Origin of the sequence: Actinoplanes sp. NPDC051861 (assembly GCF_040681145.1) — a bacterium.
Lineage (GTDB): Bacteria > Actinomycetota > Actinomycetes > Mycobacteriales > Micromonosporaceae > Actinoplanes.
This window is the reverse complement of record NZ_JBFAYE010000007.1, coordinates 1-113185: the sequence shown is the minus strand read 5'-3', so window position 1 is coordinate 113185 and position 113185 is coordinate 1. Positions and strand designations below refer to the sequence as shown.

The window sequence follows — 113185 nt, the reverse complement described above, 5'->3', positions numbered from 1 at the left end:
TGTTCTCCGGCTCGTCCCCGTTGAGTTCCGGCACCCGGTCCGCGTCGATCGCCTGGAACCCCGCCGCGCAGTACGCAGCGAGCAGCCCCGCCTTCAGCCCCGCGTCCCGCCCGCCGACCAGCACCGCCGCCTCGTTCCCGGTCCCCGCCACCCGGGCCTGCTCGGGCGTGCACCCGTGCAGCGACACCGTCCGCCGGCTGCCCGCCACCGTCGCGACCGCCACCGGGTCGTCACAGTGCACCGACGTCACGTGCAGCACCGCGTTGCCCACCGCCCGGATCCCCTCGAAGATCCAGTAGTCGAGCACCGCCCCACCGCTCTCCCCGCCCGCCGGGTGATACCCCGCGATCGCCAGGCACAACTCGGACGTACCCGGCTCGATCCCCCCGCCGTGCAACGCCACGACCACGGTGTCCGGATAGGCGACGCCACCCGCCTCACTGTCGTCGAACACCGCGTGCCGCCGGAACCGCCGCGCGTAGTCCACTCCCTCGGCGAGCGCCGGGTCCGTGTAGAGCTCACTGTTCGACCCATAGACGTCCGCCATCCCCCGATCCTAGGAGCCGGACACCGGCGTCAGGCGTAGAGCACCGCGAAGAATCCCCAGACGGCCGCGCCGAACAGCCCGATACCGCCGAGCCGCCGCCACCGCGCGGCCGGCGCGAACACGGCGGCACCGAGCAGCGCGACCGTCACCACCGTCCAGAACGTGGCCTCCGGCACGCGGCCCGCACCGCAGCCGGCCGGCGCCGGGAACGTCAGGGCGCAGATCTCGTGCCGCGGAAACGCGAGCCACCAGAACAGGCCCCACGAAGCGACCGCCATCGCACCAGGGACGAGCCCGCGCACCACCATCGGCCCATACAACCAGAAGCCGGTCCGCGCCGGGCTTCCGCGTCGCGCCTTCCGGTGTCACGCTGATCCGGCGACACCGTTGGAGGGAGCCGGCCGATGGACGACGAACGGGGCCCGGAGTCGTACATCGCACGCGTCACCGGGAGCACCAACGTCCAGATCGGTTCCCACAACACCCAGCACAACGTCACCGTCGACGCCGGCACGCTCCCGCCACCGCAACACGGGGACGGCACGGGCCGGGCACCGCACAACCTCCCGGCGCAGTCGGCGGTCTTCGAGGGCCGGGACATCACCGAACTGTCGGGACTGCTCGACGACGCCCGCGCCGGTGTGGTTGTCGGCCAGGCGGCCCTGCACGGACTCGGTGGCATCGGCAAGAGCGAGCTGGCCAATCAGTACGCCCGCGCCCGCCTCGATCACTACCGTCTGGTGTGGTGGATCACCGCTGAGAGCAGGGAGTCGGTCACGCTGGGCCTGACCGCGCTCACGAGGCGGCTGCATCCGATGCCGACAGCGGCGGACGCGCGGGAGTGGGCACTGGGCTGGCTGCAGTCCCATCCCGGCTGGCTGCTGATCCTCGACAACGTCGAAGACCTCGCCGATATCGCCGGCCTGCTCGGTGTGGTGTCCGGAAGCGGGCACCTGCTGGTGACGACCCGGCGGGATCTGGGCGCACGCTGGCGGCGGCTCGGACTGCACGCGCTGCGCCTCGAGGTGCTCGACCGGGCGGCCAGCGTCCGTGTGCTGACCGACCTGACCGGACTCGACGACCCGGGCGGCGCCGGTCTGCTGGCCGACGCGCTGGGCGATCTTCCGCTCGGCCTGCAGCAGGCGTCCGCGTACGTCAGCCAGCACGAGGGCATGACCTTCGCCGACTACGCGCGCCTGCTCGCCGAGGAGTTCGACCGCACCGCCGACGCCGCCGGAGAGGGCGAGGGTGATCCCGGCGGCCGCACGGTCGCAGCGGTCTGGACGGTCACCATGGCCGCGATCGCGCGCCGGAGCCCCCTCGCTGTCGCCGTGATGGAGGTGCTGGCCTGGTTCGGCGCCGATGAACTGCCCGAGCGTGTCCTGACGCCGCTCTCCGGCGATCCCGGGGAGGTGACGGACGCGCTCGCACTGCTGGCCTCGTACTCGATGGTCGGGCGCCGGGCCGGCTCGGTCACGACGCACCGGCTCGTCCAAGCCGTCACCCGCGGCGCTGCCACGACCGCGGGCAGGTCGGACGCGATCAGGGAATCGGCGATCCGCCTGCTCGCGGAGGCGGCCCCGGACGACCCCGTCGACGACGTGACGGCGTGGCCGCTCTGGGCGGCGCTGACACCACACGTCCAAGCGGTGGGCGAACGGGTACCCGGCGGCCAGGACCTCCCGGAGATGCTCGGCCTCCGGGAGATGGTCGCCACCTACCTCCAGTATCAGGGCAACCTCAGCATGGCCGTCGTCCTTCACCAGCGGGTGGTGTCCGACAGCGAACGCCGCCTCGGCGCCGGCCACCCCGACACGCTGGCGGCCCGCGGCAACCTCGCCACCTGCTACATGCAGGCGGGCCGTACGGACGAAGCCCTCGCCCTGCACGAGCAGGTGGTGGCCGACAGTTACCGGGCACTCGGTGCGGACCACGCCGACGTACTCGCCGCGGGGAACAACCTCGCCGCCTGCTATCTCCAGGCGGACCGCGCCGGCGAGGCGGTTCCGCTTCTCGAGGAGGTGGTCACCGAAAGTGACCGGCTGCTCGGCGCGGATCACCCTGACACGCTGACCGCGCGCGGCAACCTCGCTGCCGCCTACCTCCGGCAGGGTCGCGTCGACGAAGCCATCACGCTGGTGGAGCAGGTGGCGGCGGATTTCGAGCGCCGCCTCGGCGCAGGCCACCCCGACACGCTCGCCGCGCGCGGCAACCTGGCGGGCTTCCAGGCTCAGGCCGGCCGCACCGGGGCTGTCGCCTTCCACGAGCGGGTCGTCGCCGACAGCGAACGGCTCCTGGGTGCCGACCATCCCGACACGCTGACCGCCCGGAACAATCTCGCCGCCGCCCATCTGCGAAAGAAGCACATCGCGGAGGCCATCAGCATCGCGGAACGGGTGACAGCGGACAGTGAGCGGCTCCTCGGGCCCGGCCACCCCGTCGCCCTGACCGCCCGCGAGCACCTCGCCCAGGCGTTCTGGGCGGACGGTCGCCTGAGCGAGGCCCTTCGGGCCGAGGAGGAGACGGTGGAGCATCGCCGCCGGTTCTTCGGCCCGGACGACCCGGCCACCCTGGCCGCCTGCGAGCACCTCGCCCTCTCCTACTGGCGTGCCGAACGCCGGGACGACGCGATCGTCCTCAAGGAACAGATCGTTCAGAGTCACCGGCGTCTCGTCGGCGACCACCATCCCGCCACCCTGGCCGCCCGTGCGGATCTCGCCGGTTGCTACTGGATGGTCTCGCGCAGGGAGGACGCCGTCGCCCTGCAGGAGCGCGTCGTTGCCGACCGCCGCTTCCTGCGGGACGACACCGGCCGCGGATCCTTCGACGCCTCGGTCATCCTCTGGCAGATGAGAGCCGCCATGGATCCGTCACTCACCCACCGTCCCGGCGGGCTCAACTCCCCTGGGCGCGAGACCACCGGGTGACCACCTCCGGTTCAGTCGCTGAATCTTTCCGCGACCTCCGCCGCCACCGCGTCCAGCTGGTCCCGCGTCAGCACCGGAACCGGCGCCACCGCCGGGGCACCGTCACCGCCGAAGTAGTTCACCGCCAGCATCCGCAGCGCGTACTTTCCCCCGCGCAGCTCGACATCCGTCCCATAGAAGACCCGCGATTTGCCGGGTTTGTCCACGTAATGGACGAGGGTCAGCCCCGACGAGATCCGCGTCGACTCGCACACCGGCACCGTCCCGTCGCATTCGTAGAGCGGTGAACAGGACGTCATCGCCGCACAGCCGGCCGCCCGCAGCGACAGATAGAACCCGCCCTTGCGCCCGCCACCGGTGATCCCGGACCGCGCCTGGAAGGAGACCGGATCCTCGGTGACCCACATCGCCGGATGCCCGTCCGGAAGCCGCTTCTCCCCGGGCACGTCAGGCATGTAGATCCACCGGGTCCCGGGCGCGTGCGACTCCACCGCCGCCTCCAGAACCGTGCCCAAACGCGCAAGAGTGCGCGCCCGACCGGCCGGAGTGTCCACCTCGATCAGAGGGCCGGAAGAAGCGGACGGGGCGGCCGGCACTTGTACAACCGGAACGGGCCGCGGGGGCCGCCCCGCCAAGTTCACCGCGACCAGCACCGCGAACGCCGCAACCGCCGCCGCAACCCCGCCCGTCGCCGCGCGCCGAAACCGCTGCCTGCGGCGGGTCCTGCCGATCACCTCGTCGACGTCGACCGTGGACGGCGGCGCCGCCCCGATCATCCGGTCCAGCATCTCCTGGTTCATTGCGGGCTCCCCGATGCGCAGGCCAGCGTGCGCAGCATCTCCAGCGCCCGCGCCGACTGACTCTTGACCGTCCCCGCGGAGATGCCGAGCAGCTCCGCGGTCTCCTCGACCGATCGATCGAAGTAGAAGCGCAGCACCACCACGGCCCGTTGCCGCCGGCCGAGCCGGGCCAGCATGCGCACCAGCTCCTCGCGGTCTCCGGTGCGGTCCGGCGGGGTCCAGGCGGGGTCGGGCAGCACGTCGGCCGGTTGCTCGCGGCGCCACGGCCGCCGCCGTTCGTCGATCCAGGCCGTGGTGAGCACGCGTTGCGCGTACGCATCAGGGTTGTCCGTCGCGGCGACCCGGCGCCAACGTTCGTAGAGCTTGGCCACGACGGTCCCCACGAGGTCGTCGGCCATGTGCCAGTCATGACACATCAGGTAGGCCGCGCGTCGCCAGCGTTCCATCCGGACGCCGACGAACGCGCGGAACTCGTCCTCCTCGGACCTCTCCACAACTCGCCTCCCAGCGCTTCTGATGAGACGACGGAAAGGACCACGTCAAAGGTTGCAGATCAAAACCATGCTTGGGTACGGGGAAAAGCGCGCGGTTTCCAAGAGGTGCTCAGCGGACCCGGAACGTGTCCCGCAGCGCTGTCCGTGACGATCCGCCGACGTGGACGGTGTAACTGCCGGTGGCCGTCTTCCAGCCCTGCGAACTCCAGTATTCGAGCAGGTGCAGATCCTTCAGGTCCGCCCTGGCCAGCCGGATCTCCACGGTTCGCGTCTCACCGGGCTTGAGCGTCACCCGGGACCAGCCGACCAGCCGCTTCGACGGCTCCCCGGTCGCGGCCGGAAGGGACACGTAGGCCTGGGCGACCTCGGTGCCCGTCCGCTTGCCGGTGTTGGCGATCCGGAAGCGCAACCGGAGCTCGCCGCGTCCGTCACCGCGGGTTTCGAGATCGCTGTAGCGGAACGTCGTGTAGGACAGGCCGTGGCCGAAAGCGAACAGTGGTGCGATGTCCTCGGCCTCATACCAGCGGTACCCGACCTTGAGACCCTCGCTGTAGGAGACCTGACGGATCGCTTCGCCCTCGGCACGCACGCCCGGGTAACGAGCCGGATCATTCGCGGTCGGCGTGTCCGCGAGTGACCGGGGGAACGTCATCGGCAGCTTCCCCGACGGGTTGGCGTCACCGAACAGCAGCGCGGCGATCGCCGGGCCCATCTGCTCGCCGCCGTACCAGGTCTCCAGCACCGCCGGCACGTCGCCGATCCACGGCATCTCCACGGCGCTGCCGGTCTGCAGCACCGCGACCGTGCGCGGGTTGGCCGCCGCCACCGCCGCGACCAGCGCGTCCCCGCCGCCCTGAAGCCGCAGGTCAGCGAGGTCGTTGAACTCGCCGGCCCGCTGATACCCGAAGACCACCGCGACGTCGGCCGCCTTCGCCGCAGCCGCCGCCGACACGAGATCACTGCCGTTGTCGAACGTGACGGTCGCACCGGCGCGCGCCGCACGGTCGCGGATCGAAGTCTCGGGCGAGATCAGATCCTCGCACTGCAGCGTCTGCGGGTTGCCGAAGCGCCACGGCAGGCTGCAGACCGAATTCGCACTGATCCCGTTGGTGGGCGTGGACGACGCGGTCGGGCCGATCACCGCGATGGTGTCGCCGCGCTTCACCTTCAGCGGCAGCACATTGTCGTTCTTGAGCAGCACCGATCCCTGCTCGGCGATCTCGCGCGCGACGGCCTTGTGTGCGGCGGTCGACGCGTCCTCGACCGGCGTGGCGGGCAGCGGGTTGTCGAACAGTCCACCGCGTATGTAGGAAACGATCACCCGGAACGCCGCCGCGTCGATCTGCCTCTGCGTGATCTCCCCGGCCGCGAGGGCCGCGTCGAGCCGCGCCGGAGTGAACCAGATCGGACGGTTGAGCTCCTGGTCGAGCCCGTTGACGAGACTGGCCGCTGTCGAGTGGACCGAGCCGAAGTCGGACATCACGTACCCGTCGAACCCGATGCTGCCCTTGAGCACGTCGTTCAGGCGCGGGTTCTCACACGCGTAGGTGCCGTTGATCTGGTTGTAGGAGCACATCACGCTCGCCGGCTGTCCGCGATCGATCGCGATCTCGAACGGCAGGTCGTAGATCTGCCGCAACGTCCGCTCGTCCGCGTTCGACGAACTCGTCTGCCGGTCCAGCTCCTGCTCGTTGGCGACGTAGTGCTTGAGCGCCGCCAGCACCGGCGTGCTCTGGATACCGCGCGTACCGGCCGCCGCCATCAGCCCGGTGAGCAGCGGATCCTCACCGAGATACTCCGGCGTGCGCCCGGACAGCGGCGTCCGCCCGGAGGCCAGACCCGGCGCGAGCAGGACGTTCTTGCCCTTGTCGTGCGCCTCGGTGCCCTGAGCAGCACCTTTGACGTACGCCAGGGGCTGGTTCCAGGTGGCCGCCGTCGCGATCGTCGCCGGGAACGCCGTCACACCGGGGGTGAACCGCACGCCGTCCGGCCCGTCCGAGTAGACGACGGTAGGCGTACACGGCACCTGCACCGGATAGACGACGCCACCGGCCCACGTGGTCTGCTGCGGACTGTTGGCCGGTTGTTCCACCAGCCAGCGGTACTTCTGGTGCTGCGTACTGGCGGCGAGCAGCGCCTGGGCCCGCCTCTCCGGTGACTTGCGCTTGTCCGCCCACGGCACGGCCGAGCAGTCGTCCGCGGCCTTCGCGGGACCGGCGGGTACAGCGACGAGACTCAATGGCAGCAGGAGGACGGCTAAGAGTTTTCGCACAGAGATTCCCTTCAAGAGCGTCGGCGTCGGCTGCTTGATACGTTTCATCAACGAGCGCCCTCCTCGGCTTCCCATGCACAAGGGGGACCTGCCGAAACAAGTGTTTCCGGCTCGTAGCGCGGATGTTGCCGCCTGCCGCCATCCTCACCGCGAAACGACACCCACCGATAGGACGTCCTGCACGTCCACTAGCACAAAAGACACCTCAACGCGCGGCCCTCCTGTCCCCACTGACCGAACTGGAGGGCGCCCGCACCGACCACGGCATCGTCATCGAACTCGACGGGACCGGCTGACCGTCGGGTGTGCACCGCAAACTGGTCGGCCACCCCAATCACCCGGTCGAAGGATGGAAAACGGCCAAGATCTCGACCACTTTGAATTCGTCCGACCGTCAGATCACAAGGGGCCGAGGATAAATTGATCAGGAGATCGGAGGATTCCGCCGTAACGTCCACGGCCGACAGCGGGCGCCGCCCCGATCCGGGCGGCCATTCCACAGCGAATACGGTCGCCACCTGGATCCAGGTCATTCTCGGCGGCCTCGGAGTGTCGGTAGCCATAGCCGCACTGGTGATCGCCTATTTCGCCTGGATCCGCCCGCATTCTCCGCCGGGGGAAACAGCCGCGCCCTCCCCCGTGCCAGGCGCCACCAACGCCGCTGCTGAAACCGGCGCACTCCCCCAGCACGGCAGCGCGCCGGCCACGTCCGGCGCCGCGCCCACCGCGACACCTCCCGGTGACGCCCTGACCAGCTTGACCCCGGTCTTCGGCGGCCACAACGTCAGAACCACCGGCGCCGATCTGACCATCGCGTGCCCCACCGGCCAGACCAATGACCTCAGGCGCACCGTCGAGTACGACCTGCTGGGCAAATACCGCTCCCTCGACGTCGAACTGCAAGTTGCCAAGGCTCGCGACGCCGATACGCCACTCCAGTGGAAAGTCTTCACCGACGGTCAACTGGCCGCCAATCACGTACTCAAGCGGGGCACACCAGTCCCCGTTCAAGTAGATCTCACCGGCAAACAGAAATTGCGCCTCCAGGTGACGTGCCAGTTTCCCGACGGCGAGATGACACTCCGGAACCCCACGCTGCCGCGTTGATCGAAAAGGAGCGGCCAAGGTGACAAACCCGCAATTCCCTCCTCCCCCCGACCGGCGTTCCGAGGAATCCGCCTCACCGCGCAACCAACCCGGACAACCCAGTCCCGAACCCAGCCACCAATCACCTCCGCCCGATCCGCAGAGGTACCCGCCCCCGCCGGGGTACCCGCCGCCGCCGGGATACCCACGGCCGCCGGCGTCCCCATGGCCACACGCACCGAGCCCTCAGACGCCCGGACCTCATCCCCCGGCACAGCAAGCGCCCGGCCCGCGTCTCCCGGCGCAGCAGGTGCAGGGATCGCCTCCCCCGGCACAGCAGACGCCCGGACCTCATCCCCCGCCTCATCCCCCGGCGCAGCAGCCGCCCGGACCTCATCCCCCGCCTCATCCCCCGGCGCAGCAGGTGCCCGGAGCGCATCTCCCGCCCGGACCGCATCCCCCGGCGCATCTCCCGCCCGGACCGCATTCCCAGACACAGCAGGTGCCGGGGCCGCACCCCTACCCGGCGCCGTCCACACGGCCGGTGTCCCCTCCTGGCCCTCCCGTCCAGCCTCCCTCGCCGGCGTCACCGAGGGCGCGCAACGGGCTGATGGCCGCGACGCTCATCGCCGCCGTGCTGTCGATCGTGGTCAGCTCGGCCGGCGTGATCATCGCGGTGATGGCCCTCAGTCGCAGCGACGACGCCGTGGTCGCTGCGGAGAAGGCTGCGAACGCACCGGCCCCCACTGCGATCTCGACCGACTCCACGACGCCGGCCGCTCCCGAGACGGACCCGACCGCCGATCCCGGCCCGGCCGAGACCGGCGGCGGCGACCCCACCCCCACCGATATCAGCCCGACAGCTCAGTTCGGTGTCGCCTACGACGGTCAGAACCTGCGTGTCAGGTCCGTCAGATGCGACTACTCGAATCAGACACTGGTGGATCTCGACGAGCCCCGCGTGAAGCGCACCGAGGAGTACACGGAGATCGGATACTCCGGCTGCGAGCCAGGAGCCATCCATACCGGTCTGCCGTTCGCCGAGGTGTCCGGCCCGCAGGCGACCCCCACCGACTGTCTTGAGAAGATTCGAACCGACCCTGGACGGTCCCCCATCGCTCCAGCGCGCGGAATGACGATCTGCGTTCAGACGTCGCAGAACGACGCGGCCGCCCAGAGCATCACCCAGAAGCTCGTATTCGTCACTGTGGATTCGCTGACCAGGGACAACGACACCGGAGTCCTCACCATCTCCGTCAAGGCCTACAAAGTGCCGCAGTGAGTTGGACGCCGGCTATGCGCCGGAAGCCGGACCGAACGCGGTTTCCTGCCAGAGGTAGACCGCGAGGGACAGCGCGGCGACCGCGATCGCTACGCGTAGGGGCTTCTCCGGTGTACGCCGCACGACCGCTGGGCCCAGCCAACTGCCGAGCAGACAGCCGGCGGCAAGGAGGGCTGCCGCTGTCCAATGGACGGGAGCCATCACCGCGTACAGGACTGCCGCCGCGAGGTTGGCGATGCCCAGGACGACACTTTTGACAGCGTTGGTCACTGCCAGCGGTTCGGTGGCAGCCAGTGACATGGCGGCCAGGAGGAGCACGCCGGCGGCCGCACCGAAGTAGCCACCGTAGACGGCAATCAGCAGGACAGCGACGGTGAGGGGCGGGCGGAAGCCCGGCCTCAAGTACCAGGATCGGAGGCGTTCGCGAAACAACAGCGCGAGGGCAGCGATGGCGATCAGCCATGGCACGACCCGCTCGAACGCCGACGACGGTGTGCTGACCAGCAACACCGATCCCACCGTCCCACCGATCGCCGAGACGATGCCAGCACGAATGATCCGCGAACGCTGCCCGCGCAGTTCGCGGCGCGAGCCCGCGGCGGCCCCGACCGCGCTGGACAGCAGGGCCACCGTGTTGGTGACGTTGGCGGCCACGGGCGGGATCCCGACCATCAGCAACACCGGATAGCTCACCAGGGAAGCGAGCCCGGCCATCGACCCGGTCAGCCCGGAACCCACACCTCCGAGCACCAGGAACACCGCATGATCGACCTCCACGCGGTGTCACGGTATCGGACGGAGGCGGCCGTCCACCCTGCGCGGGATGCTGTCGTATTCGTCACGCAGCTCGGGCGGCAGCAGATCCGCCGGCGCGTTCTGCCAGACCACAGGCCGGAGGAACCGCCGAATCGCCGTCGTTCCCACCGACGTGTGCTGAGTGTTGGTCGCCGGCCATGGCCCGCCGTGGTGCTGCGCCCAGGAGACGGCCACGCCGGTCGGATAACCGTCGTAGACGATCCGACCGGCCCGCGACCGCAGCCGCCGCGTCAACTCGGCCGGCAGGGCAGTCTCGTCGGCGCCACGGTGAACGGTGGCGGTCAGCGAATTGGGCAAGGTTGCGAGCGCGGCAAAAAGCTCGCTCTCGTCCTGATAGCGGGCGACCACCGTGACCGGCCCGAAGCACTCCTCGGTGGCTTCGGGCGGCAGCTCAGCCGCGGTCGTGGTGAGCAACACCGGCGTGCCACGAAACCCGCCGCCGTCAGCGACGGCGTTTCTGGAGCCCGCCGGTGCCCCCGCCGCGGCGGCATCAGGCCCCACTGCCGCGAAATCATTGGCGGGTGCGGGGACCGCCGGCGTGAGGCCGGGGACGGTACTCAGAACAGCGGTGCCTCGGGTGAACGCTGCCGCGATCCCGCCGTTGAGCATGACCATGGGCTCGAGGCCGTCGATGGCGTCTTGCACGGCCTGGACCAGGGAGTCGCCGTCCGGGCCCGCCGGTACGAAAGCCAGGCCGGGTTTGGTGCAGAACTGGCCCGCACCCATCGTGAACGAGGCTGCCAGGTCGGTGCCGATGCGAGGTGCGCGTTCGGCGGCGGCCGCGGGGGTCACGACGATCGGGTTCAGGCTGCTTAGTTCGCCGTAGAACGGGATGGGCTCCGGCCGCTGCTCGATGACAGCCAGCAGTGCCCGGGCCGCGCCGGTCGAACCGGTGAAGCCCACCGCGCGGATCTCCGGGTGCGCGACCAGGTCGGCGCCGGCCTGCTGCCCGTAGACGATGCCGAACGTGCCCTCCGGCGCTCCCGCTTTCCGGGCCGCCTCGGTGAGGATCTCGAAGCAGAGCTTGGAGGTCGCGGGGTGGGAGGGGTGCGCCTTCAGCACGACGGGGCACCCGGCCGCCAGCGCGGATGCCGTGTCTCCCCCGGGGACCGAGAACGCCAGTGGGAAGTTGCTCGCTCCGAAGACGGCCACCGGGCCGAGCGGGACGAGCATGCGGCGCAGGTCGGGGCGGGGGCCCATCGGCGTGTCGCCCGCGTGGTCGATGGTCGCTTCCAGGTAGCCGCCGTCGGTCAGCACCGAGGCGAACAGCCGCAACTGGTAGCACGTCCGCGTCAGTTCGCCGTTGAGGCGTGCCTCGCCGAGGCCGGTCTCGCGGTCGGCGACCGCCACGACTCGCGCGCGGGCGTCCTCCAGCGCCTGCGCGAGGGCTTCGAGCAGGGCCGCGCGACCGTCGCGGCCGAGTGCGTCCAGGGCTTCCGCCGCGGCGGCGGCGGCCCGGCAGATGCGATCGACGGAGGCGGTCGGTGTCTCCGAGGCGACGACCTCGACGACGTCCCCGGTCCGTGGGGAGATGCTGGGAACCACCGAGCTCACAGTGTTCCTCCTTGAATGTCGGCACGGTCCACGGTCCACTCGCGCGCCTGCTCGCTCAGAGTGACGCCGAGTCCCGGCCTTGACGAGAGGTGGATCCGCCCGTCCCGGATCTCCAGCCTCTCGTTGAAGAGCGGGTGCAACCAGTCGAAGTGTTCCACCCATGGCTCGTGCGGGTACGCCGCCGCCAGGTGCACGTGGATCTCCATGGCGAAATGTGGCGCCAGCATGAGGTTCCGGTGCTCGGCGAGGGTAGCGAGCCGCAGGAACTGGGTGATCCCGCCGATCCGTGGCGCGTCCGGCTGGATGATGTCCACGGCCGCCTGCTCGATCAGCCGGTAGTGCTCGGCGACGCTGGTCAGCATTTCCCCCGACGCCACCGCCGTGTCCAGGCTGCGGGCCAGAGCCGCGTGCCCCTCCACGTCGTACGCGTCAAGCGGCTCCTCGATCCACACGAGCCCGAACTCCTCGAGGGCACGCCCGACCCGCTGCGCCGTAGGCCGGTCCCACTGCTGGTTCGCGTCGACCATGAGCGCCACGTCGTCACCGACGTGCTCGCGGACCGCTCGCACTCGGGCCAGGTCAACCGCCGGCGACGGATGGCCGACCTTGATCTTGATCCCGCCGATACCGGCCGCGAGCGAGGCCGACGCGTTGGCGACGATCTGCTCGATCGGCTCGTGCAGGAAGCCGCCCGACGTGTCGTAGCAGCGCACCGAGTCCCGATACGCCCCCAGCAGCTTGGCCAGCGGCAGCCCGGCTCGTTTCGCCTTGAGGTCCCAGAGCGCCACGTCGATCGCCGCGATGGCCTGAGTCGACGCCCCGCTGCGGCCGACCGAGGCGCCCTCCCAGACGAGCTTGGTCCAGATCCGCCCGATGTCGCTGGGGTCCTCGCCGATCAGGTCCGGTGCCACCTCCCGGGCGTGCGCGAACTGGGCGGGCCCGCCGGCGCGCTTGCTGTAACCGAAGCCGAGACCTTCGTGGCCGTCCTCGGTCCGGATCTCGGCGAACAGGAACGCGACCTCGGTCATCGGCCGCTGCCGCCCGGTGAGGACCTTGGCGTCGCTGATCGCGTTCTTCAGCGGCAGTGTGATCGAGGAGAGGGTGACTTCGGAGATTCGGTCGGACATGTCGATCACCGCACCAGACAGGGGCGCTTCGGGTCGAAGCGCCAGCCGGGAAGGAGGTACTGCATGGCGCTGGCGTCGTCGCGGCCGCCGAGTCCGTGTTCGCGGTAGAGCTCGTGTGCTGCGGCGAGCGCGTCACGGTCGAGGTCCACGCCGAGGCCGGGAGACGTCGGCACCGGGATGTGGCCGTCGCGGATCACCAGTGGGAAACGGGTCAGGCGCTGGCCGTCCTGCCAGATCCAGTGCGTGTCCAGGGCGGTGATCTCACCGGGCGCGGCCGCGCCGACGTGCGTGAACATGGCCAGCGAGATGTCGAAGTGGTTGTTCGAGTGCGAACCCCAGGTCAGGCCGAAGTCGTGGCAGAGCTGCGCGACACGTACCGAACCGCGCATGGTCCAGAAGTGCGGGTCGGCGAGTGGAATGTCGACGGCGTGAGCGCGTACCGCGTGGGCCATCTGCCGCCAGTCGGTGGCGATCATGTTCGTGGCGGTCCGCAGCCCGGTGGCCCGCCGGAACTCCGCCATCGTCTCGCGCCCCGACAACTCCCCCTCGGCCCCGACCGGATCCTCCGCATACGCCAGGACGCCCCCGAGATCGCGGCACAACGTGATCGCGTCCCGGAGCAGCCACCCGCCGTTCGGATCGAGCGTGATGCGCGCCTCCGGGAACCGCGCCGCGAGTGCCCGCACCGCCTCGACCTCCCGCTCACCGGCGAACACGCCGCCCTTGAGTTTGAAGTCAACGAACCCGTACCGCTCGTGGGCCGCGACGGCCAGGTCGACGATCGCGGACGGGGTCAGCGCGGGAGCACGCCGGAGCCGCTCCCAGGCGTCAGCAGGCTGGGACTCGGCGACATAGGGCAGATCCGTCTGCGAGCGGTCCCCCACGTAGAAGAGGTAACCCAGGACGGGCACGCTGTCCCGCTGCCTGCCCTCACCGAGCAGCTCGGCCACGGGCACTCCGAGGTGGCGGCCGAGCAGGTCCAGCAACGCGCACTCCAGAGCGGTCACCGCGTGAACGGCGACGCGTACGTCGTACGTCTGAATGCCTCGACCCCGCACGTCCTGGCTCGCGTGCATCGACGCGAAGCTGCGCAGCAGCGAGCCGAACTCCGCGACCGGGCGCCCGATCAACAGCTCGCCCGCCGTCTCGAGGGTGCGCAGGATCGCCGGGCTGCAGGGCACCTCCCCCACGCCCTCGTTGCCGGAGCTGTCGGTGATGATCACGACGGTGCGGGTGAAGAACGGGCCATGCGCCCCGCTCAGGTTGAGCAGCATGCTGTCGTGGCCGGCCACCGGCACGACCTCGACGCGGGAGACGACCGGGCTCATGGCCGCACCTTGTCGATCAGCGCGCTGAGATCGGCGCGATCCTGATCGGTCAGGTCGGTGAGCGGCGGGCGCACCCGGCCACCGTCGCGACCGACCGCCGTCAGCCCCGCCTTGATGATCGACACCGCGTAGCCCCGCGCCCGGTCGCGGATGTCGAGATAGGGGATGACGAAGTCGTTGAGCATCTCGTAGACCGCCACCCGGTCCTGCGCGCGAACCGTCTCGTAGAAGCGCAGCGCGAACTCGGGCAGGAAGTTGTAGAGCGCCGACGAATAGGTGCTGACGCCCAGCTGGAGCAGCGGCAGCGCGAAGGTCTCCGCGGTGGGCAGCCCGCCGACGTAGATCAGCCGGTCGCCGACCTTGGCGTAGGTGCGCGTCATCCGCTCGATGTCGCCGACGCCGTCCTTCAGCCCGATCAGATTCGGATGGCGGTCGGCCAGCTCGGCCACCGTCACGTCCTCGAGGACCGCGTTGGCCCGGCTGTAGACGATGACGCCCAGGTCGGTGGCCCGGCAGACCGCGCCGACGTGCGCGATCAGGCCCGCCTGGCTCGCCTCTGTCAGGTAGGGCGGGAGGAGCAGGATGCCCGCGGCGCCCGCCTCCTGGGCGGAGCGCGCCTGTGCGACCGCGAGCACGGTGCCTCCGGTGGCCGGCGCGACCACCGGCAACGTGTCACCGACCTCGCTCACCGCGGTCCGCACCACGGTGTCGACCTCGGCCGCTGTGAGGCTGAATCCCTCACCGGTGCCACCGGCGGCGAAGAGCCCGGCGACGCCGAAGCTCGCCTGCCACGCCAGGTGCTCGCGGTAGCGGGCCTCGTCGAAGGCGAGGTTGTCGTCGAAGTGGGTCACGGGGAAGGAGAGCAGACCGTCGGCCAGTCGCTCGGCGAGGGTCTGCGGGGGAATTCGCGTCACCCGGCCACCGTAGGAAGGCGCGGTGATGCCTGTCCAAGAGTGTTTCGGCATGGCTTGATACCTTCACAGCATCACGTTGTCGAGCACCTGGAGCACCCGCTCGAGCGCCGGATTGCTGGAGTGATGCGGCCAGAGCAGGTGCAACTCGACCGGATCGCGGATCGGGGTGGCCAGCGGCAGGTACTCGACGCCGGGCACGCCGACCAGCCGCGCCGAGGCCGGCACGAAGGCGACACCGCGGCCCGCCGAGACCAGCCAGAGCATGGTCAGCACCTGGCTGACGCTGTGCACGACCCGCTCCTGGGCGAGCGGCACCATGCTCACCACGAGGTCGTAGAAGTACCGCGCCTTCTGCTGGGAATGGAAGATCAGCGGTTCGCCGTGCAGGTCGCGCGGTTCCAGCGGCCGGGTCAGGATGTTGAGCGGGTGGCCCTCCTGCACGGCGAGCATGAGCGGCTCGCGCAGCAGCACCCGGGAGCCGAACATGTCCGGGTCGAACGGCGGGCGGGCGAGCCCGAGGTCGATGTCCTCGCCGGCGAGCGCGGCGATCTGCTCGCGGGTGACCATCTCGTACAACTCGATGTGCACCTCCGGCAGCCGCTGCTCCAGCTCGTTGAGGAGCCGGCCGAGGATCCCGAAGGTCGACGCCGACGTGAAGGCGAGCCGGATCACCCCGCGGAATCCGCTGGAGACGCGCTGGGCGAGCTCGGGCGCCTCCTCGGCGATCGCGAGGATGCGGCGGGCATCGCCGAGGAACGCCACACCGGCCGGCGTCAGCGCCACCCGGCGGTTGTCGCGTTCGAGCAGCTGGGCGCCGACGGCGGCCTCCAGCTTCTGGATCTGCCGGCTCAGCGGCGGCTGGGTCATGCGTAACCGGGCGGCAGCACGCCCGAAATGCAGCTCTTCCGCGACGGCCACCAGGCCGCGCAACTGCTCGAGGGTGTAGTTCATGCCGGGAAGGTATCAATCGATGCAGGAATTGGCTTGGACATGCATGAAGCGACGGCAATACGCTCGCCGGACCAGTGACCCCCCTCACAGCGGGAGACCGCCATGAATAGAGCACTCCCCGCCCTCGGGCTGACCGCCGCACTGGCGCTCAGCGGGTGCGGCGGCAACCTCGGCTCCGACGAGTCCGGCGAAGGTGCCGCGTCCTACCCCGAGCGCGCCGTCACGCTCCTGATCGGCCAGGACGCCGGCGGCAGCACCGACCTGATCGGCCGAGCCCTGGCCGAGCAGGCGAGCGCCGACCTGAAACAGCCGATCACCGTGCAGAACCGGCCGGGCGCCAACGGCGCGGTCGCCGCCAAGGAACTCGCGGGCTCCAAGGCCGACGGATACACGATCATGGTCTTCGTGGGCTCGCTCGCGTACATAACCCCTCTCGCCGTCCCCGCCGACCAGGCCGTCGACATCAACAACTACGAGGTCGTCACCGGCATCTCGCAGGACGACTTCGTGCTCATCGCGAATCCGAGGACCGGGTTCAAGACGGTCAAGGACATCGTCGACGCCAAGCGGCCGGTCAAGTTCGCCACGACCGGCGTCGGCACCGGCAGCCAGCTCACCCAGACGCTGCTGTTCGCGCAGGCCGGCGTCGACGCGACAGCGGTTCCGTTCAACGGCGGCGCCCCGGCGCTCACCGCCGTGCTGGGCGGCCAGGTGGACGTCGCCGCGGTCCAGCTCGGCGAGGCGAAGAAGCAGATCGAGGCGGGCAAGGCCACCCCGATCGTCACCTTCGCCGAGAAGCGGCCCAGCTATATGCAGGACACCCCCACCGCCACCGAGGCCGGCTACACCGTGCCCGTCCAGCAGTCCCGGGCGGTCGTCGCGCCCAAGGGCACACCGAAGGAGGTCGTGGACCGATTGCGAGCCGCCTTCCAGAAGTCGTTCGAGAGCCAGGCGTACAAGGACTTCAACACCGAGCGGCTGCTCACTGCCAACGAGGTCGACGGAGCCACGTTGCTCGGGCAGTGGAACGGGTCGCTGACGCAGTACAAGGACCTGGTCGCCCAGCACAAAATCGATCTCAGCGGGAAATGAACGCCGAACCCGCGGGTCCCGCGGCCAACGTGATCGCCGCCGCCGTCGTGGTCGTCCTCGGCGGTGCGGCGGTCGCCGGCTCCCTCGCCCTCGGCGCGGGCAGCCCGTCCGAGCCCGGTCCCGGCACCTGGCCGCTGATCATCGGCGCCGCCCTGGTGCTCCTCGGGCTGATCCTCGCGGCGAGCGCCCGCCGGACGGGCGAGGCGGAGAGGTTCACCCGCAGCAGCCTGCTGGTCGTCGCAGCCGTCGCCAGCATGATCGCCTACGTCGCGGTCATCGCCACGATCGGCTTCGAGATCCCCACCTTCCTGTTGGCCTTCGTCTGGATGCGCTTCCTCGGCAAGGAGTCCTGGCGCACGTCGATCGCGGTCAGCCTCGGCATCGTGGTCGCCTTCTACGCCCTGTTCGTCGGCGCCCTCGACGTCACCATCCCCCACCTGTTCTGATCCACCGGGAGGACCGTTGTCCGCGGTCATCGACGGATTCTCCGTCGTACTGGAGCCGACGAATCTGCTCTACTGCCTCGTCGGCGTCGTCATCGGCATGCTCATCGGCGTCCTGCCCGGCCTGGGCCCCGCCGCGACCATCGCCATCCTGCTGCCCGTGACCTTCGGCCTCGAACCCGTCACCGCGATCATCATGCTGGCCGGCATCTTCTACGGCGCCCAGTACGGCGGCACCATCACGTCGGTCCTTCTCCGCCTGCCCGGCGAGGCGTCCTCGGTCGTCACCGTCTTCGACGGCCACGCACTCGCCCGGCAGGGCAGAGCCGGCACCGCACTCGGCATCGCCGCGATCGGCTCGTTCGTCGGCGGCACCCTCGCGATCGTCGCGCTCACCTTCGTGGCGCCACTCGTCGCCGAGTTCGCGCTCGACTTCGGCCCACCGGAGTACACCGCCCTCGCCCTGCTCGGCATCCTGCTGGTGGCGACCATCAGCAGCGGCGGCCGGCTTCGGGCGCTCACCGCCGCCGCGGTCGGGCTCCTGCTGGCCACCGTCGGCCGCGACGACTTCACCAGTGCCGAGCGATTCACCTTCGGCAACCTGTCCCTCGCCGACGGGCTGGACTTCGTGCCGATCGCGATGGGCCTCTTCGGTCTCGGCGAGATCCTCTACAACCTCGAGGAACGCCACCGCGAAGTACATGCTCCGGCCACCGTCACCAACGTGTGGCCCAGCCGCGCCGACCTGCGGCAGTCCAGCGGCGCGATCGGCCGTGGCTCGGTGCTCGGCTTCTTCCTCGGGATCCTGCCCGGCGGTGGCGCGGTCCTCTCGTCAATGGCCGCCTACGCGCTGGAGAAACGCCGGTCCAAACACCCCGAGCGGTTCGGCAAGGGCGCCATCGAGGGCGTGGCCGCGCCCGAAACCGCGAACAACGCCGCGGCCACGTCGTCGTTCATCCCGCTGCTGTCACTCGGCATCCCCGCCAACGCCACGATGGCCGTGATCTTCGGGGCGCTGCTCATCCAGGGCGTGACCCCCGGCCCACAGCTGGTCACCGAGAACCCCGAGCTGTTCTGGGGCGTCGTCAACTCGATGTACATCGGCAACATCCTGCTGCTGATCATGAGCATCCCGCTGGTCGGTCTGTTCGTGCGGATCCTGCGAGTCCGCGCCACCGTCCTGGCACCGATCACCGTGCTGATCACGCTGGTCGGCGCTTACACGGTCAACAACAGCGTCTTCGACATCGGCCTGGTGATCGCGTTCGGCATCCTCGGCTACCTGATGAAGAAGTTCGGCTTCGACCCCGGCCCGATGGTCCTCGCCTTCGTCCTGGGCTCGCTGCTGGAGACGTCACTGCGCCGCTCACTGCTCCTCTTCGACGGCGACCCGAGCGGCTTCTTCACCCGCCCCATCTCCGGCGTCCTGCTCGCCCTGCTGATCGCCGTCATCCTGCTGCCGGCAGTCCAGTCGCTGCGGCGCCGCTCCCGCACGCACCGCGAGAGCAACACCCCGGGCGAGGAAGGAACCCACAAGCCCACCACGGAGGGCAAGCAACAGCCCGCCGCCGACAACAAGGCCGACCACGCCGGCGAGAACGAGGCCGACCACGCCGACGACAACAGGGCCGACCATACCGGCGACGGCACCGACAACAAGCCCGAGAAGGAACACGCATGACCGTTCTAGTCGGTTACCTCCCCAGCCCCGAGGGCGAGGCCGCCTTCACCGCGGCCCTCGCCGAGGCCACCCGCCGCAACGAAACCCTGCTCGCCGTCAACTCCCCGCGCTCGGGAGCACCGGTCAGCGCCGAGGCCGCCGACGACCGCACCATCGCCGACCTGCTCGACCGCGCGAAACAGGCCGGCGTCGAGATCCGCCTTCGAACCACCCCGCACGCGGGCGAACTCGCCGACGAGCTACTCGACATCGCCGAGGAGGAACACGCATCGGTCATCGTCATCGGCCTGCGCCGGCGCAGCCCGGTCGGCAAGCTCTTCCTGGGAAGCACAGCCCAGCGCATCCTGCTCGCCGCCGGCAGACCGGTCCTCGCGGTCAAACCATAGGGATGCACGCAACTCGCGACCAGGGCCACAACGCGACCGCCGGGGCACCGGGTTGGCTGGAGCGACTGCCCGCCCGTCCACGTCGGCAGGGCGCTGAGGTGCGCCCAGGACGACGCGGCGCCGGAGTGCCCGCTTGAGCGGGAACCCGGCGCCGCGCGCACATCGTGTAGTAGTCAGCGGTCGCGGTCGGTGGTTATGTCCTCCTTGTAGGTTGCTCCGCCGTCTGACGCCTTGCGCAGCGGCTTGGCGCCTCCCTCGGGCGGGCCGGCCAGGGACTGCTCCCCCGCTGCCAGGTGCGGGAACTTCTGGTCGAAGGCCGGGCGCTCCGAGCGGATCCGCGGCATGTGGTCGAAGTTGCGGAGCGGGGGTGGCGACGAGGTGGCCCACTCCAGGGAGTTGCCGTGGCCCCAGGGGTCGTCGGCGGTGGTGACCTTGCCGACCTTGTAGGACTTCCACACGTTGTAGACGAACGGCAGGGTGGCGATGCCCAGGACGAAGGAGCTGATGGTCGAGAAGGTGTTCAGGAAGGTGAAGCCGTCGCTGGGCAGGTAGTCGGCGTAGCGGCGGGGCATGCCCTTCGTGCCGAGCCAGTGCTGGACCAGGAAGGTGCCGTGGAAGCCGACCATGGTGAGCCAGAAGTGGATTTTGGCGAGGCGTTCGTCGAGCACCCGGCCGAACATCTTCGGGAACCAGAAGTAGATGCCGGCGAACACCGCGAACACGATGGTGCCGAAGAGGACGTAGTGGAAGTGCGCGATCACGAAGTAGGAGTCGGAGACGTGGAAGTCGATGGGCGGTGCGGCGAGTAGGACGCCGGAGAGGCCGCCGAAGAGGAACGTGACCATGAAGCCTACGGCCCACAGCATCGGGGACTCGAAGCTGATCTGGCCGCGCCACATGGTGCCGATCCAGACGAAGAACTTCATGCCGGTGGGTACCGCGATCAGGAAGCTCAGGAAGCTGAAGAACGGGAGCAGCACCTGGCCGGTGGCGAACATGTGGTGCGCCCACACGCTCATCGACAGGGCGCCGATCAGGAGGGTGGCGGCTACCAGGCCCTTGTAACCGAAGACCGGTTTGCGGGAGAAGACCGGCACGACCTCGGTGATGATGCCGAAGAACGGGAGGGCGATGATGTAGACCTCGGGGTGGCCGAAGAACCAGAACAGGTGCTGCCACAGCATCGGACCGCCGGTCTCCACGTTGAAGACCTGGGCACCCAGCACCCGGTCGGCGGCCAGAGCGAAGAGCGCCGCCGCGAAGAACGGGAAGACCAGGATCACCAGGAGGCTGGTGACCAGCATGTTCCAGGTCAGGATCGGCATGCGGAACATGGTCATGCCGGGTGCGCGCAGGGTCAGAATCGTGGTGATCAGGTTGACCGCGCCGAGGATCGAGCCGAGGCCGCCGATCGCCAGGCCGACCACCCAGGCGTTGCCGCCGATGCCCGGTGAGTGCAGGGAGTCGCTCAGCGGCGTGTACGCGAACCAGCCGAAATCAGCCGCACCACCCGGGGTCAGGAAACCGCTCATCGCCGTGAGCGCGCCGAACAGGTACAGCCAGTAGGCGAACGCGTTCAGCCGTGGAAACGCCACGTCCGGCGCGCCGATCTGGATCGGCACCACGAAGTTGGCGAACGCGAACACGATCGGGGTCGCGAAGAACAGGAGCATCGCCGTGCCGTGCATGGTGAACAGGTGGTTGAACTGCTCCGGCGAGAGCATCTGCATTCCGGGCTTGGCCAGTTCCGCGCGCATCAGCAGAGCCATCAGGCCGCCGACCATGTAGAACACGACAGACGTGATCATGTACATGATCCCGATCTGCTTCGCGTCGGTGGTTCGCAGGATCCGGGCCAGTGCCGAACCCCTCACCTGCCGGCGTACCGGATGCGGCCGGACCTGGACCGGTCTCGGGGCGACGGTGGTCATGCAAGCTCCTCGGCATCACATACGGAGAACTACTGCTCACACTCCGTTATATGCTTCTGCCGCAGCGATCCGTGCCAGATCAGCTCATCAACCGCATTTCCGCCTTACCGTGGCGATGCGGACAACGGTGCTGGGCGGGTACGCCGTGAACCCGGCGGGAGAGAACCGAATGCTTGACGAGAGGGATCGCCGCGCGCTCGAGGACATCGAGCAGCGACTGTGCTCCGACGACCCGGAGTTCGCGCGCCGGATGAGCGCCACCACGATCCCCTGCCGCTTCCCCGTCGTGCCGGCGCTGTGCGTGATGTTGTTCCTGGCCCTGCCGTTCGTGGCCCTGTTCCTCGGCCCGAGAGTCGCCCTGGTCCTGGCCGACATCATCGCCGTCACCGTCGTCGTCCTCCTCGCCTACCGCAGCCTCGGCACCCGGGGCACCCGATAGCCACGCGTACACTTGTTCGGATGAACTTCGACGACCGTTTCGCCCGTGAGCTCCCCGAACTCGCGATCCCCTGGCAGGCCGAGAAGTTCCCCGAACCCCGCATCCTGGTCCTCGACGAAACCCTGGCCAGGGAACTCGAAGCGGACACAACAAACCCCGAGGGCCTGCTCACCAGCCCTCACGCGGTCGCGCAGGCCTACGCGGGACACCAGTTCGGCGGCTACTCCCCGCGCCTCGGTGACGGCCGCGCCCTCCTGCTCGGCGAGGTCGACGGACGCGACATCCACCTGAAGGGCTCCGGCCGCACCCCCTTCGCCCGCGGCGGCGACGGGCTGGCCGCGGTCGGCCCGATGCTCCGCGAGTACGTGATGAGCAACGCCATGCACGCTCTGGGCATCCCGACCACCCGATCCCTGGCAGTCCTGACGACCGGCGCGACCGTCTACCGCGAGACCCCGCTACCCGGCGCGATCCTGGTCCGCGTCGCCGCGAGCCACCTGCGCGTCGGCACCTTCCAGTACGCACGGGCCACCGGCGACCTGGATCTTCTGAAGCGCCTGGCCGAACACGCCCGAGACCGGCACCATCCCGGCGCCGACGGGCCGTTGGGACTCTACGAATCGGTGATCGCCGCCCAGGCGGAACTGATCGCCAAGTGGATGCTCGCCGGCTTCATCCACGGCGTCATGAACACCGACAACATGACGATCTCCGGCGAGACGATCGACTACGGCCCGTGCGCGTTCCTCGACGGGTTCGACCCCGCCACCGTCTACAGCTCGATCGACCATGCCGGCCGCTACGCCTATGGCAACCAGCCTCTGATCGGCGCGTGGAACCTCGCCCGGCTCGGCGAGGCGATGCTGCCACTGTTCAGCGACGACGAGGACAAGGCGGTCAAGCTGGCCACGGAGGCGCTCGAGGGCTTCAAGCCGCGCTACCAGCAGGCGTGGACCGCGGGGATGCGCGCCAAGCTGGGGACTCGCGACGACAGCCTGATCGACGAGATCACCGCCGAACTTCAAGAAGAAAAACACGATTATGTACGCTTTTTCCGTACACTATCGGGTTTTGCTAGAGGCACTCAGGCCGCGCCCTCGTCCGCAGCCTGGGTGGCACGGTGGCGGGCCCTCGACCCCGACCCCGACGCGATGGATCGGGTCAATCCGATCTATATCCCCCGGAACCACCTGGTGGAGGAGGCCTTGGCCGCCGCCACCGACGACAGCGACCTCGACCCCCTGCACCACTTGCTCAGCGCCGTGACCAGGCCTTTCGACGAACGCCCCGGTCTGGAGCGCTACGCCGAACCCGCCCCGACTGCCTTCTGCGACTCCTACCAGACGTTCTGCGGGACATGAGAAGGCCGAAAGGGATCAGGCTCGCATCACGGTGGCGATCGGGATCCCCGCCGCCCGCAGCGCCGGGATGAACCCGCCCAGAACCCCCGCGATGATCCCCGCGATGATCCCCGCGACCCCCGCCTCCCAGGGGAACTGCACGTCCCGCAGCATCGGCTCGGACTGCCCGACCAGCATCGACACGACCTTCAGCCCGGCCACACCGGCGCCGATCGCCGCGGCGGCCGTGAGCAACCCGGTCAGCAGCGTCTCCGCCAGCACGATCCCCGCGAGCAGCAAGCGTGGTGTCCCGACCGCCCGCCGCAGCGCGAACTCCTCGACCCGCTCACCGACCGTGGCCAGGCCGACGTTGAGGATGCCGGCCACGCCGATCAGCAGCACCAGGCCCGCCATCGACAGGAACAGGAGGCGCATCAGCGACAGCTGGCTCTCCAGCTGCTTGTATGACTCGATCGTCTGCGCGTAAGTCTCGACGCCGGCAGCCTGCAACTTGCTCGTCAGGACCTTCTCGACCGGGCTGTCCGGGCCCAGCAGTACCTGCAGCTGGGCGCCACCGCTGTTCGGATCGGTCATCGCGGTCGACGGCAGCCAGTTCGACAGCTCGTCCATCCGCACGTAGGCGCGCGGCTGGTAGTCGCCGTCGTCCACGACCCCGACGATCTGCGGCGTCAGGTTCGCCGAAGCGCCGTTGATCCGCATCTCGGCGGGCACCTGGTGCCGGTTGAAACCCTTCTCGGCCTCCCGGTTGATCACCAGTTTCGGCGCGAGGGACGGCACCGAGCTGAAGTCCAGCCAGTCACCGGTCATCGGCCGCAGCGGCCGGAACGTCCGGATGTCACCGGTGAGCGCGCTGAGCCGGATCTCGATCGCCGCACCGGGCGGACCGGAATTGATCGGCTCACAGTCCTCCGGGCCGGGACCGTTGCAGATCATGCCGCCGCCCCAGTTCTCGTCGAACGGGGAGCCGCCCTCGTTGACCGGCTTCACACCGGGCTCGCCGATGATCGCCTGAGTGGTCAACATGGCGATGGCGTCGGGCTGCCCCTCGAGGGTGTCGGTGACGATCGTGCCCAGCTTGTCGTTGGGAAGCACCTCCATCACCTTGGTGCCGTCGTATCCCTGGGTCATCTCCATGTCGGCGAGCAGCGCCCGCTCGGCGATGCTGGCACCGGCCTGCACCACCACGACGGCGAGCACACCGAGGAACAGGCTCACCATCGACAGCAGGGTCCGCAGTTTGCGCGCCCGGATGCCCTGGATGCCGATGATCAGTGCGGAGCGATAACTTCCGGACATCCGCCTCATACCGGCACCCGTTCCGTCAGCACCCCGTCGACCAGGCTCATGGTCCGGCCCATCCGCGCGGCGTGATCGCGGTCGTGGGTCACCAGGACCAGGCTGCAACCACGGGTGGTCGCGTTGAGCAGCACATCGATCACCGCGGTGCCGGTCTCGGTGTCCAGCGCACCGGTCGGCTCGTCGGCGAGCAGCACCTGCGGATCGCGGACCAGAGCGCGGGCGATCGCCACCCGCTGCTGTTCACCACCGGACATCTTGACCGGGCGGTTCTTCGCCAGGTGCGCGATGCCGACCTGGTCGAGCGCCTCCATGACGCGGGCGCGACGCTGCCGGCGGGGCAGCCAGCCCTGGCCGTTGACCAGGGCCATCGCCACGTTCTGCGCCGCGGTCAGGTGCTTGAGCAGGAAGAACCGCTGGAACACGAAGCCGAAGTGCGAGCTGCGCAGTTTCGCCGACTTCCGCTCGGGCAGGCGGCTGATGTCCTGCCCGGCGAGCACGTAGCTGCCCTCATCAGCCCGGTCGAACAGCCCGAGGATGCTCAGCAGCGTGCTCTTGCCTGATCCGGAACGGCCAACGATCGCCACGCTCTGCCCGCGGTGAACGGTCAGGTTGACGCCGTCGAGGATCGTCCGCGGCTCCTCCTGGCCCTTCAGGATCCGGGTGATCCCGGTGAGTTCGATCAGCGGCTCGGTCATCCCGGCGCTCCCGGCTCCGCCTTGGCCTCCGGCAGGTTCGGCCCCGGAACGGCGACGGTCTCGTCGCCGGTCAGGCCCTTCTTGATCTGCACGACCTTGCCGTCGGTGAGCCCCAGCTCCACGTCCACGGTCTTGCGGGTCTTGTCCTCGCCGACGATGTCGACCTTGCCCTTACCTTGCGTACCGGCAACCGCCTCCACCGGCAGCACCAGCGCGTTCTTGGCGTTGTCGGTCACCACGTCGAGGGTCACCGCGGCGCCGTTGATCAGCTTGACGTTCTTCGGAGCGGTGCAGACCAGCCGCAGCCCGGTCTCCTCGGAACCGCCCGGCCCGCTCTCGACCTGCTCCTTGTCGACGATCTCCGCCGGGGACGAGGGATCGGTGGCCGGCGCGGTGGTGGGCGGCGGCTCCGGAACGGTACCGGCCGGCAGCGCCGCGATCGTCCCGCGCGCCTTGCACTTGAACGGTCCCGGACCGTTCTTGATCTGCGCCTGCACCGACTTGACGGCACCGGAGATCCGATAGGCCTGAGCGCTGTCAATTTCGGCCACGATCCCGTACCCGGCGTGCCGCGCCGACACGATCGGCATGCCCTCGGTGACCAGCGCCTTGTCCTCCAGCAGCCGCCCGGCCATGGTGGAATTGGCCGGAATCGTCACCTCTTTCGGGTGCCCGTCCTCCCAGATCGTCGCCACCCACACGGGCTCGTCATCCGGCGACGTCGACGGCTTGAACTGCCGATAACGCACCTCACCACCAGTCGGCGCGACGATCCCGAACACCGGGTTGATCGTCACCTTCCCACTGAGGCTGATCTTGTTGTTCAGATCCTGCCGGGTGGGCTGAACCGTCGTCAGCACCGTGCCACGATCCACCAGCTCCGGCGTCGTGGCGGGGTCCTCACCGGACGTGCACCCGGCAACCAGCCCCACCGCCGCAATCACCGCCCCCATGCGGGCCAGCCTGCGTTGATTCACGGTTTCCTCCCCCGGCGATCACGAAAAAGCGCCCGGACGCGAGAGATGATCTCGAATGCCCGTGCGGCGCAGGAGACGGTACAGGCTCGACGCAACGTCGGATATCCCGGCTTCGTGCCTCGGTATCCGCGCCGCGCGCGTTCGTCGCCCTGCGCGAGGTCGCGAACCGGCCCCCGCTCACGCTGCGCGGAACGAGCCCGTCTCAGCGTGGCGGACGAGCGAGCGTAGGCAGGAGGCGACGGATGGTTGCTGAGCTCATGCGGCTCAGGTCCGGCGCCAACCGGTCCAGTTCACTGTTCGGCAAGCGCGGCGCGGCGCCTGCCTGCCATGTTTTGATTTCGTTCACGTCCCGGTGGCTCCACAACGTCAGGGCCATGAGGGGTGGACCCGGATACGCCGACATCGCACGGTGCAGGACGCCACGATGTTCGTGCAGATCGATTAGAAGCTGCGGATGCACCGCGACCACGACAGCAAGCAGTTCGGGTATCTCCGCACCGCACTCGACCAGCATGCGCACCATGATTCGCAGGTGGCCGTACTGAAATGCCTCGGGATAGCGGATTCCGTAGGCCAGCGCGAGCTCGACCACGATGCAGGAGGCGCCGGCGAGTTCGTTCAGACGCTGGACGGTGAGCGTCAGGAGCTGCTGTGGCAGGCGGACATCATGCAGGAGTCCCCGGGTGAAGCCGGCGGCGAGTTGCAGGCGTAAGTCGTGCACCGCTGGCTCAGCGTTGTGCAGAGCCGCCCATCCCACCGCCGCCAGGTAGGCGCTCTCCTGGTCACCGGCCATCAGCCACTCATGGTGGATCTCGGGGTGGACCTGGCCGCCACCGCGCAACTCGACCACCAAGCCGGGGCCGTCGCCCGTCACCGTGATCGACTCCATCATCGCTTCCCACGCCGACCGCCGCAGTCCGGCCCGCCAGACCTGCAGCAACTCGCGCCACCACGCCAGCGGCGACATGCCGGAGGGCGTCATGCCTGCGATCTCGACCGGACCGGCAGTCATCCACAGGAGCACCTGAACGATGTTGGCGGTGTAGTTCGCGAAGCACTCCACGTAGCTTGCGTCACGACTGAGGTACCGGGAGAAACGCCCTCGTTCCCAGCGCTGCCGTGACTCACGAAGAATCGTGCGCGCTATCGCAGTCACCTGGTCGACCTTCTCGGAGCCTTCGAGCCGGACACGCTGGGCCACGAACGGCAGGATGGCGGCCCCGCCGACGCTGACCGACTGATGCGACAGAAGCGCGAAGAGAAGATGATCGTCCAAGCTCGCTCGCAGCCGGGGCCGGGACTCGCTCAAATCGGCGAGTTCCCGAACGACGAAGTAGGCGATCAGGTATTCGCCGAAGGTCGCGTGCAGAAATTCGTAGCTCCGATACGCTTCCTCCTCCGCGGTCTCCGCGGATACTACGAAGAAGAACCGGCCGATCACCCGGCGCGCTGGACCGAGGCGCCGGATGTCTTCGTCCTCCTGCACGTCCTCGAGAGCCTCAAGATCTTTAATGAGCTGCTTCTCAGAGATGTAATGCCGCCCGCGATTGAACATGCCGAAGGCGGCGATGCCGAGCCTCCAGCGCTCGTCCGCGACATCCATCGAATCGGGCTCTCCCTTGGCCGCCTCGCGATCGATGAATTCGCGGAGGAGATCCTCGTACAGTTCGGCACTCGACGTTCCCGACGACGATCGCGGAACCTCGTTCTTCGCGGCGAAAACCGCGAGCAAGAGAAGCAGGAGCGGCTGGCGCGACAGCTGGCCGTACTCGACGATCTCCTCAACCGGAACCGGAAGGATCTTGCCCGCCTCGATGAGACCAAGATTCGCGCGGGTCCAGCGATCCAGCCAGAAACGGGCCTGGTCCTCAGTGAAGTCCAGAAATTTCATCGTCACGCAACCCAGCGGGATCTTCGCAAGGTCCGCGACCACAGTCCGCGAGGTGACAATGACAAAGATCGGGCCGGCAGCGTCGAGCTCTCGCTGCTGGAACTCGGCGACACGCCGTAGGTAGCCCGATTCCGTCGCCCCTGTCGCCTGCATGAGCTCGTCGAGACCGTCGATGAACAACACCCGTGTCCGGTCGCGGCCCGCATCACAGAACGCCTGCCAGGTGATCCGCCCGTGGCTGCGCCTGCGGAGCGCCGCGTCGATCTGTTCGAAGACGGCGGCGTCGGGGTCGGGAACATCCCGGAGTGCGACTCGGGCCACCACGTACGCGTCGTTCTCCGACAATCTGGCCGCACAGACCTTCGTGAACAGGCTCTTGCCCGAGCCCGGGTGACCGAGCACCACGAGTGGGCGCTCAACGCCTTGCGGCGATGCGACGTAGGCGGCGAGAAAGGCGCCCAGGTCGGCGCCGAGACGTTGGCCGCTCCACCATGTCTCGTCGGCCGGCATGGACCGGTCGTCAATCACCGACCACCGGTATGAGGGGTCGACGTAACCATTCAGGACCAGGGGAAACTCGACGCCGGCGAGAGACTTCAACTCTTCCGAGGAGACAAGCGGCTTCTCCAGGATGCCGCAGTTGATGTTGCGGAGGCTGCGCCGCGTCTCATCCGCTCGGATGCTTGCGCCGAAGTCCGCACGGGCAAGCCAATGGCGAAGCCGGTCCAGCGCGACGCGATCGGCGAGGGATGACGCTTCGGTGCTCTCGCCACCCGCCCAGATCTTGAATTCTGGGACGCTATTCGCCAGCCGCGGATAACGGCGCCGGTAGTTGTCCACGGCGCGGCTGACCACATCCTGCGCGAACGAGTTCCGCTGGTCGTTGCGGTCCTGGCGCCATTTGGTCCATACCTTGAAATTCCTGACGAAGGCAACGAGAACAGCAACGAATCTCTCGTACTCGGGCTGGATCCGTACGAGCAGGTTCGTTGAGAAATCGCAGCCGACCCAGGGAAGGTCGATCTGTGTGTCGAAGAGCGTCCGAACAGCGGCTACGCGCGCCTGGGCGACACCCGCGGCATGCTCGGTGCTGGTGAGCCCGACTCCGTCTTCCGGCACCACCAGCGTGAGCACCTCGGAACGCGTGAGGTTGCGAGCGGGGAAATCCGGGCCCAGGACGTCCAGGATCGCGGCCAGTAGTCCACTGACCGAGAAGACTCCGTGGATCGCGGCCAGCATCCGATGCCGTTCACGCCCCGCCGACGATTTCAGTCGCTCGACCGCGTGTTCGATCACTTCGTCGAGAGCCGTGACGACGTCGGCGCTACCGGTCATCCAGGCCCAGACGGCGAAGTTCAACTCGTCATCAGCCGCATCGTCTGCCCTGGCAAGTGCGGCATCAATACTGTCCCGATCCACGCCCCGGCCCAGGATGGCGTCAAGCGCACCGCCCAAGCTGTAGATCGACCCCGGTACGATCACGTCGACAGATCCTCCAGTGCCGCGCGGAGTAACCGGACGACGGCGGACGCGCCGAACGGGACCCGCGGCTCGGGATAGGTCGCCGGGTCGTCGAGCGAGTCGGTGATCGCCCATCCCAGGCGCCCTTTCGCGTCACGACGACACATCAGGGTCGCGAGTACAGAGGCTTCCCGCGTGGTACCCGGAAGGTGTTCGGCGAGGCACAGGAGGACGATGTCCTGCCTTCGATCGGCCGTCGACAGCATCAATGGTTCGAACGTACGAAACCGAAGCCGAACCTCGCCGACCGAGAGCATCGGCACGCCGGGGTCGAGCAACGCGTCGGGCAACGCCTCCCGGATCTCGTCGAAGGCGTCCTCCAGCACGGAGACCAGGTCCGCACGTGCCTGCCGCCGTTCGTCCTCAGTCCACGCCAGCTCCGTTTCGGCCCGGACTGCCGCGACACGCAGGTCTTCGGTGGCTCGGTGGCGGCGATTGGCGATCTCGACCAATTCGGCTTGGTCCGGTGCCAGCGGACGCCTCACGCCGCTCAGGGCCTCAAGCACGGCACGGGCGTCCTGTGGGCGGTCCGGCGGCGCCTTGGCCAAGAGGCGCAGCAACAGCCTCGTCAGTTGAGGCGGAAGATCAGCTGGTGCCGGCGGTGTCTCGGACAGGTGCTGGCGCCGGTAGTCGTCCTCCTCCGGCCCGGCGAACGGCAGACGGCCCGTGAACACCTCGAACGCGAGCACGCCCAACGCGTACAGGTCGGATTTCGCCGTCGCCGGCTGATTGCGCCACAGTTCCGGCGCAACGTAGGGATCGGTGCCCCAGCCGGCGAGAGTGTAGGTTCCGGTGGCCTCCGACAGAGTGCGCGACAGACCGAAGTCGGCGACCTTCCACGTGTCGCCGAACCGCAGGACGTTCGCCGGCTTCAAGTCACGATGGACGATCGAGATCGCGGCCATCTGCACCAGCCCCTGTGCCAGGTCCCGCAGGATGGCCAGTCCCGATGCCAATGTGAACGCGCCACCTGCCAGGGCACCCCGCAGCGAGCCGTCGGCGAGCGGCATCGCGATCAGCAGGTCACCGTCGTCGAATCCATGGCCGAGTGGGAGTACCAGGTTGGTCGTGTCGTCGCCGGACCGGGACGCTACGGTCAGCCGGTCCCCGATCTCCAGCTCGCGCTCCCGCTGACGGGCTTTCGCCACAGAGGGAAAGCGCAGGGCTATCCTCTTCACCGCGATGGCGTCGCCTGTAGCGGCACACCAGCCCTGGAAGACGTCACCCATACCGCCCGGCTCTCCCAGAAGGCGATCCTCGTCGTAATCCCACACGACATCGTTGCCGTCCCGAAAACGCCGCACGCCCGTGGATGTTACGCGGGTTCAGCTCAGGACCAGGGCTCGTGGGGCGACGCTTACCGCGGCGCCTGACTCGCTGCGGACCTGTACCGCGCCGTCCTTTGTGGCGACCAGGGCGAAGGCGCCTCGCGGTGTGCCCTTCGGGGCGACGACGGTGAGGTCCTCGGCGTTGTTGCGGCCGGGTTCGTAGGCGGTCACCGCGCCCACGGCGTCACCGGTGGCCGTCACTGACAGGAGGGCGGCGGCTACGCGACCGGCCGGGACCTCGGCGAGACCGGTCTCGGGGACGACAGCTACGCGTTTGTCGCCGCCGGCCGTCACGCGTACCTCGGAAGGGTCGGCCGGGGTGACCGGGACAACCAGGCCGGCGTTGCTCACCGGCGCGCCCTCGCCGGTGACATAACCGACCAGGTCCGCGCGCATCTCGGTGCCCGCGACGTAGCGGAGGCGGACCTTGTCGCCGGTGACCGGTACGGCCAGGAAGCCCACGCGCGTCCGGTCGGCGCCCTTGGTCGGGCCCCAGAACAGCGTCTGTGTCATCGCGCCGCTCACCGGTCCCGCCGAGATCCGGCCGCCGTGCGGGCCGACGTCGCCGGTGACCTGCAGCAGTACTGCCGAGATGGAGCCGGCGTCGCGCAGCTGGGCTACGTCGTTCAGCTGGACGGTGGCCTCCTTGCCGTCGCGCTTCGGGATCAGCTTGACCACCTGCGACGGCGGGAGCGTGACGATCCGGCCCTCCGACGACGTCTCGGCCGGCTGGAACGCGCCGACCAGGTTCACCAGCAGGTCGCCGCCGCCGCTGCGCAGGACGAGGGTGCGGTCGGGGCCGATCTGGACGATCGCGTTGGCGGTCATCTGGACTCCGGCCCGCGGCACCCGCAGCACCGTCGCCGGTCCCGCGCCGCCGTCGACCGTGACGTCACCCGCTCCGGTCGTGTCCACGATCGACACCTCGGCGAGCACGGCCGAGGCACCGGCGGGAAGGTCGTTGAGGGGAACCTCGGTGTCGGCGCCGGCCTTCACCGGGCCGTTGCCACGCGTGTCCAGGATCAGGGCGGGCCCGACCGGCACGAACCTGGTGCTGCCCTTCACCGGCACGGTGGCCGGGTCCGCCGCGCGGGCGTCGAGCACTGTCTGCGGCGTCTGCGAGGCCGCGGTGGCAGCGCCGGACCCGATCACGAATCGCGCACCGAAGATCACGGCGACCGAGGTCACCACTGTGGTCACGAGGATCGCCAGCCAGCGGACCGTGGACTGGCGCCGCCGCTCCGAAGCCGTCAACGTCACCCGAATCGGTCCGGCCGGCCTCGTCCCACCGTCGGCCGGAACCCTGTCCTGACCCCGCATCGTGTCCTCCCGCTCTCCGCTGCTCCCGTGCCGCCCGGTGCCTCACACCGGGCCGGTCAACGGGCTTTCGCCACGAACCCCGCCGCCGGTTCCCCGCGGAGGGGCTGAATTGTCCAGCCGGTACCCGACATCTCGATGCCGGTCCATTCTCGCTCCTCGATGTCCACATCGGAACCGCCACCGACGACAACGGCCCGCCCGACGCCCCCGGCTCGCCGCGTGGCAACAGCAGCCGGGCGGGAAGGAGCGGCGGGAACGACGGGGACGAAGGGCGCGGCGGCAGGGCGGGAAGCGGCAGCGGGGTGCGGCGCGGCGGCGGCGAAGTGCGGGGCCGCCGGGACGGCCGCGCGCCCGGCCGTTTCCCCGGGCCATGGAGAACCCGGCTGAGCAGGGACAACGAGAGCCTGGGCAGGAACGACAGGAGCCTGGGCGGGAACGACAGGAGCCTGGGCGGGAACGACAGCCGGGGCGGGAACGACAGGAGCCCGGGCGGGATCGGGAACGGGAACGGGCGCCGGGACGGACGGGCGACTCAGCATTGCCACGGCTGCGGCCACCGCACGGCGGTGTTCGCCGGCGAGGAGGGCCGCTGCCAGGTCCGGAGCGATCTCAAGTCCGGCGGGGTTGCCGAGGCCGCATGTCACCGGCTGGAAGCCGGCGCGGGCCAGCAAGCCCGACGCCTGCGCGGGATCCACGGCACCCGGTGGTGTCGCGAAGACCACGTTCACCCGGCAGTCGCGCGGCAGGCGGAGTCGTTTACGCGTACGCGAAAGGATTTTGGAAGTGAGCGTGCCCACCTCACCCACCGCAACCAGCCTGTCCGGCCCTGGCCGGACCACCGCCAGCACCACGCCGCCCGCCGTGAAGCAGGCTCCCACGACCGCGCTCATCGGGTCACCACCCGCAGCCAGGCGTCGCCGAGGACCGCCGCCACCGGATCCGCGAAAGCGGTCTGGATCTGCGCGGTACCACCCGCCTCCACGAGATAACCGCGACCCGGCACCGGTCGTGGCGGCGCCTCCCGGGGCAACCGGATCCGCAGGATGTCCCCGTCGTCCGCGGACGGCCGCAGCAGGAGACCCGTCCGCGACATCGTCAGCGCGCGCTGCCACGGCTGCATGCCGCGGAACGCCTCGGCGCGCCCCGACACCACCACGTGGCCGCCCGGCGGAACCGACGACATCAACCGGTCGAGTGCCGCCGCCGCGCCCGGGCCCAGGGACTCGATGCCGTCCACCAGCAGCAGGCCGTGCCCGTCCGCCGGCCACCCGGTCAGGTCCTCGAACGACCCCGCGAGTGAGGTGACCCGCGTGCCCTCCCACACTCGCGGGTCGGCCGCGACCACGCAGACCGTCCCGTCCGCTGCCGCGGATGCCGCGAGTGTCCGCAGTGCCGAGGTCCGCCCGCTTCCCGGCGGGCCCGCCACCACGGCGTGCATGCCGGGCGCCAGGGAGAGGGACGCGACGGAGAGGTCGTGGAAGTACCGGCCGATCCCGAGGCGCCAGCTCGACCCGGACACTCCCGAGACGCTCAGCACGTCGGCCACCGGCACCACCTCGGGCAGCACGCCGACCGACGGCGCCGGAACCGCGTCCGGGTAGAGGGCGGCGATCCGTTCCACCGACGATGCCACGTCGTACCGGCCGATCTGCAGTTCGGCCCGCGTCGCGATCTCGACCGCGCGCAGTCCGCGCAGTTCGGGCAGGTCGCGGACCCGCAGGCCGAGCCCGGTGTACGAGGTCGCGTCCGCAAGCCGCAGGCAGAGCTTGGTGGGCATCTGGGCGAGTACCCGCCCCGGCAGCCCACGATCGTGCGGCGCCGACACGAGCAGTCGCAGCCCGGCCGTGCCGCCGTCGCGCAGGAGTCGTTCCAGTCGCTGTTCCGCGTCGGCCAGCCCGGCCCGGTCGGCCGCCTCGGCGAGGGCGGCCCAGCCGGCCACGACGAGCAGGATGTCCGCGCCGGTGGCGGTACCCGCGCGCCGCGCCGCCACCTCGGCGTCCAACTGGTCGAGGACCCGGCGCAGCCGCTCGCCGTCGTGCGCGCCGACCACCGCGCCGACGTGCGGCAGGCCGGCGAGGGGCCCGAACACGCCGCCCAGCCCGTCCAGTACGAAGATCCGCTGCTGGTCGGGTGGGCGTACCCGGGCGAGCCCCAGGCAGGCCGAGATCAGGACCGCGCCGGTGGACGCGGAGTCGGCGCCGAGCACCACGGTCCCGCCGTCGCCCGGTTCCCAGCACCACGTGTCGGAACGCTGCTCGTCAGGCAGGTCCACGATCCCGAGCGGCACCCGGGCCGAGTCCGCCGGCAGGTCCCATCCGTCCACCTCGGACGGCAGCGGCGGCGGCCACGGCACCCGCGGCGGCTCGTAGCCTCCCGCGTCCGCGGCCGCTGTCGTCACCGCGACCAGGTGTTCGAGGTCCGTCGGCAGCCCGTCCACGCTCGCCGGTGTCTCGGCCACCGAAGCGTCCGCGACCAGCGTGAACGGTGTGACCGAGATCCGCTCGCCGCTGGCGCCCGGCCCGGCCGCCGACACGAGCGCCGTCTGCACCGGAACCACCTCGCCGGCGCCGAGCCGCACGTACGCGCGCCCCGGCCGACGCCGGTCGATGTCCGCCGCCTGCCGGGTGCCGAGCACGTCGCGCGAGTCCGCGTCGTCCTGCACCCGCAGCGCGACCCGCAGGTTCGTGTTGGCCCGGATCTTCCCGTCCACCACGCCCTGCGGCCGCTGGGTGGCGAGCAGCAGGTGGATGCCGAGGCTGCGGCCGCGCTGGGCGACGTCCACCAGCGCGGAGAGGAAGCCGGGCAGTTCCACGGCGAGCGTCGCGAACTCGTCGATCACGATGACCAGCCGGGGCAGGGGCGGGTGCGGCGCCAGGTAGTCGCGCAGGTCGCTGACCCCGGCCTCGCGCAGCCGCAGCTCGCGGTGGCGGAGCTCGGCCCGCAGGCAGCGCAGGGCCCGCGCCGCCAGGTGCTCGTCGAGGTCGGTGACCAGGCCGACCGTGTGCGGCAGCGCGGAGCAGGCGTCGAACGCGCCGCCACCCTTGAAGTCGACCAGCAGGAAGGTGAGCACGTCCGGCGAGTAGGTGCAGGCCAGGGCGGCCACCACGGTACGCAGCAACTCGCTCTTGCCCGCGCCCGTGGTCCCGACGACCAGGCCGTGCGGTCCGTCGGCCAGCAGGTCCAGGGTGAGCGGGCCCTCCTCGGTCACCCCGACCGTCGCGCGCAGACCGGCCGCACCGCGCTGCCACCACGCGCCGACGGCTCCCGCGTCCAGCCGGGTGATCGGCCGGGCCAGTCCGTCCGGCCCGGACGCCGCGGCGAGCAGCAGGTCCATGAGCCGTGCCCGGTCCGGGAGCACGGCCGCTGCGGCCGCCTGCTCGGGGTCGCTCCACTGGGCGAGGGAGCGGGCGACCGGCTCGCACATCGCCGCGCCGGCCTGCACCGGGATCACGTCCGCCCAGCGCTCTCCGGTCACCGCGTCGGTGAGCCGGCCGGTCCCGGACTCCAGGAGGTACTGGCAGACCGACGGCAGTTCCTCGGCGCGTTCGGCCACCACGACGGTACGGCCACGACCGGCGGCGAGCCGTCCCAGCAGCGCCGCGACCCGCCCGGTGAGCAGGCTCGCGCCGTCCACCACCACCAGGAAGTGCGCCGTCGCCTTCCGGTCGGTGGCGGCGGCCTCGATCCCGGCCAGCAGTTCGGCGGCGGGCACCGGGTCGGTCGCCACGCGGGGCAGCCCGTCGTCGCCGGCCAGGTGGGGCAGCCACTTGGCCCAGTCCCACGCGGCCAGGCGCGCCGGCTCGGCGAGCATCACCAGGGACAGATCCGCGGGGCCGTGCCGGGTGACCAGGTCGAGGACGACGGCGGCCACGACGCGGCGGGCCTCGTCGCGGCCGATCGCGCCGAGGCCGGTGCGGGCGCGCAGGTCCAGGTGGACCGGGACGTCGATCAGGCGGGTGCGGTCGGCGAGGGCCTCGGCCAGGGCGGGGCGGTCGGTCAGCGGGTCGGTGCGGCGGCCCAGGTCGGGCCGCCAGGTGCCGTCACCGAAGCCGAGGACCGTGCGCATCTCGTCGTCGTCGCCGGGGCGGACCTGCCAGAGCGCCCGTCCGGACCTCGCTCGGCGGGACAGCTGGGCGAGGTCGGCGTACCCGTCACGGGCCGCCGCACCGACCACCGCGCGCCGCGTCTCCAGGTCCGCGCTGAACTGCTTGAGCGCCGCCGCGTTCGCCACCGCCAGCCGCTTCGCGTCCTTGCGCGCCTGCCACTTCGACTCCACCCACCGGGCCAGGCCCATGAGCGGGGTCATCAGCGTCATCAGCAGGAAGAACGGGCTGAACACGAGCGCCATCACGATGCCGACGGGCAGCGGCGCGAGCATCATCAGCCAGGACATCGGGACGGGGGCGGCGGGAGGAGCGGGAGGTGCGGGCACCGGCACGTGGGTCGCCGCCGGGGGCGTCGCGATTCTGGGGGTACGGACCAACGGCACCCGCCCGCCGGGGTCAGCCGGGGGTGGCGGCGGAAGACACGCGCCGGGCGGCACGGCGGCCAGCCGGAAGACCGTGTCGCCGGTGACCACCACCGTGCCCGTCTCCGGCTCGCCGGTGAGCAGTTCGTCGCCGTCCAGCCGAACCGGGTCGTCGTCGTGCATCGCGGTGACCCGTACCTGATCGCCCACCTCGACGTGCAGGACCGGCCGCCGCACCTCGCCGATCGTCAGCGCGCCCGGCCCGCCTCGGCCGATCAGGTACTCCCCCGGCGCCAGGGCCGCCGCGTGACCCGACTCGGGCCCGGCGATCCGGCGGATCTCGACCGGCTCGCCGCGCGGGCCGTCCTCGGGCGCCGCAGCGGGCCCGCCGAAGCCGAGCACCGACCCGGCACGGGCCGGGAGATCGGCGATCCGGGTGCCGGTGGCCAGCGGTATCCCGTCCAGGTCCACAGCGGACGGAATCCCGCCGAGGATCGCGTCGAGCAGTTCCGCGACGGTGGCCTCGGGCGTGGCCGTACCGACCACCACGTCCCTGCCGGCCCCGGTGCGCCGGTCCCGGATGCTGATTCTCATGACCGGCTTTCGCGGCGGACGCGCCGTCCGGTTTCCGGCATTGGTACATCTACCTGAAGCGATGATCCAGTATGGTTGTCCGGTGGCCGTCAGCAAGCCGCCGAGTGCGACTTCCAGCCCGCCCGCCCGTGCGGAATTGCCCAGGTCAACACGGGTACGCTTCCGTGATGGCGACGTCGACGCCCTGGCCGAGGTCTACGACCGGTACGCGCGTCCGGTGTGGTCGGTCGCGATGACCGTCACGCACGCGGACCACCTCGCGCAGGAGGCCGTCCAGGAGGCGTTCCTCCGCGCGTGGAACGCGGCACCGACGTACGATCCGGACCGTGACCTGGGCCCGTGGATGCTCACGATCGCCCGGTACACGGCCCTGGACCTGTTGCGGCGCGAACTGCGCCCGACCCGGGGCGGTCACGAGGCCGAGCAGGACAACGACGCCGTCGTCGATCCGCCGGACCTCGACCGCGCGTGGATATCCTGGGCGGTACAGGAGGCGCTGCGCCAGCTCAGCGACCACGAGCGGGAGATCGTCCGGTTGTCGTTCTACGAGGATCTGACCCACGCGCAGATCTCCGAGCAACTCGGGCTGCCGGTCGGTACGGTCAAGTCCCGCTCGCACCGCGCACACCGGCGGCTGGCCGAACTGCTCGAGCACGTGCGGGATGTGCCGGAATTCCCGCCGGACGGGAACCCTTCGGGGTCCGGCAGCCGAACCCATACGGGGACAGCGCCTCGGCAGCGAAGGGACGACGCATGAACGCAGAGCCGCCTCGTGGCGGCGACGCTCCTGACGAGGGCTTCGTCGCGCTGCTCGCCGCCCATCTCGACAAGCGCGCCGCGGGCCCCGACGAGTCCACCGCCGACGAGACCGACGCCGCTGAGAGCCCCTATCTGATGGCGGTCGCCGAGCAGCTGAGTGCGGAGCCGGCCTGGAGCGGCCCGCCGCCGGCGCTGCGCGACAGCATTCTGGCCGCCGCCCGCGCCGGCAAGGCCCCGGCGGTCGCCAACTCCCACGCCGTCGCGGAGGTCACGGCCGAGACCACACCGGAGACCGTGCCCGATGTGGTGCCCGAGCCCGCGCCGGAACTCGAACACCCGAGCCCGCCGGGCAGGGCATGGTGGCATCCCGAGCGCTGGTTCCCCCAGCTGCCCCGGATGGCCTGGGCGATCCCGACCGCGGTCGTCGCCGCGGCCGTCTTCACGTTCGCCGTGCTCGCGGTCGACCGTGCCCTGGTCCAGCAGCCGGACGGTGAGCCGTTCGCCGCCGCCGGCACCACCCTGGCACCGCAGGCCACCGCGACCGGCGAGATCGTCGCCGAGCCCGGCGGGTTCTCGATCACCATCCAGCCGGAGAGGCTGCCGGCCGCCGCGCCGGGTTCCTACTACGCCGCCTGGCTGACCGGGCCGGCCGGCAAGGTGCCGATCGGATCGTTCCACTGGCGCCGCACCGGCGCGCCGATCGAACTGTGGAGCGGTGTCGACCCGGCCGCTTATCCCACGCTCTCCATCACCCTGCAGGCCGAGGGCGACCCGCCCACACCGTCCACGCTGGTCGTGATGACCGCCGACCTGGCGCCCTGACCACACCGAAACGGCCCCGCACCGAGGAGCAGGTGCGGGGCCGTTCGCTTTTCACGGAGCCGGCGGCGGTTCGGGCCGGGGTCCCGGATCCGGTGAGCCCGGATCCGCCCGGTGGTCGTCGCTCGCCTCCTGCCAGCGCCGCAGGTCGCTCTCGTAGTCCGCGTACGACGCGGCGAACGCCTGCGCCTCGGCGACGGCGACCCGGGCGGCCTCCGCGCGCTGACGGCAGGTGACCGCCAGCTCGGTCAGCTCGGTGGTGACGCCGTCCAGGAGTTTCGCGGCGGCGTCCAGTTCCTCGGTCACCATGCCGGTGAGCTGGCCGCCGATCATCACGTTCCCGCTCATCGTGGCGCGGGCCGGGTCGATCAGTGTGGCGGTGGTCCTCGCGGCGGCCTCCAGTTGCTCGGCCGCGGCCTCGAATTCCTCAGCGGTGGGCATGTCAGCGGTCCCCTCTCGTGAGCCGAGGCCGTGACGGAGCTCCCGTCACGGCCTCGTTCGCTTGCTGCGCGCGGGGTCAGCCCCGGACGATCCCGGTGTTCATGACCTCGTCGAGCTGGACGGCCTGCGCGTCCATGGCCGTGCTCAGGGAGGCCGCGGACTCGCCGGCGGCGGCCGCCACCAGGTTGAACTGCCCGGCCACCTCGCTGAGCTCGCCGCCGAGGCGGGCCAGGTCGGCGCGGAAGGTCTCGAACAGCTCCTGGACACGTACGGTCGTCTCGGTGACCCGGGCGTCCAGCTCGATGCCGACCTCCTCGGCCTGCGCCCGGTTGGCGCCGGTCCACTGGATGCCGCTGAAGCCGGTGGCCACCGAGCGGGACTCCTGGCTGACCGCCTGCAGGGAGGAGACGACGGCGGTCTGCGCGGAGCTGATCTGCTCCTGCAGCCCGGCGACGGCGTTGTCGGTGGTGGACACGACGTTGGTGCCGCAGGCGACGAGGTTGTCGCCGAGGGCCCGGTACGCGGTGGCGTGCGCCTGGATCTGTGCGGTGTCGCCACCGAGCATGCCAGCGATCATGATGGAGCTCCTTCCGAAATGTGTTGTATGTGGTCTCATGAAGCATTCGTCGTGAGTGGACGCGGCGGTTCCCGCCCAGCCCAGAAATCTCAGAATTCGTACGAGCCGAAGTCGAGGTTCGCGAATCCGTAGTCGGTGATGCCGTACTCCGCGGCGCTGGAGCCCGCGAAGTCGTAGTCGCCGAACCCGTAGTCGGCCAGGTTGTAGTCGTCGAACGGCCCGGCGTTGAACGAGCTCAGGCCGAACGAGTCCAGCCCGCCGAAGTCGAGGGTGATGCCGTCCGGGACGAGGGGGATGTCTCCCGTGGCACCGCCGCCGAGGAACGTGCCACCACCACCGACGAACGTGCCGCCGTCACCGGGAACCGCCGGGGCCTCCGGTGAGGCCTCCGGTGAGCTGAAGCCCCCGCCGAGGGCCGGCTCCGCGGGGTTCGGCTCGCCCATGTCCAGGGTCTGCCCGAACGGCGGCTGGAACGGCCCGCTGAAGTCCGGGCTCACGTCGAACGCCAGCCGTGTGCCGTCCGGCGCGTCCCGGACCATCTGCACCTGCTCGGGGGCCAGGCCCGACATCTCGGCGATCCGGTCGAGCGCCCAGCCCTCGCCGACCGGGAACTTCACGCCGGCCATCGCACCGACGCCGCCGCCCCACGCGCTGGCGAAGTCGCTCTGCTCCACCCAGCGGATGTCGCCGTTGGTGGCCCGGAAACCGACCGCCCCGATGTACGGGAGATTCACCCCGGCGATCGTGTCGTTCGTGATGATCGGCCACTGGCCGTCGAGGATCGGCGAGACGTTGACGTCGCTGGTCACCTGGACGTTGAAGCCGTACGGCCCGCGCTGCAACCCGGCGCCCACGTTGGCCGTCAGCGTCACGCCGTCGACCGGCCCGCCGTTGTTGTCGACGTACTGCGCGCCGAGCTTGGCACCGCCGTAGACACTGTGCGACGCCTCCCACGGCCCCTGCACCGACGTGCCGCCACCCGCGATGAGCAGCATGCCCTCCTGGGTACGCGACCCGCCCTCCATGATCGGGTTGGGGGTGAACGCCGGGGTGGCCAGCTGCGACCAGTCGATCGGGGTGTTGAGTTGCGTCTCCGGCTGCCCGAGCCAGAGGAAGGGCATCGGCGTCGTGCGGACGACCGGATTGCCGAAGACACTCCCCGGATCCGAGTTGCCCACCGCCGGGTCCACCTCGGTCCCGACCGCCTCGACGACGCTCAGCGGCGCCTCCGGCCGCCAGACGAACGGGAACGGCGTCGTACGGATCTCCGGGTCGTCGCCGAGAAGGCCGACCGCGGCGGTCGTCTCGGCCGCGAAGACCGTCCTGACCTCGGTGAGCGTGTCGTCCCCGTCGCCGCCGGCCAGGGTGTCCGAGCCTGCGCCGCCCACGAGGGAATCGTCCGCGGCGGCGAAGGTGGTGAGCGCGATCGGCCTGGCGTCACCGACGACGATGCCGGGCACCGGCTCCGGAATGGAATCCACACCGGGCGCCGGGGACGCGCCGGGCGCCGGGAACGGCAGGTCGCCGGGCACCGGGAGCGGCAGCCCGCCGAAGGACGGCACCGGCGTCGGGATGGAGTTCGTGCCGGGCGCGGTCACCGAGATCCCGGGAAGCGGCGCGGCCACCCCGCCGACCGCCTGCGGCTGGGACGCCTTGGGCGGCGGCGCCGGGTTGAGCGCGTCCACCACCCGGCCCAGCTGGCGGACCACGATCGGCGCGGCGACGGCCGGGTTCGCCCCCTTGAACACCGCCTCCAGGACAGCGCCGAGTTCGGCGACCCGCTTGGCCAACTCGGCCGGGTTGCCCAGCGACTCGTCCTGCGGGTCGCCCGGTTGACGGGGCCCGTTCAGGATCCGGGCCGCCTCGGCCAGGGCCGCGCCCGCCTGGAACGCGTTCCCGGTGTCCGCCGCCTTGATCGCCCGAGCCAGGCTGGCCGCCACGCCGGTGCCCTGCGCCAGCGACTGCAGCGCCTCCCGGTCGCCGGGGGCGAACTCGAACAGCGACTCTCCCGGCTTCCCGCTGAGCACGCCCTTCGGGTTGGCCACGGCGGCGGCACCGGCGGAGATCGCGGCCAGCCCACTGCCGAACGCCGCCAGCAGGTCGCCCTTGCGGATGGCCTCGATCACGCCGATCACCGGTGCGGCGACCCGGTTCACGTCCAGCACGGTCGTGCCCAGCCGCACCAGGTCCTCGGCGAACTGCTTGTCCAGGCCGAGGCTGCCGATGATCTGGCCGCCGTTGCCGAGGATGCTGCCCGCCGCGCCGAGACCGGCCGTCACCGTGTCCAGCAGACCGTCGGCCTGGGTGAACCGGAGCACCGAGGTCCCGATGTCGAAGGCGCGCTTGGCGTTTCGCAGCACGTCCAGCATCGAGGAGTTGAACACGCCTTCCAGCACAGTGCCCTGCAGCGCGTCGACCGCCGTACCGAAGATGTTAGTCCCGGCCGTGAACGCCGACAGGCCGGCGCCGATGGCAGCGAGCCAATCCCCCTCTATCGCATGATATGCGGCCTCGCCGAGGCTGAGCGCCAGCGAAGCCGCACCGACCACCTGCAGACCCGGCACCACCAGGCTAAGCGCGCCCAGCGCGATCTTGCCGACCTGGAAGATCGCCTTGAACGGGTTGTCCTTCCAGGACTCGAGGATCGCCTTGCCGACCGCCTTGATGCTGTCCCAGGCGCGCGACAGCCAGCTCTTCTTCTTGCGCCGGATGCCGGTGAGGACGCCGAGCTCGTCGAAGCTGAAGCTGAACTTGTACTTGCCGATCTCCTCCTTGCGCGATCCGGGGATGCCGAACTGGCGCGCCACCAGCAGGAACTCCGGGCTGCTGCGGATCGCGCCCTCGTTGCGCAGCCTCAGCCGGCTGCGTCCCAGCACACCAAGCACCTGATCACCGACGATCGCGGTGAGCTGGCGCTCGGTCAGCGCCGGCGCGCCCACCACCGCGATCGTCCGGAACGCCGCGACCACGTCCAGGATCCGCAGGCGCAGATCCGCGCCGGAGGTCGCCTGCCGCAGGTGGCCGAGCGAGGCGATGAACTGGCTCTGGATGGCGGGTGAGTCCGCGAGCGAGCGCGGGATCTGCGACGCGACCAAGGCGAACAGCTGCTGCTGAAGGGTCTCGGTGAGCTCGGGCGGCGCACCGGTGAAGTCGAGTTTGACCGCCGCCGCGAGGCGGTCCAGCAGGCTGCCCAGGCCGGTCAGATAGGCCGGGTCGAGCACGCCGGAGTCGCGGCCGAGCTGAAGGGTGGCCGCGATGCCGGCCGCGTTGAAGAACGCGAGCGGCTGGGTGTCACCCTCGAAGCCGGTCGGCAGCAGCGCGCTCTCCAGGATCCGGTTGGCCCGCAGGTAGGCGATCGCGGACGCGAAGCTGTCGGTACCGCCGGGGTCCTTCCACCCGACGTACGTGGCGAACGCGAGCGTCTGCGCCAGCTGCGCCGCGTCCGGCGCCGCGGAGGTACGGCCGGTCAGCAGCGCCGGGAGGTAGCTCTCGATCGCCGTCAGGTCGGGCCGCGCACCGGACTCGCCGCGGGCGAACTCGTAGCTGTCCAGCGCGTCAGCGAGGGTGGGCAGCCCGGCCGCCAGGTGCATCCGGCGGTCCAGCTCGACCGTCCCGCTGATCCAGGCGAGCAGCTGGGCCGGGTTCGCGAGCACCTCGGCGACCGTCCGCCCGTCCGACCAGAAATCGTTGTAGAACACCTCGGTGCCGTCGCGGACCTGGACCCGTCGCAGCAGCGCGCCGAAGAAGCCCTTGCCGCTGACCTCGATCTCGGCGGGTGCTGGCGGGCCGACGTGTTCGATGCCCAGCTGCTTGGCGAGCAGTTGCAGATCGGCGACGAGTTCGGCGGGCGGCGGCTCCGGCAGCTTCGGCGCGGCGGATCCGAGCAGCAGCGGCGACAGCCGGGCGAGCGCCGCGTCCAGGGCGGCGGAAGCGCCCTTCGGCGGCAGGCCGCGCAGGACGTCGCGCAGGCTGCGCGGCCCGGCGAACCCGAGCAGCCCGGCGATCGCGCCGCTCAGCTCGGCCGGTGTGGCACCCAGGCTCGCCGCGGTCTGCTGCGGGTCGATGGTGAACCGCTCGGCCAGGTCGGCCTTCTCCAGAACGCCGTTGCCGAGCTTCTTGAGTCCCTCGTGCACGAGCGTCAGCTGCGTCGGCGACTGACCGGTCAGATCGGCCAGGCCGAGCGCGGCGACCGCCTGCCGCCGGGTCTGTTCGGTCCGGCCCGCGACGTCGAGCAGCACCTGGCCCAGCGCCCGCGTCCCCTGCACATCGATACCGACAAAGGCCATCGTCCGCCCCCTTCCGCGCACTCCCCGTGCGGGAGCTGTCGACAGCCCGTCTTCGCCGCGGGAACCCGGAGCGGTTCCCGCGGCGAAACCAGGACGACGAGAAGAGACCTGGAGGTTCCGATGACCGTGCAGACCGGCCACCACCCGTCCCCGCTGGACACCGAGCACTGGCTGGAGGGCCCCACCGGCTTCCCGGCCGGCGGCGTCGTTCTCGATCCGGCCGAGCCCTCGGAGGTGGTCGCCACGTCGCGCGGGCTGACCCTGACGCGCCGGCAGCTGGACGAGGTGATCGCGTTCACCGAGTTCCTGGCCGGGCGCGCGCTGCCCGGTGAGGACCGCCTCGAACTGGCCGCCGACCTGACCGACGCCTTCGACGACACCCCGAAGGCGGCGCTGAAGTTCCTGCGCCCCCTGACCGCCGGGGTACGCCGGGTCGGCTCGCTCGATCCACTGCGCCGCGCGCAGCGCCGGCTACAGGCGCTGACCACCACCTATGTCGTCGAGCAGCGCCGCCAGAGCGACGGCGACGAGCTGAGCCCGGTGATGACGGTGGTGAGCCGGTACAACCCGGTGGTCCGGCAGTGGGCCGCGAGCGGTATCGTGCTCGTCGCCGACGCGCTGACCGCGCGCTGGGAGCAGCACCGCCTTGTCCTGGGCCTGGCCGGGCGGGAACCCGAACCGTTCGACCAGCTGGCGCGGCGCCTGGTCGCCCGGACCGATCGAGCCGGCAAGCTGGAGGTCGCCGAGCTGGCCGCCGCCGAGTTCCGCCTGCTGGTGGTCCGCAGATACCTGCGTGACCTGGGCCGCACCGCCACCGGAGAGCTCGCGGCCGAGATCGACCGCGCTGCGGCGTCGGCCCTCGACGTCGACATCGTGGTGCAGCAGGTGGGTCACCGCGCGGCACTCGCGCTTTCTTAATACGTACGAGCCTCAAGAAGACGTCCCGGCCGCCGATCACGCTGGCGTTCCGTGCATGGGGGGTTCGATGACCGAGACCGTTCAGGCGCCGTCGCTCAGCATCGGCGAGGTGCTGGACCGGCGACTGATCCGGCCGATGTACCAGCCGATCGTGGAGCTGTCCACGCGCCGGGTGACCGGCCTGGAAGCGCTGGCCCGCGGTCCCGCCGGTACCGCGCTGGAGTTCCCGGACCGCCTGTTCGCGGCGGCCCGGGAGTCCGGCTGCCTCGGCCACCTCGACCGGCTCTGCAGCGAGCTGGCGCTGGAGCACGCCATCGCCGCCGCCGTGCGTCCCCCGCTGCTGTTCGTCAACGCCGAACCGGCCGTGCTCGACCAGCCGCTCACCCCGCGCCTGGTCGATCTACTCGTCGGCGGGCTGCCGTTCCGCGAGGTCCTGGAGTTCACCGAGCGCGCCCTGCCCAGCGTGCCGGCGAGCATGCTGCGGCTGTCCGGGCTGGTGGAGCGGCTCGGCAACAGCATCGCGCTGGACGACGTCGGCGCCGACCCGATGTCGCTCGCCTTCCTGCCGATCCTGGAACCCGAGGTCATCAAGCTCGACATGAGCCTGGTCCGCGAACCACACGCCCCGCTCACCCGGCAGGTGGCCGCGGTGGTCCGCGCGGAGGCGCTGCGGACCGGCGCCCTGGTGATCGCCGAGGGCATCGAGACCGAGGAGGACCTCGCTGTCGCCCGCGAGCTCGGCGCGCACTGGGGCCAGGGCTGGCTGTTCGGCCGCCCGGCACCGCTCGATCAGGTCACCCACGACTTCGACCCGGCGGCGGCCGAGGCCCTGCGCGGCCCGCGCCCCGGCTTCCACGTGTCGTTCCGGACCCCGTTCGAGGCGGCCACCGCGCACCGCCCGCCGTCCGCGGCGACACCGGCCGCGGTGAGCGCCGGCATCGACCGGCTGCGCGACCTGGTGGCCCACGACCCGGACACGGTGGTCGTGGTCTCCGGCCCGGACAGCGGCCTGCCGGGCGTGAGCGTCCCGCTGCCCGAACTGCTCGGCCGGGCCCGCTCCCTGATCCTGGTCGACGACCCGGCACCCGGCGAGTTCGCCGCGGTGGTGCTGGGCGCCGGGTACGGCGCGGCCCTCGGCGTACGCGGACCCGACGTCCTGGAGACCGCCGACCTGCCCACGGTGGCGGCCGTGGCCCGCGCCCTGCTCAGCCGCCACGGCGCGGGCTGACCGGTCACTGCGTCTGCTCGGCGACCTCCTCGGCGGTGAGCCGGCCCCGGTCGTCGGAGGCGGTCATGGCGCGGGCGGCGAGTGCCGGTGCCGGTGGGTCGGCCGGGCGCCGCCAGTGCCAGTCGGTGACCGCCTGGTACGCGGCGACGACGGACAGCAGGCGGTCCTCCTCGTAGGGGGCCGCGCCGAGGATCGCGCCGACCGGGACGCCGGCGGCGGTGAACCCGATCGGGAAGCCGATCTCCGGCAGGCCCAGGATGTCGAACGGCACCGGGCTGGTCTGCACGACCACGTCGCAGCTCTCGAAGACCTGGTCCAGCACGCGTTCCAGCAGCAGCAGCTTGGCGCGCTGGCCGGTGAGGAACTCGTTCGAGCCGAGCAGGGCGCCCTGAAGCCAGCCGGTCAGCGAGACACCGAACCCGCGCAGGTCGGTGCGCAGGTACGGCATGAACGGCTCACTGCGCTCGGGCAGCCGCACGTTGTTGAACTCGGTGCCGGTCAGCAGGTCCCACTGGTCCGGCAGCGGCACGTCGACCAGGCTGATCCCGTCGATCGCGTCCAGGGTGGCGAGGAGGGCCTGCCGCGGTGCGCTCGTCGCGTACCCCGGAAGAACGCCGACTCGCGTGCGCCGCGCACGGACCTTGCCCCGCACGAAGGCCGGCGTCGCCGCCTCGATCAGGTCCGGCAGCGGCGGAAGGCCCTGGGTGCGCGGATCGGCCGGGTCCTCCCCCGCCATGGCGGTCAGCATGATCGCCGCGTCCTTGGCGTCGCGGGCGAGCGGGCCGGGATGGTCGCGGGTGTAGCTGAGCGGGATGATGCCGGCCAGCGAGACCCGGCCCATCGTCGGTTTGAGCCCGGTCAGGTTCTGCGCGTTGGAGGGCGCGGTGATCGAGCCGCCGGTCTGCGTCCCGGTGCCGGAGGTGGCCATCCGCCCGGCCACCGACGTCGCGGTGCCGGTCGACGAGCCGCCCGGATCGGTGCCGGGGATCGTCGGCGTCCAGGCGTTGACCGTGGTGATGCGACCGTCCGGGGTGGTCGCCCGGGTGGTGGCGAGCGGGCCCATCTGGGTCTTGCCGAGCACGATCGCGCCCGCCGCCTTGAGCCGGGCGACCGCGGTGGCGTCGGCGGGCGGCACGAAGTCCTGGAAGAGGTACGAGTTGGCGGTGGTCCGCACCCCGGCGGTCCAGTAGTTGTCCTTGATCGCCAAAGGGATGCCATGCAGCGGCCCGGTGTGCCGCCGGCGGCCGGCGGCCTTGGCCGCGGCACGGGCCTGGTCGGCGAGGACGGTGTTGAACGCCTGGTAGACCGGGTCGAAGGTGCCGATGCGGGCGAGGTACGCCTCGACGAGTTCGGACGGCGTCAGCTTGCCGTACCTGATCGCCCAGGCGGCCTCGGCGAGGGTCAGCTCGGTCGGGTCGTCCAGGGCTTCGGGGCGTGGGCGCACGTAGGCGCCCGAGCTGAAGTGGGGTGTGCCGCCGGTGAAGGCGCCGGCCGGCGCGGGCAGGGCCGTCGCCCCGGTGGCGGCCGCGGCGGCGACCGCGGCGGTGCGGGTCAGGAACGCCCGCCGGTGCAGGGCGCTCACCGGCGCCACTCCGTGCTGATCGAGGGGTAGAGCATCGGCGCGGGCTGCTGGGAGTACGCGGCCGCGTGCGCCGGGTCGGTCCCGGCCGGCGCGGGCAGCTGGAAGGCGGCGAGGGTGGTGACGCTGCCCCGCACGAACGAGCGCAGCGAGGCGAGGACCGAGGCCTGGCCCGGCGAGCCGGTCACGGGGTCGGCGGCGGTTCCGGGCGGGAGTTGGGACAGGTCGATGCCGAGCGACGCCAGCCGAGCTCTGATCATGGTGTCGAGCTCGGCGTCCGTCGGTGGAGTGACAGCCATAGTTGATCACTCTTGGAGCGGACTGTGTCGTCCCTGTGTCGGGCAGGTCAGAGGCTGAAGGCGAGGAGCACGTTTCCGTACGGGCTCGGATAGAACGGCCAGTATCCGGCCTGGACGTACACCATCCCGTTCGCCACGACGGCGCCGCCGTTGCCGGAGAGGGCGCTGCCGTACCCGGTCAGGCCGTTCACCCCGGCGAACTCGCGGATCGTGTCGAACTGCCAGAGCACGGCACCGGTCCGCGCCGAGTACGCCCGGAACTTGCCGTCGTTGCCGCCCTCGAAGACGACGCCGGGACTGGTGGTCACGGCCGGGGCGTGCGCGAGTGTGCAGACGCCGGGGTGCGCCGCCGCCCCACCGGTGGTGCAGCCGTCGGCCGGGTTCGGCGTCCGCCACACCTCCCGCCCGGTCGCCGGATCCAGCGCGACCACTGCGCCGGGGTCGGCGAAGTAGCTGGCAACGTAGATCCGGTGGCCGTCGTAGCTGCTGCCCCACTGCAGGCCGGAGATGCCGCCGCTGGGCAGGGGCACACCGACCTGCCGCCGCCACTCGACCGCACCGGTACGCGCGTCGAACGCGTGATAGACCCCGCTCTTCTGCCCGACGCCGACGAGCGTGCGCCCGCCGGTCCGGAAGATGTTCGGTGTCGCGCCGATGTCGTAGTCCAGCGCACTGCCGTCGCCCAGCCCCGGGCAGTACCCCTCCGGCTCCGGGTCGTTGCACAGGCTGCGCCAGGTGTCGGCCTTGGTGACCTGCTGCTTCCAGCGGACCGCGCCGGTGCGGGCGTCCAGGGCGAGCAGCGAGTCGAAGTCGCCGGCACTGCCGGTGTAGTTCTGCCCGGTGCCGACGTACAGCGTGCCGGTGTCCGGGTCGATCACGGGTGAGCTCCAGACACCGGCACCGGACGGTTCGAACCGCGGCGCGCCGGACGGCCACGTGCCGGTCTGCCGCGGCTCGGGAACGGTCCAGTAGCGCCAGGCCGTCTCCCCGGTCTCGGCGTCGAGCGCGTCGATGTGCCCGCGAAACGTGCAGCACGGTGAGTTCGCGTCACCGGTGTTCTCACCGCTGGACGAGCCGATGTAGATCCGGCCGCGGTAGTACAGCGGTGAACTGGTGTGCATGCCGGCCGGGTGGGCGTCGGTGTCCTTCGCCCAGCGCAGCCGGCCGGTGCGGGCGTCGAGCGCGTACACGTACCCCCGGCTGTCGCCGAAGTAGACCTTGCCGCGCGCGACGGCCGGGCCGTCCAGCACGATCGCGGCACCGGCCGCCGGATCCACCGAGAGCAGCGAGAACGTCCATCGGGTGGCCCCGGTCCGCGCGTCGAGGGCGTAGAACACGCCGTCCGGGCCGCCGAAGTAGGCGGTGCCGTCCACGATCGCCGGCTGGCTCTTGACCGGGGCGCCCGTCTGCGGATAGGCGAACGCCCACTTCAGCTTGAGCCCGCCGACGTTGGCCGCGGTGATCCGGTGCTCGGCGGCGGCGTGGCGGGAACCTCGCGTGTCGCCCTGCCAGCTCGGCCAGTCACCGTCCCGGCCGGTCGCGGCGGCCGGGACAGCGGTGGCCACGGTGAGCAGGAGAACGGCACCCAGGAGGGACATTGTCCGGCGCATCCGCCCACAGTAGAAGGTGACGTCAATCGATGGTTCGGTCGTGCTCCAGCGACGAGCCGGCCGTCTCGCGGGCCAGCAGGACCGCGACGATCGTGATGATCGAGGCGACCGTCATGTAGATCGCCACGGCCGTCGTGTTGGGGTCGTCGACGTCGCCGAGCAGCTTCAGGGCGATGATCGGGGCCAGCGCGCCGGCCAGGATCGAGGCCAGCTGGTAACCGACCGAGGCGCCGGTGTAGCGGACCGAGGTGCCGAACAGCTCGGAGAAGAAGGCGGCCTGCGGGGCGTACATCAGCGAGTGCAGGATCAGCCCGGCCACGACGGCGAGGATGATCCGGCCCTCGGAGCGGCTGCCGACCAGGCCGAAGAAGACGTACGACCAGAGGGCGACACCGGCCGCGCCGGTCAGGTACAGCGGGCGGCGGCCGATCCGGTCGGACAGCGCGCCGACCGCCGGGATGACGAAGAACTGGACGGCGGAGCCGATCAGCAGCGCGGTGAGGATCATGCTCTTGTCGGCGGACGTGCCGGCGAAGGTGGTCAGGTAGGTGATCGAGATGACCGTGATCAGGTAGTACGAGATGTTCTCGGCGAGCCGCATGCCCATCGCGAGCAGGATCTCCCGCGGGTACCGGCGGACCACCTCGAGCAACGGCTGGTGGTTGCGGCCGGCGAGCTGAGCGTGCGCCTGCTGGAAGACCGGCGACTCCTCGATGGTCAGCCGCACCCAGAGCCCGACCAGCACCAGGACCGCGCTGAGCAGGAACGGGATGCGCCAGCCCCAGGCCTCGAACTGCTCGTCCGGCTGGAACAGCGCGAGCAGCCACAGCACGCCGGTGGCGAGCAGGTTGCCCAGCGCCACACCGGCCTGCGGCCAGGAGGACCAGAAGCCGCGGCGGGCGTCGTCGCCGTGCTCGGCGGCCATCAGCACGGCGCCGCCCCACTCGCCGCCGACCGCGAAGCCCTGCAGCAGGCGGCAGGTGAGCAGCAGGATCGGCGCGGCGACGCCGATCGTCGCGTACGTAGGCAGCAGGCCGATCGCGACGGTGGCCAGGCCCATCAGCATCAGCGAGACGACCAGCATCCGCTTGCGGCCGACCCGGTCACCGAAGTGGCCGAAGACCACACCGCCCAGGGGGCGGGCGACGAAGCCGAGAGCGTACGTGCCGAACGCGAGCAGGGTGCCGGTAACCGGGTCCGAGGACGGGAAGAACAGCGTGCCGAAGACGAGGGCGGCCGCGGAGCCGTAGAGGAAGAAGTCGTACCACTCCACGGCGGTGCCGACCAGGGAGGCGAAGACGACCTTGACGATGGGGGTGCGGCCGGTGGCGGCGCGCGTCGTGGCATCGGTGGACATGACCGGACGCTACGTCCACGGTCGCCGCCAACCCATGGATCCCCGCCACACATTGACGGTGCTGGACGTGTCGGTCAGCCACGCAGGCGGTGCAGGCGCAGCGCCAGCTGCAGGTCGAGGACGCGGGCCGGCTGCTGCCAGTCGTCCCCGAGCAGCTGGGCGACGCGTTCCAGGCGCTGGGTCACCGTGTTGACGTGCACGTGCAGCGTCTCCGCGGCCTTGGCCAGCCCGCCGCCGGCCTCGAAGTACGCCTCGAGGGTCCGCACCAGCGCGGTGCCGCGGCGCTGGTCGTAGTCGATGACCGGCCCGGCAGCGCTGTGCACGAACCCGGCGACGTCGCGGCGGTCGCCGAGCAGCAGGCCGACGTACCCGAGCTCGGCGGTGCCCGCGCCACCGCCCGCCCGGCCCAGCGTGAACAGCGCGCTCAGGCACTGGTCCGCCTCCCGGTAGGCGGGCCCGACAGCCTCGCCGCCGCGGGCCGGTCCGGCACCTCCGGCGGTGATCTCGCGCCCGAGCGTGCGCCCGAGCTCCCTCGCGACCAGGCGCGCGGTGGCGGCCGGGTCCTCGCCGGGCAGCAGCAACGCGATCCGCCCGTCGCGGCCGATCGCGAGGCCGTGCCGGGCGGCGGCGAAGGTCCGCGCCCACGACACCGCGCGCTGCCGCAGCCCGTCCGCGCTCTCGTCACCGGCCACCACCAGGACGTACGGCGCGTCCAGGTCGAGGCCGAGCCGGCCGGCGCGGGTGCGTACCGCCTGCGGGTCGGTGCCCGGCCGGCTGATCAGGTCGTCGAGCAGGTCGCCGCGGACCTGCGCCTCGGCGTCGGCGACGGTCCTGCGGAACAACAGCAGCAGAGCGGTGACCTGGGCGGCGCGTTCCAGGATGCGCTCGTCGGCGCCGGTCAGCGGGCCGCCCGGGCGCAGCACGAGGGCGCCGAGGTTGTCGGCGCCGGCCACCACGGCGGCGATTACCAGGTCTCCGCGGCGCACGCTGCGGCCCTGGCCCCGGGACGCGGCCAGGGCCTCGTCCACCTCGGCCGCGGTGGGTCGCGGTGCGTCGACGGGCTCGGCCTTGGTGGTGGCGGTGGCGAGGGTACGCCCATGCGTGTCGATCACAAGAAGAGAACCGTGCAGGACGTCCACCAGGTCGGCCGCCACGTCCTCCACGCCACCGCCGCGCAGCACGACCGCGGTCATCCGGTCATGGGCGGCGGCCGCGCGCTCCACCGACTCGCTGTGCGCCTGGATCACCGCGTTCGCGGCCGACAGCTCGGCCAGGGCGGCCTGCGTCTCGCTGAGCAGCCGGGCCGTGTCCAGCGCGACGGCGGCGTGCGCGGCCAGCGAGAGCAGCAGCGCCACCTCCTCACGGGCGAACGGCCGCTCGGCGCGGTTGGCGGCGAAGAGCACGCCGATCACGGTGGATCCGAGCCGCATGGGTACGCCGAGGATCGCCACGAGACCCTCGTCCGCGACACCGTGGTCGATGTCGGTGGTGTGCTCGAAACGGGCGTCGGTGGCGTAGTTCGCGGTGGCGTACGGCGTCCCGGTCAGCGCGACCAGTCCGCCGAGCCCGGCGCCGGGAGCCAGCCGCAGCCGCTGGAAGCTCGCCGCCACCGACCCGTCGGTGATCCGCATGTACGTGTCGCCCCGCTCGGCGTCGTTGAGCGTCATGTAGGAGACGTCCACGTTGAGCAGCGTCCGGACCCGGTGCACGATCGCCCGCAGCACCGCGTCCACGTCCCGCAGCCCGGACAGGTCGCCGGCCGTGTCGTAGAGCGCGGACAGCTCCTCCTCGCGGCGCCGCCGGCGTTCCAGCAGCGTGCGCACCCGCAGCGCGAGCAGTTTCGCCTGCTCCAGCTCGGCGAGCTCGGCACCGGCCAGCCCGGCGGTCCGCGCGGCAATCAGCGGGCGCTCGAACTCGACGAGGGCGGCCTCGCGCGCCAGCAGGTCCAGGTAATCCAGCTCGTGCATGATGGCGCCACCCTAGGCGGTCCGGCGGCGCCGCTCCATGTACGGGTCCGACATCCCGCCCCGCTCCGGCATGTCGCGGGTCGCCACAACCGAGTCGCAACCGGCTGCGGCACCGTTCGGGACCCGTACCCACGCACCTTGGTCCCACCCCGATGCTCCCTGATCCCGGTGAGGCCCCATGGACCACGTCCGTGCGGGTGCCGCCCTGTCGGGCCTGGGCCGGCGCACGGATGCTCTCGCCGCCCCGGTGGTGACCGGCCTGTCCACCCGCAACGGGGTGGCCGCCGGCGGCACCACCCTCAAGATCACCGGGGAGAACCTGGACAGCACCGGCGCGGTCCGCTTCGGCCGGGTCCGCGCGCCGTTCCTGGCCACCCCGACCCAGCTGACCGTGACCGTGCCGCCGAACCCGGCCGGCGGCGTCGTCGACGTCACGGTCACCACGCCAGACTCAGGTGTGACAACCGGCCGGGAGCCGGACAGGTACCGGGCATGAACAACGAGACCCCGGACGACCGGTTCCGCCGGTTGCACTGGGACACCTATCCCGATCTGCTGCGGTTCGTCGAGCGCCGCGTGCCGGCCGATGAGGCCGAGGACATCGTGTCCACGGTCTTCCTGACGGCATGGCGGCGCTTCGGCGACGTGCCGGAGGACGCCCGGCCGTGGCTGTTCGCCGTGGCGCGCAGGACCATGGCCAACGGCAACCGCGGCTGGCTGCGCCGCAGAGCACTGGACGTCCGGCTGGTCGCCCTCGAACCACGGGGGCCGGCGGACACCGCCGCCGGCGCCGCCGTACGCATCGATCTGGAACGCGCGTGGCGCGCGCTGCGCCCCGCGGACCGGGAGATCCTCGCCCTCATCGCGTTCGACGGGCTGACCGCCGAGCAGGCCGCAACCGTGCTCGGCTGCCGCCGCACCGCGTTCGCCATGCGGCTCGGCCGCGCCCGGCAGCGCCTGCGCGACGCCCTGGAACCGGCCGCCGGACCCGCACGCACCCACGACCTCGGAGAACAGGCATGGACACGAGCATGAACGACCTTGATCAGCTGGCCGTGCTGGACCCGTCCCGCGGGCGGGAACCCAGCGAGATGGAGTGGGCCCGCTCGCGGGCCTCGATCGACCGGATGCTCAACGGCGTACCGGAGCACCGGCCGCAGACGGCGTGGCGCCGGGTGGGCGTGACCGCGGCCGCGGCGGTGGCGGTGGGCGCGGTGGGTGCGGTGGCGGTGCCGGCGCTGCTGCCGGGAGCTGCTGAGGAGGCGATCGCGGCGTGGACGCCGGCGCCCGGCTCGCTCACCGGCGAGCAGGTGATGCCGCAGGCCCGCGAGTGCGCCGGTGACGACCCGGTCGTGCCGGATGACGTGCTGCTGGCCGAACAGCGCGGGCTGGCCACCCTGCTGATCCTGCGCAAGGACGACGGCACGGTGGTGGAGTGCCTCAACGCCGGCGACTCCTCGACGATGGCGTCGATGGCACTCGTCGAGGAGTCGCGGATCAAGGTTCCGGCGCAGGGGGCGGTGGATCTGGAGACGATGAGCTCCCTCGGCGACGGTGACGGGCAGTGGTCCAACATCGTCGGGCTGACAGGCGCCGGCGTCACCGGTGTCGACGTGCGGCTGGACAGCGGCAAGGTGCTGCAGGCCAGCGTGCGCAACGGCTGGTGGGCGGCTTGGTGGCCGGGCGCCGAGGGTGGTGAGGTGGACACGCTGACCGTGGTCGTGCACACCGCCGACGGCTCCACTTCGCACCGCCCTTCCACGCTGGGTTAGTCCTTCTCGTCGCTCAGGGCCTCTGATTCCTGGTCCGGAGGCCCTGGGCTACGAGGGCGAGAGCGCCGAGAGCGGCCACCGCTCCGCCGTAGAGCAGCGCGGTCGAGTGCAGGCCGATCCGGCCGGCCAGGACGCCGGCGATCACGGCGGGGAGGCTGAACGCGGTGTAGGAGACGACCAGTGCCACGGCCTGGAGCTGACCGCGCTCGTGCGGGGCGGCAAGCCGGGCGAGAGTGCCGAACGAGGCCAGTGCCGCCGCACCGAACCCGGCACCGGAGACGATCGTGCCGAGCGCGCCGAGCAGAAGGTTCTCGGCGGACATCCCGGCGACGGCGATCACGCCGCCCGCGAACAGGCCGGTGCCGGCGAGGGCGAGGACCCGCGGGGTGGGCACGCCGCGCAGCAGGAACGAGGTGACCGCGCCGGTGCCGCAGATCAGCGTCACGACGAGGCCGCCGATCAGGTGGTCGTGCAGACCGAACGAGTCGGCCGCCACGGACGGGCCGAGCGAGAGGTAGAGACCACCGAGCGCCCAGCTGGCCACGATGATCGGGAGCAGCGCGAACACGTCGGCGCGCAGCCGGGCCGGGACACCGAGCCGCGGCGTCAGCGAGGCCACCGCGCCCGGCCGCCGGGTGGCGGTCTCCGGGAGGTACGCGACCGCGACCGCGGCGGCGGCCATGCCCAGCAGCAGGACGGCGAACACGAGGTGGGTCGGGAACGGCGCGTACTCGACCAGGATGCCGCAGCCGAGGGCGCCCAGTCCGAGGCCGGCGGTCGGCGCGATGCCGGTGATCAGGCCGGCGCGGGTCGGCGCGTGGGACGGGTTCAGGTCGATCAGGGCGGCGCCGAGCGTGCTCAGGGCGGCGCCTGTCGCCACACCCTGGACGATCCGGGCGGCTACCAGGGTGCCGACGTCGCCGGCCACCAGGAACAGGATCAGCGCGACCGACTCCAGGACGATGGCGCCGGCCAGCACGGGGCGGCGGCCGATGTGGTCGGAGAGGGCACCGAGAACGAGCAGCGTGCCGATCAGCGCGGCCACGTAGACGGCGAAGATCACGGTCAGCGTCGCCGCGGAGAAGCCCCACTGCCGCTGGTAGACGACGTAGAGCGGGGACGGCACGGCGGCGGCGGCCGCGAAGACGACCAGGATCGCGGCGATCGAGGCGAAGGCCGCGGGCCGGCTGAGCCGCCGTTCGCGTACGGCGGGCAGCACTTGGGTCATGGCGACACTCCTCAACTTGATCGCTATACAGACAGGTCTGTCTAGTCGCCCCTGACGGTAGACAGATCTGTCTGCTACCGTCAAGGCATGTCAGTCGCGTCACCCCGCAAGTCGGCCCGCGAGCGCCTCCTCGCCGCCGCGGACGAGCTGTTCTACGCCGAGGGCGTGCACTCCGTCGGCATCGATCGGGTGATCGAGCGCGCCGGAGTCGCGAAGGCGTCCCTCTACAGCGCGTTCGGGAGCAAGGACGAGCTGATCAGGGCGTATCTGAGAGGGCGGCACGAGAGCCGGCGCGCCCGCATCCTCGGCGGCGTCTCGCGATTCACCGACCCCCGGGATCGGCTGCTCGTCGTGTTCGACCTGCTCGCGGAGAGCGCCGGGAAGCCGGGATTCCGGGGGTGCGCGTTCTACAACGCGGGCTCGGAGGTTGACCCGTCGGGGGTCGTACGCGAGGAGGCCGACCACAACCGGGACTGGACGCGTTCCCTGTTCGCCGAGCTCGCCCGCGACGCCGGTGTTGCCGATCCAGCGGAGTTCGCCGAGGAGATGATCGTGCTGTACGACGGGGCGATCGTGGGGGCCCGGCAGGGCCGCGGGCCGTTGGCGGCGATCACAGCTCGGGCGATGGCGGCAGTTCTGCTGGACGCGGCCCGGCGGTAGGCGGTTTCAGGAACGGCCGCGCCGCCACGGCCACACCGACGGGCGCCGGAACGTCTCGGACAGTTGGTCGTCGACGACGGTCCGGACCCCGGCCAGGGCGATCGTCAGCATCTCCCGCAGCCCGTCGCAGGTGCGGCACGACTCCCGGTCGCAGTCCTGGCGGTGCTCGGTCGCCGTGACGACCAGCCGCTGGGCGATGGCGCCCGACACGTGCGCCCGCTGCGCCCAGGCCGGCCGTTCCGCGATGCCGGCCCGCCACTGGCGCACGTCCTCCTCGGTGACGCCGTAGAGCCCGGCGGCCTGGCTCACCAGCTTCAGCGCACTCTGAACATCGGCGTCACCCACGCGTGGAATGCTACCGGGTGGAAGTAAACGACGATCTTGACCGTCGCGAGCCGGCCGAGCTAGCTTTGGCCTCCACAAGTGAAAATTTCTCGCCGTTTCAGCCGCCGCGGGAGAGTCCCCGTCGCCGAGCGGGGCGCCGAAGGAGCAACTTCTCCCTCAGAATCTCTCAGGCCCCGGTACCGCAGCGGACAGGCGACTCTGGAAAGCCGGGACGGCGCTGTCCCGCGCCCACGGTGCAAGCCGCTGACCGCGGTGAACCTCTCAGGCCCCATGACAGAGCGAGGGAGGCACACCCCTTTTCAGCGAGGAGCCTCTCCGTGATTCCCCAGCACCTGCGATACAGCCGCGACCACGAGTGGCTCACCGACGACGAGACCGCCACGGTGGGCATCACCGCCTTCGCCGCGGACGCGCTCGGCGACGTCGTCTTCGTCGAACTCCCCGCACCCGGCACGGTCGTGACGGCCGGCGACCCGTGCGGCGAGATCGAGTCCACCAAGTCGGTCAGCGAGGTCTACGCACCGGCCGACGGTGAGATCGTCGAGGTCAACCCGGCCCTGGACGCCGAGCCCGGCCTGGTCAACAAGGACCCCTACGGCGCGGGCTGGCTGTTCCGCCTCCGGGTGACCGGCACACCGGCCCTGCTCAACGCCACCGGCTACGCCGACCTCCTCGACACCCCCTGACCCACGTGTGAAGTTCAGCCCACCCACACACCCCAACTCCACACGCAGCCGCTCCACCCCCGAGCGTGTGAAGTTCGGCCCACCCACACACCCCAACTCCACACGCAACCGCTCCACCCGCCGAGCGTGTGAAGTCGGGCCGCGTGAGGTGCCGGTCAGACTCCGTCGACGGTTGTCAGGTCGGTCAGGCCGGAGATGGTGAGTACCGGCGCGAGCAGCGGGCCGGCGCGCAGCTGGATGCGCTCGACGTGTTCGAAGAGGGCGGCCAGGCCGGCGCTGTCGATGTACTCGACCGCGGTCAGGTCGACGATCAGCGGGCCGGCGCCCACCTGGCCGACCGCCTCGGTGAGCGCTGACGAGAAGGTGGCCGCGTTGCTCATGTCGATCTCGCCGACCGCGGTCAGCGCCGGCGCGCCGTCCGGGCGGCGGCCGTGGAGAAGCCTGAGCTGGGTGGTCATCAGCTGATCCTCGCCTGCATCTCGACGGTGGTCCCGGCCATGCCGGTGGTGACGGTGAGCTCCTGCATCAGCGCCCGCATCAGCATGAGGCCCCGGCCCCGATGGGTCTCGGCGGCCGGCCGGGGCGCCTTCCACCGGCCGGTGTCCGTGATGACCAGCCGCAGGTCCTCGACGGTCGCCGCCGCCCGCAGCCGGATCGAGCCGCCGGGGGCGTCGCGATGGCCGTGCTCGATCGCGTTCGCGCAGGCCTCCCCCGCCGCGACCAGGACGTTCTGTGCGGTGACGCGGTCGACGCCACAGCGCTCCAGCCAGCCGCGCAGGGCGCTGCGCACCGGGGCGAGCCGGGTCGCCTCGGCCGGGAACTCCAGGTCCAGCGGAGCGGGGTGACGGTAGAGCAGCAGAGCGACGTCGTCGTCGTAGCCGTCGTCGGGTGCCAGCCGGTCCATCACGTCGGAGGCCAGGTCCTCGACCGGCGTCCCGCGGCCGGCCTGGATGGCGGCGGTGGCCCGCTCGATGCCGTCGGTCAGCGGCTGGCGGCGGCGCTCGACGAGGCCGTCGGTGTAGAGCATCAGGGTGGCCCTGGCCGGCACGGTGAACTCGGCATCCTGCCGTTCGGTGCCCGCCCGGATCGCGATCGGGCGGGACCTGCCCTGGTCGAGCAGGTGGGTGGTGCCGTCCGCGTCGACGACCACGGCCGGCGGGTGCCCGGCGCTGGAGTAGTGCAGATGCCCGGTGGCCGGGTCGAGCACGCCGCAGAACGCGGTGGCGCACGTGGCGCCGGGCAGCAGCGCGGCGAACCGGTCGAGCGCGGTCAGCGTCTTCGCCGGGCTGGTGTGCTCCAGCAGCAGCGCGCGGCAGGCGCTGCGCAGCTGGCCCATGACGGTCGCCGCCTGCAGGCCGTGCCCGACGCAGTCGCCGACGACGATGCCGATCCGGCCGTCCGGCAGCTCGATCGTGTCGTACCAGTCGCCGCCCACCTTGAGCGGCCGGGTGGCCGGTTCGTACCGGACGGCGAAGCCGGTGGGCAACTCGGCCGGGCCGAGGATGGCCCGCTGCAGTGCCAGCGCGGTCTCCCTCTGCTGGTCCAGCTGATACATCCGGCGCAGGCCCTGGCTGATGTGGCCGGACAGCAGCGCGAGCAGCGTCTGGTCCTGCTCGGTGAACGGGCGCCTCTCGCCCAGCTCGACCCAGAGCACCATGGTGCCCTCCGGGTGTTCGAGCACGATGCCGGCGCCGGCCGAGGTCTCCGCCACCGAGGTCAGCATCGGCCGGTCGCGCAGCGCGACGATGCTCTCCCGGCGCGCCTCCGGCAGGTTGCTCCACCGCAGCTCGGCGTCGGTCGCGCTGACCAGGACCTCGGTGGAGCCGTCGAAGACGGCCGCCAGCACGTACTTCGCCTGCCACAGCTCGCGCAGCTCGTCGAGGGCGCCGTGCAGGCCCTGCGTGAGGTCCTCGGCCTGGGACAGCCGCACGCTCAGGCCGGCCAGGGCGGTCTCCCGCTGGACCGCGAAGTGCTCGGCGGTGACGTCGCGGAACGTGCCCACGATGACGCGGCGGCCGCTGTCCGGGTCGATGACCTGGTTGAACGAGGCCGCGGCCCACAGCCGGTGGCCGTCGCGGTGGTTGACCGGGATGGTGTAGGTGCCCTGCGTGTTCTCCAGCAGGGCGGCGAACGCGTCGGAGACCTGCTGGAAAGCGTCCTCGTCCTCGCGCGGCCACCACGGGTGGATCGGCGGGTACGGCAGCGACTCCGGCCCGTACCCGAGGATGTCGGTGAACGCGGTGTTGATCTCGATGACCGCGCCGTCCTCGTCGCAGACGAAGAACGCCTCCTGCAACGAGTCGATCAGGGCGGTACGCCAGCGCGCGTGGTGCGTGCGCAGCCGGGCCAGCTCGACGTTCGCGCGGACCCGGGCGAGCAGCTCGGCGGCGGAGAACGGCTTGACCAGGTAGTCGTCGGCGCCGGCCTCCAGACCCTCGATCGAGGCCTCCTCACCGGCGCGGGCGGAGAGCAGCAGGACCGGGATCCCGGCGGTGCGCGAGTCGGCCCGCAGGGCGGCCAGCAGCTGCAGGCCGTCGAGGCGGGGCATCATGACGTCGCTCACGACGAGGTCGTACGCGTTCCCGCGTACCCTCTCCAAAGCCTCCTGCCCGTCACGGACCGCATCCACCTGGTGCCCCGCCGTGCGCAGAAGGCGCACCAGGTAGTCCCGCATGTCCGCGTTGTCGTCCGCGACCAGAACCTTCACGATGTCGGCGCCCGGCGCCGGCGAGGCGGGAACGACGGCGTCCGCCTCGGAGGCCGCAGCCGTGGAGGCGGAGGGCAGCCAGCGCAACGCCTCCTGCACGTAGGGATCGGCCGTGGCGGACAGCGCGAGCGAACCGGCCGCGGGTGCCAGCGCGCCGGGCGGCAGGTGGCTGGAGCCGAACGGGAGGGCGACGGTGAACGAGGTGCCCTTGCCGGCCACGCTGTCCGCGGTGATGACGCCGCCGTGCAGCCCGACCAGTTCCTTGACCAGCGCGAGCCCAATGCCGCTGCCCTCGTTGGAGCGGGAGCGGGCGTTCTCGATGCGGTGGAAACGCTCGAAAAGCCGCGGCATCTCGTCCTCGGCGACGCCGACGCCGGTGTCGGACACGGTGACGACCGCCAGGCCGTCCTCGGCGCGGACGGCCACCCGGACCGAGCCCTCGAAGGTGAACTTGAGGGCGTTGCTGAGCAGGTTGAGGACGACCTTCTCCCACATGCCGCGGTCGATGTGGACCGGCGACGGCAGCGGTGGGCAGTCCACTTCGAAGACCAGCCCGGCACGGTCGAAGGCGGAGCGGAAGGCGCTGGCCAGCTCGGCGGTGCTCTCGGCAAGGTCGACCGGCTCGTAGCGGGCCTGCATCCGCCCGGCCTCGATCCGGGAGAAGTCGAGAAGCGAGTTGACCAGCTTGCCGAGTCGCAGCGCGCTGCGGTGCACGACGTCGAGCTCCTCGCGGACCCGGTCGTCGGCGGGGCCCAGGTGGGTGCGGATCTCCTGCACCGGACCCATGATCAAAGCCAGCGGGGTACGGAACTCGTGGCTGATGTTGGAGAAGAACGCGGTCTTGGCCCGGTCGAGTTCGGCCAGCTCCTCGGCCCGGCGCTGCTGAGCCTGATAGCTGCGGGCACTCGCGATACCCGCCGCGACATGGCCGGCCGCCAGTTCGACGAAGCCGCGGTACGTGTCGTCCAGCGCGCGGTAGCGGTTCAGGGCGGCGACCAGGTAGCCGTACGGCGCACCGCCCTGCTGCAGCAGTGGCACCAGCAGCGCCTGCCGCGGCGGGTCGGGCCAGTCGCCGGTGGGCAAAGCCTCGTCGCCGAAGTCGCCGAAGTCGTCGAGGTCGACGAGTGCCGACGCGGCGGTGGGCCACGCGTGGCGTTCGCCGAGCTGTTCGGCGGCCCGGTGCCCGGCCGGGATGCCGGTGGCGGCGGCCAGCCGGGCCGTGCCGTCCTCGCCGAACAGGTACGTCAGGGTGAACGGCAGGTCCCGCTGGTTGCGGGTCAGCTGCTGCGCGGCGAAGTTGAGCGTCTCCTGCTCGGTGCGGATCACGCTGGGGTCCGAGCCGAGGTCGCGCAGCGTGGCCATCCGCCGCTCACCGATCACCCGGTCGGTCTCCTCGCTGACCACGCAGAGCATGCCGACGAGCGCGCCGTCGTCGTCGCGCAGCGGGCTGTAGGAGAACGTGTGGTACGACTCCTCGCGGTACCCCGAGCGCTCCAGGAACAGCAGCAGCGCCTCGTCCCAGGTCGCCTGACCGGTACTGAGCACGGTGTCGATGCGCGGGCCGATGTCGTCCCAGATCTCCGCCCACACCTCACCGGCGGGCCGGCCCAGCGCCCACGGATATTTGCGGCCGAGGGTGTCGCGCCGGTACGCGGCGTTGCAGAAGAACGTCAGGCGCGGACCCCACGCCATCCACATGGGGAAACGCGACGAGAGCAGGATGCTGACCGCAGTCTGCAGGCTCTGCGGCCAGGTGTCCGGCGGCCCCAGCGGAGTCGCCTCCCAGTCAACCGCAGCGAGATCCCGGCCCACCTCCGGGTCGACCGAGAAGACGTCGATGTTGCCTGACGGTGACCGATTTTGACCCGGGCTGCCCATCGCGGTGTCTGTTCTCCCTCCCGTGTAAGCGAACCGTAGCGTGCACAGCCGCGGCCCGCCTCACGAGAGGGAGTGAATTCGGTCAGCCGCGAGTAACGCCGAACTCCAGCACCGTCGAGGAGCGGTAGGTCTCCCCCGGGCGCAGCACCGTCGACGGGAACGCGGGCTGGTTGGGCGAGTCCGGGTAGTGCTGTGTCTCCAGGGCGAAGCCGTCACCCTGCCGGTACGTGCTGCCGCTGGTGCCGGCGAACGTGCCGTCGAGGAAGTTACCGGAGTAGAACTGCATGCCGGGCTCGGTGGTCGACACGGTCAGGGTGCGGCCGGTGACCGGCTCGGCGACGTGGGCGACCACGCGCAGGCCGTCACCGCGGAGCACGTAGTTGTGGTCGTACCCGGCGCCGTACAGCAGCTGGGTCTCGGCCGCGCGGATCCGCGCCCCGATCGCCACCGGGCTGCGGAAGTCCAGGGCGGTGCCGTCGACCGCTGCGATCTCACCGGTCGGGATCAGGCCGGCGTCGACCGGGGTGAACGCGTCCGCGTCGATGCGCAGCAGGTGACCGTAGACGTCGCCGGAACCCTCGCCGGCCAGGTTGAAGTAGCTGTGGTTGGTCAGGTTGACCACGGTGGGCGTGTCGGTGGTGGCCTCGTAGTCGATCCGGATCGCGTTGTCGTCGGTGAGCGTGTACCGCACCGACACCGGCAGGGTGCCGGGGAAACCCTGGTCGCCGTCCGGGCTGACGTGGGTGAGCAGGAGCGAGTCGTTCTCCGGTGCCGCCGACCAGATCCGCTGGTCGAAGCCGGGTGTGCCGCCGTGCAGGCTGTTCGGTCCGTTGTTGAGCGGCACCTGGTAGCCGGCGCCGTCGATGGTGAACCGCCCCTTCGCGATCCGGTTGCCGTACCGGCCGATGATCGCCCCGAAGTACGGCCCGGGATTGTTCACGTAACCCTCGACGGCGCCGAAACCCAGCGCCACGTTCGCGAGCACGCCACCGGAGTCCGGGACCTCGATCGACTGGATGATGCCGCCGTAGGTGAGCACGCGAACGCGCATGCCCCGCGCGTTCGTCAGCGTGTACCGGTCGACGGAGCCCTCGGAGACGGAGCCCCAGGCTTCTGAAGTGATTTCACGGTTAGGCACGGCGCGAGAGCATACCGTGACGAACAAGCCGTCTCTAGGTGTACGGCTCGTAGCCGAGCAGGCGGAGGATGCGCTTCCCGTCCTCCATCTGCAGAAACGGCAACAAATATGCGCTTTTGCGATGCCATTGCTCGAAGTTGACGATCGCCGCCGCGCTCGCCGGATCCGCCTTCATGAGGACATCGGCGACGAAATCCGGCGGAGCGGCCAGCAGCATCTTCGACGTGAGCTGCAGAACCTGATCGTTGTCGGCGAGATCCTCGAAAGACGCCAGCCACCGCAGGATCTCCCGTTGGCGCGCGGGCCGGAACCCCCTGATCACGGCGTCCAGCCACCCGCGATCGGCGGACATGGCGATCAACGTACCGGCGACGTCCCGTGACGGCAGCTCCTGAAGCTTCCACCGGGCGTTGTAGGCCATCGAGGGAACCGACCTGGCCCGCCGGCGGTCGTCGGCGGTGACTCGCAACTGCGGTCGCGGGGACGGTGGTTGCTGATGCCCGGCGGGGCGGGATCTCCGCAGTTCGGCGGCGTCGTCGTGACGCCCGGCGGCGTCCAGGAGGTCAGCGGCCAGCCCGTGGGTGACCGCGGCGGGAACCGGGTCGCCGGGCCGCATCAGGCCGAGAGCCTCGGTCAGCGCGGTCAGGCCGTCCTCCGCCCGCTGCCCCGCGTCCCGGCACGCGCGGGCGAACCGGATCAGCTGGTGGACCAGATCGAGCCGGTGACGCTCCTGGTTGATCCGGCCGAGCCGGCGGACGATCGCGGTCGCCGTCTCCTGCGCGTCGATCGCGCCCGGCCACCGGCCGAGGGCCCCGAGGATCTCGCCGTGGGTCGCGAGAGCCTGGGCCAGGTTCTGGTCGAAGGAGACGTTCAGGCCGGCCAGTTGCCGCAGGAAGCGGACGGCAGCTGAGGCGGCGGACTCCGCCTCCGCCAGGCGGCCCAGGGACTGCAGGGTCTTGGCCCGGCCCGTCAGGGCGGCGGCGAAGTCGCGTTCCAGGCCGGTGTCGCCGGCGATCGCGCGCAGCAGGTCGCCGGCCTCGTCGAGGGCGTCCAGGGCGTCGCTGCGGCGCTCACCCTCGCGGAGTTGTTCGGCCTGCTGGACCAGGGTGCGCACCAGGGTGAGCCGGTGCCGGGAGTCGCCCGCGACGAGGCGGCGCAGCCGCTGCAGTGCCCGGTGGCGGACCGACAGCGAGGAGGCGTGCCGGCCGGTGTGCCAGAGGGCGAGGCTGAGGTCGCCCAGGCAGGTGGCGACGTCCTCGACGGCCGGTTCGCCGCCGTCCCAGAGGCTCACCGCCTCGCTGAGCATCGCCGCCGCGTTCGCCCAGTCCCGCGCGCGGGCGTGGGCGCGGCCGGCCGTGCGCAGCGCCGACTCCAGCGGCGCGACCGGGGCGGGTGGACGGCGTGCGGTCGCGACGGCCCGGTCGAGGGCGGCCAGGCCGTCGGCGACGCGGCCCGAGTCGAGCAGGCGCCAGCCGAGTTTCTGCAGGAGGCGGGCGGCGCGTACCGGGTCGGTGGTGTCGCGGGCCAGACGTTCGGTGACGGCGGCGATGCCGGCGTAGAGGTCCTGCGGCGGCTCGTTCGGCAGGGCGGCCTCGATCGCCGCCAGCACGTCGAGGGGGATCATCGGCGCCGACGCGACGGCCGACAGAGCGGCGGCACCGGCCAGGAGGGCCAGCTCGGGCCGTTTCCGGAGCAGGGGTACGAGGTGGAGCTCGGCGAGGTGCGGCCATCGCCGGGCGGCCTCCACCAGCAGCGGCAGCGCGGTGCTCAGGTTCGGCGAGTCCTCGCTGGTCAGGGCGTTGAGGGCGGTCACGGCCCAGGAGTCGGCCCGGAACCCGGCGACAGCGTGTCCCGGTGTCTGCAGCGCCACGAAGTCCTCGGCCAGCCGGTCGGGGTAGAGCGGCTCGAGGCGGGTGGCCGGGTCGTGCGCCGGGTAGCACTTCTCGTGGTCGTCGAGCACGCGGGCGCCGTCGGCGATCCCGGTCGACTGCAGGGCGAGCAGCGCCGACGCGTGGTCGAGCGGGCGGGTCAGCGCGGCGACGTGGACGGCGCGGCCCATCACCTCCGGGGTGGACTCGACGCGGCGGTTGTCGTACATCGCCTGCCAGTGACTGCGCTCCCGGTTCAGCAGGTAGGCGGAGAGGTGACCCGGATCGGTCGGCGGGGTGTCGCCGTGCTTGGCCGCGAGCACGAACGCGAGCGCGGCCATGTGGATGGTCAGCACCGATCCCTCGACCTCGGGTGCCGGGCTGCCCGGGTCGGTGACGCCGAGGACCCGGGCGAAGTCGGCGCGGGCCACGTCGAAGGCGGCGCGCGAGCCGGCCGGCGTGGCGCCGAGCGGTGCCAGTTCGGCGCTGTCGGTGTGCGCGCCGAGCGACTGACCCAGGCGGTACGTCAGCGCGTGCCACCAGTTGCCGACCGGCCGGGCGAGCAGCAGCACCCGCAGCGCCGCCGTGCCGTGCAGCCGCCGGTCCAGGAGCAGGGCGAGCAGGTCCGAGAGCGGCCAGCGCTCCGCGTAGTCGACCACCACGAGGAGCCGCCCGGACTTGACCAGGGCCCTGCCGGCGGACACCTCGACCGGGACCGCCGCGACGTCACGGCTGTGCCGGGCCCGCAGCGTGATCCACCCGTCGGTCCGGCAGAGCTCGGCGAACCGGTGGGCGAGCCTGGTCTTGCCCTGCCCGGCGCCGCCGTGCAGGAGCCGGACCGCCACCGCCGTGGGGTCGTCCCGCCATGCCCTCAGCTCAGCGATCTCGTGTTCCCGGCCGGTGAAGCTGACCACCCGGTTGCCGGCGGTGAGCAGGCGGCTGGGCTGCTCACCGCTGTCCGCGGGCACCGGCCCGAACGACAGCTCGTCGATCAGGTGGGTGCCGATCCGCTGGTGAACGTGCAGGTCACCGTCCTGTACGGCATAGACCGCGGAATGGTCGTGACCGATGTTGATCTGCCGCGACGGCTCCTTACCGGTCATCGGGCGCAGCCGGGTCACCGATGATCAGGTTGCCGCCCTGCACCCCGTAGACGGTGCCGTCGCCCTCGGCCCGGTTGATCTGCTGGTTCGGTTGCTGCTGCGGGCGCGACGCCAGCCACAGCCCAGCGCCGCCGAAGACAACCGCGGCGGCGGCCCCGATCACGCTGGCCACTTTGTCGGCCGTGTCAAGCCCGGCCCGCGCGACCAGGAGGATCACCGCCCCGGCGGCGGCCACCGCCAGGCCCGCCAGGGCCGCAACTGCCCACCAGCGGCGCCGCCTCATCGCCCGATTCTATCGACAGCAGCCGCTGAAAGTCGTATGGTGCTTCTCCGATGGGAGCGCTCCCATTCCAGTTGCCTAGTTGGGGGTGCCCCATGCGCCGCATTGTTCCCGTTCTGATCGCCGGCGGCCTGCTGCTGACCGCGTCCGCGTGCGGCACCGCACCGCAGTCGCCATCCGCCGCGGCGACCGGTGCCGGCCCGACCGCCGAGCCCGCCGTCGCCGAGACCTGTCTGGCGCTCTCCCAGGTGTACAGCTCGAACATGGCACCACTCGCGCAGGCCCTGACCGACGTCGCCACCAGCCCGAGCGCCACCGCGCAGGCCCAGCGCACGTTCGACAACTTCGCGACCGCTATCCAGGACGCCACGAAGGCGAGCGCGGACGCCGGGCTGCGCGCCGACGGCAAGGTGGCCGCGGACCAGCTGCGGGCCAAGGCCAAGGACGCCGCGTTCTTCAAGACCATCAAGTCGTCCGCGGACGTCGACAAGGCGCTCGGCTCGACGCTCACCGAGTGGCTCACCCCGGTGCAGCGCCACTGCTCCTGAGGCAGATCATCCGTACCGAAACTATGCTGGTGTCATGACCGCGATGGCGCCCACCCGCACCGAGACCGACCTGTCGTTCCTGCTGGACCACACCAGCCACGTGCTGCGGTCGCGGATGACGGCCGCACTGGGCGAGATCGGGCTCACCCCGCGGATGCACTGCGTCCTGGTGCACGCCCTCGAGGAGGAGCGCACCCAGATCCAGCTCGCCGAGCTCGGCGACATGGACAAGACCACGATGGTGGTCACCGTGGACGCCCTGGAGAAGGCGGGGTACGCGGAACGCCGCCCCTCCAGCACCGACCGCCGCGCACGGATCATCGCGGTGACCCCGACCGGCACCGAGATCGCCCGCCGCAGTCAGGAGCTCGTCGACGGGGTGCACCGCGACGCTCTCGGCTCGGTGCCCGACGACGAGCGGGAGATTCTCGTCCGCGCGCTGAACCGCCTGGTCACCGGCCATCTCGCCACCCCCTCGGAGGGCCCGCAGCAGGCTCGCCGCGCCCGGGAGCGCGCCAAATAGTCCCGACGGGGATCGTCCACAACAAAACTATCTGCTAGCGTCGGGTGCATGTTCACCTCACGCTGGACCGCCCTGGGCGTGCTCTCCGCCGCCGGACTGATGACCGTTCTCGACGGCAGCATCGTCACCGTCGCCATGCCCGCCATCCAGCAGGATCTCGGGTTCTCCCCGGCCGGGCTGAGCTGGATGGTCAACGCCTACCTGATCCCGTTCGGCGGGCTCCTGCTGCTGGCCGGGCGGCTCGGCGACCTGATCGGGCGTCGCACGATGTTCCTGGCCGGCAACGCCGTCTTCACCCTCGCCTCGCTGCTGGCCGGGCTGGCCACCGGCCCCGGCGTGCTGATCGCCGCCCGGTTCCTGCAGGGCGTCGGCAGCGCGATGGCCGCGGCCGTCGTCCTCGGCATCCTGGTCACGCTCTTCACCGACCCGGGCGAACGCGGGCGGGCGATCGCGGTCTTCAGCTTCACCGGTGCGGCCGGCGCCTCGATCGGCCAGGTCCTCGGCGGCGTGCTGACCGACGGCCTGAGCTGGCCCTGGATCTTCTTCATCAACGTGCCGATCGGGCTGGCGACCGTCGCCCTTGCCCTCGTCGCACTCCCCCGCGACCGCGGAGCGGGTCTGTCCGGCGGCGCCGACGTGCTCGGCGCGGTGCTGGTCACGTCCGGCCTGATGCTGGGCATCTACACGGTCGTCAAGGTGGAGCAGTACGGCTGGCTCGCCGCGCACACCCTGGGGCTGGGCGCGGTCTCGATCGCCCTGCTCGCCGGGTTCACGGTCCGGCAGGCCACCGCGGGCAACCCGCTCATGCCGCTGCGCGTCCTGCGCTCGCGTACGGTGGCCGGCGCCAACCTGGCGCAGATGCTGGCCCTGTCCGGGATGTTCGCCTTCCAGGTCCTGGTGGCGCTCCACATGCAGAAGGTGCTCGGTTACAGCGCTCTGGCGACCGGGCTGGCCATGCTCCCGGCCGCCGTCGGCATCGGCGCGGTCTCACTGTTCGTGTCGGCGCGGCTCAGCGCGCGCTTCGGCGCCCGGACGGTCCTGCTGGCCGGGCTGGCGATGCTGGTCTCCGCGATGATCCTGCTCAGCCGCATCCCGGTGCACGCCGACTACGTCACCCACCTGCTGCCGGTGATGCTGCTGATCTCCGGGGGCGGCCTGGTGCTGCCGGCACTGGCGACCCTCGGGATGTCCGGTGCGCGGGAGAGCGACGCGGGGCTGGCGTCCGGGTTGTTCAACACGACGCAGCAGGTCGGGATGGCGATCGGGGTGGCGGTGCTGTCGACGCTCGCGGCCGCGCGCACCGGGGATCTGCTGGCCGCCGGCCAGGACCAGGCGGCCGCGCTGACCGGCGGTTACCGGCTGGCGTTCACGATCTCCGCCGGGTTGCTGGCGGCCGCGTTCGCGGTCGGGCTCGCGATGCCTCACTCCCGCGCGGTCGCGACGAAGCGGTCCACCTCGCTGCGCAGCACCTCGGCGAGCTGAGCCAGCCCGGACTGCCCGGCGCCCTGGCCGTCCACCGCGTTGGCGATCTCGTCGACCAGCCCGCGCATCTCCCGGATGCTGGCGGTCACCTCCTCCAGGACCCGCACCGCGTCGCCGGCCGCCTGCTGCACCGTGTTGACCTGCGCGAGAATCTCCTCGCTGGACGCGCTCGTCTCGGTGGCCAGGGTCTTCACCTCGCTGGCCACCACGCTGAAGCCCCGGCCGGCCTCCCCCGCCCGGGCCGCCTCGATCGTCGCGTTCAGCGCCAGCAGCCGGGTCTGCGCCGCCACCGCGTTGATCAGGTCGACCGCCCTGCGGATCTGGTCGGAGGACGACCGCAGGGAGGTGACCGTGCCCAGTCCCCGCTCGGCGCTGCCCACCGCCTCCCGGGCGAAGTCGGCCAGGCCGTTCGCCGAGGCGCCCATCTCGGTGGCGGCCGAGGCGACCTGCTCGGAGACGGTGAGCACCGCCGACTCCAACTCGTCGGCGAGCGCCAGCCGGGCCTGCGCCGCCCGTTCCACCCGTTCCGCCGAGTCGGCCATCTGCCCGCTCGACTGCGAGATCTGCGCCGCGCCGCTGCGGAACGCGCCGCGCATGCCCCGGGTGAGGAACCGCCGGTGGAACCGTCCCTCGGCGGCCGCCGCCAGCGCCGCACCGGACTCGCGGACGAACGCGTCGGTGATGTCGAGCAGGTTGTTCACCGCGTCGCGGGCCCGTTCCGCTCCCGGCCCCTCGCCGATCACCGGCACCCGCTGCTCGAAGTCACCGGCCGCCGCCGACTCGCACACCAGAGCGATCATCTCGAGCGGGCCGCCGGACTCGGCGGACTCGAAGCCCGGGGGAAGGTCACGCCGCCGCATTGGTCAGCTCCCAGACGAACTCGTCGTAGGTCTGCCCCCGGCCGCTCAGCGTCGACTGCAGCATCTGCCAGGACGCGTCGAGTGCCGCCTTGGAGTTGTCGTGACGGCGTTCCTCGGTGCGCAGCCGCCCGTACAGCTCCTGTGCCGCGGCGATCGCGGCCCGCTCGGGTTTGCGCCGGCTGGAGTGGTAGCCGACCACCTGCCCGCGCTCGTCGAACGACGGTGTCACGTGAGCGAGAACCCAGTAGTGGGCGCCGTCGGAGGCCAGATTCACCACGTACGCGAAAAGCTCCTGCCTGTTCTTGAGGCTCTCCCACAGCAGCTTGAAGACGGCGCGCGGCATCTCCGGATGCCGGATGAGACTGTGTGGCTGGCCGATCGCCTCGGCCTCGGTGAGCGCGGAGACCCGCAGAAAAACCTTGTTCGCGTACGTGAGCACGCCCTTGGTGTCCGTCTTCGTGACGATGATCTCGTCCTCGTCGAACATCCGCTCGACGCCCGACGGGACGACCTGAGTCGACCGCATGCCGAAATGATCGCCGGTCAGGGCGGCCGCAGTAGGCTACTTGCCCAAAGCCGCCCGCAAGGAGACCGTCGTGACCGTTTCCGCTGTGATGGACGAACTGGCCGCCCTGGAGGATCCGAAGGCCCGTGCGGTCAACGAGAAGCACGGCGACGACCACGGGGTGAACCTGGGCGCGCTGCGCGCGATCGCGAAACGGCTGAAGATCCAGCAGGACCTGGCCTGCGACCTGTGGCGGACCGGCGACAGCGCCGCCCGGCTGCTGGCGCTGCTGATCTGCCGCCCCAGGCTGTTCGGCCGTGACGAGCTGGACACCATGCTGCGCGAGTCGCGGACCCCGAAGGTGCACGACTGGCTGGTGAACTACGTGGTGAAGAAGAGCCCGCACGCCGAGGAGCTGCGCGTCGCCTGGCTCGCCGACCCGGACCCGGTGGTCGCGAGCGCCGGCTGGGCGCTGACCACCGAGCGCGTCGGGAAGAAGCCGGACGGCCTCGACCTGGTGAAGCTGCTCGACGTCATCGAGGCAGAGATGAAGCAGGCCCCGGACCGGCTGCAGTGGGCGATGAACCACTGCCTCGCCCAGATCGGCATCTCGCACGCGGAGCACCGGGACCGCGCCCTGGCCATCGGCGAGCGCCTGGAGGTCCTCAAGGACTATCCGACCCCGCCCGGCTGCACCTCGCCGTACGCACCGGTCTGGATCGAGTACATGGTCAGCCGGCAGACGGCCTGAGCGCCCTTCGCCGGGCGAGACCGGCGAGCAGGTCTGCCACCTGGATCCGCGGGTCGTCGCGCGAGTCGACCATCACGAGCCCGGCCAGGGGCGACGTCCCGCCGCCGGCGGCGAGGGCGTCGCGGAGGCGGCTCAGCCGGTCCGCGGTCAGCGCGCTCTGCTCGTCGTGGAACACCAGCACCCGGCGCTGCCCGCCGCTCCACGACAGAACCGTCTCGGCCAGCGCCGGCAGCAGCGGCTCCAGCGGCGGCGGGATCGACCGGTCACCCTCGTCGAGCCGGGCCACGACGGACCGCACGGCCGCGGGGGTGAGCCCGGGGAGAACGCCGAGCGCGTCGCGGGCCGCGAAGAACCGCTCGACGGAACGGTCGACCGGGCGCCGCCGTTTCATCCGGACCAGGTCGACGAACGCGGCCAGCAGCGCGTTCCAGGGCGCCCCGGCCTCCCGGCCGGCCCGGAACAGCGCCTCGGCGGCCGGGCGGTGTTCCCGGGCGAGGCGGGTGCCGGCCGCATAGGACGGCCGGGCCAGGAACAGGTCGACGATCCGGGTGGCCAGGAAGAACTGCTTGTCGACGACCTGGACCAGCGACCGTCCCTCCAGCGCCGCCAAGAACTGCTCCGCCGCGCCCGGCCGGCGCAGGAACCGGCCCGACTTGAGCTCGAACGGTGAGAACCGGAACCCCTCGCGCAGGCCGGCGATCAGCGCGGCGGCCTCGGCCACGCTGAGGTCCACACTCGCGTGCGTGATCACCGGGGTGGCCGGGTCGAGCAGATTGGTCCCGGAGAAGCCGGACTCGTCACAGGCGATCTCGAGGTCGCCCGCCACCGTGGTCACCGGCGGCAGGCCACCCTGCAGCGGAGATCGGTCCATGCGTCATGCTCGCCCGGCCCGGGCCGCGCGACAACCGGATTACTCCGGCAGCTGGCTCTTGGCCTCGTCGTAGCCGGCCGGGGCGGGCGGCTCGGACGGGGCGTAGATCACGCGGATCACGCCCGTCGGGAACGCCTCGGTGGCCACCACCTTCAGGTGGTACACGCCGTCACCCTCGTCGAACAGCTTCTGGCCCTTGCGCGCCGCCACCGGGTGGATCAGCAGGCGCAGCTCGTCGACCAGGCCGGCGGCGAGCAGCTGCTGCACCACGGTGATCGAGCCCGGGATCAGGATGCCCTTGATACCGGCGTCGGCCTTGAGCGCCGTCACGGCCGCCACCAGGTCACCGTCGATGAGCTCGCTGTTGCGCCAGGTGAACTCCAGCGCCTGCCGGGAGACGACCACCTTGCGCATGTCGCCGATCACCTTCGCGAACGGCGCGTCCTCACCGCCGGCGGCCTCACGGTCCGGCCAGGCGCCGGCGAAGCTCTCGTAAGTCCCGCGCCCGATGAGCAGCGTGTCGGACGTGTCGTAGTCCTCGGTGACCGCGCGGCCCATGTTCTCGTCGAAGTACGGAAAGTGCCAGTCCGGGTCGATCTCGGCGACGCCGTCGGCCGCGATGAACAGGGTGGAGATGACCTTCGCCATCGTGTGCTCCTTCACTCGGGGATGCTTCACACGGTCAGACCGGTGAAGCATCCCCGGCTCATCGGTCCCGCGTCAGAAATCCTCGTCGAACGTAACGGCTCCGGTCACTCCCACCTGGTAGGCGGAGACGCGCCGCTCGAAGAAGTTCGACAGTTCCTGGACGTCCTGCAACTCCATGAAGGCGAACGGGTTGCCACTGCCGTACAGCGGTTCCATGCCGAGCGCGAGCAGCCGCCGGTCGGCGACGTGCTGCAGGTATTCGCGCATGTCCGGCAGCGACATTCCACTGACGCCCTGTTCGAGCAGGTCCGCGGCGAACTGCACCTCGCAATCGACGGCCTCGGTGAGCATGTCACGGACCTGCTTCTCCATCTCGGCGTCGAACAGGCCCGGTTCCTCGGCGCGCACCGTGTCGACCACGTCGAAGGCGAACGCCATGTGCATGGACTCGTCGCGGAACACCCAGTTGGTGCCCGACGCGAGACCGGGCAGCACACCGCGGGAACGCAGAAAATAGACGTACGCGAAAGCGCCGTAGAAGAACAGCCCCTCGATGCAGGCCGCGAAGCAGATCAGATTGAGCAGGAACGCCCGCCGGTCGTCGCGGGAGCGCAGTTCCCGCAGCACGAAGACCGAGTCGATCCACTTGAAGCAGAACTCGGCCTTGCGGGCGATCGACGGGATGTTGTCGACCGCCGCGAACGCCGCCTGCCGCTCGGCGGGATCCGGCACATAGGTGTCGAGCAGGTTCAGATAGAACTGGACGTGCACGGCCTCCTCGAACAGCTGCCGGGACAGGTAGAGCCGGCCCTCCGGGGAGTTGACGTGCTGATACAGATTCAGCACCAGGTTGTTGGCCACAATGGTGTCGCCGGTGGCGAAGAAGGCGACCAGCCGCGAGACCAGGTGCTGCTCGGCGGGCGTCAGGCGGGCGAGATCGGCCAGGTCGGAGTGCAGGTCGACCTCCTCGACCGTCCAGGTGTTCTTGATGGCGTCCTTGAACCGGTCGAAGAAGTGCGGGTACCTCATCGGCCGCAGGGTCAGGTCCATTCCGGGGTCGAGCAGCATTACTGGCAGGCCTCACACGATTCGGGGTTCTCCAGGGAACACGTTTCCGCGGCGGTCGTCGCCGGGATCAGCGGCACGGTCGCCTGCTGGATCCGGGTGGCCGGGCGCGAGCGCAGGTAATAGGTCGTCTTCAGGCCGGCTTTCCAGGCGTAGCGGTACATCGAGGAGAGCTTGCCGATGGTCGGCGCGGCCAGGAACAGGTTCAGCGACTGGGACTGGTCGATGTAGGGGGCGCGGGCGGCGGCGAGGTCGATCAGCGCCCGCTGCGGCAGTTCCCACGCGGTGCGGAACAGTTCGCGAACCTCGGCCGGCAACTCGGTGATGTCCCGCACCGAACCGTCGGCGCGTTTGATCCGCTCCCGGACGGCGGCTGTCCACAGATTCCGGAGCTTGAGTTCGCGTACCAAAAAGGTGTTGATCTGAAGAAATTCGCCCGACATCGTCTCGCGCTTGAACAGATTGCTCACCTGTGGCTCGACGCATTCGTAACAGCCCGCGATGGAGGCGATCGTCGCCGTGGGCGCGATCGCGACCAGCAGCGAATTCCGCAAACCGTGCTCGGCGACCCGTGCTCGCAGCGCGTCCCACCGCTGCTTCTGGGAGACCGGCGCGCCCCAGAGGTCCGGATGAAGGTCGCCCTTCGCCGCACGGGTCTCCGAATACGCCGGATGCGGCCCGAAACGCTCCGCCAGCTCCGCCGATGTCTCCAATGCGGTCAGGAAGATCTCTTCCTGGACCCGCGTCGAAAGCGCGCGGGCGGCGTCGGAGTCGAAAGGCAGTCGCAGCGTGAAGAACGCGTCCTGCAGACCCATCAGGCCCAGCCCGACCGGCCGCCAGCGCGGATTCGAGGCGGCCGCCTGCTCCGATGGGTAATGGTTGATGTCGATCACCCGGTCCAGGAAGACGACCGCGGTCCGCACCGTGGACCGCAACCGCTCCCAGTCCACGCCCTCCGCCGTGACGTGCGCGCCCAGGTTGATCGATCCCAGGTTGCACACCGCCGTCTCGTCGTCGCTGCTCACCTCGAGGATCTCGGTGCACAGGTTCGACAGGTGGATCACGCCGCCGGCGCCGGTCTGGTTGGACAGCGCGTTGGAGCGGTCCTTGAAGGTCATCCAGCCGTTGCCGGTCTGCGCGAGCGTGCGCATCATCCGCCCGTACAGATCCCGCGCCCTGACCGTCCGCACCGCCTTCTTCTCGGCGTTGCGGTAGGCCGCGTCGAACTCCGCGCCGTAGAGGTCCGGCAGCTCGGGCGCGTCCGACGGGTCGATCAGCGACCAGTCCTCGTCCGCCTCCACCCGGCGCATGAACTCGTCCGGGATCCAGTTGGCCAAGTTCAAGTTATGCGTACGCCGTGACTCCTCACCCGTGTTGTCGCGCAGCTCCAGGAACTCCTCGATGTCCGGGTGCCACGGCTCCAGATAGACGCACGCCGCACCCTTGCGCCGCCCGCCCTGGTTGACGGCCGCCACCCCGGCGTCGAGGGTCTTCAGGAACGGCACGATCCCGTTCGAGCGCCCGTTGGTGCCGCGGATCAGCGCGCCCCGCCCCCGGACCCGTGACCAGGCGATCCCGATGCCGCCGGAGAACTTCGACAGCCGCGCGACCTGGTGGTACCGCTCGTAGATCGAGTCGAGCTCGTCGCGCGGCGAGTCGACCAGGAAGCACGACGACATCTGGGTGTGCCGGGTACCCGAGTTGAACAGCGTCGGCGAACTGGGCAGATAGGCCAGCGACGCCATCAGCCGGTAGAAGCCGATCGCCTCGGCGGGGTCGTGGGACAGCCCACACGCCACCCGCATCAGCCAGAACTGCGGTGTCTCCACGACGAGCCGGTCCTGCGGGTGCCGGAGCAGGTAGCGGTCGGCGACCGTACGCAAACTGAAGTACTCGAACCGCAGGTCGTTGCGGACGTAGACGGCCCCGTCGAGCTCGGCGGCGTGACGGGCCACGAACGCGGCGGTGCCGTCGCCGATCAGGCCCAGCCGGTGCGCGTACCGGATGGACTGGCTGAACGTGGCGACGCCCTGGCCGCGGACCTCCCGGTCCACGTACGCCGCCAGCAGCCGGGCGGCCAGTCTCGAGTACTGCGGCTCCTCGCCGATCAGATCCGCCGCCGTCTGGATCAGCAGCCGGTCCAGCTCGTCGGCCGTCGCGCCGTCGTGGAGCCCGCTCATCGCCCTGGTGACGACCCGCAGCGGATCCACGTCGTCCAGACCGGCGGCCTCCGCCGCGAGATCGCGCCCGCGGACCCGCTGCTGCGGTACCCCGATTCGCTCCGAAGTGGCTGTCACAGCCCTCTCCTCCATGCCCTCTCGACAGGTCTCGGGCACGCAGGACGACGCCACCGGGCTCGCGCGCGGCGGCCGGCTCCTCGGCGTCGGCCGTCCCACGCGGCCTTCGACCGCCGCACGCGGCGCGTGCGGCGCGCTGGCAGGTCTTCGGACTCGTGGGCGCTGTCGCTCGTTCCTACTGGCCGTCGCTTCCCAGGCCGGGGTGGCCCAGTGCTTCATGACGGCGGTCGTTCCCACTCACCGCTGCGGGGCAGTCCCGGTTTCCCACCGGGTTCCCTGTTGCCTCGGGCGCCACAGTGCGGCGCCCGAACCAGCTGCGTGGGAGACCATATATGGGCTAGATCAGAAAGTCATACCCAACATGCTGTGTGTCGTGTTGTTCACGCCCAGGTGACCGGCAGCGCGTGGACGCCGAAGACGAGCATCTCGTTGCGCAGCGGGACCCGCTCGGCGGGCACGGCCAGCCGCAGGTCCGGCAGCCGGGTGAAGAGCTCGCTCAGGCCGACCCGCATCTCCACCCGGGCCAGCTGCTGGCCCAGGCACTGGTGGATGCCGTGCCCGAACGCCAGGTGCGAGGGACGCGGGCGGTGCACGTCGAGCCGGTCCGGGTCGTCGAACTGCCGGGCGTCCCGGTTGGCCTCCGGCGTGGCGATGACGACGGTGGCCCCGGCCGGAATGTCCACCCCGCCGACCGTCATGGACTCGGTGGCCACTCGGCTCACGCCGAGCTGGATGATCGAGAGGAACCGCAGCAGCTCCTCGATCGCGTTGTCGAGCAGCGCCGGGTCGCCACGCAGCGCGGCGAGCTGCGCCGGGTTCTGCAGCAGCGCGAACGTGCCGAGCGCGAGCATGTTGGCGGTGGTCTCGTGTCCGGCGCCGAGCAGCACGACCGCGATGTCGGTGAGCTGCGCGTCGGTCAGCGGCGGGTCGGCGTCGCGGATGAGCCCGGACAGGATGTCGTCTCCCGGGGTCTCGCGCTTGGCGCGTACCAGCTCGGCCATGAAGGCGTAGAGGCCGGCGGCGGCCCGCATCCGCTCGTCCGGCGGGGTCGTGGCGTTGAGCGCGGTGGCGGTGCGCTGCTGGAACCGGTCGCGCTCGGCGTAGTCGACACCCAGCAGCTCGCAGATCACCAGCGACGGGATGGGCAGGGTGTACGCCGGACCAGGTCGGCCTCGGTGCCCTCCTTACGGCCTGCCGTCCTCGCAGCGCGGCGGGTGGGTCGAACGGCCGGCCGGTGCGCGAGAGGAACTCCGTGGGCAGCAGCCGGTGCAGTGCCGTGGTCGACTGTGTCCTTCTCGCCTGTTCAGCCGGGCCGGTCACCGCGAACCTCCCATCGACGGACGTCACTGGAGAGCTCGTGTCAGCTTACTGTCCGGTGTGGCCGGGCGGCGGATCTTGCCGATAGGTTCACCTGATGGCCGACTTCTCCCGTGCGTACGGCGTGCAGGTCGGCGACCACAACGTTCAGCACAACTACTTCACGCAGCGCCGGCCGGTCAGCTGGCCCTGCCGGGTGGGTGTGGTCCCGCCACCGGCCACCGGCCGTCAGCCCCGCCCGGCCGACCGGGACCTGGCCGGCGCGGGCGAGGCCGTGGTGGTGACCGGCCTGGGCGGCGTCGGCAAGACGCAGCTGGCCGTCAACCTGGCCGAGCAGCTCTGGTCCGAGGGCGCGGTCGACCTGCTGATCTGGGTCACCGCGACCACCCGGGCCGGTGTCCTCTCGACCTGTGCGATCGCCGCCGGTGAGGTCACCGGAACCGACGACCCCGACCCCGAACAGGCCGCCAACCGCCTGCTGTCCTGGCTGGCCGGGACCGACCGGCGCTGGCTGGTCGTCCTGGACGACGTCGCCGACCCGGCCGACCTGACCGGGCTCTGGCCACCGGCCACGGACCGCGGCCGCACTGTGATCACCACCCGGCGCCGTGACGCAGCCCTGCTGACCGGCCGCCGCCTGGTCGACGTCGGCGTGTTCACCCCGGGGCAGGCGACCGCCTATCTGACCGGGCTGCTGGGCGGCGATCCGGTCCGCCTCGCGGAGGCCGACCACGTCGCGGCCGATCTCGGCCACCTGCCGCTCGCTCTGGCGCAGGCCGCGGCGTACATCCTCGACCAGGACATCACCTGTGCCGCATACCGGAGCCGTCTCGCACACCAGCCGCTGACCGCCCTGCATCCCGGCACGCTGCCCGACCAGCAGAGCGTCCCGGTCGCCCGCGCCTGGGCCCTGTCCGTGGCGGCGGCCGGGGGTCTCGCACAGGCCGTCCTGCGGATGGCGGCGCTGCTCGACCCCAACGGGATCCCCGTCGAGGTGTTCACGGCGCGGGCGGCGCTCACCTACTACCGGTGGCGGGCCGGTTCCGACGACGTGCACGGTGCTTTGCGTACGCTGCACCGCCTCGGCCTTGCCGAGGTCGACGCCGGCACCGTGCGCATCCACGCGCTCGTCCAGCGGACCGCCCGCGAAACCACCGCCGAGCCGGACCGGCACCCTCTCGCGATCGTCACAGCCGACGCGATGACCGAGGTGTGGCCGCGAGTCGAGCGCGACGCCGCCACCGGCCTGCTGGGCCAGCGGTTGCGCGCCAACACCTACGCCCTCACCGTGAACGCCGGCGCCCTGCTCTGGCGCAGCCGCGACGGCCATGCCGTCGCTCATGAGGTGCTGTTCCGCTGCGGTTACAGCTACGGCGACACTGGCCTGGTGGCTCTCGCACATCGGTATTTCGCCGACATGTACGCCTACACCCTCCGGCACTTCGGCCCGGACCATCGTGACACCGTGTCCGCGGGTCTCGGCCTCGCCGAGTGGCAGGGCCACGCCGGCGATCCGACCGGTGCCGCCGCCGTCCTCGAAGGACTGATGGCCGGCGCCACCCGGGTCCACGGCCCCGGCCACTCGCAGACCCTCGTCATCCGGCACAACATCGCCTACTGGCGCGGCGAGGCCGGCGACAGGGCGGGCGCCGTGGCCGCGTTCGAGGACCTGCTCGGCGAATATCTGCGACGGTACGGGCCGGAGCACCCGGACGTGCTCAAGACACGCCACAACGTGGTGGTGACCCGGGGCTGGCAGGAGGACCCGGCCGGCGCCGTGGCCGCGCTCGAGCGGTCGGTCGCCGACTTCACCCGGGTGCACGGCCCCGACCACCGGCACACTCTCACCGCGCGCGGCATCCTGGCGCGCTGGCGCGGCGAGACCGGCGACCCGGCGGCCGCCGTCACCGGCCTCGAACAGCTCCTGGCCGACCGCCTGCGGCTGCTCGGCCCGGACCACCCCGACACGCTGACCGCGCGCGGCCAGGTCGCCCAGTGGAAGGGCATGGCCGGCGACCCGGCCACCGCGGTCGCCGCCCTGGAACAACTGCTCACCGACCGGCTGCGCGTTCTCGGCCCCGGCCACCCCGACACCACGTACACCCGGGCGAGCCTCGACGAGTGGCGCAGAAGAGCCGGAAGTTGACACCGCCGGGTGTGTGCCGGTCCGCGCGGCGCCGATAATCTCGGGACCTGATGGCCGCCCCGCCCGATCCGGTGAGCCTGCCGCACGCCGCTGGTGTGCAGGCGGGCAGCAACAACACGCAGCACAACTATTTCGGGCAGCGCCGCGCGGTCACCTGGCCGCTGCGGGTGGGTGTGGTGCCGCGCCGGGCGCACGGCCGGCAGACCCGGCCCGCCGACCAGAGCCTCGCCGACGTCGGTGCCGGGCAGACGACTGTGGTTTGCCAGGTGGTGGCGGGGCTGGGCGGCGTCGGGAAGACCCAGCTGGCGGCGAACCTGGCCGAGCGGCTCTGGGCCGAGCAGGCGGTGGACCTGCTGGTCTGGGTCACCGCGACGTCCCGCACAAGCATTCTGTCCACATACGCACTGGCCGCCGGTGAGATCAGCGGCGTGGACGACCCCGACCCCCAGGCGGCGGCGACCCGCCTGCTCTCGTGGCTGGCCGGCACCGGCCGCCGCTGGCTGATCGTCCTCGACGACCTCACCAGCCCCGCCGACCTGACCGGGCTCTGGCCGCCGGAGACCCCGGCGGGCCGCACCGTCGTGACGACCCGGCGCCGCGACGCCGCGCTCCTGGCCGGCCGCGGTCTGGTGGACGTGGGTGTGTTCACTCCCGGTCAGGCCCTCACCTACCTGACCCGGCTGCTCGGCGACGACCCGGCCCGGCTGGCCTCCGCCGATCAGCTCGCGGCCGACCTCGGCCACCTTCCTCTGGCGTTGGCGCAGGCCGCGGCGTACATGCTCGACCAGGATCTCTCCTGCGGCGCCTACCGGGAGCGGCTCGCCCGGCACTCATTGGCCCGGCTGCACCCCGAGACGCTGCCCGACCAGCAGAGTCAGCCCGTCGGCCGGGCCTGGACCTTGTCCATCGAGGCCGCCGACGCCGCCACCGGGGGCCTCGCGACGGTCATCCTCCAGGTCGCCGCGTTCCTCGACCCCAACGGCATTCCCACCCAGTTGTTCACCACCGAGGCCGCGATGCGCCACTACGCGGCCGGCCTGGGAACGGAGGTGGACGCTGACGACGTCCAGGACGCGATCCGCGCGCTCCACCGGCTGAGCCTGATCGAGATGACCGGCCCGGCCGGCGAGGCGACCACGGCGGTCCGGATCCACGCCCTCGTCCAACGCGTCACCCGCGAGTCGACACCGGAACCGAACCGGCATCCGGTCACCCTGGCCGCGGCTGACGCCATGACGCAGATATGGCCGCCCGTCGAGCCCGACGCGGCGACCAGCCGCCTCGGGCAGCAGCTGCGCGCCAACACCGCCATGCTGGCGAACAACAGCGATCCGCTCCTCTGGCGCGCCGCCGACGGCAGCGGGAGCGCGCACGCGGTGCTGTACTCGGCCGGGAACAGTCTCGGGGAGATCGGCCTGGTCGCCGCGGCCCGCGCTCACTATCAACAGATGTACGCCACCGCCACCACGTTGTTCGGGCACGGCCACAAGGACATCCTCGCCATCCGGGCTCACCAGGCCAACTGGCAGGGTGAGGCCGGTGACGCGGCCGGCGCGGCAGCCGCGTTCGAGCGGCTGCTCGCCGACGACCTTCGGACCCACGGGCCCGATCACCCCAACACGCTCTCCACCCGCCACAGCCTCGCGGAGTGGCAGGGCCATGCCGGCAACGCCGCCGAGGCTGCGGACGCCCTCGAGGTGCTGGTCGCCGACGAGGTGCGGATCCACGGGCCTGATCACCCGCGTACCCTGACCACACGCCAGAACCTCGCACGCTGGCGAGTCGAGGCGGACGGCCCGGCGGGCGCACTGGCCGAATTGGAGCAGCTGGTTCTCGACTGCGCGCGGGTGAACGGGCCCGACCATCCGCACACCCTGACCGCTCGTGCCAACCTGGCGTTCTGCCGCGGTGAGGCCGGTGACGCGACCGGCGCGGCCGACGCATTCGAGGAGTTGCTCGCCGATCGTGTGCGCATCCTGGGACCGGACCACCCCGACACCCTCACCAATCGCGGCAACGCCGCCAGTTGGCGAGGGCAGGCCGGTGATCCAGCGGGCGCCGCCGCCGAGTTGGAGGCTGTGCTCCCCGACTTCCTGAGGATCCTCGGACCGGAACATCCACACACCCTCACCACACGTCACATCCTGGCGCAGTGCCGAGGGAGAGCCGGCGATCCAGCCGGCGCGGCAGCCGCGTTCGAACAGCTGCTCGCCGACAAGTTGCGGATCTTCGGCCCGGCCCACCCCGACATCAACGGCATCCAAACGGAGATCAACCTGTGGCGGCGCCGAGCCGATGCACGCTGATCCGGACGGCGCTGTTGAGCGCGTGAGCCTTCCGCACGCGGAAGGCGTGCAGGTGGGTGACCGGAACACGCAGCACAACTACTTCGGGCAGCGCGGCCCGGTGACCTGGCCGCGGCGGGTGGGTGTGGTTCCGCGCGCCGCGCACGGGCGGCAGCCACGGCCCGCCGACCGGGATCTCGCTGGGGTGGGTGCCGGCGGGACGGCCGTGGTCTGTCAGGTGGTGGCCGGGCTGGGTGGCGTCGGCAAGACACAGCTCGCGGCGAACCTGGCCGAGCGGCTCTGGTCCGAGGACGCGGTGGATCTGCTGGTCTGGGTCACCGCCACGTCCCGCACGAGCATCCTGTCCACGTACGCGCTGGCCGCCGGTGAGATCACCGGGTTCGACGACACCGACCCGGGGCAGGCGGCCGTCCGGCTGCTGTCGTGGCTGGCCGGCACCGAGCGGCGGTGGCTGGTCGTGCTCGACGACCTGTCCGATCCCGGCGATCTGACCGGGCTCTGGCCGCCGGACACCGCGACCGGGCGCACGGTCGTCACCACGCGGCGCCGGGACGCGGCCCTGCTCGCCGGGCGGCAACTCGTCGACGTCGGGGTGTTCACCGCCGAGCAGGCCGTCGCGTACCTCACCCGGCTTCTCGGCGACGACCCGGCACGACTCGGCGAGGCCGGTGAGCTCGCCGCCGACCTCGGGCACCTTCCGCTCGCCCTCGCGCAGGCCGCCGCGTACATGATCGATCAGGACCTGACCTGCGCCGCCTATCGGCACCGGCTCAGCCGCCACCCGCTCGTGCGCCTGCACCCGGAGGCGCTGCCCGACCAGCAGAGCGTGCCCGTCGCCCGGGCCTGGAACCTGTCCGTCGAGGCCGCCGGCGACCTGGCGCCGATCGTCCTGCGACTCGCCGCCGTCCTCGACCCCAACGGCATACCCGCCCGGCTCTTCACCACCCGCGCGGTGCTCGACCACTGCGTGGCACGCCTCGGGCACCCGGTGGACGCCGACCGGGTGCACGACACGCTGCGGGTGCTGCACCGGCTGAGCCTGGCCGACACCGACGCCGACACTGTCCGGGTCCACGCGCTCATCCAGCGTGTGGCCCGCGAGAGCACCCCCGAGCAGGAGCGTCAGCCGGTGGTGATCACGGCTGCCGACGCGATGCTGCGCCTGTGGCCGGACATCGAACGCGACCCGGCGACGAGGCGGCTGGGTCAGCGGCTGCGCGCCAACACCGTGGCGCTGGCCGAGCACCTCACGTCCATGCCCGACAGCGTGCAAACCGTGCTGTTCCGGGCCGGCAACAGCCTGGGTGAGATCGGCTTGGTGGCACTGGCCTGCGACTACTTCACCGTGATGGGGCGCGCCGCCCACCGGCGGTTCGGGCCGGATCACCCCGACACGTTGGCGGCGCGCCACAACGTGGCACGGTGGCAGGGCGAGGCAGGCGACGCGGCGGGTGCCGCCGCGGCGTACGAACAGTTGCTCGCCGACAGCCTGCGCGTGCTGGGGGCCGATCACCCGTACACGTTGAGCACCCGCGGCAATCTCGCTCGCTGGCGGGGCGAGGCGGGCGATCCGGCGCTCGCGGTCGCCGGCTTCGAGCGGCTGCTCACCGACCGCCTGCGCCTGCTCGGGCCGGACCACCCGCACACCTTCACCACCCGCAGCAGCCTCGCTCGCTGGCGCGGCCAGTCGGGCGATCCGGCCGGGGCGGCCGCCGCATTGGAACAGCTGCTCACCGACCGGCTGCGGGTCTTCGGGCCGGACCATCCGGGCACGCTCAGCACCCGCCACAACCTCGCCTACTGGACGGGCGAGGCAGGCGACGCGGGCGGTGCCGCGAGCGCGCTGGAACAGGTGCTCGCGGATCGCGTACGCGTCCTGGGCCCCGATCACCCGAGCACGCTGAGCACCCGGAACACGCTCGCCTACTGGCGTGGCCACGCCGGTGACGCGGCCGGGGCCGCCGCCGCGCTGGAACCGCTGCTCGCCGACCGGCTGCGCGTGCTCGGCCCGGACCACCCGCACACCTTCAACACGCGGGGCAATCTCGCACGCTGGAAGGGCCAGGCGGGCGACCCCGAGGGAGCCGCGGAGGCGTACGAGCAACTGCTCGCCGACCGGCTCCGGGTTCTCGGCCCCGACCACCCGGACACCCGGTCCACCAGGGCCGAGGCCGAATACTGGCGGGATCAGGCAGGCGCCTGACGCACCAGGGCCGCGGCGATCGAGCGGCCGTGGTCGGTCCACGGTTCGGGGCGCATGGTGCGCGGGTCCAGGCGTACGTTCACCCGCCGCCCCTCCGCGAACACCGTGTCGCCGTCCACGCTGGTGACCCGGAAGCGGTAGTCCGCACTGGAGCCGCCCAGTCGTTCCAGCCAGAAGTGGACCGCCACCTCGCCGGTCCCCCGCACCGGCAGGTGGAAGGTGATCGAGTACTCCCGGACCACGTTGAAGGCGTCCGGCGTGGTGGGCCGGCCGCCGGAGAACGAGACACCGCGCTCGGTCCACCAGAGCGTTATCGCGCGTTCGACGAGCACCGCGTAGCGCGAGTTGTGCAGCACCCCCATCGCGTCCAGGTCGTCGAAGTGCACGGGCAGGCGAACCACGTCGCCATGGGTGAGAACGGTGGTCACGGTTCCTCCGGAAGGATCGTCGGATCGGGGGCGAGGGCGTGCAGCTGGTCCAGCAGAGAGCGCTTGGCCTGCAGGAACGTCGCCTCCGCCCCCATCAGTGGCGCCTGCATGACGGCGCAGACGCCGAGTGACTCGGTCTGGTAGGCGAGCCGTCCCGGATCCACTCCGGGATCCAGCTCGCCCCGGTCGACCGCGTCGGCGGCCAGCGTGGTCAGGAAGGCCATCCACTCGCCCAGCACCTGCGCGAGCCGATCCCGGATCACTCCCGGCCGCGCGTTGAACTCGAACTGGGCGTTGGCGAAGAAGCATCCCCCGGGCAGGACACCGTCTTCGTAGAACCGCAGCCGGCTGAGGTGCACCGCCCACAGCCGGCGCACGCCGGCGGGCTCGCGCAGTGCCGGGCGGATCACCAGGTCCGTCCACTGCCGGCGGGCGTGCTCGATGACCGCCAGCTGGAGGGACTCCTTGGACCGCCAGTGCGCGAACAGCCCGGACTTGCTGACACCGAGCGCCTCGGCCACCTGGTTCAGCGACAGCCCGTCGAGCCCGGCCACGGTCGCGAGCAGCAGTGCCTGGTCCAGCACCGCGACGCGGGTCCGCTCCCCGCGGGCCAGCCTGCCGTCCGTCGTCATGCGTCGACCCTACAAAAAGACCGACCGGTCGTAAATATAATTGAGATCACTCCGGCCGAGGGATGACCAGCTCCCGCAGCGGGTCGCCGCCGTCGATGAAGAGACGCGCGCCTGCGGTGGTCACCAGTGCGAGCCGCCGCATCGCCGCACGCCCGGCCACCGGATGCCGCCCGTCCAGCGCACCGACCCGGACCGCGAACACCAGGTCGAACGGCTCCTCCCCGGCCAGCGGTTCGAGATCCTCCGCGGCGCACTGCCGTACGCTCATCCGCCCCGCCTCGATCTGCGCCGCCGATCCGGCCAGCGCCTGCGCGACGGCCGCCGCCGACCGGTCGATCGCAACGATGTGCCCGGTGGCCAGCCGGGCCGCCACCATTCGCGCCGCCACCCCCGGCCCGCAGCCGATCTCCAGCACCCGCGAGTCCGCCCGCAGCGGAAGCGCCTCCACGATCTCCAGCAGCCGAGCCGACATGGCCGCAGCGTAGCCGCCGGGGTTCCGTAACCTGGTCGCCGTGAGTGGCAACGACTTCTTCCGGGACGTGGCGCGGATCGCGCTCGCGGTCGCCGACAAGCACGGGTTCGTCCTCGGCGGCGGGGTCGCGTGGCTGGTGAACGGCCTGGTGGCGCGGCCGACCGAGGACGTCGACCTGTTCACCGACACCGCGGGTGGCGTGGAGGCGGCGGCCGGCGAGGTGACGGCGGCGCTGACCGCGGCCGGTTACCGGGTGGTGCGCGAGGAGGGCGACGAACTGTTCGCCGGGATGGACGCGGACATCCAGGAGTTCCTCGTCGCCGGTGAGCACCGGGCGCTGCGGCTGACGCTGTGCCGGCTGGACCGGCACCGCGCGCCGGTGGTGATGGACGTCGGACCGGTCATGCACCTGGACGACCTGGTCGCCACGAAGGTCGCGGCGCTGGTCAGCCGGCGCGAGGTGCGCGACTACATCGACGTCGCGGCGGCCCTCGAACGCTATCCGCTGGAGCAGGTCATGGAGCTGGCCCACGCGGCGGATCCGGCCCTCGACCCGGAGGACATCGCGGACGCGGGGCGCTATCTGGACCGGATCGACGACGCCCGGTTCGCGCTGTACGGCCTGGCCCGGGAGGCGATCGCCGAGCTTCGCGGCCGGCTGAAGGGATGGCCCCGCGACTGACCCGGTGCGGGCATGCACCATCGTGGGCCGCCGCCTGCCTACTGTCAGAGGCATGACGCCACGACCGACAGCCGACCCCAGCATCGGCGAACGCGTCCGGGCCCGCCGCCTGCTGCGCGGCTGGAGCATCCGGTTCGCCGCCAGCCGCGCCGGCGTGTCGCACACCACCTGGAGCCGGATCGAACGCGGTCATCTCGCCGCCGACAACCGTTTCATGCTCGCCGACCTGGCCACCGCGCTCGACTGCGCGCCCTCCGATCTCGCGGGTGCTCCGGTTCCGGCGACCGACCGGAACGTCGTCGCGGCGCACGCGGGGGTGCACGCGCTCCGGCAGGCACTCATCGACATCGATCCGGCCGAGCCCGCCGAGCGCACCGCGCCTCCTCTCGCGCAGCTCACCCGTACCCTCGCTCTGGTCGACACGCTCCGGCAGGCCTGCGGCTATGCGGGCGCGGCCCGGCTGCTGCCGGATCTGCTGCGGGACCTGCACGCGGCGTCCTCCGGGCCGGAGCGGGGCCAGGCGCTGCGGATGCTGTGCGACGCCACGTTCATCGCATCCTCGGTGCTTCGCAACCTCGGTCATCCGGCGGAGGCCTGGCTGGGCGCGGAACGCTGCCGGTCGGCGGCCGAGGCGACGGAGGATCAAATTCTTCTCGGGTACGCGGAATACGCGCGCGCCTGCGCGGCATCCGTCTGTGGTTCATGGCAGCGGGCACTCGCGCTCGGCACACGGGCGGTGGACGCTCTGCGGGGTTCCACCGGGCGGCCGGGCGGCGCCGAGCTGACCGGGACGCTGCAGTTGATGTGCGCGCACGCCTCCCGCGGCGCCCGCCGCCCGGACGACAGCCGCGCATGGGTCGCGGAGGCCACCGCGCTGGCCGCGACGAGCGGGGAGACGAGCACGATGGGCCTCTACTTCGGCCCGACCAACGTGGCGATCTGGTGCATCGGCATCGAGGTGGACGGCGACTCGCCGGGCCGCGCGGTCGAACTGGCCCGCGCGACGTCCCCGGCCGTGATCCCGGCCGGGTTCCGGCAGGTGTTCTTCTACGCGGACACCGCCCGCGCGCTGGCAAGGATGCGCGGCCGCGAGGAACAGGCGCTGCGGTTCCTGCTCACCGCCGAACGCGTCGCGCCGCAGCACATCCACACCTCAGCCGTGGCCCAGGAGACGACCCGGTCTCTGCTGGAACGGGCCCGCCGCGCGGCCGGTGGCACGGAGTTGCGGGGACTGTGTGCGCGGATGGGCGTCTAAAGGTTGCTCACCAGCAGAGTCCGGTCCTCGCGCACGATGAGCACCCGCCCGTCGGGCCCCGGCGCGATCTGTTCCGGCCGGGCGACACCCTCGTACACGTCGAGGGGTGTACGGGTGCAGCGCTGGTCACGGCATCGCCAGAGAACCTGCCGCCAGTAGGCCGGCGCGGTGCCGACGGTGATCTGGAAGCCGGTCGTGGGCCGGGTTCCCGGCTCGGCCTCGGCGGCGTAGAGGGTGGTGGGTGTCCGCGCGAGCCCGCCGGACTCCGCGGCCGCCCGGCCGGTGAGAAGCTGTTCGTCGAGGTCCCGCCGCAGCAGGCCGGTGTCCAGCGAGATCGCCGGGCCGCCCAGGGTGGCGGGCGGGAGCCAGGTGGCGCCGGGCGGGGCCGCGCTGGGGTCGGCGGTCCGAGGGTTGGCGCAGGTGACCGGATCACAGGTGATCTGGTGCAGGGAGTACCCGATCCACAGTGTGGCGAGCGGGCTGCCGTCGGGCGTGAGCGTCAGACGGGCCCGGCGGCCGTCGGGGTAGCCGTCGGCGGGGGTCCGGTCGATCGTGCCGACGTCGTGCCGCTGCGGCGCCGCGCACGGGACACCCGCACACCGGATCAGCGTGAGCCGGTAGCGGCGGCCGGCCGGGAACTCGTCGTCCGGATTCGCGGCGACGGTGCCCTTGGCGGGCGGAATCGGGATCGCCAGGAAGAACCAGACGGCACCGTCGGGCGCCGGTGCCACGGCGAGCTCGACCATGCCGCCCTCATCGTCGAACTCCTCCCGCGCCGACCGGCGGACCGGCACCCAGGCCTCGGGACAGCCGTCCCGGGTGCAGCGCGCGTAGTGCACGAACGGCCCGCCGTCACCCACCCCGCCGGAGATGGCCGCCTTGGCGACCGTTCCGTCCGCTCCGATGGCGGCCGCACCGTGGACGTCCCACAGAGCCGGCCCGCCCGTCTGGCCGGTGTAGCGGTCGCACAGGTCGGTGTCGCAGAACCGGACACCCATGGTCGTCACCATCACCGGATGCTGCCCGGCCGGCCAGGCGACGGCGGCGGCCCCGCCGGCGGGCCCCTCGTCGGTGGTGATCACCGGGGCGCCGAGGGGGTTGGCCACCGCCACGCCGCCCGAGAGCAGCAGCGGCACGATCAGCACCGCGACCGCCGGCCAGACCCGCCCGGCCTTGTCCGCCGCCACCGGCTCGCCCGCCTTGTCCGCCTCTGCCGGCTCGCCCGCTTTGTCCGCCCCTGCCGGCTCGCCCGCTCTGTCCGCCGCGCCGCTCGCGAGGGACGGCAGCGGGTCGGCCTGGAGGGCGACGATGCCGGCGGTCGCGGTGAGGGACACGACCAGGACGATGATGTTCGCCGGTGCGGCGAGGATCTGCGGCACGACGCGGCCGGCGATCCAGGCCAGGAGCAGCGCCAGGCCGTACCCGCCGAGCACCACACCGGCGACCGCGGACCAGCGCGGTCTGGAGGTGACGAGTTCGAGCAGGACACGGGCCGAGCCGAGAGCCAGGATGGCGATGAAGAGGACGACGCCGGCCATGTTGCGCAGCACCCACAGGGCGGCGAACGCGACGGCGACGGCCAGCAGGTGACCGAAGGAGAGCATCGGCAGGCGGCCGAGCGCGCTGCGGACCGGGCGGTCCGGATCGGGACCGGCCAGGGCCAGCACGCCGGCGGCCAGAGCGACCAGGCAGCAGACGGGCGCCAGGACGGCTCGGAGCCACTCCTGGGCGGAGGCGCCGTCGTCGAGCGTGACGACACCGTCGAGCAGCAGGGTGTGGTCGCGGCCGGCGCTCAGGTCCAGCGCGAGGAAGGCGACCAACATCACGGCCAGGGCCGGTGCCTGCGCGGTGAGCAGCCGGCGGCGACGGGTCAGTGCCAGCTCCCAGCCACCCACGACGGCGTCGAAGAGGCCGTGCGGCGCGGTCGGTGACGAGGACATCGGGCCAGGATAGGGCTGACATGATCTTGTCGCGACCCCGCCCGTTGACGTGAACCCGGCTTGAGGTTCTACGGTCCGGGCATGACGATGACCGACGCTGAGCTGGCCGGGCAACCGGCGGCGTACTGGACCGGGGTCGCCTACGAGGCCCTGATCGCCTACACCCGCGCGCGGCAGGCCGACCACGGGTTCACCCAGCCGCAGTTCTGGCTGCTGCGCAACCTGTCCGCGCACGATCTCTCCCCCGACGGCCGGGGGCGCACCGTCGACGAGCTGCGGCGGGCCATGCGCGGATACCTACGGCCGGAGGACGACCTCGCGGCCGAGGCGGAGGTGCTGGTCGAGCGCGGATGGCTGCGGGTCGGCGAGGACGACGGCCTGCTGTGGATCACCGAGGCCGGCGAGGCCGCCCGTCTCGATCTCAAGGCCTGCGCACCCCAAATCCGCAGTGAGATCCACGCCGGTGTCGACGACGCCGACTACGTGACGGCGCTCAAGGTGCTCCAGCGGATGATCCGCAACACCGCCGGGGTGGCGGGAAGCGGGTAGTTTCGAGACGCCCCGGCGGTACCGCCCGGGACCGGTACGGCAGCGAGGGGGAAGCGATGGTGCCGGCCGCGGGGGCCGTCCTGGCGGCGCTGCTGACCGCCGCGCCCGTGTCGCAGCAGGCGCCGGACGCGGTGTGCCCGGTCACGGACGATCGGCTGACCGAGATCTCCGGGCTCACCACCGACCAGAACGGGTACGTGGTGATCAACGACGGCGTCGACGAGTCCTCCGGGCGGCGCATCTTCTTCCTGGACCGGCGCTGCCGGGTGAAGAAGACCGTGTCCTACCCGTCCCGGCCGCGCGACACCGAGGATCTCGCCCGCGGGCCGGACGGGACGCTGTGGGTCGGCGACATCGGTGACAACAGCCGTGACCGGGCCACGATCGCGCTGTGGCGGCTGGCGCCCGGGGCGAAGAAGCCCACGCTGCTGCGGATGTCCTATCCGGACGGCGCCCACGACGCGGAGGCTCTGCTGATCGCGGCGGACGGCACGCCGGTCGTGGTGACCAAGGACCCGATGACGGCCGGGATCTACGTGCCCACCGCGCAGCTGTCGGCCGAGAAGACCACACCGCTGCGGCGGGCCGGCGACGTCGCGATCCCGGTGACCGGGACCAGCAACCCGTTCGGGCTGCCCGGCACGCTCGTGGTGACGGGCGGCGCGACCAGCGCGGACGGGCGGCGAGCTGTGCTCCGCACGTACGCTGACGCCTTTGATTTCGATGTTCCCGACGGCGACCTGGTGCGGGCGCTCAGCGAGGGCAAGCCGACGGTGATCGCCCTGCCGGACGAACCGCAGGGCGAGTCGGTGGCCTACAGCGCCGACGGCACCTCGCTGCTGACGATCTCCGAGGTCACCGGCGACAGCAAGAGCGCCGACCTGTTGAGATATCCCCTGCCGGAGCCGGTCGCCGCTCCCGCACCGACCTCCTCGGCACCGCCCGCCCCCGCGCCCGCCTCCTCGGCACCGGCCGCGCTCGAACCCGTCAAGGACAGCGACGGCCTCCCGATCGGCCTCATAGTGGCCGGCGTCGGCCTGCTCCTCGCCGCCGGCGCGCTCGGCATCGTGGTCGCCCGCCGCCGCTAGGGATCATCCCAGGTTGAAGGCGCTCACCAGGGCGCGCAGTTCCTCGGCGGTGCGAGCCACCTCGGCGCTGGCCAGGTTGGTCTGGCCGGTGCCGGCGACGGCGATGGAGCTGGCCCGCGCGACCTCGGCGATGCTGGTCGCGATGCGGCTGCTGCCCACCGAGACCTCGTTGATGCTGCGGCTCATCTCGGCCGTGGTGGCGGTCTGCTCCTCGACCGCGCTGGCGATCGTCGTCTGATAGTCGTTGATCTTCGCGATCACCTCGCTCACCCGGCTGATCACCTCGACGGCCGCCCCGGTGTCCTGCTGGATCGCGGCGACCCGGCTGCTGATGTCCTCGGTGGCCCGAGCCGTCTCCTGGGCCAGGTCCTTGACCTCGCTGGCCACCACCGCGAAGCCCTTGCCCTGCTCACCGGCCCGCGCCGCCTCAATCGTGGCGTTGAGCGCGAGCAGGTTGGTCTGCTCGGCGATCTGCGTGATCAGCTTGACCACGTTGCCGATCTCCGCGGACGAGTCCCCCAGCTGTTCGATCCGCTTGGTGGCGAGGGCGGCCTCGGTGACCGCCTGCCCGGCGATCTGAGCGGCGTGGTTGGTGTTCTCCGAGATCTCCCGGATCGAGACGCCCATCTCCTCGCTGCCCGCCGCCACCGTCTGCACGTTGCGCGAGATCTCCTCGGCCTCGCTGGACGCGGCCGCCGTCTGCCGGTCGCTGTCGTGCGCCGCTCCGGCGATCTCCTGACTGGTGGCGGAGAGCTCAGTGGCCGCACCGGCGAGGGTGTCGGCGTTGGCGGCCAGCCGCTGCATCGCCGTCTGGATGCTGTCCAGGGCGCGGTCCAGCTCGGAGGCCATCGTGCCCAGCTCGTCCTTGGCGGTGATCCGCGTCCGGCGGGTGAGGTCACCTCCCGCCAGCGCGCCGACCACCGCGCCGACCTCGCGGACCGGGCCCAGGATCGACCGGGCCAGCGGGATCGAGAGCAGCACCAGCGTCAGCAGACCGGCCACGGCCAGCGCCAGCATCCACCAGCGTGCCGAGGTCTTGGTCGACGCCATCTCGGCCTGACGGTCCACGATCGCCGCGTCGATGTCCTCGTGAATGGCGCCGATCTGGTCGTCGACAACGCCGTTCTGCTCGGCGATCGACTCGTAGCGCCCGGCGACGCTGGCCCGGTCCTTCTGCGCGTCACCGACGAACTGGGTGACGAAGTCGTTGAAGTCCCGGACCGGCCCGTCCAGCGCCCGGATCGACTCGCTCAGCGGCCCCAGGTCGTACCGGGTGGCCGCCTCGAGTGCCTCGGTTGCCGAGACCACGTCGTCGGCGGCGTCGCCGGTCACGTCCTCGCCGTAGGCCGCCCGGTACCCGTCGACCTTGAGCTCGCTCTCCCGGGTGTCGAGGTGGTTGAGCGCGGCCTTGGTCACCGTGTACGCGTTCAGCGTCTCCTGCTTGCTCGTCAGCTGTTCCTGGGACCAGATACCGATGCCGGTCAGCGCGGCGGCGACCAGGACACCGGTCACCACCATCGACGACAAGCGCTGGTTGACGCTCAGGTCGGCAAGACGAGGCATACCGTTCACTTCGGCGCCCAAACCACGGGACTTAGATCAAAGCGTACGGAAGAAGGCCCGCACGTCCTCGGCGAAGAGCTCGGGCTGCTCGGCCGGCAGGAAGTTGCCGCCCGACGGCAGCTCGGTCCAGTGCGTGACCGGCGCCTCACGCTCGGCGAACCGCCGGATGGTGATGTCGGTGACGCCCAGGCCCACGCCGAGCGGAACCGTTGACTTCGGCTTCGGCGTCCAGGCCTCCGGGTCGTGCGCGGCCTCCCAGTAGAGGTTGGCGGAGGAGCCGGCCGTCCCGGTGAACCAGTACAGGCTGATGTTGGTGAGCAGCAGGTCGCGGTCGACCTCGGTGTCGGTCCACTCGACGAACTTCTCGGCGATCCAGGCCAGCTGCCCGACCGGGGAGTCGTGCAGTCCGTACGCCAGGGTCTGCGGCCTTGTCGACTGGATGAAGTTGAAACCCATCTTGTCGTCACGGAACTCCTGCAGCCGCCCCAGCCGGCCCTGCTCGGCCTCGGTGAGCCCGGCGAAGTCACCCGGGTCGTCGGAGGGGAACGTGATGTGCCCGTTGACGTGGACGCCGATCACCCGGTCCGGCGCCTGCCGGCCCATCTCGACCGCGATGGCGGCGCCACCCCCGGTGCCCTGCACGCCGTAGCGCTCGTAGCCCAGCCTGGCCATGATCTCGTTGAGCGCGGAGGCCGTCTTCCGGGCGTGCCATCCCGGCGCGACCAGCGGACCGGAGAACGCGATGCCGGGGTTGCTCACCAGCACCAGGTGGAACTCCTTGCGCAGGGCCTCGACGACCGGCAGGTAGACCGCGAACGACCCCGGCCAGTCGTGGCTGATCAGCAGCGGGGTCGCGTCCGGGTCGGCGGACCGTACGTGTGCGAAGTGCAGCGTCTGCCCGTCGACCTCGGTCAGGAACTGGGGCAGCTCGTTGAGCCGCGCCTCGGCGGCGCGCCAGTCGTAGCCGTCGGCCCAGTACTGCGCGAGGTCGCGTACGTAATCGACCGGGAGACCACGCTGCCAGCCCTGACCGGGGATCTCGGGGGTCCAGCGGGTGCGGGCGAGCCGGTCCCGCAGGTCCTGGACGTCAGCCTCGGAGATGTTGATGTGGAACGGACGGATCTCGGACATCTCGGCTCCTCTGCTCTTGCCTCACGGCGTTGATCGAAGCGGAATGTTTCGTTCCGTTTGAACCTACCACGTACTGAAGCGGAGCGGAATACTTCATTCCGTTTGGTATCGTGGAACCATGACGAGCGCGGCGCCGGGACGCGGCAAGCAGGCGGTACGCAACAACGTGGCGATCCTGGCCGCCGCCCGCGAGGTGTTCCTGGCCGACCAGCGCGCCCCGATCTCGGCGGTCGCCGAGCGCGCCGGTGTCGGCATCAGCGCTCTCTACCGCCGCTACGCGGGCAAGGAGGACCTGCTCCGCACGCTGTGCCACGACGGATTGCGTACGTTCATCGGCGAGGCGGAGCGGGCCGGCGCCGAGTCGGACGGCTGGACGGCCCTGGAGCGGTTCCTGACCGGCGTAGTCGAGGCGGACGTGCACTCCCTGACCGTGCACCTGGCCGGGACGTTCACCCCCACCGCGGAGATGCGAGCCGACGCGGCCCGGGCCAACGCGCTGGCCGGCGCCCTGTTCGAGCGGGCGAGGCCACACATGCGGCAGGGCGTCGCGCTCGACGACATCGCGATGCTGCTGGAGATGTGCGCGGCCGTCCGCGTCGCCGATCCCGGGCGGACCACCGCTCTGCGCCGCCGATACCTGTCGGTCCTGCTCGACGGGCTGCGCGCCGGCGGATCACTGCCGGGGCCGCCACCGACCCGGAGCGAGGTCAACGGGCGCTGGCGGCAGCCGTCATGAGCAGGTTGCGTGGCATGGTGGCGTCATGCGCAAGCTCGTGTACTTCGTCGCCAGCACCATCGACGGCTTCATCGCGGCACCCGACGGTTCCTGGGAGTTCATGGGCGTCCCCGAGGACGTCGTCGCGTTCATGACCGGGCAATATCCGGAGACCGTGCCCACGCATGTCCGCGCGGCGCTCGGGATCGGCGACCTGCCGAACCGGGTGTTCGACACCGTGGTGATGGGCCGGAACACCTACGAGCCGGCGCTCAAGGAGGGGATCACCAGCCCCTACGCGCACCTGCGGCAGATCGTGTTCTCCCGGGCCCTGACCGGGTCACCGGACCGGTCGGTCCAGATCGTCGCGGAGGACCCGGTCGCGTTCGTCGGCAAGCTCAAGCGGGAGCCGGGCAGCGACATCTGGCTGGCCGGCGGCGGTGACCTCGCCGGTCAGCTGCACTCCGAGATCGACGAGCTGGTGCTCAAGGTGAACCCGATCGTCGCGGGGGACGGTGTCCGGCTCGCGGCGCACGGGTTCGACCCGCGGCGGTTCACGCTCGTCGACGCCACGCCGCTGGTCAGCGGAGTGGTCGTGCTGCACTATCGGGCTCTCTAGCGGCGTCTTGTCATCAACACGCCGGTGATGATCGCGGCGGCGACGGTCACGCAGGTGATCAGGACGCCGACGGCACCCCAGATCACCATCAGGACCGAGAGTCCGCCCCACACGACCGCACCGGCGACAGCCAGGACGACGAGAGTCGCCCGCCCCGGGATCCTCCGCCCGGGATTACTGAAGAAGGGGTCCTCGGCGGCCAACCGCCCGACGATCTCCTCGAATTGCCGACGCGTGTCCCTGGTTGCCAACCCGAACTCACCGCCCGTCCTCGCGACGTACTCCCGCCCCACCACGTGTACCCCGCCGACGCGAATTCTGATCCGTGACAGCGGTGACACTTTCATGACATGTCAGCGCCAGGCGTCGATCGGCACACCGATGCCGGCACACCCGTCGGCGACGTAGACCCAGGCCAGGACGCCACCGACATTCCGAAGCTGACGGCTGTAGAGGCCATCGGTCGTTCCCTCCACCTCGTCGAGAGTCTCCAGCGTATCCGCCATCATGGACGGACGGACCTCACAAAGTACGCCGGGTGCCTTGCGATCGGCGGCGGCGTTCAACGCGGGGTAACCGTGGCCGGTGTCGCGCAGGTCCCCGAACACCTCGGCGTCCCAGGGCTCGGAGTCGAGCCGGTCGGCGATCAGGTGCGCGCGGATCTGGCCCGGCATGAGCGTGCCGTACGTGAAGACGGCCGGGGTGCACTCCCCCGGGTGCGGATAGGTACCCAGGGGAACGTCCTCACCCGGCATCGGGTTGCCGGGCGCCGGTTCACCGGTCCGCAGCGCGAGGCGCCCGCCGGTGACCGCGGGGAGTCGCTCCGGCCGGGCACCGACATATGCCGCGGGCCGCAGCACCCGGGCGCCGTTCTCCAGGGTCACGCGGCCGGTGTCCAGGATGCGCAGGGCGTACCAGCCGGTGGCACGCCCCTCGATCACGTCCAGTACCGCGAGCTCGGCGGGGTCGGCCATCATGACGACCGCGGTCTCGCTGTGTGCGGGCACCGCCGCGAGCGTTGCCGGGATCCTGCCTGCCCGGGTGCGCCCGGTGCACCACGCCGAGGCGAGCCCGTCCATCTCACAGGCGAGCGAGACGACGGGGAGCGGCGTACCGTTCGCCAGGACCTTGCCGGGACATGCGTTGGAGCCGTAGGACAGCAGCGGGATCCGGCCGGCGAGCGGCGTGGCGCCCTGGCCGGTGAGCCAGGCGTCAAGGCAGCGGCCGCCGACCGCCCAGCCGCTGGGCATTCCCTCGTCCGGGGTGACGGGCCAGCAGCGCCCGGCCCGGTCGATCACCCAGGAACCGGCCGGCCGGCATCCGGGATAGGGGTCGACGGCGAAGTCCGCGGCGGGCTGCCCGGGGCGAACCGGGCCCGGCGCGGCGTCGGCGACCTCGGTGGGCATCGTGTGATTCTGCGTCAAGGCCGGTCGCTGCCGCATCCTTCGTCGTGCCCAGCCACCCTCGCCGTTTCGGCCGCCCGGCCCGCCACCTGATCAGGCCAGGCCCAGCCCAGGTCACCCAGCCGGCTCTGGCACCCGGCTCAGCCGGATGCGGCGCGGGCGGCCCCGGGCGGAACTATTCGGTGAAGCTGAGTCCTCGCTCGGACAGCGCCTCGGCGAGGATTCTGATCGCTTTCGGACCGACGCCGTGCATGGCGAGCAGGTCGCGGCGGCTGTGCCGTGCCACCTGGGCGAGCGTCGTGATTCCGGCCGCCAGAAAAGCGCTGTTGGCGGGCCGCCCGATAGGTGGCAGGTCGCCGATCTGCGCGGGCACGTCGCGAGTCGTCATCGGCTCACGATAAATCCGCTCCCCCGCGCTATTGACTCGGCCCCTTGGGCAGGCACTGAACTCTCCCCATCACCGGAACCCACCCGGCTCGAGGAGGGCGAGATGCCGACAATCAGCACCGCCACGGCGGTCACCGGCCAGACCCGGGCGTGGACCTGGCCGGCGACCACGTCTAGCGGAGAGCCTCGGCAAGGAGGTCGTGCACCCCCGCGGCGTCCGTGTTGGCGCCGAAGATCGGCGTGCCCGGCTCCATGCGCACGCCGTCTGCCAGGCTCCCCGCCACCACCGGGTCGAAACCCAGCGCGTCGACCACCTCGGCGGCGTCCCGCAGCGCGAGCTGATCGTCTCCGGCGATGGCGATCGCCTTGCGGCCGGGCGCGCCCGGTGGCCGGGGACCGGCGTCCAGATCGTGGTAACCCATGTGATTGAAGGCCTTGACCACCCGCGCGCCCGGCAGGAACTCCTGCACCTGCGCGCTCGACGAATGGAGGTCGTCACGCAACCCGTCAACCTCCCACCAGTAATTCATGGCGTCCAGCACGAGTTTGCCCCGCAACTCGGCCACCGGGACCGTGCGGAACTTGCCCAGCGGCAGGGCGAGGATCACCACGTCAGCCTGCGCCGCGGCCTCGGCGGCGGAGACCGCCTCGGCACCGGGCGTCACCACCTCGACGATCAGCGAGATCTTGGAAGGAGGTCCGGAGGCGGCCACCAGGACGCGATACCCGGCGGCCACCGCCAGGCGAGCGAGGACGGTGCCGAGTTTGCCGGCGCCGAGGATGCCGATGGTGGGCACCGGTCAGCCCTCCGAGAGCATGTCGCGGACCATCGGGATCACCTTCGAGCCGAACAGTTCCACCGCGCGCATCCGGGCGCCGGCCGGCTGCGCCCCGGCGGTGTAGATGAGGTCGAAACGCCCCACACCCAGGTCACCGGCGGCGCGGGCGATGCGGCGCGCGACGGTCTCCGGCGACCCGATGTAAAGGGAGCCGCCCTCCACCTCCGCGTCGAACTCGCCGCGCCGCAGCGGGGGCCAGCCGCGCAGCGCACCGATACGGTCGCGGATGACCTTGTATGCCGGATAGAACAACTCCTTCGCCTGCTCGTCGGTGTCGGCGACGAATCCCGGCGAGTGCATGCCGACCGGGTGCGCGACCGTGCCCAGTTGCTCGGCGGCCCGGCGGTACAGGTCGAGATAGGGCGCGAAACGCGACGGATGCCCGCCGATGATCGCGAGCATCATCGGGAGGCCGTGCCGCGCGGTCCGGACCACCGACTGCGGCGAGCCACCGACGCCGACCCAGGTGGGCAGCCGGCCGGAGTCGGTCTTGGGGAAGACGTCCGCGTTGTCCAGGGCCGGCCGGGTCGTGCCCGACCAGGACACCGGCTTCTCGTCGAGGAGCTTCACGAACAGCTCGAGCTTATCCTCGAAGAGCACGTCGTAATCAGCCATGTCGTACCCGAACAGCGGGAACGACTCGGTGAACGAGCCACGGCCGAGGATCACCTCGGCGCGGCCGTTCGAGATGGCGTCGACGGTCGCGAAGCGCTGGAAGACCCGGACCGGGTCGTCGGAGCTGAGCACGGTGACGCCGGACGCGAGCTTGATCCGTCGCGTCCGCGCCGCGATCCCGGCCAGGACCGTCTCCGGCGTGGAGATGGAGTATTCGGGGCGGTGGTGCTCGCCGAGCGCGATCGCGTCGACACCGAGTTCGTCGGCGAGGACCGCCTCCTCGACGACCTGCCGGATCGCGGCGGCGTGCGAGACGGGCGCGCCGGTGTCGTCGACCGGCACGTCGCCGAAGGTGTCAAGGCCCAGGATCATGGTGAATCCCTCCTGATCAAGCTAGTGTTGACATGTCAACAACGGGAGGTGGCGAGTTATGCCCCGGCTTCCCACGCGAGATCAGCTGCAGGTCTGGCGGGAGTTCATCGAGACCACGGAGGCGCTGCGCGCCCGCCTTGCGACACGACTGCAGGCCGACTCGGGACTCTCCCCCGGCGACTACGCGGTGTTGCTCGCTCTGAGCGAGGCGCCGGAGCACCGGCTGCGGCCGTCGGTGCTGGCGGCCACGATCAGCTGGGAACGCAGCCGGCTGTCACACCACCTGGGCCGGATGGAGCGGCGCGGCCTCATCCGCCGGGAACGCGACGTGATCGCCGAGGAGGCCGGCCTGACCGCCTTCCACGCGGCGACGTTTCCGCACCTCTCGGCGGTCCGGGAACTGTTCGTCGACGTGCTGACCCCGGAGCAGCTGGATGCCCTGGCCGACGTCACCAGGGCACTGCGGGCCTCCGCCAGGGATGGTCACGGGCTCGATTGACGGGGGTCCCGGGGCAGGCTGGTCACAGCCGAACAGAGAGGGACACCGACGATGTCCACGATCCACTTCCACGAGACCACCACCGCCACCCCCGAGCAGTTCGTCAAGGCGATCACGGACTTCGGGCCCGGTCGTTCGGAGTTGTTCGGCAACAGCGCCGACGAATACTTGAGGGTTCACTCGCAGGGCGCGACGAGCGCCGATGTCACCGAGGGGTCGGGTGGGGTCTGGGAACGTCTGGCGTACGACTGGGCGGACCCGCACCGGATCGTCATGACGACCACCGACTCGAACATCTGGGGCGGGGCGTCCGGGCATACCTACACGCTGAGCCCGCGGCCGGACGGCACGACGGCGATCCATGCCGTGGTGGTTCGCGACGGCAAGAACCTCAAGGGCAGGATCACCGGCTTCCTGCTGGGGACCGTCGCCAAGGGTTTCCTGCGCAAGGCCTTCCAGCAGACCATCAAGGCCGTTGAGGCAAGGAGCTGATTGTTATAGTAGAATGCAAACATGTTGCTCCGGGTGGACGTGGCGGCCGCCGAGCCGCTGGCCGACCAGATCGCCGCTCAGGTGCGCGGAGGCGTGATGCGCGGCGACCTGACACCGGGCGAGCGGCTGCCGTCCGCCCGGGAACTGGCCGAGGTTCTCGACGTCAACCTGCACACGGTGCTCCGGGCGTACGCGAGGTTGCGTGACGAAAGCCTGATCGAGCTGCGCCGCGGCCGCGGCGCGGTGGTGCGCGGCGACGCCGACGCCACCCGGCTGCGGCTGGCCGAGTTGGCTCGGGAGTTCGTCCGGGAAGCGCGCCGGCAGGGCCTGGAGGAGGCGGAGATGCTCGCGATGGTGAGGGAGGCACAGCCATGAGGAGACTGCTGACCGCGGCGGCGATGGCCTGGCTACCTGCGGCAATCACCGCGGTGACCTGGGCAGCCTGGTCCGCCGAGCTGCCGGGCCAACTCGCCACCCACTGGAACGGCACCGGCTCCGCGAACGGCTACAGCGCCACCACAACCTTCGGGGCCACCCTACTGGTCATCGGCATCCTCGCCGGCTGCACAGCCCTCGCCGCGGCCGTGACCGCGGCCCGCGCGGATCGCGGGGCGCCGCCCTCTGACAGCACGTCCGTCACGGCGGCGAGCGACCAGAGTGCGGCGCGACGGGCCTACTACTCGCGCTTCGTGCTGGCGGCCGCCGGGTCGGTCGGTGGGGCCGCGGCCGGGATCTGGGTGGCCACCGCAACGGCGACCCTGGCGAACCCGGCGGACGCGAGGCTCGGTGCGGGATTTCTGTACTTCCTGATGGGCCTGGCGTGGGGCGTGGCGGTCTGGGCTGTTGCCGGGCGCGCCGCCTATCCGCTGCCGGAGCTCTCCCCGGCCGGCGAGCCGCTCGACCTCTCGCCGACCGAGCGGGCCGCCTACACGACGACGCTTCGATCTCCCCTGATCACCGCGGTGCTGGGCACCGGCGCCGCAGTCGTGGTCGTCGTCGCCCTCACACTCGACGCCGGGTTCTGGCTGGTCGCCCTCGTTCCGCTGGCGGCCGCGATCGTCTTCGGGCGGATCCGCCTCACCGTCGACCGCCGTGGGCTGCGTCTGGTGGCCGGCCTGATCGGTGTGACGGTCAAGCACATCCCCCTGGCCGAGATCGTCAGCGCCGGCGCCCAGGAGATCAATCCGGTGGAGTGGGGAGGCTGGGGCTACCGGGTCGTCCCGGGCCGCTCCGCGCTGGTCCTGCGAGCCGGACCCGGCCTGGTCCTCTACCTGACCGACGGCCGCCGTTTCGCGGTCACCCTCGACCGTCCCCAGACACCGGCCGCCCTGATCACCGCCTTGCAGACCCGCATCCACAACTGAAGAGCCGCAAACCAGCATCGCCCGGGCCGGGGCTGGACGACCATGAAGGGATGGCAGAAACTCATCAACCCGCGGAACCCAAGAAGATCCACGGTGACAAGCTGGCCGAGGCGTTCATCCGGCCCGGCCGATCCGCCACCGCGGACGCAGACGAAAGTGGCACCGACGACCCGGGCGACGTCCGGCTCCTGTCCCGGCATCCCGGGGCAAGCTCCCGGCACGTCGTGCGGCGCTGACAAGGAAACGGGAAGCGCCCCGGCGGCCAGGATCGGTCCTGCAGCCGAGGCCTGCCTCACTCATGGCAGCCCGGGACCGGCCCCTGCAGCCGGTGCCCGCCTCGCTCATCGCCGCCCGGTTCACCCCCGGCCGCCGGGACGACGCCCCGACGGCCGAGGGGTCCTGATGCCTACCCGCGGCGCCACTTCTGGTTCGACGTGCCCGCGCAGTCCCACAGCTGGATCCGCGCGCCGTCGTTCCCGTTCCAGTCCTGGATGTCCAGGCACTTGTTCGCCTGCGGGTTCACGAGATCGCCGGCCGCGCTCAACACCCACTGCTGGGCCGGGTTCCCGCTGCACGTCACGATCTGGATGACGACGCCGTTCGCGGTCGATCCCCACGGCACATCCAGGCACTTGTTGTTGCCCGTGCGGAGCGCTCCCCCGACCGCCTCCCACTTCTGCGCACCGGTGCCGTTGCATCCCCACATCTGCACCAGCACACCATCCGAGAAGTTGCTGTTCGGAACATCGATGCACTTGTTGTTCCAGTTGCTGATCAGAGCGGTCCCGCCACCGCCGCCACCGGTAGTGGTCAGCGACAACCCGTACACCTGAAGGATCTCGTTCACCGGCTGGAACCACATCGTGCCGCCCGTGGTGCAGTTGCCGCTGCCGCCCGACGTCACGCCCTGTGCCTGGTTCCCGGAGATCCACGAGCCGCCCGAGTCACCGGGCTGCGCGCACGCGTTGCTACGGCTCAGCCCGGACACCGAACCCTGCGCGTAGTTGATCGTCTCGTTCTTGCCGAGCAGCGTGCCGCAGCGCCAGCCCGTGGTGCGGCCGGAGCGGCAGATCGAGCTGCCGATCGCCGCCTCCTGGGAGCCGGACACCAGGACGTTGCCGCCGGAGTAGTTGTTCACCCACGGCTGTGACACCCAGTTGCCGTTCGTGCGTACCCAGGCGTAGTCGTTGCCAGGGAACGACGAACCCGCGAACGTCCCCTGCGCCACGTTGTTGAAGCCGAGCGTCGGGCTGCCCGCGCCACCACAGTGACCGGCTGTGACGAAGCCGCCGGCGACCGCGAAGCCGACCGAGCACAGCGTGTTGCCGTTGATGACGAACTGGTCGCCGCCGCGGATGTCGTACATCGGGCTCGGCGCCTCGGCGGCCGTCTTCACGGTCACCTGCCCGGCGCCGCTGCTCGCCGCGAACCTCTCCCCCGCCGCCTCGGCGCCCGGCGCGGTCACGATCACGACGCTGTTGGCTGCCGGGTCGACGTACCAGCTGCGGATCTTGTCACCGGCCCGCGCGCCGTTGCGGTCCAGCTTCGCCCGCGCGGCCGCGAGTGACTGCTCGGAGCGTTGGACGATCTTCGGCACGCCGCCCTCGTCACGCACCGTTGCCGCGTCCGCCTCGCTGGTGACCGCGACAGTCAGCCGGGTCGCGCCGGACGGGATCCACGCGCCGCCGAATCGTGCGCCGAGTCGCTGCCTCAACCGCTTCTCGACGACGGGTGCGGCGGCCTCGGTGGTGAGCCGCTCGGCGATCTGGGCGTCGTCCAGCCGCAGGTCACGGCGCATGGCAGCGAGCATGCCGGGCGACAGGGTGGGTGCGGCCACATCGGCCGTTGGTTTTTCGGGGGTACGGGCAAAGCTCGCCGACGGAACCGTGCCGATTGCTGTGAGAGCAACCGCACCGGCGACCAGCGCATGACGCAACGGGCGAAGCATGGGCGTCCTTCTCCGCACGCGGACACGACAGTCCGCGCGCTGACCGGGGTTAACGGGGGAAGGAGAGCGCTCTCACAGTCAGCCTTGTCGATGCGTTAACAACTGTCAAGAAACCTCAGAAATCAACAGAGCCGAACCCGCTCCGCGCACCCGATCCCAGCCGAACCCGCCCCGCGACCCCGACCCCTTGCCAAACTCGCCCGGCGACCCCGGCCCCTGCCGAACCCGCCCCGCGATCTCAGCCGATGTCGCGCACCCGGTGACGGGGAACGCCGGCGGCAGCGAGCTGGCCGGCGATCGCGGGTGACGGGTGATCCAGGAACACCGCCACCTTGTGATCGTCACCCAGGTGGCAGGCGGCGACGAGCGTACCCAAGTTGATCGGATCCAATTCCTCGACCAGCGCCAGGTCAAGAACGAGGCGCAACGGCCGGGTGTGCCGGATCGCCTGCACAAGAGTTCGACGAAGCCCGATGGCTTCGGTGGCACCGAGAACGGCGCACGGCTGAATAACGAGAGTGCCGTCCGGACTGGTGGTGACGTCGACCGCAGTGGTCGTCATCGCGAAACCTTCCGTTACCCAATGTTCTCCGAGGCGTCAAGATTAGGGTCCTGCCCCCACCCGGTCGAGCCCCCCGCGAAAAAGTTCACCTGATCACGACAAGGTCACGAGGGCACGAACCCCCCGAACCGCCCTCCCAGCTCACCACGCCCATTGATGCACGCCACTACGATGAGGGGTGCGCCCGGCAGCGGAGGTGACGTGGAGACCCCATCGCTCACGCGGAAGATCCTCGTCGCACTCGCCAGTGGTGGGTTCACCTTCCTGGTCACCAACGTCAGCGACCAGCCCCTCTTCCCTGCGCTGATCCTGTCGCTGCTGGTCGGTGGCATCGTGCTGCTGACCCAGTTGCTCCTCGATCTGGAGCACCGCCAGCGGTCCGTCGAGGCAGCACTCCGGTCCGTCAGGGACGACCAAACCGCAGCACTTCGTGCCGAGGTCGCGAAGATCAGCGAGGCCACCGCGCTCTACCAGCAACTCGAAGGGTCGGCACCGGGACTCGACCTCGCTGGCCGGGCAGTGCGTGGTTTGAGTGCCACCGCCGGATCCGAGCCATCCCTGGCGATTCGCGTCGCACAGGCCGAGATCGCCGCCGCCGTCGACTTCCTCGAGACCATCACCCGTGGTGGCGCCGTGACCGAGGGCGAGAACCGGGATTGGTTGATCACCCTGACCCGGCAGGCCCACCGGTCGATGAACGCGGTCAGCCTGTGCTCCGAAAGCCCAGGCGGCGACTTCTCCGACGACGGGTTCTGGAACACCGATATCGGCGCGTATTACCTGGACAATCAACGCGAGGCTGTTCGCCGCGGCGTTGACGTCCGCCGTCTGTTCGTCGTCCCTCATGATCGCCTCGCCGCCCATCCTGGGCTGACGGCCCTCGTTCGCCTGCACCGGGAGAACGGGATTACGGTCCAGGTTCTCGTGGCCACCGATCTCCCGCCTTCTCGACGGCACCAGCTACCCGACATGGTGGTCTTCGACGAGGAGGTCTGCTTCGAGCTAAGCAGCGCGCCTCCTCTCGACGAGGACACTCCCCGCTACTTCATCCAGACCCGTGTCACGACCGAGGCTGCGACAGTCCAGTCGCGCCTGCGGCTGTTCGAGGACCTGTGGAAGACGGCCGGAGCGGCAAGGAAGACGGCGTGAAGTGTTCGGTGGTGCGAGCTATTGTGCGCGGCATGGCGGTTGGGGATTGGCTGGAGGACACACGGGTCTCGTATGACAGGGTGGCGGTCAGCTACGCCGAGATGCTGCGGGACGCGCTTGCCGGGGAGCCGTTTCAGCGCGGGATTCTGGGGTTGTTCGCCGAGCTGGTGCGGGCGCGGGGTGGCGGGCCGGTCGCGGACGTGGGGTGTGGGCCGGGGCGGATCACGGCCTATCTGGACGGGATCGGGCTGGAGGCGTTCGGGATCGATCTGTCGCCGGCGATGATCGAGGTGGCCCGCGGGGAGTATCCGGGGCTGCGGTTCGAGGTGGGGTCCATGACCGGGCTGGCGCTGGAGAAGCGCAGCGTGGCGGCGGTGCTCGCGTGGTTCTCGCTGATCCATGTGCCGGATGAGGACGTGCCTGCTGTGCTCGCGGAGTTCCGGCGGGTGCTGCGGCCGGGCGGTGTCGTCCTGCTCGGATTCCACGCGGGTGAGGGCAGCCGGCTCAAGACCGAGGGGTACGGCGGTCACCCCATGAACGTCCACGTGCACCGCCGCCCGCCCGAGCGGGTCTCGAAGTGGCTGGAGGCGGCCGGCTTCACCGTGGAGGCGGAGATGCTGCACCGGCCCGACGCGAACACCGAGGGCGCTTTCGTGTTCGCGCATCGCCGGCCCAGTTGAGCGGCGAGCAGTCAGGCGGCCGTAAGCCTGGCGGCGGCCTTCCGGGTCACGGCCGGCAACTCCGAGACGTGATCGAGGAAGCTGTAACCCATAAGGATGACGACGCTCGTCACTCCACGGCGGGACACGACCGAGACCTCGCCCAGCATGGCATCCACATAGGCGTTGTCCATCCCCACTGCCTTGACCATGACGTCGACGGTAAAGGCGGCCGAGCGGTCGCCCAGCGCGGGCAACGTCATCGGCTTGAGCATCATGGTGTAACCCGGCGTGTCGATCTTGGGACACCGCTGCGGTAGCGCGGCGGCGGCGTCGACGAGCGCCCGCGCCCTGGACCGGCCCGGCTCGGCCACGACCTGGGTCAGGGATTTGACGTCCAGCCAGTACGTCGGCTTCGTGACGAACACGGCCGACACCGAGTGGCCGGGAGTGAAGCCGGCACGCGGCACCTCAACCGGAAGCCGGCACTCCACGCCGGCGTTGCTGCCGGGATCGAACAGCACTTCGAGAACGTGCGCGAACGGATCCTCGGCGGCGGCCTCATAGGCAGCGGGCACATCCTTGCCGGTGAGCAGCTTGCCGCTGAGAGCCGGCGGCGGCGACGCGACGGACGACGACGCGACGGACGGCAATGGAGCGGACGGCGACGCGGCGGACGGCGATGCGGCGGACGGCGATGCCGTTGTGATGACGGCGAGGGTGAAGAGCGCCATGGCGGCGCGGGCGAGAAGTCGCATGACGGGGGAAACGATAGAACGGGGGCCGGCCCGGCGTGGGCGGTTCCGGGGAACCGCCCGTGTCCAGGTCAGAGTGGGTGGGAGAGCTTGGTGGCGATCCGGTCGATCTCCTCCAGGGCGTACGCGGCCAGCCGCTGCTGTGCGTCCTTCGCGTCCGGGTCGTTCTCCTCGAGGTCGCCCAGGACCACGATGTTCTCGTCGTTGAGGGTGGCGGCGGGCGCCGTGTAGTTGAAGCTTCCGATGATCACCAGCTTCTGGTCGATGACCATCAGCTTGTGGTGGACCTTGCGGACGCCGTTGCCGTACGTGTTCGCGTAGAGCTCCGCGCCCGCTTCCTTGAGCTGCTGGGTGGCGGCCCACTTCTGGGCACCCTGCCCACGGTCGAGGACGCCGCGGATCGGCATGCCGGACCGGAGCAGCGCGACCATCGTGTCGTCGATGCCGGAGGACTGGGCGAAGGTGAACATCGCGAAGTCGATCCGGTCGCGCGCCTTGAGCATCTGCTTCATGATCTCCATCTCCGGGCCCTGGTCGGGGGCGAAGATGGGCTTCACGCGGATCTTGCCGAGGCGGAACTCGGCCGGCCGGGAGGCGACGCGCTCCTGCATGGCGCCGAACGTGCCGTTGCGCATGCGCTGGAACTCGGCCAGGTACAGGCTCGCGGCGGTCTTGCCGTGCAGGATCACCACGTGGTTGAGGTTGTTGCCGGACGCGCTGGGCACCAGGCCCGGCGGGTTGATGCCGGTGTCGGTGAGCGTGAAGTTCGCCGAGCCGGTCAGCGTGGCCGCGGTGGGCAGCCCGGCGTCGCGGACGATGAACTTCTGGTGGAAGATCTTCGGGTTCAGGTCGGTGACCAGGTCGACGCCGGAGCGCAGCAGCGCGGCGTGGATGACACGGTTCACCTCGTTCTCACCGGTCAGGGTCCACGGGTCGTCCGGCGGCTTCTCCTCGGTGAGGTAGTCACCCTCGAGGATGAGCTGCACCCGTACGCGGCGGGCCTTCGCGGCGAGGACGGCCTCGGCGATCGGCCGGGAGTCGAGCTCCTGGACGGCGATGTGGAGGCTCGTGGTGGCACCCGCGATGAAATTCCGGATGACCGCGTCCAGGTCGTCCGGGGCACCGAGCACGGTCGGCCCGGCGTAGAACTCGACACTGCCCAGGTCAATAGCCATGGCCTCAGTGTGGAGCCTGGCCGGGAACGCGGCGGTGACAGCTTGCTGACAAGCTGTCACCGCCCAGGTGTCAGACCCGGCACTGCCAGGAGGTCGCGTCGAAGAAGTCGTCGAAGCGATCAAGGCGGGCGTAACCGTACGTGAGGGCCTGGCAGGCGGCCGCCACATCGATGTCGAAGTAGGTCGGTCCCGCCCGGTTGTAGTTGACGCAGTGCCAGTCGTAGACCGTCGTCCCGAGCAGTGCCGAGGCGCTGTGGCCGGTCGAGGTGCAGTACTCCTCGAAGTCCGGTGCCACGATGTCCGGCTGCACGAGCCAGCACGTCACCGACGCCGGGTCGTAGAAGTCGCCGATCCGGTCGACGGCGTGCTCCGAGGAGTACGCCCAGCGGCAGGCGGCGGCGAAGCTGAGGTCACCCTGGCCACCGCCGGCCGTCGTGCAGTGCCAGTCGTATGCGGTCGAGCCGGTGAGGGCGGCGTCGGCGTACCCGATCGTGCGGCAGTAGGCGCCGAGGTCGAGCCCGCCGAGCCGGGTGGGTGGCGGCGGCGAGGCGCTCGCCGGGCCGGCCACCGCGAGGACACCGGTGAGGCCGACGAGCAGAGCGAGAAGGAACTTGGACGCGCGCATGAAGCTCCCGCGAATTGAGGGGATTCATCCTCAATGGAGGATGACGATCATAGATTAGGCGGGATTCGGCTTCATGCAAGACCTTGCAAAGACAATGTAACTTTCTGCATCGCTCGGATCATGTTGCAGCTCCCGGCGATCTCAACACGCCGCCGCCACGGCCGATGAGAGAGAAGTTCGAGCAGGCACACACCGGGGAGGGTCATGAACGCCGTTCCGGTGTGCGTTCTCGCGATCACCGTTGTGCTGGCGTTCCTGTATCTCTCACCGGGCGACGTCATGGCCTGGGAGTCGATCACGGCCTGGCTGGCCGTGCCGGTGTTCGCCACGGCCATGACCTACTACTCGTTCCGGGCCGTCCGGCTGATGCGCCGCGACGACCCGGAGCGGCGTTTCTGGTGGGGTTTCGCCATCGCCGGCGTGATCTTCAGTGCCGGCGACTGGGTGCAGTTCCTCACCACGCTGATCGACCCCCTGGCGCTCGGCTCGCTCACCGGCACCGGGATCCCCCGCACGATCGGTCTCGGACTCGGCGGCTTCACGCTCGTCGCGGTCGTGATGACCTATCCCCTGCCGCACCGGTCCCGCCGCGAACGCCTCTGCTACCTGCTCGACCTCGCCACGGTCGTCGCGGCCGCCGGCGCGTACGGGCTGTACTGGGCGATCTCCGGCGGCTGGGGCGCGCACGTGCTGGCCGCCTCGGACGTCGCCGGAGTGGTCGCCGGCCCGGTCGCGGCGATGCTCGCGGCGTTCGTGGTCGGGCGGCTCTACCTCAGCGGAACGGCACCGTTCAGCTGGCACGTCGGTGTACTCGGACCGGTCGCCGCGGTGATCGAGGGCGTCTCCCGCGTGATCGGCCCGGAACTCGCGCGCACCGGCCGCCCCGGGCCCGTTTTCGTGATGACAGTGGCCGCGCACGCGATGCTGATGATCCTCGCCTGGTGGCAGCAGCATCGCTACCGCTCCGGCGCGCTCGTCCGGCCGGCGGCGCGCGTCCGCCCGTACAGTCTCATGCCCTATGCCGCCGTGGCCCTGACCTATCTCCTGCTGATCGTCACGCTGATCGTTCACGGCCTCGACGTCCGCGCCTGGGTGATCCTGGCCGGGGCCGTCGGCAGCACCGGCATCGTGGTGGCGCGCCAGATCGTGGCTTTCCGCGACAACACCGAGCTGCTTGCCGAACGCGACGCGCTCGCCGCCCGCCTGCACACGATGGCCTTCACCGACAGCCTGACCGGCCTGGCGAACCGCGCCATGTTCCTCGACGAACTGGACGCGGCGCTGCGCGGTTCCGGCGACGTCGGCGTCCTGCTGATCGACCTGGACGACTTCAAGCCGGTGAACGACCGTTTCGGTCACGCGGCCGGCGACGCCGTGCTGGTGGAGACGGCGACCCGGCTGCGAGCGGTGGTCCAGGACTCCGACGTGGTGGCCCGCCTCGGCGGGGACGAGTTCGCGGTGCTGGCCAGGCCGGGTTCCACGGCGTCCGCCGCCCGGATCGTCCGAGCGCTGGAAGCACCGTGCCGCATACCGGGCGGGACGGACGTTCGGATCCGGGCGAGCGTCGGGCTGGCGGTGTCCCCGGCCGGCTCGGTGGCGGCGGACGCTTTGCTGCGCGCGGCCGACGAGGCGATGTACGAGGTCAAGCACGGCGGCAAGGGCGCCGCTAGCCGGTGGCCGGCTTCGTTCGTATCGTGAGTGGATGGAGCCGTTGCCGGGCCACTTCGACCTGCGCGGGGCTCAGGGTGTGCAGATCAACGCCGGGCCCGGGACGCAGGGCAACAGGTGGGCCGATGAGCAGTGGCGGCGCCCGGTTCTGCAGGCGTTGTCGGGACGTGAGGTGCCCCGCCCCGAGCTGATGGATCGGCTCGTCGCGCACGTGCTGGAACCGGCGGCCACGACGGTGGCCATGGCGACGGCTCTACGGGGTGCGGGCGGCTTCGGCAAGACGACTCTGGCGCGGATGCTCGCGCATGACGCCCGCGTGCAGGAGCGCTTCCCGGACGGCATCGTGTGGATCACGCTCGGCAGCGAGCTGAACGGCCCGGATCTCGCCAACGAGATCAACGGTGTCTGCGCCCTGCTGACCGGTGCCCCGTCGGCCCTTCCGACTCCGGCGCAGGCGGGCGCGGAGCTGGCGCGGCGCATCGGCACGCGGCGTGTCCTGCTGGTGCTGGACGACGTGTGGTCGCGCGCCCAGGTCGACCCGTTCCTGTTCGCCGCACCCGGCGTGGTCCGGCTGATCACGACGCGGGACAGCACGGTCCTGCCTCCTGCGACGGCGTCGCTACCCGTGGACGCGATGACGGCTGAGTGCGCGACCGCCCTCGTGCTGGGCGATCTTCCGGCCGTCGGTGGCCGGCTGGTCGGCGACGTGCTCGACGTGACGGGCCGGTGGCCGCTGCTGCTCAGCCTGGTCAACGGTGCCGCCGCGGCGGATGTGCAGGCGGGCCGTGGCGTGGGCGAGTCGCTCGGGGAGATCCTGGCCGCACTGGGCGAGGCCGGCCCGACGGTGCTCGACGTCAACGAGGAGGGCCGCCGGGATAGAGCGGTCGAGGCGACGATGGCCGTCAGCCTCGCCCGGCTCACCGAGGACGAGCGCCTGCGGTATGAGGAACTGGCTGTCTTCGGCGAGGACGTCGAGGTGCCGCGCCGGGTGCTGGAGCGATATTGGGGATCGACCGGTGGGTGGCCGGCGTTCACGGCGCATCGCTTCTGCCAGCGCCTCGCGGACCTGTCACTTGCCACATACCGCCAGGACGCTCCGGGTCCACGGCTGGCGCTCCACGACGTCATCCGCAAGTATCTGAGTCACCGCCCGGCGCGTCCCCTGCGCGATCTGCACGCCGCGTTCCTCAGGGCACAGGCGGATCTCGTACCCTCCGATCCGGAGCCGCAGTGGTGGCGGCTGCCGGCCGAGGAGTTGTTCCTCTGGCAGTGGATTCCCGCGCACCTCGCCGGCGCCGGCGACGAGGAGCGGCTGCGGAGTCTGCTGCTGAGTGCGGATTTCCTTGTCCGCAAGCTCGAGGTGATGAATCCGGCGGCCGTCGAGTCCGACCTCGCGCTGCTGCCGGATGCCGCAGCCCAGGCACTCGGGCGGATCGTGCGCCGGCATGCTCACCTCCTCGACGCCGTGCCGCCGGACGACGAGTGGCAGTTGCCGGGCGGCACGAATCAGCAGGTGCTCGCCACGACGCTCGCGACCGCCGTGATTCACGAGCCGACGTTGCAGCCGCTCCGGGAGGCGCTGTCGGCGCTGGTGCCGCCCGATCGGCGGCTGACCGTTGACGAGAGTGTCCTGGAGCCCACTCATCCGGCACTCGTCCGAGTCCTGACCCGGGAGGACGACCGGCCCACCCGCCTGCGCTACCGGCCCGGCGACGGCGGGGTCACGGTGTGCTTCGACAATTCGATCCGCCTCTATGACCGATCCTGGTGGCAGGCCCAGCGCATCTGGATCCCGGAGGGCTCGGCGACCTCGATCTCCGGTGACGGGACACGCGTGGCGGTCGTGCCACCTCCCGACCTTGATGCTGGGACAGTCGAGATCTACTCCGTGGAAAGCGGGGCCGTGGTCAAGCGAATCGATGGGCCGGGTCCGTACCACCGTGATCCTCTGTTGAACTTCGCCGGCGACAAGCTCGCGCTCTGGCTCGATCCGAGCGAAGTGGCAGTCATCGATGTCTTCGGAGACGGGGCGCCGTTCGTCTTTCACGTGCACGACGACTACGGAGGTCATTTCACCCCTGACGGGTCATATCTCGTCAGCTGGTCAGACCTCGAACTCGCGGTGTTGTCGCTCGCATCACGATCGATTCGAAGGTTCAGTCTCCCTCGCCCGCCACGGCGTTGCGCGGTGACAACAACACCGATGGGGCGAAATATTGCCGCGGTGTGTTATCCCGGCGGTGGTATCGAGGTGTTCGATCTGGACGGAGACGGGAGTTCAGCAGCCAGATTCGGTGTCGGTCTCTTTCCCTTGCTCAACTTCTCCGATGACGGCCGCTGGCTCATGGCGTGCGCCGACGAGCACCTCGTGTTGTGGGACATGGACGACTTGGACTCTCCCGGGCAGACGACCATTTCATCTGGTGTCGGCCCGCGAGCTGTTTTTTCCTACGACGGCTCGGTCATCTCACTGGTGGCTGACTCGGGAATCTCCTTCATCGAGTGCGGGACCGGACGTGAACTCGCGCGCGACGATCGCCAGGGATATGCGATGGCTGTCGTGCCCGGTGTCGATAAGGGCCTGTTCTTCGTCATGAGTAGCGCTGCGGTCTCGGTCTGGCATGTCCAGCCTGGAAGTTCACCGACGAAATCCGAGGGTCGTCAACGCTGGGCTCTAGCCCAATGCCGCGTAGCTTAAGGTGATCTTGTCGGGGTGCCTCTTTCGTGGCTGTGCGGCGTTGTGTGCTGTTCGTGGCGGTAGCACTGCTGGTATCGCTGGTTATGACGGCGGCTGTGGCGGTGCGTCCTGATCAGGTCACCCTCGGGGTGTTGATCTCGCAGGTCCCGCGGGACGCGGTTGATGACGCCGTGGCGGCGTGTGACGTGCGGGAGAGACGCAGCGACGGGAAACTCCCGGCGCATGTGACTGCGTATCTGACACTGGCGATGACGCTGTTTCCGGACGATGACTATGCCGAGGTTGCCGCGAAGGTAACCGGCTCGCTGGATCGGTTCGGCTGCTGGAATGCGCAGTGGACGGTGCCGACC

General features: G+C 71.0%; 98 protein-coding genes and 2 riboswitches (1 of these 100 cut by a window edge). Of the genes, 41 read left to right on the top strand and 57 right to left on the bottom strand.

Annotation, left to right across the window (positions count from 1 at the left end; genetic code table 11):
• Together AB0M02_RS21125 and AB0M02_RS21120 are read right to left on the bottom strand one after the other, a co-directional pair.
• Positions 1-547, bottom strand: the 5' portion of a protein-coding gene (locus tag AB0M02_RS21125; protein ID WP_364229144.1) for a poly-gamma-glutamate hydrolase family protein. Its footprint begins 155 nt before the window's first position; 547 of the gene's 702 nt are visible here — the first part of the coding sequence; its start codon is at positions 545-547; its stop codon lies off the left edge, out of view.
• Positions 548-576: 29 nt separating this feature from the next.
• Positions 577-825: a hypothetical protein gene (locus tag AB0M02_RS21120; RefSeq protein WP_364229143.1), complete on the bottom strand. Its 249-nt coding sequence runs from the start codon at positions 823-825 to the stop codon at positions 577-579.
• Between the two features lie 126 nt (positions 826-951).
• On the opposite strand from AB0M02_RS21120, the gene AB0M02_RS21115 reads away from it, so the two are divergent.
• Complete coding sequence (locus tag AB0M02_RS21115) at positions 952-3474, top strand: tetratricopeptide repeat protein (protein WP_364229142.1); 2523 nt, start codon at positions 952-954, stop codon at positions 3472-3474.
• A gap of 11 nt (positions 3475-3485) precedes the next feature.
• On the opposite strand, the gene AB0M02_RS21110 is transcribed toward AB0M02_RS21115, so the two are convergent.
• From AB0M02_RS21110 to AB0M02_RS21100, 3 genes are all read right to left on the bottom strand, one after another.
• Positions 3486-4274, bottom strand: a complete 789-nt coding sequence (locus AB0M02_RS21110; RefSeq protein WP_364229140.1) for a hypothetical protein — start codon at positions 4272-4274, stop codon at positions 3486-3488.
• Positions 4271-4768: a SigE family RNA polymerase sigma factor gene (locus AB0M02_RS21105; protein ID WP_364229138.1), complete on the bottom strand. Its 498-nt coding sequence runs from the start codon at positions 4766-4768 to the stop codon at positions 4271-4273. Before AB0M02_RS21105 ends, AB0M02_RS21110 begins: the two co-directional genes overlap by 4 nt.
• A gap of 109 nt (positions 4769-4877) precedes the next feature.
• Positions 4878-7040 (bottom strand): glycoside hydrolase family 3 C-terminal domain-containing protein, encoded by a 2163-nt coding sequence (locus AB0M02_RS21100; protein ID WP_364229136.1) that lies wholly within the window; start codon positions 7038-7040, stop codon positions 4878-4880.
• A 420-nt stretch (positions 7041-7460) separates the two neighbouring features.
• On the opposite strand from AB0M02_RS21100, the gene AB0M02_RS21095 reads away from it, so the two are divergent.
• A complete protein-coding gene (locus tag AB0M02_RS21095; protein WP_364229134.1) occupies positions 7461-8147 on the top strand; it encodes an NPCBM/NEW2 domain-containing protein in 687 nt (228 codons plus the stop codon).
• A 589-nt stretch (positions 8148-8736) separates the two neighbouring features.
• Positions 8737-9408, top strand: a complete 672-nt coding sequence (locus AB0M02_RS21090) for a hypothetical protein (protein ID WP_364229132.1) — start codon at positions 8737-8739, stop codon at positions 9406-9408.
• Between the two features lie 12 nt (positions 9409-9420).
• Here AB0M02_RS21090 and AB0M02_RS21085 read toward each other — a convergent pair whose 3' ends face one another.
• The 6 genes from AB0M02_RS21085 to AB0M02_RS21060 all read right to left on the bottom strand — a co-directional run bounded on the left by AB0M02_RS21085 (position 9421) and on the right by AB0M02_RS21060 (position 16098).
• A complete protein-coding gene (locus AB0M02_RS21085) occupies positions 9421-10185 on the bottom strand; it encodes a sulfite exporter TauE/SafE family protein (protein WP_364229130.1) in 765 nt (254 codons plus the stop codon).
• Positions 10186-10191: 6 nt separating this feature from the next.
• Complete coding sequence (locus AB0M02_RS21080; protein WP_364229128.1) at positions 10192-11778, bottom strand: aldehyde dehydrogenase (NADP(+)); 1587 nt, start codon at positions 11776-11778, stop codon at positions 10192-10194.
• A complete protein-coding gene (locus AB0M02_RS21075; RefSeq protein WP_364229127.1) occupies positions 11775-12905 on the bottom strand; it encodes a mandelate racemase/muconate lactonizing enzyme family protein in 1131 nt (376 codons plus the stop codon). The genes AB0M02_RS21080 and AB0M02_RS21075 overlap by 4 nt, the downstream gene beginning before the upstream one ends.
• A gap of 5 nt (positions 12906-12910) precedes the next feature.
• Positions 12911-14233 carry an enolase C-terminal domain-like protein gene (locus AB0M02_RS21070; protein ID WP_364229126.1) on the bottom strand — a complete coding sequence of 441 codons (1323 nt, stop codon included), beginning with the start codon at positions 14231-14233 and terminating at the stop codon, positions 12911-12913.
• Positions 14230-15147, bottom strand: a complete 918-nt coding sequence (kdgD, locus tag AB0M02_RS21065) for a 5-dehydro-4-deoxyglucarate dehydratase (RefSeq protein WP_364229125.1) — start codon at positions 15145-15147, stop codon at positions 14230-14232. The genes AB0M02_RS21070 and kdgD overlap by 4 nt, the downstream gene beginning before the upstream one ends.
• A gap of 63 nt (positions 15148-15210) precedes the next feature.
• Positions 15211-16098, bottom strand: coding sequence for a LysR family transcriptional regulator (locus tag AB0M02_RS21060; protein ID WP_364229123.1), 888 nt, complete (start codon positions 16096-16098; stop codon positions 15211-15213).
• A 102-nt stretch (positions 16099-16200) separates the two neighbouring features.
• On the opposite strand from AB0M02_RS21060, the gene AB0M02_RS21055 reads away from it, so the two are divergent.
• Genes AB0M02_RS21055 through AB0M02_RS21040 form a run of 4 tightly spaced genes read left to right on the top strand, consistent with a single transcriptional unit; the run spans position 16201 to position 19700 of the window.
• Complete coding sequence (locus tag AB0M02_RS21055; protein WP_364229121.1) at positions 16201-17190, top strand: tripartite tricarboxylate transporter substrate binding protein; 990 nt, start codon at positions 16201-16203, stop codon at positions 17188-17190.
• The gene (locus tag AB0M02_RS21050; protein ID WP_364229119.1) at positions 17187-17636 is read left to right on the top strand and encodes a tripartite tricarboxylate transporter TctB family protein; all 450 of its coding nucleotides are present in this window, start codon (positions 17187-17189) and stop codon (positions 17634-17636) included. The genes AB0M02_RS21055 and AB0M02_RS21050 overlap by 4 nt, the downstream gene beginning before the upstream one ends.
• Positions 17637-17652: 16 nt before the next feature.
• On the top strand, positions 17653-19314 hold the full coding sequence (locus AB0M02_RS21045) for a tripartite tricarboxylate transporter permease (RefSeq protein ID WP_364229118.1): 1662 nt from the start codon (positions 17653-17655) through the stop codon (positions 19312-19314).
• Positions 19311-19700: a universal stress protein gene (locus AB0M02_RS21040; RefSeq protein ID WP_364229116.1), complete on the top strand. Its 390-nt coding sequence runs from the start codon at positions 19311-19313 to the stop codon at positions 19698-19700. The genes AB0M02_RS21045 and AB0M02_RS21040 overlap by 4 nt, the downstream gene beginning before the upstream one ends.
• Positions 19701-19873: 173 nt before the next feature.
• Here AB0M02_RS21040 and ctaD read toward each other — a convergent pair whose 3' ends face one another.
• A complete protein-coding gene (ctaD, locus tag AB0M02_RS21035; protein WP_364229114.1) occupies positions 19874-21631 on the bottom strand; it encodes a cytochrome c oxidase subunit I in 1758 nt (585 codons plus the stop codon).
• A gap of 169 nt (positions 21632-21800) precedes the next feature.
• Here ctaD and AB0M02_RS21030 point away from each other — a divergent pair, with 169 nt between their 5' ends.
• Together AB0M02_RS21030 and AB0M02_RS21025 are read left to right on the top strand one after the other, a co-directional pair.
• A complete protein-coding gene (locus tag AB0M02_RS21030; RefSeq protein ID WP_364229112.1) occupies positions 21801-22070 on the top strand; it encodes a DUF3040 domain-containing protein in 270 nt (89 codons plus the stop codon).
• Positions 22071-22090: 20 nt separating this feature from the next.
• The gene (locus AB0M02_RS21025) at positions 22091-23431 is read left to right on the top strand and encodes a protein adenylyltransferase SelO family protein (RefSeq protein WP_364229111.1); all 1341 of its coding nucleotides are present in this window, start codon (positions 22091-22093) and stop codon (positions 23429-23431) included.
• Between the two features lie 15 nt (positions 23432-23446).
• Here AB0M02_RS21025 and AB0M02_RS21020 read toward each other — a convergent pair whose 3' ends face one another.
• The 7 genes from AB0M02_RS21020 to AB0M02_RS20990 all read right to left on the bottom strand — a co-directional run bounded on the left by AB0M02_RS21020 (position 23447) and on the right by AB0M02_RS20990 (position 37524).
• A complete protein-coding gene (locus tag AB0M02_RS21020) occupies positions 23447-24727 on the bottom strand; it encodes an ABC transporter permease (protein ID WP_364229109.1) in 1281 nt (426 codons plus the stop codon).
• Positions 24728-24732: 5 nt separating this feature from the next.
• Positions 24733-25425, bottom strand: coding sequence for an ABC transporter ATP-binding protein (locus tag AB0M02_RS21015; protein WP_364229107.1), 693 nt, complete (start codon positions 25423-25425; stop codon positions 24733-24735).
• Positions 25422-26402 (bottom strand): efflux RND transporter periplasmic adaptor subunit, encoded by a 981-nt coding sequence (locus tag AB0M02_RS21010; protein WP_364229105.1) that lies wholly within the window; start codon positions 26400-26402, stop codon positions 25422-25424. The genes AB0M02_RS21015 and AB0M02_RS21010 overlap by 4 nt, the downstream gene beginning before the upstream one ends.
• Before the next feature lie 202 nt (positions 26403-26604).
• Positions 26605-29775 (bottom strand): hypothetical protein, encoded by a 3171-nt coding sequence (locus tag AB0M02_RS21005; protein ID WP_364229103.1) that lies wholly within the window; start codon positions 29773-29775, stop codon positions 26605-26607.
• Positions 29772-31118 carry a serine/threonine-protein kinase gene (locus AB0M02_RS21000; protein ID WP_364229102.1) on the bottom strand — a complete coding sequence of 449 codons (1347 nt, stop codon included), beginning with the start codon at positions 31116-31118 and terminating at the stop codon, positions 29772-29774. The genes AB0M02_RS21005 and AB0M02_RS21000 overlap by 4 nt, the downstream gene beginning before the upstream one ends.
• Positions 31119-31139: 21 nt before the next feature.
• Positions 31140-32462 (bottom strand): hypothetical protein, encoded by a 1323-nt coding sequence (locus AB0M02_RS20995; RefSeq protein WP_364229100.1) that lies wholly within the window; start codon positions 32460-32462, stop codon positions 31140-31142.
• 886 nt (positions 32463-33348) lie between these two features.
• On the bottom strand, positions 33349-37524 hold the full coding sequence (locus AB0M02_RS20990; RefSeq protein ID WP_364229098.1) for an FtsK/SpoIIIE domain-containing protein: 4176 nt from the start codon (positions 37522-37524) through the stop codon (positions 33349-33351).
• Positions 37525-37606: 82 nt separating this feature from the next.
• On the opposite strand from AB0M02_RS20990, the gene AB0M02_RS20985 reads away from it, so the two are divergent.
• Both AB0M02_RS20985 and AB0M02_RS20980 read left to right on the top strand, forming a co-directional pair.
• On the top strand, positions 37607-38281 hold the full coding sequence (locus tag AB0M02_RS20985) for a sigma-70 family RNA polymerase sigma factor (RefSeq protein ID WP_364229096.1): 675 nt from the start codon (positions 37607-37609) through the stop codon (positions 38279-38281).
• Complete coding sequence (locus tag AB0M02_RS20980; RefSeq protein WP_364229095.1) at positions 38278-39105, top strand: anti-sigma factor; 828 nt, start codon at positions 38278-38280, stop codon at positions 39103-39105. The genes AB0M02_RS20985 and AB0M02_RS20980 overlap by 4 nt, the downstream gene beginning before the upstream one ends.
• Positions 39106-39156: 51 nt before the next feature.
• Here AB0M02_RS20980 and AB0M02_RS20975 read toward each other — a convergent pair whose 3' ends face one another.
• The 3 genes from AB0M02_RS20975 to AB0M02_RS20965 all read right to left on the bottom strand — a co-directional run bounded on the left by AB0M02_RS20975 (position 39157) and on the right by AB0M02_RS20965 (position 44406).
• Positions 39157-39543 (bottom strand): hypothetical protein, encoded by a 387-nt coding sequence (locus AB0M02_RS20975; RefSeq protein WP_364229093.1) that lies wholly within the window; start codon positions 39541-39543, stop codon positions 39157-39159.
• A 76-nt stretch (positions 39544-39619) separates the two neighbouring features.
• Entirely contained in the window at positions 39620-40120 is a 501-nt protein-coding gene (locus AB0M02_RS20970) for a hypothetical protein (protein WP_364229092.1), read from the bottom strand.
• 89 nt (positions 40121-40209) lie between these two features.
• The gene (locus AB0M02_RS20965) at positions 40210-44406 is read right to left on the bottom strand and encodes a hypothetical protein (RefSeq protein WP_364229090.1); all 4197 of its coding nucleotides are present in this window, start codon (positions 44404-44406) and stop codon (positions 40210-40212) included.
• A gap of 120 nt (positions 44407-44526) precedes the next feature.
• Here AB0M02_RS20965 and AB0M02_RS20960 point away from each other — a divergent pair, with 120 nt between their 5' ends.
• Together AB0M02_RS20960 and AB0M02_RS20955 are read left to right on the top strand one after the other, a co-directional pair.
• Positions 44527-45324, top strand: coding sequence for a hypothetical protein (locus AB0M02_RS20960; protein WP_364229088.1), 798 nt, complete (start codon positions 44527-44529; stop codon positions 45322-45324).
• A gap of 67 nt (positions 45325-45391) precedes the next feature.
• Entirely contained in the window at positions 45392-46552 is a 1161-nt protein-coding gene (locus AB0M02_RS20955) for an EAL domain-containing protein (RefSeq protein WP_364229086.1), read from the top strand.
• A 4-nt stretch (positions 46553-46556) separates the two neighbouring features.
• On the opposite strand, the gene AB0M02_RS20950 is transcribed toward AB0M02_RS20955, so the two are convergent.
• The 5 genes from AB0M02_RS20950 to AB0M02_RS20930 form a co-directional block, all read right to left on the bottom strand.
• Entirely contained in the window at positions 46557-48134 is a 1578-nt protein-coding gene (locus AB0M02_RS20950) for an amidase (RefSeq protein ID WP_364229084.1), read from the bottom strand.
• The gene (locus AB0M02_RS20945; protein WP_364229083.1) at positions 48131-48430 is read right to left on the bottom strand and encodes a hypothetical protein; all 300 of its coding nucleotides are present in this window, start codon (positions 48428-48430) and stop codon (positions 48131-48133) included. The genes AB0M02_RS20950 and AB0M02_RS20945 overlap by 4 nt, the downstream gene beginning before the upstream one ends.
• Positions 48431-48477: 47 nt before the next feature.
• A complete protein-coding gene (locus AB0M02_RS20940) occupies positions 48478-50040 on the bottom strand; it encodes a PQQ-binding-like beta-propeller repeat protein (RefSeq protein WP_364229081.1) in 1563 nt (520 codons plus the stop codon).
• 22 nt (positions 50041-50062) lie between these two features.
• The gene (locus AB0M02_RS20935; RefSeq protein WP_364229079.1) at positions 50063-51397 is read right to left on the bottom strand and encodes an MFS transporter; all 1335 of its coding nucleotides are present in this window, start codon (positions 51395-51397) and stop codon (positions 50063-50065) included.
• Positions 51398-51471: 74 nt separating this feature from the next.
• Entirely contained in the window at positions 51472-53364 is a 1893-nt protein-coding gene (locus tag AB0M02_RS20930) for a helix-turn-helix domain-containing protein (protein WP_364229077.1), read from the bottom strand.
• A gap of 178 nt (positions 53365-53542) precedes the next feature.
• On the opposite strand from AB0M02_RS20930, the gene AB0M02_RS20925 reads away from it, so the two are divergent.
• Genes AB0M02_RS20925 through AB0M02_RS20915 form a run of 3 tightly spaced genes read left to right on the top strand, consistent with a single transcriptional unit; the run spans position 53543 to position 55136 of the window.
• Entirely contained in the window at positions 53543-53860 is a 318-nt protein-coding gene (locus tag AB0M02_RS20925; RefSeq protein ID WP_364229076.1) for an IPT/TIG domain-containing protein, read from the top strand.
• Complete coding sequence (locus tag AB0M02_RS20920; protein WP_364229074.1) at positions 53857-54399, top strand: sigma-70 family RNA polymerase sigma factor; 543 nt, start codon at positions 53857-53859, stop codon at positions 54397-54399. The genes AB0M02_RS20925 and AB0M02_RS20920 overlap by 4 nt, the downstream gene beginning before the upstream one ends.
• Positions 54396-55136, top strand: coding sequence for a hypothetical protein (locus AB0M02_RS20915; protein WP_364229072.1), 741 nt, complete (start codon positions 54396-54398; stop codon positions 55134-55136). The genes AB0M02_RS20920 and AB0M02_RS20915 overlap by 4 nt, the downstream gene beginning before the upstream one ends.
• Before the next feature lie 13 nt (positions 55137-55149).
• Here AB0M02_RS20915 and AB0M02_RS20910 read toward each other — a convergent pair whose 3' ends face one another.
• A complete protein-coding gene (locus AB0M02_RS20910; protein WP_364229070.1) occupies positions 55150-56364 on the bottom strand; it encodes an MFS transporter in 1215 nt (404 codons plus the stop codon).
• Between the two features lie 87 nt (positions 56365-56451).
• Between AB0M02_RS20910 and AB0M02_RS20905 the strand changes: the two genes are divergently transcribed.
• The gene (locus AB0M02_RS20905; RefSeq protein WP_364229068.1) at positions 56452-57024 is read left to right on the top strand and encodes a TetR/AcrR family transcriptional regulator; all 573 of its coding nucleotides are present in this window, start codon (positions 56452-56454) and stop codon (positions 57022-57024) included.
• A 6-nt stretch (positions 57025-57030) separates the two neighbouring features.
• On the opposite strand, the gene AB0M02_RS20900 is transcribed toward AB0M02_RS20905, so the two are convergent.
• Positions 57031-57369, bottom strand: coding sequence for a hypothetical protein (locus AB0M02_RS20900; protein WP_364229066.1), 339 nt, complete (start codon positions 57367-57369; stop codon positions 57031-57033).
• Positions 57370-57466: 97 nt separating this feature from the next.
• Positions 57467-57561, top strand: a riboswitch (glycine riboswitch).
• 125 nt (positions 57562-57686) lie between these two features.
• Here AB0M02_RS20900 and gcvH point away from each other — a divergent pair.
• Positions 57687-58055: a glycine cleavage system protein GcvH gene (gene gcvH / locus AB0M02_RS20895; protein WP_364229064.1), complete on the top strand. Its 369-nt coding sequence runs from the start codon at positions 57687-57689 to the stop codon at positions 58053-58055.
• A gap of 155 nt (positions 58056-58210) precedes the next feature.
• Here gcvH and AB0M02_RS20890 read toward each other — a convergent pair whose 3' ends face one another.
• The 5 genes from AB0M02_RS20890 to AB0M02_RS20870 all read right to left on the bottom strand — a co-directional run bounded on the left by AB0M02_RS20890 (position 58211) and on the right by AB0M02_RS20870 (position 67032).
• Positions 58211-58513: an STAS domain-containing protein gene (locus AB0M02_RS20890; protein WP_364229063.1), complete on the bottom strand. Its 303-nt coding sequence runs from the start codon at positions 58511-58513 to the stop codon at positions 58211-58213.
• Positions 58513-62640, bottom strand: coding sequence for a SpoIIE family protein phosphatase (locus tag AB0M02_RS20885; protein WP_364229061.1), 4128 nt, complete (start codon positions 62638-62640; stop codon positions 58513-58515). Before AB0M02_RS20885 ends, AB0M02_RS20890 begins: the two co-directional genes overlap by 1 nt.
• 82 nt (positions 62641-62722) lie before the next feature.
• Positions 62723-63778 carry an aldose epimerase family protein gene (locus AB0M02_RS20880; protein WP_364229059.1) on the bottom strand — a complete coding sequence of 352 codons (1056 nt, stop codon included), beginning with the start codon at positions 63776-63778 and terminating at the stop codon, positions 62723-62725.
• Positions 63779-63812: 34 nt separating this feature from the next.
• On the bottom strand, positions 63813-66767 hold the full coding sequence (locus AB0M02_RS20875) for an ATP-binding protein (RefSeq protein ID WP_364229057.1): 2955 nt from the start codon (positions 66765-66767) through the stop codon (positions 63813-63815).
• Positions 66739-67032: a hypothetical protein gene (locus tag AB0M02_RS20870; protein ID WP_364229055.1), complete on the bottom strand. Its 294-nt coding sequence runs from the start codon at positions 67030-67032 to the stop codon at positions 66739-66741. The genes AB0M02_RS20875 and AB0M02_RS20870 overlap by 29 nt, the downstream gene beginning before the upstream one ends.
• Positions 67033-67124: 92 nt before the next feature.
• On the opposite strand from AB0M02_RS20870, the gene AB0M02_RS20865 reads away from it, so the two are divergent.
• The 3 genes from AB0M02_RS20865 to AB0M02_RS20855 are packed head-to-tail and all read left to right on the top strand — an operon-like array spanning position 67125 to position 69582.
• Positions 67125-67577: a hypothetical protein gene (locus AB0M02_RS20865; protein ID WP_364229053.1), complete on the top strand. Its 453-nt coding sequence runs from the start codon at positions 67125-67127 to the stop codon at positions 67575-67577.
• A 34-nt stretch (positions 67578-67611) separates the two neighbouring features.
• On the top strand, positions 67612-68100 hold the full coding sequence (locus tag AB0M02_RS20860; RefSeq protein ID WP_364229051.1) for a MarR family winged helix-turn-helix transcriptional regulator: 489 nt from the start codon (positions 67612-67614) through the stop codon (positions 68098-68100).
• 48 nt (positions 68101-68148) lie between these two features.
• A complete protein-coding gene (locus AB0M02_RS20855) occupies positions 68149-69582 on the top strand; it encodes an MFS transporter (RefSeq protein WP_364229049.1) in 1434 nt (477 codons plus the stop codon).
• On the opposite strand, the gene AB0M02_RS20850 is transcribed toward AB0M02_RS20855, so the two are convergent.
• Both AB0M02_RS20850 and AB0M02_RS20845 read right to left on the bottom strand, forming a co-directional pair.
• Positions 69522-70442, bottom strand: a complete 921-nt coding sequence (locus tag AB0M02_RS20850) for a methyl-accepting chemotaxis protein (RefSeq protein ID WP_364229047.1) — start codon at positions 70440-70442, stop codon at positions 69522-69524. The two genes, AB0M02_RS20855 and AB0M02_RS20850, sit on opposite strands and share 61 nt — an antisense overlap.
• Complete coding sequence (locus AB0M02_RS20845) at positions 70429-70968, bottom strand: PAS domain-containing protein (protein WP_364229045.1); 540 nt, start codon at positions 70966-70968, stop codon at positions 70429-70431. The genes AB0M02_RS20850 and AB0M02_RS20845 overlap by 14 nt, the downstream gene beginning before the upstream one ends.
• Before the next feature lie 88 nt (positions 70969-71056).
• On the opposite strand from AB0M02_RS20845, the gene AB0M02_RS20840 reads away from it, so the two are divergent.
• Positions 71057-71698, top strand: a complete 642-nt coding sequence (locus AB0M02_RS20840) for a DNA alkylation repair protein (RefSeq protein ID WP_364229540.1) — start codon at positions 71057-71059, stop codon at positions 71696-71698.
• On the opposite strand, the gene AB0M02_RS20835 is transcribed toward AB0M02_RS20840, so the two are convergent.
• From AB0M02_RS20835 to AB0M02_RS20815, 5 genes are all read right to left on the bottom strand, one after another.
• Entirely contained in the window at positions 71679-72569 is an 891-nt protein-coding gene (locus AB0M02_RS20835; protein WP_364229043.1) for a DUF3800 domain-containing protein, read from the bottom strand. The two genes, AB0M02_RS20840 and AB0M02_RS20835, sit on opposite strands and share 20 nt — an antisense overlap.
• A 39-nt stretch (positions 72570-72608) precedes the next feature.
• Positions 72609-73217: a dihydrofolate reductase family protein gene (locus AB0M02_RS20830; protein ID WP_364229041.1), complete on the bottom strand. Its 609-nt coding sequence runs from the start codon at positions 73215-73217 to the stop codon at positions 72609-72611.
• Between the two features lie 72 nt (positions 73218-73289).
• Positions 73290-74285, bottom strand: coding sequence for a ribonucleotide-diphosphate reductase subunit beta (locus AB0M02_RS20825; RefSeq protein ID WP_364229039.1), 996 nt, complete (start codon positions 74283-74285; stop codon positions 73290-73292).
• Positions 74285-76594: a ribonucleoside-diphosphate reductase subunit alpha gene (locus AB0M02_RS20820; protein ID WP_364229037.1), complete on the bottom strand. Its 2310-nt coding sequence runs from the start codon at positions 76592-76594 to the stop codon at positions 74285-74287. Before AB0M02_RS20820 ends, AB0M02_RS20825 begins: the two co-directional genes overlap by 1 nt.
• 105 nt (positions 76595-76699) lie before the next feature.
• A riboswitch (cobalamin riboswitch) is annotated at positions 76700-76909 on the bottom strand.
• A gap of 50 nt (positions 76910-76959) precedes the next feature.
• Positions 76960-77709, bottom strand: coding sequence for a cytochrome P450 (locus tag AB0M02_RS20815; protein ID WP_364229035.1), 750 nt, complete (start codon positions 77707-77709; stop codon positions 76960-76962).
• Positions 77710-77993: 284 nt separating this feature from the next.
• Here AB0M02_RS20815 and AB0M02_RS20810 point away from each other — a divergent pair, with 284 nt between their 5' ends.
• The 3 genes from AB0M02_RS20810 to AB0M02_RS20800 are packed head-to-tail and all read left to right on the top strand — an operon-like array spanning position 77994 to position 84551.
• Positions 77994-80042 carry a tetratricopeptide repeat protein gene (locus tag AB0M02_RS20810; protein ID WP_364229033.1) on the top strand — a complete coding sequence of 683 codons (2049 nt, stop codon included), beginning with the start codon at positions 77994-77996 and terminating at the stop codon, positions 80040-80042.
• 50 nt (positions 80043-80092) lie between these two features.
• Complete coding sequence (locus AB0M02_RS20805) at positions 80093-82348, top strand: tetratricopeptide repeat protein (RefSeq protein WP_364229031.1); 2256 nt, start codon at positions 80093-80095, stop codon at positions 82346-82348.
• A 22-nt stretch (positions 82349-82370) separates the two neighbouring features.
• Positions 82371-84551: a tetratricopeptide repeat protein gene (locus AB0M02_RS20800; RefSeq protein WP_364229029.1), complete on the top strand. Its 2181-nt coding sequence runs from the start codon at positions 82371-82373 to the stop codon at positions 84549-84551.
• Here AB0M02_RS20800 and AB0M02_RS20795 read toward each other — a convergent pair.
• The 3 genes from AB0M02_RS20795 to AB0M02_RS20785 are packed head-to-tail and all read right to left on the bottom strand — an operon-like array spanning position 84536 to position 86083.
• Positions 84536-84979 carry a hotdog domain-containing protein gene (locus AB0M02_RS20795; protein WP_364229027.1) on the bottom strand — a complete coding sequence of 148 codons (444 nt, stop codon included), beginning with the start codon at positions 84977-84979 and terminating at the stop codon, positions 84536-84538. The genes AB0M02_RS20800 and AB0M02_RS20795 overlap by 16 nt on opposite strands.
• Complete coding sequence (locus tag AB0M02_RS20790) at positions 84976-85611, bottom strand: TetR/AcrR family transcriptional regulator (protein ID WP_364229025.1); 636 nt, start codon at positions 85609-85611, stop codon at positions 84976-84978. Before AB0M02_RS20790 ends, AB0M02_RS20795 begins: the two co-directional genes overlap by 4 nt.
• A 46-nt stretch (positions 85612-85657) precedes the next feature.
• A complete protein-coding gene (locus AB0M02_RS20785; RefSeq protein ID WP_364229023.1) occupies positions 85658-86083 on the bottom strand; it encodes a class I SAM-dependent methyltransferase in 426 nt (141 codons plus the stop codon).
• Positions 86084-86123: 40 nt separating this feature from the next.
• Here AB0M02_RS20785 and AB0M02_RS20780 point away from each other — a divergent pair, with 40 nt between their 5' ends.
• The gene (locus AB0M02_RS20780; RefSeq protein WP_364229021.1) at positions 86124-86765 is read left to right on the top strand and encodes a nucleotidyl transferase AbiEii/AbiGii toxin family protein; all 642 of its coding nucleotides are present in this window, start codon (positions 86124-86126) and stop codon (positions 86763-86765) included.
• A gap of 52 nt (positions 86766-86817) precedes the next feature.
• Positions 86818-88020 carry a helix-turn-helix domain-containing protein gene (locus AB0M02_RS20775; RefSeq protein WP_364229019.1) on the top strand — a complete coding sequence of 401 codons (1203 nt, stop codon included), beginning with the start codon at positions 86818-86820 and terminating at the stop codon, positions 88018-88020.
• Here the strand turns inward: AB0M02_RS20775 and AB0M02_RS20770 are convergent.
• Positions 88017-89960 (bottom strand): hypothetical protein, encoded by a 1944-nt coding sequence (locus AB0M02_RS20770; RefSeq protein WP_364229017.1) that lies wholly within the window; start codon positions 89958-89960, stop codon positions 88017-88019. The genes AB0M02_RS20775 and AB0M02_RS20770 overlap by 4 nt on opposite strands.
• A gap of 81 nt (positions 89961-90041) precedes the next feature.
• Here AB0M02_RS20770 and AB0M02_RS20765 point away from each other — a divergent pair, with 81 nt between their 5' ends.
• A complete protein-coding gene (locus AB0M02_RS20765; protein ID WP_364229015.1) occupies positions 90042-90509 on the top strand; it encodes a MarR family winged helix-turn-helix transcriptional regulator in 468 nt (155 codons plus the stop codon).
• Positions 90510-90565: 56 nt separating this feature from the next.
• Positions 90566-91597, top strand: a complete 1032-nt coding sequence (locus AB0M02_RS20760; RefSeq protein ID WP_364229013.1) for a hypothetical protein — start codon at positions 90566-90568, stop codon at positions 91595-91597.
• Positions 91598-91600: 3 nt separating this feature from the next.
• Here AB0M02_RS20760 and AB0M02_RS20755 read toward each other — a convergent pair whose 3' ends face one another.
• Both AB0M02_RS20755 and AB0M02_RS20750 read right to left on the bottom strand, forming a co-directional pair.
• Entirely contained in the window at positions 91601-93160 is a 1560-nt protein-coding gene (locus tag AB0M02_RS20755; protein WP_364229011.1) for a methyl-accepting chemotaxis protein, read from the bottom strand.
• 36 nt (positions 93161-93196) lie between these two features.
• Entirely contained in the window at positions 93197-94282 is a 1086-nt protein-coding gene (locus AB0M02_RS20750) for an epoxide hydrolase family protein (RefSeq protein WP_364229538.1), read from the bottom strand.
• 127 nt (positions 94283-94409) lie between these two features.
• Between AB0M02_RS20750 and AB0M02_RS20745 the strand changes: the two genes are divergently transcribed.
• On the top strand, positions 94410-95027 hold the full coding sequence (locus AB0M02_RS20745) for a helix-turn-helix domain-containing protein (protein ID WP_364229009.1): 618 nt from the start codon (positions 94410-94412) through the stop codon (positions 95025-95027).
• A gap of 25 nt (positions 95028-95052) precedes the next feature.
• On the top strand, positions 95053-95625 hold the full coding sequence (locus tag AB0M02_RS20740; protein WP_364229007.1) for a dihydrofolate reductase family protein: 573 nt from the start codon (positions 95053-95055) through the stop codon (positions 95623-95625).
• On the opposite strand, the gene AB0M02_RS20735 is transcribed toward AB0M02_RS20740, so the two are convergent.
• From AB0M02_RS20735 to AB0M02_RS20715, 5 genes are all read right to left on the bottom strand, one after another.
• Positions 95622-95972: a hypothetical protein gene (locus AB0M02_RS20735; RefSeq protein WP_364229005.1), complete on the bottom strand. Its 351-nt coding sequence runs from the start codon at positions 95970-95972 to the stop codon at positions 95622-95624. The genes AB0M02_RS20740 and AB0M02_RS20735 overlap by 4 nt on opposite strands.
• A 6-nt stretch (positions 95973-95978) precedes the next feature.
• The gene (locus AB0M02_RS20730) at positions 95979-97031 is read right to left on the bottom strand and encodes a gamma-glutamylcyclotransferase family protein (RefSeq protein ID WP_364229004.1); all 1053 of its coding nucleotides are present in this window, start codon (positions 97029-97031) and stop codon (positions 95979-95981) included.
• A 172-nt stretch (positions 97032-97203) separates the two neighbouring features.
• On the bottom strand, positions 97204-97416 hold the full coding sequence (locus AB0M02_RS20725) for a DNA-binding protein (protein WP_364229003.1): 213 nt from the start codon (positions 97414-97416) through the stop codon (positions 97204-97206).
• A 172-nt stretch (positions 97417-97588) separates the two neighbouring features.
• Complete coding sequence (locus tag AB0M02_RS20720) at positions 97589-98212, bottom strand: NAD(P)-binding domain-containing protein (RefSeq protein WP_364229002.1); 624 nt, start codon at positions 98210-98212, stop codon at positions 97589-97591.
• A 3-nt stretch (positions 98213-98215) separates the two neighbouring features.
• The gene (locus AB0M02_RS20715) at positions 98216-99241 is read right to left on the bottom strand and encodes an LLM class flavin-dependent oxidoreductase (RefSeq protein ID WP_364229001.1); all 1026 of its coding nucleotides are present in this window, start codon (positions 99239-99241) and stop codon (positions 98216-98218) included.
• A gap of 58 nt (positions 99242-99299) precedes the next feature.
• Here AB0M02_RS20715 and AB0M02_RS20710 point away from each other — a divergent pair, with 58 nt between their 5' ends.
• Genes AB0M02_RS20710 through AB0M02_RS20690 form a run of 5 tightly spaced genes read left to right on the top strand, consistent with a single transcriptional unit; the run spans position 99300 to position 101832 of the window.
• Positions 99300-99740, top strand: coding sequence for a MarR family transcriptional regulator (locus AB0M02_RS20710; protein ID WP_364228999.1), 441 nt, complete (start codon positions 99300-99302; stop codon positions 99738-99740).
• Positions 99741-99791: 51 nt separating this feature from the next.
• Complete coding sequence (locus tag AB0M02_RS20705; RefSeq protein ID WP_364228997.1) at positions 99792-100232, top strand: SRPBCC family protein; 441 nt, start codon at positions 99792-99794, stop codon at positions 100230-100232.
• A gap of 21 nt (positions 100233-100253) precedes the next feature.
• Positions 100254-100607, top strand: a complete 354-nt coding sequence (locus AB0M02_RS20700; protein ID WP_364228995.1) for a GntR family transcriptional regulator — start codon at positions 100254-100256, stop codon at positions 100605-100607.
• Positions 100604-101596, top strand: a complete 993-nt coding sequence (locus tag AB0M02_RS20695) for a hypothetical protein (protein ID WP_364228994.1) — start codon at positions 100604-100606, stop codon at positions 101594-101596. The genes AB0M02_RS20700 and AB0M02_RS20695 overlap by 4 nt, the downstream gene beginning before the upstream one ends.
• 50 nt (positions 101597-101646) lie before the next feature.
• Positions 101647-101832 carry a hypothetical protein gene (locus AB0M02_RS20690; protein ID WP_364228993.1) on the top strand — a complete coding sequence of 62 codons (186 nt, stop codon included), beginning with the start codon at positions 101647-101649 and terminating at the stop codon, positions 101830-101832.
• A 170-nt stretch (positions 101833-102002) separates the two neighbouring features.
• Here the strand turns inward: AB0M02_RS20690 and AB0M02_RS20685 are convergent, their stop codons facing one another.
• Positions 102003-103394, bottom strand: coding sequence for a ricin-type beta-trefoil lectin domain protein (locus AB0M02_RS20685; RefSeq protein ID WP_364228991.1), 1392 nt, complete (start codon positions 103392-103394; stop codon positions 102003-102005).
• 388 nt (positions 103395-103782) lie between these two features.
• Positions 103783-104106: a hypothetical protein gene (locus AB0M02_RS20680; protein WP_364228989.1), complete on the bottom strand. Its 324-nt coding sequence runs from the start codon at positions 104104-104106 to the stop codon at positions 103783-103785.
• Between the two features lie 201 nt (positions 104107-104307).
• On the opposite strand from AB0M02_RS20680, the gene AB0M02_RS20675 reads away from it, so the two are divergent.
• Positions 104308-105255 carry a DUF6879 family protein gene (locus tag AB0M02_RS20675; protein WP_364228987.1) on the top strand — a complete coding sequence of 316 codons (948 nt, stop codon included), beginning with the start codon at positions 104308-104310 and terminating at the stop codon, positions 105253-105255.
• 32 nt (positions 105256-105287) lie between these two features.
• Complete coding sequence (locus tag AB0M02_RS20670; RefSeq protein ID WP_364228985.1) at positions 105288-105935, top strand: class I SAM-dependent methyltransferase; 648 nt, start codon at positions 105288-105290, stop codon at positions 105933-105935.
• A gap of 11 nt (positions 105936-105946) precedes the next feature.
• Here AB0M02_RS20670 and AB0M02_RS20665 read toward each other — a convergent pair whose 3' ends face one another.
• The 3 genes from AB0M02_RS20665 to AB0M02_RS20655 form a co-directional block, all read right to left on the bottom strand.
• Entirely contained in the window at positions 105947-106648 is a 702-nt protein-coding gene (locus AB0M02_RS20665; protein WP_364228984.1) for a hypothetical protein, read from the bottom strand.
• A 92-nt stretch (positions 106649-106740) separates the two neighbouring features.
• A complete protein-coding gene (locus AB0M02_RS20660) occupies positions 106741-107844 on the bottom strand; it encodes a phospholipase D-like domain-containing protein (protein ID WP_364228983.1) in 1104 nt (367 codons plus the stop codon).
• A gap of 70 nt (positions 107845-107914) precedes the next feature.
• Entirely contained in the window at positions 107915-108469 is a 555-nt protein-coding gene (locus tag AB0M02_RS20655) for a hypothetical protein (RefSeq protein ID WP_364228981.1), read from the bottom strand.
• Positions 108470-108673: 204 nt separating this feature from the next.
• Between AB0M02_RS20655 and AB0M02_RS20650 the strand changes: the two genes are divergently transcribed.
• The 3 genes from AB0M02_RS20650 to AB0M02_RS20640 form a co-directional block, all read left to right on the top strand.
• Positions 108674-110167: a GGDEF domain-containing protein gene (locus AB0M02_RS20650; RefSeq protein WP_364228979.1), complete on the top strand. Its 1494-nt coding sequence runs from the start codon at positions 108674-108676 to the stop codon at positions 110165-110167.
• A 4-nt stretch (positions 110168-110171) separates the two neighbouring features.
• Complete coding sequence (locus AB0M02_RS20645; RefSeq protein ID WP_364228977.1) at positions 110172-112835, top strand: NB-ARC domain-containing protein; 2664 nt, start codon at positions 110172-110174, stop codon at positions 112833-112835.
• Positions 112836-112861: 26 nt separating this feature from the next.
• Positions 112862-113185: transposase domain-containing protein (locus AB0M02_RS20640; protein ID WP_364228975.1), on the top strand; the 324-nt coding region annotated here is incomplete at its 3' end.

Excerpts from the sequence above, each read along its gene's own strand:
- AB0M02_RS20650 (WP_364228979.1), top strand. The coding sequence starts at position 108,674 with ATGAACGCCGTTCCGGTGTGCGTTCTCGCGATCACCGTTGTGCTGGCG.
- AB0M02_RS20870 (WP_364229055.1), bottom strand. The coding sequence starts at position 67,032 with ATGAGGCGGCGCCGCTGGTGGGCAGTTGCGGCCCTGGCGGGCCTGGCG.
- AB0M02_RS21055 (WP_364229121.1), top strand. The coding sequence starts at position 16,201 with ATGAATAGAGCACTCCCCGCCCTCGGGCTGACCGCCGCACTGGCGCTC.
- AB0M02_RS20970 (WP_364229092.1), bottom strand. The coding sequence starts at position 40,120 with ATGATCGCTGGCATGCTCGGTGGCGACACCGCACAGATCCAGGCGCAC.
- AB0M02_RS20785 (WP_364229023.1), bottom strand. The coding sequence starts at position 86,083 with ATGTCGGCTCGGCTGCTGGAGATCGTGGAGGCGCTTCCGCTGCGGGCG.
- AB0M02_RS21040 (WP_364229116.1), top strand. The coding sequence starts at position 19,311 with ATGACCGTTCTAGTCGGTTACCTCCCCAGCCCCGAGGGCGAGGCCGCC.
- AB0M02_RS20965 (WP_364229090.1), bottom strand. The coding sequence starts at position 44,406 with ATGGCCTTTGTCGGTATCGATGTGCAGGGGACGCGGGCGCTGGGCCAG.
- AB0M02_RS20960 (WP_364229088.1), top strand. The coding sequence starts at position 44,527 with ATGACCGTGCAGACCGGCCACCACCCGTCCCCGCTGGACACCGAGCAC.
- AB0M02_RS20940 (WP_364229081.1), bottom strand. The coding sequence starts at position 50,040 with ATGCGCCGGACAATGTCCCTCCTGGGTGCCGTTCTCCTGCTCACCGTG.
- AB0M02_RS20710 (WP_364228999.1), top strand. The coding sequence starts at position 99,300 with ATGCCCCGGCTTCCCACGCGAGATCAGCTGCAGGTCTGGCGGGAGTTC.
- AB0M02_RS20765 (WP_364229015.1), top strand. The coding sequence starts at position 90,042 with ATGACGATGACCGACGCTGAGCTGGCCGGGCAACCGGCGGCGTACTGG.
- AB0M02_RS20955 (WP_364229086.1), top strand. The coding sequence starts at position 45,392 with ATGACCGAGACCGTTCAGGCGCCGTCGCTCAGCATCGGCGAGGTGCTG.
- AB0M02_RS20645 (WP_364228977.1), top strand. The coding sequence starts at position 110,172 with ATGGAGCCGTTGCCGGGCCACTTCGACCTGCGCGGGGCTCAGGGTGTG.
- AB0M02_RS21025 (WP_364229111.1), top strand. The coding sequence starts at position 22,091 with ATGAACTTCGACGACCGTTTCGCCCGTGAGCTCCCCGAACTCGCGATC.
- AB0M02_RS20770 (WP_364229017.1), bottom strand. The coding sequence starts at position 89,960 with ATGTCCTCGTCACCGACCGCGCCGCACGGCCTCTTCGACGCCGTCGTG.
- AB0M02_RS20990 (WP_364229098.1), bottom strand. The coding sequence starts at position 37,524 with ATGAGAATCAGCATCCGGGACCGGCGCACCGGGGCCGGCAGGGACGTG.
- AB0M02_RS21110 (WP_364229140.1), bottom strand. The coding sequence starts at position 4,274 with ATGAACCAGGAGATGCTGGACCGGATGATCGGGGCGGCGCCGCCGTCC.
- AB0M02_RS21075 (WP_364229127.1), bottom strand. The coding sequence starts at position 12,905 with ATGTCCGACCGAATCTCCGAAGTCACCCTCTCCTCGATCACACTGCCG.
- AB0M02_RS21090 (WP_364229132.1), top strand. The coding sequence starts at position 8,737 with ATGGCCGCGACGCTCATCGCCGCCGTGCTGTCGATCGTGGTCAGCTCG.
- AB0M02_RS20885 (WP_364229061.1), bottom strand. The coding sequence starts at position 62,640 with ATGGGCAGCCCGGGTCAAAATCGGTCACCGTCAGGCAACATCGACGTC.
- AB0M02_RS20820 (WP_364229037.1), bottom strand. The coding sequence starts at position 76,594 with ATGGAGGAGAGGGCTGTGACAGCCACTTCGGAGCGAATCGGGGTACCG.
- AB0M02_RS20935 (WP_364229079.1), bottom strand. The coding sequence starts at position 51,397 with ATGTCCACCGATGCCACGACGCGCGCCGCCACCGGCCGCACCCCCATC.
- AB0M02_RS20745 (WP_364229009.1), top strand. The coding sequence starts at position 94,410 with ATGACGAGCGCGGCGCCGGGACGCGGCAAGCAGGCGGTACGCAACAAC.
- AB0M02_RS20840 (WP_364229540.1), top strand. The coding sequence starts at position 71,057 with ATGGACGAACTGGCCGCCCTGGAGGATCCGAAGGCCCGTGCGGTCAAC.
- AB0M02_RS20980 (WP_364229095.1), top strand. The coding sequence starts at position 38,278 with ATGAACGCAGAGCCGCCTCGTGGCGGCGACGCTCCTGACGAGGGCTTC.
- AB0M02_RS21015 (WP_364229107.1), bottom strand. The coding sequence starts at position 25,425 with ATGACCGAGCCGCTGATCGAACTCACCGGGATCACCCGGATCCTGAAG.
- ctaD (WP_364229114.1), bottom strand. The coding sequence starts at position 21,631 with ATGACCACCGTCGCCCCGAGACCGGTCCAGGTCCGGCCGCATCCGGTA.
- AB0M02_RS20845 (WP_364229045.1), bottom strand. The coding sequence starts at position 70,968 with ATGCGGTCGACTCAGGTCGTCCCGTCGGGCGTCGAGCGGATGTTCGAC.
- AB0M02_RS20995 (WP_364229100.1), bottom strand. The coding sequence starts at position 32,462 with ATGCGGGGTCAGGACAGGGTTCCGGCCGACGGTGGGACGAGGCCGGCC.
- AB0M02_RS20685 (WP_364228991.1), bottom strand. The coding sequence starts at position 103,394 with ATGCGCCGTGACCTGCGGCTGGACGACGCCCAGATCGCCGAGCGGCTC.
- AB0M02_RS21070 (WP_364229126.1), bottom strand. The coding sequence starts at position 14,233 with ATGAGCCCGGTCGTCTCCCGCGTCGAGGTCGTGCCGGTGGCCGGCCAC.
- AB0M02_RS20910 (WP_364229070.1), bottom strand. The coding sequence starts at position 56,364 with ATGACCCAAGTGCTGCCCGCCGTACGCGAACGGCGGCTCAGCCGGCCC.
- AB0M02_RS20735 (WP_364229005.1), bottom strand. The coding sequence starts at position 95,972 with ATGAAAGTGTCACCGCTGTCACGGATCAGAATTCGCGTCGGCGGGGTA.
- AB0M02_RS20825 (WP_364229039.1), bottom strand. The coding sequence starts at position 74,285 with ATGCTGCTCGACCCCGGAATGGACCTGACCCTGCGGCCGATGAGGTAC.
- AB0M02_RS21060 (WP_364229123.1), bottom strand. The coding sequence starts at position 16,098 with ATGAACTACACCCTCGAGCAGTTGCGCGGCCTGGTGGCCGTCGCGGAA.
- AB0M02_RS20805 (WP_364229031.1), top strand. The coding sequence starts at position 80,093 with ATGGCCGCCCCGCCCGATCCGGTGAGCCTGCCGCACGCCGCTGGTGTG.
- AB0M02_RS20975 (WP_364229093.1), bottom strand. The coding sequence starts at position 39,543 with ATGCCCACCGCTGAGGAATTCGAGGCCGCGGCCGAGCAACTGGAGGCC.
- AB0M02_RS20945 (WP_364229083.1), bottom strand. The coding sequence starts at position 48,430 with ATGGCTGTCACTCCACCGACGGACGCCGAGCTCGACACCATGATCAGA.
- AB0M02_RS20930 (WP_364229077.1), bottom strand. The coding sequence starts at position 53,364 with ATGCACGAGCTGGATTACCTGGACCTGCTGGCGCGCGAGGCCGCCCTC.
- AB0M02_RS20700 (WP_364228995.1), top strand. The coding sequence starts at position 100,254 with ATGTTGCTCCGGGTGGACGTGGCGGCCGCCGAGCCGCTGGCCGACCAG.
- AB0M02_RS20705 (WP_364228997.1), top strand. The coding sequence starts at position 99,792 with ATGTCCACGATCCACTTCCACGAGACCACCACCGCCACCCCCGAGCAG.
- AB0M02_RS20660 (WP_364228983.1), bottom strand. The coding sequence starts at position 107,844 with ATGGCTATTGACCTGGGCAGTGTCGAGTTCTACGCCGGGCCGACCGTG.
- AB0M02_RS20655 (WP_364228981.1), bottom strand. The coding sequence starts at position 108,469 with ATGCGCGCGTCCAAGTTCCTTCTCGCTCTGCTCGTCGGCCTCACCGGT.
- AB0M02_RS20665 (WP_364228984.1), bottom strand. The coding sequence starts at position 106,648 with ATGGCGCTCTTCACCCTCGCCGTCATCACAACGGCATCGCCGTCCGCC.
- AB0M02_RS21030 (WP_364229112.1), top strand. The coding sequence starts at position 21,801 with ATGCTTGACGAGAGGGATCGCCGCGCGCTCGAGGACATCGAGCAGCGA.
- AB0M02_RS21050 (WP_364229119.1), top strand. The coding sequence starts at position 17,187 with ATGAACGCCGAACCCGCGGGTCCCGCGGCCAACGTGATCGCCGCCGCC.
- AB0M02_RS20725 (WP_364229003.1), bottom strand. The coding sequence starts at position 97,416 with ATGACGACTCGCGACGTGCCCGCGCAGATCGGCGACCTGCCACCTATC.
- AB0M02_RS20790 (WP_364229025.1), bottom strand. The coding sequence starts at position 85,611 with ATGACGACGGACGGCAGGCTGGCCCGCGGGGAGCGGACCCGCGTCGCG.
- AB0M02_RS20810 (WP_364229033.1), top strand. The coding sequence starts at position 77,994 with ATGGCCGACTTCTCCCGTGCGTACGGCGTGCAGGTCGGCGACCACAAC.
- AB0M02_RS21115 (WP_364229142.1), top strand. The coding sequence starts at position 952 with ATGGACGACGAACGGGGCCCGGAGTCGTACATCGCACGCGTCACCGGG.
- AB0M02_RS21120 (WP_364229143.1), bottom strand. The coding sequence starts at position 825 with ATGGCGGTCGCTTCGTGGGGCCTGTTCTGGTGGCTCGCGTTTCCGCGG.
- AB0M02_RS20925 (WP_364229076.1), top strand. The coding sequence starts at position 53,543 with ATGGACCACGTCCGTGCGGGTGCCGCCCTGTCGGGCCTGGGCCGGCGC.
- AB0M02_RS20775 (WP_364229019.1), top strand. The coding sequence starts at position 86,818 with ATGACGCCACGACCGACAGCCGACCCCAGCATCGGCGAACGCGTCCGG.
- AB0M02_RS20730 (WP_364229004.1), bottom strand. The coding sequence starts at position 97,031 with ATGCCCACCGAGGTCGCCGACGCCGCGCCGGGCCCGGTTCGCCCCGGG.
- AB0M02_RS20690 (WP_364228993.1), top strand. The coding sequence starts at position 101,647 with ATGGCAGAAACTCATCAACCCGCGGAACCCAAGAAGATCCACGGTGAC.
- AB0M02_RS20915 (WP_364229072.1), top strand. The coding sequence starts at position 54,396 with ATGAACGACCTTGATCAGCTGGCCGTGCTGGACCCGTCCCGCGGGCGG.
- AB0M02_RS20680 (WP_364228989.1), bottom strand. The coding sequence starts at position 104,106 with ATGACGACCACTGCGGTCGACGTCACCACCAGTCCGGACGGCACTCTC.
- AB0M02_RS20860 (WP_364229051.1), top strand. The coding sequence starts at position 67,612 with ATGACCGCGATGGCGCCCACCCGCACCGAGACCGACCTGTCGTTCCTG.
- AB0M02_RS21020 (WP_364229109.1), bottom strand. The coding sequence starts at position 24,727 with ATGTCCGGAAGTTATCGCTCCGCACTGATCATCGGCATCCAGGGCATC.
- AB0M02_RS20760 (WP_364229013.1), top strand. The coding sequence starts at position 90,566 with ATGGTGCCGGCCGCGGGGGCCGTCCTGGCGGCGCTGCTGACCGCCGCG.
- AB0M02_RS20920 (WP_364229074.1), top strand. The coding sequence starts at position 53,857 with ATGAACAACGAGACCCCGGACGACCGGTTCCGCCGGTTGCACTGGGAC.
- AB0M02_RS20855 (WP_364229049.1), top strand. The coding sequence starts at position 68,149 with ATGTTCACCTCACGCTGGACCGCCCTGGGCGTGCTCTCCGCCGCCGGA.
- AB0M02_RS20670 (WP_364228985.1), top strand. The coding sequence starts at position 105,288 with ATGGCGGTTGGGGATTGGCTGGAGGACACACGGGTCTCGTATGACAGG.
- AB0M02_RS20755 (WP_364229011.1), bottom strand. The coding sequence starts at position 93,160 with ATGCCTCGTCTTGCCGACCTGAGCGTCAACCAGCGCTTGTCGTCGATG.
- AB0M02_RS20830 (WP_364229041.1), bottom strand. The coding sequence starts at position 73,217 with ATGGCGAAGGTCATCTCCACCCTGTTCATCGCGGCCGACGGCGTCGCC.
- AB0M02_RS20715 (WP_364229001.1), bottom strand. The coding sequence starts at position 99,241 with ATGATCCTGGGCCTTGACACCTTCGGCGACGTGCCGGTCGACGACACC.
- AB0M02_RS20695 (WP_364228994.1), top strand. The coding sequence starts at position 100,604 with ATGAGGAGACTGCTGACCGCGGCGGCGATGGCCTGGCTACCTGCGGCA.
- AB0M02_RS20850 (WP_364229047.1), bottom strand. The coding sequence starts at position 70,442 with ATGCGGCGGCGTGACCTTCCCCCGGGCTTCGAGTCCGCCGAGTCCGGC.
- AB0M02_RS20890 (WP_364229063.1), bottom strand. The coding sequence starts at position 58,513 with ATGACCACCCAGCTCAGGCTTCTCCACGGCCGCCGCCCGGACGGCGCG.
- AB0M02_RS20835 (WP_364229043.1), bottom strand. The coding sequence starts at position 72,569 with ATGGACCGATCTCCGCTGCAGGGTGGCCTGCCGCCGGTGACCACGGTG.
- AB0M02_RS20740 (WP_364229007.1), top strand. The coding sequence starts at position 95,053 with ATGCGCAAGCTCGTGTACTTCGTCGCCAGCACCATCGACGGCTTCATC.
- AB0M02_RS20865 (WP_364229053.1), top strand. The coding sequence starts at position 67,125 with ATGCGCCGCATTGTTCCCGTTCTGATCGCCGGCGGCCTGCTGCTGACC.
- AB0M02_RS20905 (WP_364229068.1), top strand. The coding sequence starts at position 56,452 with ATGTCAGTCGCGTCACCCCGCAAGTCGGCCCGCGAGCGCCTCCTCGCC.